Source organism: Nocardioides euryhalodurans, assembly GCF_004564375.1.
GTDB lineage: Bacteria > Actinomycetota > Actinomycetes > Propionibacteriales > Nocardioidaceae > Nocardioides > Nocardioides euryhalodurans.
The window spans coordinates 3,840,910-3,953,888 of the sequence record NZ_CP038267.1 but is presented as its reverse complement, the minus strand read 5'-3'; the positions used below and the strand labels follow the sequence as shown (position 1 = coordinate 3,953,888).

The following is a 112,979-nucleotide window of genomic DNA, read 5'->3' as shown; positions in this document are numbered from 1 at the left end:
CGTAGTGGCCGTACTCGTGGAGCAGCAGGTCCCAGTTGTCGAAGTTGCTGAGCTGGATGTGCAGCTGGCCGTCGTCGTAGTTGTTGTTGGAGTCGGAGGTCGGGAAGTCGACCTCGATGAACCCTGCGTCCTCCCCCAGGTCCTCCTCGAGGTACTCGGCCCCGGAGACCAGGGCGTCGAGCACCGCGAAGGCCCGGCCGGGCTCCTCGCTCTCCTCCCCGACGAGGTCGATGTCGACGTCCGCCCCGTCCGGGACGTCCTCGACCGGGTCGGAGTAGATCGCGAAGGCGTTGTCGATGCCCAGGAAGTAGGGCAGCACCACGGCCGCGTGGTCGGTCCGGGCGCGGACCTCCACGTAGACGGAGTGCTCCTCGTAGAGGTTCGGCGGGACGGAGAGCGAGTACGAGCCATCCCTGCCGGTGGTGCCGACGTCCACCGGGACGTCGTTGCTGGCGTAGGCGTCGTAGACCGCGATGTCGGCCTCCCGGATCGGGTGCAGCACCCCGTTGCGGTCCTCGTACCGGGCAGTGCCGCTGACGCTCACGAACTCGGGTGCGTCGTCCAGCGCCGTGACCTGGCTGCTCGTGCGGACGGTGGCCTCGCGACGGATCAGCGCGGCGACCGTGTCCTCGACCTGGTCTTCGCCGGCACCGGCGGCGCGCGCGTCGGCGGCGGCGCTGTCGACCTGGACGTCCAGCGGAGAGGCGACGCTCTGCTCGAGGCCGGCCGTCCCCTGCTTCACCCACAGCGTGCTGCTGCCGGTGCCGAGCTCGCGGCCCTCGTCGAGGACCCGGGCAGTCACCTCGAGGCTGCCGATCCGGCCGCCGGTGACGTCGAAGGGCACGCGGACCGAGCCCTTCCCGTCCTCGAGCGCGACGGCGAGCGGCCCTGACGGGAGCACCGTCAGCGCCCCGCTGTCGCGCAGGTCCAGGACGGCGCGTCCACCCCCGGTCGCGTCGACGCGGACGAGCGTTCCCTCGGCCGGGTCGCGTGCCTCCGTGACGGTCACGTGGACCCGTCCCGGAGCCTCGGCAGTCGCGCTGGTCGACGCCGGCGGCGCCTCTGGTGGACCGTCCGCTCCGGTGGCGGCCGAGGCCGGCAGGGTGGTCCCGAGCCCGCTGACGCAGGTGATCAGGGCAAGCAGGTGCACAGCAGTACGACGCATGACGTTCCCCCGTCAGTGCACCGGGCCGAGCGCCCGGTCGCTGCGGCAGTCAAGCACCCCCACCCGACTCGCGAGAACGTCCGGCGCGGGAAATGACTCGAAGTGACCATGCCCGTCCGGGGAGCTCCCTCAACCCCCGGGGGACTCCTCGGCGCCGCAGAAGTCGTCGCCGCAGCGCGGGTAGCGGTAGTTCTCGGCGAGCGTCCGGTCGCCGTCGCGCCAGGCGTAGACGGCGCCGCCGGCGGTGCCGAGGGGCTCACCGTCGGCCGAGACCAGCTCGACCACGGCCCGCACCTCACCGCGTCCGTCGCCCTCCGCCACCGCCTCCAGCTCGACGACGTGGCGGGAAGGACCCTCGACCACCCACGACGCAGTCGCGGGGTCGACCGTCGTGACGCTGCCACCGACGGTGAACGTCGCGGTCGCGCGGGCGCCCGCCGGGGCGTGGGCCAGGCAGTAGACCAGCGGGATCCGGCCGTCGGGGTGCTCGCCCGGCTCGGTGGTGATCAGCGTCGAGTCGAACATCTCGCCGGACTGCTCCCCGGACTCGGCGGCCACACAGCTCGTCGGTTCCTCGGGCAGCGTCACGGCAGCGTCGTCGGCGCCGCTGCCCGACTCCCCGCAGCCGGCCAGCAGCAGGCCCAGGGCCAGCAGGGCACCCGGCAGCGGGACCGCGGCAGCGCGCATGGCGTCACGCTAGTGGAGCAGTGGCCGGCCGGCCGGGTTTCGCCCCAACCGGGGCGCGCAGGTCAGGACAGGGCCGAGGCCTGGGAGTACGAGCCGAAGTCGGCGTTCCAGTCGCCGTACCCGTTGTAGAGCGTCATCGGACGCTCGGTCCCGACGTACTCGACGACGTCGCCGCGCTTGGTCATGTTGTAGAGCCAGGCGGCGTCGGCGGTGCTCATGCCGGTGCAGCCGTGGCTGACGTTGGCGGAGCCCTGCGAGCTCACCGACCACGGTGCGGCGTGGATGAACTCGCCGGAGTAGGTGACCCGCATGGCGTACTCGACGTCGTCGATGTCGTAGCCGTCGGGGCCGTCGCTGTCGATGCCGACGGTCTCGGAGTTCATGCGCTTCTCACGGAACTTCTCGATGATCACCTTGGTCCCGGACCGGGTGGTGAACTTCGGCTCCTCGCCCGTCGTGATCGGGAGGGTCCGCAGCAGCGCGCCGTTGCTGAAGACGCGCATCTGGTGGGAGTCCATGTCGACCTTGTAGATGTTGGCGTCGCCGACGGTGAAGTCGACCTTCCGGCTCTCCTGGCCGTAGATCCCGTTGCCGGCGTCGACGCTGTTGATGTCGACGTCGACCGAGACCTCGGTCCCGGACTTCCAGTACGCCTTCGGCCGCCAGTGGACCTCCTGGTCGGTCACCCAGTGCCAGGTGCCGGCCTGCTGCGGCGTGCTGGTGACGCTCATGTGGCGCTCGATCTCGGCGCGGTCGGTCACCGGCACGTCGAAGGTGACGATCACCGGCATGCCGACGCCGACGGTCTCGCCGGCGAGCGGCGCCACCGAGGCGTAGGTCTGCTCGTCGAGGGTCAGGTCGGCGGTGGAGAAACGATCGGTCTGCGTCTCGCGCTCGCCCTCGGCTCCCTCGGCCACGGTCTTCACGGTGTAGGTCGCCCCCGGCTCCAGCCGTCCGGTCGCGGTCCACCGGGAACCGTCGCGGGCGATGTCACCGGACAGCTTGCCGGCACCGCTGGTGACGGTGACCTTCTGCAGCTCGCCGTTGCGGGCGGTGACGTGCAGCTCGCGGTCGACCGGCACGTCCGCGCGCGCGACGTTGGTCGAGATCTTCACGGGCGGGGGTGCGGGGGTCGCCTCCTGTGAGCTCCCGGCAGCCTGCGCCGGGGCACTCTCGCCGGCGGGGCTGTCGGCCGAGCAGGACGCGACGAGGGCAGCCGTCGCCACGAGGGCGAGGGATCCTGCGAACCTGGTGGTCCGAGACATGGCGATGCTCCGGTGTCGTACGGCGGGGACCCATTCAATGTAACCCGCAGCCCACGACACATCGAATCAGCGACGCGCCGCCCGGAAGTCGGACGGCGGCGTCCGCTGCGGGAGAACGTCAGTGGGCGTGCTCGCCGCGGTAGTACTCGAAGACCAGACCGGACAGCGCGACCGCCCCGAGCGCACCGCCGATGATCAGCAGCCACCACAGGCCCAGCGCGACGGCGTAGACCATCACGCCGAGGGTGAGGGCGCACCACAGCGGCCACCAGGAGTACGGCGGGAAGAACCCCAGCTCGCCGGCCCCGTCGGCCACCTCGGCGTCCTTGCGGTCCTCGGGACGCGGGTCCATCTTGGCCGCGTGGAAGCCGAGGTACAGGGTCACCATGGCCGCCAGCAGCGTGGTCATGACCAGCGCGGACGTCCCGGTCCAGTCACCGGTCACGAACCAGTACGCCGGGCTGACCAGCACGAAGAAGGCGGTCGTGATGGCGAAGATCCAGGCCTCGGCCTTCATCGGTGGTCTCCCTCTCCGTCGGTCCGGTCGCGCAGCATCTCCTCGCGCCCCTCGACGTCGGGCGCGTCGGCCGGTCGGCCCTCACGCTCGGCGTCGTTCTCGGCCAGCTCCATCGCCGCGACCTCGGGGTGGTGCAGGTCGAAGGCGGGCGACTCCGAGCGGATCCGCGGGATGCTCACGAAGTTGTGGCGCGGCGGCGGGCAGGAGGTGGCCCACTCCAGCGAGCGTCCCCAGCCCCACGGGTCGTCGGTCTCGACCAGCGGCGACCGGGACGAGATGTAGACGTTGTAGAAGAAGGGCAGCGTCGACGCAGCCAGCAGGAAGGCACCCACCGTCGAGACCTGGTTGAGGAAGGTGAAGCCGTCCTCGGGGAGGTAGTCGGCGTAGCGACGCGGCATGCCCTCGACACCGAGCCAGTGCTGGACGAGGAAGGTGGTGTGGAAGCCGATGAACAGCAGCCAGAAGTGGATCTTGCCGAGCCTCTCGTCGAGCATCCGGCCGGTCATCTTGGGCCACCAGAAGTAGAAGCCGGCGAACATCGCGAACACCACGGTGCCGAAGACGACGTAGTGGAAGTGCGCCACCACGAAGTAGGAGTCGGACACGTGGAAGTCCAGCGGCGGGCTGGCCAGGATGACACCGGTCAGGCCACCGAACAGGAAGGTCGTGAGGAACCCGATCGACCACAGCATGGGGGTGTCGAAGGACAGAGATCCCCCCACATCGTGCCGATCCAGTTGAAGAACTTCACTCCGGTGGGGACCGCGATGAGGAACGTCATGCCGGAGAAGAACGGCAGGTCGACGGCTCCGGTCACGAACATGTGGTGGGCCCACACGGCGACCGAGAGGATCGCGATGCCGAGCGTGGCGCCGACCAGGCCGACGTACCCGAAGATCGGCTTGCGGCTGAAGACGGGGAGGATCTCGGTCACGATGCCGAAGAACGGCAGCGCGATGATGTAGACCTCCGGGTGGCCGAAGAACCAGAACAGGTGCTGCCACAGGATCGGCCCCCCGTGCGAGGGGTCGAAGACGTGGGCCCCGAGCAATCGGTCGGCCTCCAGGGAGAGCAGCGCACCGGCGAGGATCGGGAACGCGATCAGCACCAGCAGCGAGGTGACCAGCGTGTTCCAGACGAAGATCGGCATCCGGAACATCGTCATCCCGGGCGCGCGCATGCAGATGATCGTGGTGATGAAGTTGACCGCACCGAGGATGGTGCCGAGGCCGGCCATCCACAGGCCCATCACCCACAGGTCGCCGCCGACGCCCGGGGAGCGTACGGAGTCCGAGAGCGGGGTGTAGGCGAACCACCCGAAGGAGGCCGCGCCGCCCGGGGTGAGGAAGCCGGAGGCGGTGATCAGGCCGCCGAACAGGAACAGCCAGTAGCTGAACATGTTGAGCCGCGGGAACGCCACGTCGGGCGCGCCGATCTGCAGCGGCATGATCACGTTGGCGAAGCCGAAGAACAGCGGCGTCGCGAAGAGCAGCAGCATGATCGTGCCGTGCATCGTGAAGAGCTGGTTGTAGAGCTCGTCGTTGACGACCTGCATGCCCGGGTAGGCGAGCTCGGACCGGATGAGCAGCGCCATCAGGCCGCCGACCAGGAACCAGGCGAACGACGTACCGAGGTAGAGCTTGCCGATCAGCTTGTGGTCGGTCGTGGTCATGATCCGGGCCAGCTGCTGGCCCAGCGGCTTGCGGGGCTGCTGCGTGGTCGGGTGGGCAGCGGTGGCAGTCACTCGGACTCCTCCTCAGCGGGCTCGAGGCCGGCCTGGTCACGGACGTCGACGCCGCCGAGGAGCGGCTCGTCGGAGGTGTAGCCCTGCTCCTCGAGGTCCCGGAGGTGCTCGTCGTACTCCTCGGCGCTGACGACCTCGACGTTGAACAGCATCCGGGAGTGGTAGGAGCCGCAGAGCTCGTAGCACTTGCCGACGAACGTGCCCTCGGTGTCGGGGGTGACCTCGTAGTGGTTGACCCGGCCCGGGATGACGTCCATCTTCATCAGGAAGCCCGGGACGCCGAACGAGTGGATGACGTCGGGGCTGTGCAGGTTGAACTGGGTGGTCTCGCCCACCGGCAGCACCAGCGTGGGGATGTTGCCGCCGTAGCCGGAGGTCCACACGACCTCGCTGTCGACGGCGTCCTCTCCGGTGTAGTTGAAGGTCCAGCTCCACTGCTGGCCCACCACGTCGATCGTGTGGTCCTGCTCGGTGTCCTCGAGCACGGCGTTCTGGACGTTGACCGTGTGGTAGAAGAACACGATCACCATGATGACCGGCGCGATCGTGTAGAAGATCTCGAGCGGCAGGTTGTAGCGCGTCTGCACCGGGATCTCGTCGTGGGAGCGACGGCGGTAGCGGACGACCACCCAGAAGATGAGGCCCCAGACCACGACGCCGGTCGCGAGGGCCGCGACCCACGCCCAGCGCCACAGCTCGAAGATGTGCTGGGCCTGCTCGGTGGCAGGGTCCGGCATCGCCAGGTTCTTCCACTCCTGTTGCGTCTCGGCCGAGCATCCGGCCAGGAGAACGAGCGCACCCAACGTGGCGACCAGGCCGACCCGACGCAGTGTCGTGGCCGTACGCCGGTGGAGTTGCTGACCCACGAACGAGCCTCTCTCTTCAGCAGTTCACGGACACGGGACAGCGTATCCGAATCGGGGCCCGGAGCAGCCGAGGGGTCGGCAGTAGGTTGAGCCGGTGAGCCCATCCCCCGCCGAGCCCGCGCAGCCACGCGGGATCGACCTCGACACCGCCTCCTCGGAGCCGCTGCACCCCGCGGCCCGGGAGACGCTGCTGGCCGCGCTCGACCAGGGGTACGCCGACCCGCGCCGCCTGCACCGCCCCGGCCGCAGCGCCCGGTTGCTGCTCGACAACGCGCGGGCTGTCGTCGCGGAGAGCCTCGGCGTGCGCCCGGACGAGGTGAGCTTCACCGGCTCCGGCACCGAGGCGGTCCACCGGGGGCTGCTCGGCCTCGTCCGCGGCTCGCGCCGGGGCGCCCAGGTGGTCCACTCCGCGGTCGAGCACGCCGCGGTGCGCCATGCTGCGGCGTGGGGCGGCGAGCCGGTCGAGGTGTCGTGCGACGAGCGGGGGCGCGTCCACGACAGTGACCTGGTGCAGCAGGCGGTCGCGCCGCAGGTGGGCGTCGTGGCGCTGCAGACCGCCAACCACGAGGTCGGCACCATCCAGCCGGTCGGCGGGCTCCGGCTGCCGGACGACGTCCCCGTCTTCACCGACGCCTGCGCCTCCATGGGGCGGTTGCCGCTGCCCGGCGGGTGGTCGGCCGCCGCCGGCTCCGCCCACAAGTGGGGCGGCCCGGCCGGCGTCGGGGTGCTGCTGGTCCGCAAGGGGGCCCGCTGGCGCAACCCCTTCCCGGGCGACGACCGCATCGACGAGCGGGTCGCCGGGTTCGAGAACGTCCCGGGAGCGCTCGCCGCTGCCGCGGCGCTGCGGGCCGTGGTGTCCGAGCGCGACGAGGTCGGCGCCCGCCAGCACGCCCTGGTCGCCCGGATCCGCGCCGCGGTGGCCGCCATTCCCGACACCGAGGTGGTCGGCGACCCCGACCACCGACTCCCCCACCTGGTGACCTTCTCCTGTCTCTACGTCGACGGCGAGGCGCTCGTGCACGCCTTGGACAGGCAGGGCTTCGGCGTCGCCAGCGGATCGGCGTGCGCCGCCTCGACGCTGGAGCCGAGCGCCGTCCTGGCGGCGATGGGTGTCCTCACCCACGGCAACGTACGGCTCTCCTTGGGCCGCACGACGAGCGAGGAGGACGTCGAGCGCTTCCTCGCGGTGCTGCCGGGCGTCGTCACCGACCTGCGCGCCGAGGTCGGCCTGTGAGGACCGTCGACCTCGAGCTCGACTGCCGCGAGATGCGCTGCCCGATGCCCGTCATCGAGCTGGCGCGCCGCTTCGGGGAGGTCCCGGTCGGCGGGGTCGTGGCGGTCGCGGCCACCGACGTCGCCGCCCGGGTCGACGTACCGGCGTGGTGCCGGATGCGGCAGCAGGAGTACGTCGGCGAGGAGCCTGCGGCCGACGGCACGCCACGGTTCCTGGTCCGACGCCGTTCCTGAGGCCTCAGGGACGCAGCGTGCGGAGCTTCTCGCCGATCTCGGCCGCGGCGTCCTCGCCGTAGGCCGCCTCGCAGCGGTTGAGGAAGTGCGTGCGGGAGAGGGTGTACTCCTGGGTGCCGACCTGCTCGACGACGTAGACGGCCAGCAGGCAGCCCAGCTGGGCGGCCCGCTCGTGCGGGAGCCCCCAGTCGAGCGCCGCGAGGAAGCCCGCCCGGAAGGCGTCGCCGACGCCGGTGGGCTCGACCTTGCGGACCTCCGGCACGGCCGGCACGTGGACCGGCTCCTGGCCCTCGCGCTCGATCCGCACGCCGTCGGGCCCGAGGGTGACCACCCACGTGCCGACGCGGGAGAGCACCTCCTCGTGGCTCCAACCCGTCTTCTGGATGATCAGCGAGGACTCGTACTCGTTGGAGAACAGCAGGTCGGCGCCGTCGATGAGCGGCCGGATCAGCTCGCCGTCGCCGAAGGCCAGCTGCTGGCTCGGGTCGGAGACGAAGCGGTAGCCGCGCTGGCGGCACTCGTCGGTGTGGCGCAGCATCGCCTCGGGGTCGTCCGGCCCGATGAGGACGTAGTCGGGGTCGCCGACCCGGTCGACGATCGGCTTCAGCTCGATCTCCCGCGCCTCGCTCATCGCGCCGGCGTAGAAGCTCGCGATCTGGGCGTGTGCGGAGTCGGTCGTGCAGACGAAGCGGGCGGTGTGGCGGGTGTCGCTGACGTGGACGGAGTCACAGTCCACACGGTGGCGCTGCAGCCAGGAGCGGTACTCGGCGAAGTCCTCCCCGACGGCCCCGACCAGCACCGGCTCGAGGCCGAGGTTGCCGAGTCCGAAGCAGATGTTGGCCGCGCAGCCACCCCGGCGTACGTCGAGCTCCTCGACCAGGAACGAGACCGACAGCTTGTCGAGCTGGTCGACCACGAGCGAGTCGGAGAACTTGCCCGGGAACGTCATCAGGTGGTCGGTCGCGATGGATCCGGCGATCAGCAGGGACACGACACGAGACCCTACCTGCGCGTACCCCTTCGGATACCCCGCGGTAGCCAATAGCGTCGCGACCATGACGTCCTACGACGACCTCGAGACGCCCGCCCAGATGCGCGCCGACTGCCTGCAGGTCGGCCGCCACCTGCGGCTCGAGCGGGCCGCCCGCGCCGCCGTCGAGCCCGCCCCCAGCCTGCTCTACGCCGACTTTCCCCGCGAGGTCCGCAAGCGGGACGTCACCGTCAGCGACGCCGCCGCCCGGATCGCGGCGGCGCTGCACCTGCACCTGGACTGAGGCGAGGTCCTTCGCCGTGCTTTCCCCGGCCGGCCGGGGAAAGCCGGGGTGCGTCACCCAGACGATGGGCACACACCCGGAGACTCGCTCGCGAACCCCCGACCCAAGCCGATCGCCGGCCCGGCCGTCGGCCACGGCGAGGAGGGCTCCGGAAATATGACGAGCCCCCGCCGGTCTCCCGGCAGGGGCTCGCGCGCCGCGACGTGTCGCGGGGCTGGAATCAGTGGAACGAGTCGCCGCAGGCGCAGGACCCGGTCGCGTTGGGGTTGTCGATCGTGAAGCCCTGCTTCTCGATCGAGTCCACGAAGTCGATCATCGCGCCGTTGAGGTACGGGACGCTCATCCGGTCGACGACGACGGTCACGCCGTCGAAGTCGGTGGTGACGTCACCGTCGAGCGTGCGCTCGTCGAAGAACAGCTGGTAGCGCAGACCCGAGCAGCCACCCGGCTGCACGGAGATCCGCAGCTGGAGGTCGTCGCGACCCTCCTGCTCCAGGAGGCTCTTCACCTTGGCGGCCGCGACGTCGCTCAGGTTGATCTGATCGGCGCGGCGCTCGGTCTCGACCTGCTCGGACATGAAGTGACTCCCTGGGTAGAGCTGGCTGGTCTCTGGGTCAATGGTCGCACATGGCGGGTTATTCCCCACCCTCAGCGCCCCGTCTCAGGCCGACCACGACCGGGCCACCCGGGCGGCCACGTCGGCGAGGGCACCGGAGGGGTCGCCGAAGGCGCGCTCCTCCCCCACCATGTCGACCAGCGAGTAGGCCGACTCGATCCCCAGCGCACGCATCTCCCGGGAGCCGACCAGCACCTGCCCGGCCAGGGCGACGCACGGCCGGAGCGCCTCGGCGGCCACCGCCGCGACGCCGTACGGGACCTTGCCCGAGCGGCTGGAGAAGTCGAAGGCCCCCTCCCCGGTCACCACGAGGTCGGCCTCCCGGGCCCGCCGGTGCAGGTCGACGGCGCCGGCGACCAGGTCGATCCCCGGCTCCCTGGTCGCCCCGAGCAGGAACAGCGCGAAGCCGAGGCCACCGGCGGCGCCGGCACCCTTCGCCAGGGCCGTACGTCGGTCGGTGGCAGCCGCCCAGTCCTCGAGCAGCCCGTCGACGGCCGGCAGCCGCTCCTCGGGGATCCCCTTCTGCGGACCGGAGCTCTTCGTGGCGCCGAACAGGCCGGTGAGCGCGCTCTCGACGTCGCTGGCCGCGACCAGCTCGACCGCCAGCTCGGGCAGCTGGACGCTGCTGATCCCCTCCAGCGCCGCGACGCCCCGGTCGAGGGGTCGGTCCGCGGTCGCTCCCAGGGCGGCGAGCAGCCCGGCGCCGCCGTCGTTGGTCCCGCTCCCGCCGAGCCCCACCACGACCCGGGTCGCACCCGCGGCGACAGCCGCCGCGACGAGCTCGCCGACGCCGAAGGTGGTCGCGTGCTCGGCACGCTCGCCGCCCGTGAGCTGCAGGCCGCAGGCCTGCGAGGACTCGACGTAACCGGTGTGCCCCGCGAGCAGCACGGTGGCCGGCACCGGGTCGCCGAAGGGGCCGCTCACGACCACCGGCTCCAGCTCACCGCCGAGCGCGGCGTGCAGCACGTCCACGAATCCGGGGCCACCGTCGGACATCGGCGCCAGGTCGAGGACGTCGTCGACAGCGTGGCGACGCCAGCCGGCGGCGATCGCGTCGGCGGCCTCGACGGCGCTGAGGGTTCCGGCGAAGCTGTCGGGGGCGACGAGGACACGCATGTGGTCATCCTTGCCGACGCCACCCACCGCCTAGGATCCACGGGTCATGGCTGCCACAGATCCTCCTCCCGTGCGCGACGTGCGCGTGCGGCCGATGCGGGTCACCGACGTCGCCGCCGCGGAGCGTCTCAGCTCCGCAGCCTTCCTCGAGCTGGACCTGCGCACCGCGACCCGCGACGCCCCCGACCCCGGCCCCCGGAGCGACGGCCGGGCCGAGCTGTGGCGACAACGGACCGAGCACCTGCTGGAGACCGACCCGGGCGGCTGCTGGGTGGTCGAGGTGGACGGTCAGCTGGTCGGGTTCGCCACGTCGCTGGTCCGCGAGCTGATGTGGATCCTGGCCTCGTACGCCGTCCGGCCGGACCTGCAGGGGCACGGGCTCGGCCGCGCGCTGCTGGAGGCGGCGCTGCAGCACGGGCGGGGCTGCCTGCGCGGGATGCTCAACGCCTCGTCCGACCCGCAGGCGCTGCGCCGCTACGCGCTCGCCGGCTTCCGGCTCCACCCGCAGCTGGTGCTGACCGGGCCCGTGGACCGGAGCCTGCTGCCGGCCGTGCGCCACGTCCGCGAGGGCACGACCGGTGACCGCGACCTGCTCGACTCCCTGGACCGGCGTACCCGTGGTGCGGCCCACGGACCGGACCACGACGTGCTCGGCCGCGAGCTGCGGCTGCTCGTGACCGACCGGGCGGCGGGCTCCGGCTACGCCTACGTCGACCCCAGCGGCGTCCCGGTCGTGCTGGCCGCCGGCACCCGGAAGGCCGCGACGTCCCTGATGTGGGAGGCGCTGGCGAGCGCGGACCCCGACCGGCCGGTCGAGGTCCGCCACGTCTCCCCCGTCAACGACTGGGCAGTCGACGTCGCGGTCGCGGCCCGGCTCTCCATCAGCTCCCGTGGCTTCCTCGCGCTGCGACGGATGAAGGAGCCCGCCCCCTACATCCCGCACCCGACGCTGCTCTGAGGGGCCATAGGATCAGGTCATGAGCACCGTCGATCTCCCCCTGCTCCCTCTCGGCCGTGGCCGCGACCTCGAGTCGGAACGCGGTGTGGAGTGCCCGGGCGACCTGCCCTCCCCGTCCGACCCCGACCTGGTCGCACGGGCCCGGGCCGCCAAGGAGGCGCTGGGCGAACGGGTGTTCGTGCTCGGCCACCACTACCAGCGCGACGAGGTCATCGAGTTCGCCGACGTCACGGGCGACTCCTTCAAGCTCGCGCGGGACGCGGCCGCCCGCCCGGAGGCGGAGTTCATCGTCTTCTGCGGCGTGCACTTCATGGCCGAGTCGGCCGACATCCTCACCGGCGAGCACCAGCAGGTCGTGCTGCCCGACCTCGCGGCCGGCTGCTCGATGGCCGACATGGCGCGGCTGGCCCAGGTCGAGGACGCGTGGGACGCCCTGGAGGCGGCCGGGGTGGCCGACTCGGTGGTCCCGGTGACGTACATGAACTCCAGCGCCGACATCAAGGCCTTCGTCGGCCGGCACGACGGCACGGTCTGCACCTCCAGCAATGCCGAGACCGCCCTGGAGTGGGCGTTCGGCCAGAAGCCCGACGCGAAGGTGCTCTTCCTGCCCGACCAGCACCTCGGCCGCAACACCGCGGTGCTGCAGATGGGCTTCTCCCTCGACGAGTGCGTGGTCTGGAACCCGCACCTCCCCGACGGCGGCCTCACCCGTGAGGAGCTCGCGGGGGCCCGGATGATCCTGTGGCGCGGCCACTGCTCCGTGCACGGGCGCTTCTCCCCCGCCGTGGTCGACGAGCTGCGGGCCACGATCCCCGGCGTCCAGATCCTGGTGCACCCCGAGTGCGTGCACGAGGTGGTCCTCAAGGCCGACCTCGTCGGCTCGACGGAGTTCATCATCAAGACCATCGAGGCGGCCCCGGCCGGCACGAGCTGGGCCATCGGGACCGAGCTCAACCTCGTCAAGCGGCTGGCTGCTGCCCACCCCGACAAGCGGATCGCGTTCCTCGACAAGAACGTCTGCTACTGCTCCACCATGAACCGGATCGACCTGCCGCACTTCGTGTGGGCGATGGAGTCGCTCGTGGCCGGGACGGTCGCCAACCGGATCGAGGTCGACCCCGACACCACCCACTGGGCGCGGGTCGCGTTGCAGCGGATGCTCGACCTGCCGGGGCGGTCGCACCGGGACTGAGGTCGTCGTCTGCTGCGCTGTCGGTTTCCCCGCTCGAGGGGGGAAACCGTCGCTCGGCGGCCGAGGCATCCCCCTCCGACCGACAGACTCGCCCACCGGGTTCCGGGCGTACGCCGGATCAGGCGGGGAGCTCGAACCAGACCACGGCCCCGCCGCCGGCGTGGTCGTCGATGCCCATCCGGCCGCCGTGCGCCTCGACCGTGCGACGACAGGTCGCCAGGCCGATCCCGGTCCCGGGCTTGGTGGTCTCCAGCCGCACCATCGGCTCGAAGGCCCGTTCCCGATCCGCTGCGGGGATCCCCGGACCCCGGTCCGCGACCCCGACCCACCAGCCCGAGGGGACACGCTCCGCCGACACCAGGACCGGCGCCCCGGGCTCGGCGAACTTGACCGCGTTGGCCAGCAGGTTCTGCAGCACCGTCCGCAGCTGCACCGGGTCGCCCTGCACGACGGGCAGCCCCTCGGCCTTGACCTGGCCCGGCTCGACGTCCCCGGCGAGGTCCTCGAGGACCTGCTGCAGGACCATGTCGAGGTCGACGTCGCGCTTCTCCGGGGCGCCACCACCCCGTGCGAAGGTCAGCAGGTCGCCGATCATCGCGTTCATCCGGAGCGCGCTCCGCTCGGCGCGGGTGAGCAGCTGGCCCAGGGCAGAGCCGTCGTCCTCGAGCTCGTCGAGGGCGAGCTCCACCGACATCCGGATCGAGGCGAGCGGGTTCTTCAGGTCGTGGCTCACCTGCCCGGCGAAGGCGGCCAGCCGCTCGTTGGCGGCCGTCAGGCGGCGCGAGGTGAGCTCGAGCTGCAGCACGTCGACGACCCGCTCGGCGAGGGTGCCCAGCGTCTCCTCGAGCTCGGGCTCGACCGGGTGGACACGCTCGTCGAAGACGCACAGCGTGCCGATCGTGATCCCGTCGGGCGTCGTGAGCGGGTGCGAGGCGTAGAACCGCACGTCCGCGAGCTCACCGGTGGTGAAGGGGTTGTCGCGGAAGCGCTCGTCGGCGCTGGCGTCGGCGAGCAGGATCGGCTGGTTCTCCTCGAGCACGCTCACGCACATCGAGTCCTCGCGAGCGCAGACCGCGCCCTGGAAGCCGTACGTCGCCACCTGCCACTGCTGGGTCGCGGTGATCAGGTTGATCGTCGCCATCGGCACGTGGGAGCACTTGGCGGCCAGCTCGGTGAGGGCCTGGAGCTCACGGCGGGGCGGCGCCTCGAGCACGGCGTACTCGCCGATCACGTGCTCGCGGATCTCGTCCTCGATCGACATCACAGTCCCGGAGCATCCCACACGGCGAGCCACCGGCTGAGGTCCTTCTCGACCGGCAGCTCCCCGGCGATCGTGTCGCGCACCTGGATCTCGAGGAGGTTGTCCCGCTGCTGCGGCCCGGTGGGCGCGAACGGGTAGAAGGTGCCCTGCTTGTAGAGGTAGACCAGGCCGACCCGGCGGCCACTGGGATCGGCGAACGGCACCAGGGAGCACAGCAGCCCGGAGCCGAACCCCTGCGCCTCCAGCGTGGTGTTGACGGCGTGCAGGTCGGTGCACAGCCCGGCCGTGTCGTCGGGCTCGCCGGTCACGGTGAGCCACGTGAAGCCGAAGGAGTCCGTGGTGACCGCGACGTCAGGCGAGTCGTCGTCGTCGTCGAGCAGCGCCACGACCTCGGTCTGGAGCTGGTGGAAGGCGGCACCCCCGGCGGCGCGGTAGCAGACCGAGCCGCTGCCGGTGGGCGTCAGCCCGATCGCCGTCTGCAGCGTGATCGCCGCGCTCGGCACCAGGAACAGCGAGTCGAGGTCGGCAGCCTTCTCCTGACGGCGGCCGGTCAGGGAGTCCCAGAACCCCATCAGGCGGTGGGCCGGCCGAGCTCGGCCTGGATCCGGGCGAGCTGCTCGAGCCGCTGCTCGAGCGACGGGTGCGTCGAGGTGAGCGTCTTGAGGGTGGCGCCACTGAGCGCGGGCGTGATGAAGAAGGCGTTCATCGCGCCCGTGGTCCGGAGGTCCTTCTGGGGGATGGTCGCGATCTCACCGGAGATCTTCTGCAGCGCGGTCCCGAGGGCGGCGGGCTTCATCGTGAGGTACGCGGCCGACCGGTCGGCGCACAGCTCGCGGTAGCGCGACAGCAGCCGCATCAGGAAGAAGCTGATGGCGTAGACCACGAGGCTGACGACCAGCGTCGCCATGAAGAAGAAGGCCGAGTTCCGGTCACGTCGCCCGGCGAGCGCCCCGAAGCGGGCACCGTGCATGAGCATGCCCGCCACGATCCCCGCCGAGGATGCCACCGTCATGACGAGGACGTCCCGGTGGGCGACGTGGGAGAGCTCGTGGGCCAGGACCGCCTCGAGCTCCTCCGGGGTCAGCTTGCCCATGATCCCGGTGGTCACGCAGACCACGGCACGATCGGGCGAACGCCCGGTCGCGAAGGCGTTGGGCATCGCCATGTCCGCGATCCCGACCCGGGGCTTGGGCATGTCGGCCAGGGCGCAGAGCCGGTCGATCATGCCGTGCAGCTCCGGAGCCTCCTCGGGCGAGACCTCCCGGGCGCGCATCGCCCTCATGGCGGTGGTGTCCGAGGTCCACCACTGGTAGACGGCCACGCCGATGCCGGCCACCCCGATGATCGGCACGAGACCGGAGTATCCGGAGCTGGACGCGGCGAACATCAGCACCACGACCAGGGTCACGAAGAGCGCGCCCAGCAGGAACAGCACGGTGGTCATCCGAACGGTGAGCCCGGTGTCCTTGACGAAGCGGGAGGAGGCCACCGGTTCAGCCGGGGATGAGGCCGTCGCCGCTGAGGAGGTCGCGGACCTCCTCCAGCGAGGCGTCCGCCGGGGGCAGGATCAGGTCGGAGGAGTCGAGCGTCCCCGCCTCGTGGGGCACGGCGCTCGCCCGGACCCCGGCGAGCAGCGACCCCAGCGCCCGGGTGAACGCGTCGGCGTCGCCGGTCTCGACGGCCGACTCCACCGCCCGGTCGAGCTCGTTGAGCGTCTCGACCTTGTCGTCGGGGACGTCGAACTGGCCCTCCCCGAGAATCCTGACGATCACGCGCGCCCCTCGTCGGACTGCTTCTCGGGCTCGGCGTCGAGGATGTCGCCGCCGGCCTCGATGGCGTCGGGCTGCGAGCTGGCCTTCAGCCGAGCCAGCTCGGACTCCACGTCGGACTCCGAGCTCATGGCGTCGAGCTCGCGGCTGATGTCGTCGCCGCCGCCGACCTGGCTGACGTCGTCGAGGGCACCCGAGGCGATCAGCTCGTCGATCGCACCGGCGCGCGCCTGCATCTGGGCCGTCTTGTCCTCCGCACGCTGTATCGCCAGACCGACGTCGCCCATCTCCTCGCCGATGCCCGACATCGCCTCGTTGATCTTGGTCTGCGCCTCGGCGGCCGTGTACGTCGCCTTGATGGTCTCCTTGCGGGTACGGAAGGACTCCACCTTCGCCTGCAGCCGCTGCTGGGCGAGGGTGAGCTTCTCCTCCTCGCCCTGGAGCTGGGCGTGCTGCGCCTTGAGGTCGCTGATCTGGTTGGTGAGCCCCGACTTGCGGGTGAGCGCCTCGCGCGCGAGGTCCTCGCGGCCCACGGAGATCGCCTTCTCGGCCTGCCCCTGGAGCTTGGTCGACTGCTGCTCGAGCTGGTTGACCTGCAGCTCGACCCGCTTGCGGCTGGTGGCGACGTCGGCAACCCCCCGACGCACCTTCGCGAGCAGGTCCAGCTGGCGCTGGTAGCTGTAGTCCAGCGTCTCGCGCGGATCTTCAGCCCTGTCGAGGGCCTTGTTGGCCTTGGACCGGAAGATCAGGCTGATGCGCTTCATGAGGCTCATGGCCCAACCCTAGGTCCAATGCGCAAGTGGTGCGAGTGGTTGGAGGTGGGCCGGGTAGGGTTTCCGGAAACCACCAGATCGAGCAGTCCGAAGGCGCGCGTTGTTCCGTCGAAGCAAGTCAGAAGCCGAGGCCGTACCGGCCACCTCCTCGAGCAAGGAGGGCGGCAAGGGCCGACCCACCCCCTCACGCCGCGAGGCGGAGGCAGCCGCCCGTGCCCGGGCCCGCGGTCCTCGCGACCGCAAGGAGGCCGCAAGGCGCCAGCGTGAGACCCGCGCCGAGTCCAGCCGCAAGGTGCGCGAGGCGATGAAGACCGGCGACGAGCGTTACTTCCTCACCCGCGACAAGGGCCCCGTACGCCGCTTCATCCGCGACTTCGTCGACGTCCGGTTCTCGTTCGTCGAGCTCATGATCCCGGTGCTCATCCTCACGATGGTGCTCGGCTACTCCGGCAACGCCCGCCTGGCCCAGACCGGCAACCTCGTCCTCATGGGCATGCTGCTGCTCGTCGTCGTCGACATCCTCCTGATGCGCTTCCGGCTCCGCCGCGAGCTGACCCGCCGCTTCCCCGACGCGCCCCTCAAGGGGACGACCTACTACGCCATCACCCGGGCGATGCAGATGAAGTTCATGCGGCTGCCCAAGTCGCAGGTCCGGATCGGGCAGAAGCTGCCCGAGCACTACCGCTGACCTCGACCCCGGCCGGGGTCAGGCGTCGTAGTCGAGCACGACCTTCGACGAGGTGGGGTGCGACTGGCAGGTGAGAACGTAGCCGCGCTCGATCTCGTCGGGCTCGAGCGCGTAGTTGGCGTCCATCTGGACGGTCCCCTCCACGAGCCGGGCGCGACAGGTGCCGCAGACGCCGCCCTTGCACGCGAACGGCAGGTCGGAGCGTACGCCGAGCGCCGCCTCGAGCACCGGCGGGCCGTCCGGCCTCAGCGGGAAGTCGCTGGCGCGGCCGTCGAGCCTGATCGTGACCTGCGCGGCCCCGTCGGGGCCGTCGACCAGCGCCGCCACCGGCGCACGGGGCGTCGGGTCGGCGTGGAAGAGCTCGGTGTGGACCCGGCCGGCCCCCAGGTCGGCCAGCGTCTCGCGCAGGCTGGTGACCATCTCCTGCGGACCGCACAGGAACCAGTCGTCGGCCTGCTCGAGCCCGAAGGCCTCGACGATCCGCCTGAAGCGCTCGGCGTCGAGGCGGCCGGAGAGCAGCTCCACGTCCTGCTGCTCCCGCGAGAGGACGTGGACGATCTGGAGCCGGGTCGGGAAGCGGTCCTTCAGGTCGTGGACCTCGTCGAGGAACATCACCGACCGGCTGGTGCGGTTGGCGTAGACCAGGGTCACGAACGAGCCGGGCTCGCCCTCGAGGAGGGCGGCGACGATCGAGAGCACCGGCGTGATGCCCGAGCCGGCGGCGACAGCGACGTAGCGCTTGCGCGCGGTCGCGTCGAGCTCGGTGGTGAAGCGCCCTGCCGGGGTCATCACCTCCAGCTCGTCGCCGACCTGCAGCGAGCCCACCACGCCGTCGCTGAAGGCGCCTCCGGGCAGCCGCTTCACCGCGATGCGGAGCACTCCGGTGGAGGGCGGGGTGCAGATCGAGAAGCTGCGGCGCACGTCGTCACCGCCCCGGATCGAGAGGTGCTGGCCGTGGCTGAACGCGTAGTCGTCACGCAGCTCATCCGGCACGGCGAAGGTGATCGCGACCGCGTCGTCGGTCAGCTCGTCGATGGCGCTCACCCGCAACGGGTGGAGCGCGGCGTGACCGGTCACAGCGTCTTGAAGTGGTCGAAGGGCTCGCGGCACGACTGGCAGATCCACAGCGACTTGCACGCCGTGGAACCGAAGCGGCTCGACTCGCGGGTGTCGGGGCTGCCGCACTGGGGGCAGCGGACCGAGAGGGTGAGCCCGACGGGGCCGTCGGCCGCGCGGTGGGTCGGCGGCGCGACGCCGTACGCGGCCAGCTTGGCGCGCGCCTCCTCGGTGAGCCAGTCGGTCGTCCAGGCCGGGGAGAGGACGAACTCGACGTCCACGTGCTGGTAGCCGGCCGTCGTCAGGGTGTCGACGAGGTCGTGGCGGATGGTCTCCATCGCCGGGCACCCGGAGTACGTCGGCGTGATCTGGACGTGGACCCGGCCCTGGTCGTCCTCGGTGACGTCGCGGAGGATGCCGAGGTCCTCGATGGTCACCACGGGGAGCTCGGGGTCGACGACCGTGGCCGCCACCTCCCAGGCGCGGGTCGTCGCGGTCACCACGTCGCCCCCGGGTGGGACCGTGCGAGGTGCTGCATCTCGGCGAGCAGGTAGCCCATCTGCTCGGTGTGGAGGCCCTGTCGGCCGCCACCGGTCGCGGGAGCGACCTGCGGCACGGTGAGCGTGGCCTCGGCCACCACCGGCTCGATCCGGCCGAGCACCGCGTCGCGGATCGAGGCGGGGTCGACGGCCACCCCGGAGGCAAGGAGGTCGGGGTCGACCTCGTCGTCGATCAGCTCGGCGAGGTAGGGCCACTCGGCATCGAGGGCCGCCTGCACCCGACGGTGGGACTCCTCGGTGCCGTCCCCCAGGCGCACCACCCAGCTGCGGGCGTGGTCGTGGTGGTAGGCGACCTCCTTGACCGCCTTGCCGGCGACGCCCGCGAGCGTCGTGTCGGTGCTGGCACGCAGGGCGGCGTAGAGCTCGCACTGCCAGGAGGAGAAGAGCAGCAGCCGGGCCATCGCGACGCCGAAGTCGGACTGGTCGCGCTCCACGAGGTGCACGTTGCGGAACTCGCGCTCGTCGCGGTGGTAGGCCAGGTCGTCCTCGCCGCGGCCGGAGCCCTCGACCTGGCCGGCGTACGACAGCAGCGTGCGGGCCTGGCCGAGCTGGTCGAGCCCGATGTTGGCGAGCGCCACGTCCTCCTCGAGCTGGGGCGCCCGGCTGATCCACCAGCCCATCCGCTGGGCGGAGACGAGGGCGTCGTCGGCCAGGGCCAGGGTGTAGTCGAACAGCGTCACAGGTGCTCCACGCCCTCGGGGACGTCGTAGAACGTCGGGTGGCGGTAGATCTTGTCGGCCGCGGGGTCGAAGAAGGAGTCGCGCTCCTGCGGGGTGCTGGCCTCGATGTCGGCCGAGCGGACCACCCACAGCGAGACGCCCTCCTGGCGGCGGGTGTAGAGGTCACGCGCGTTGCGCAGGGCCATCTCGGCGTCGGGGGCGTGGAGCGAGCCGGCGTGGACGTGGGAGAGCCCCCGCCGCGAGCGGACGAAGACCTCCCACAGCGGCCACTCGGTCGCGGCGCTCATGCGGCACCCTCGGCGCGCTCCGCCTGCTTGGCGGCGTACGCGGAGGCCGCATCGCGCACCCAGGCGCCGTCCTCGTGGGCGGCCACGCGGTGGTCCATCCGCTGCTGGTTGCAGGGTCCGTTGCCGCGGATCACCTCGAAGAGCTCGGTGAAGTCGATGTCACCGAAGTCGTAGTGGCCGCGCTCCTCGTTCCAGCGGATGTCGGGGTCGGGCAGCGTCAGTCCGAGCGCCTCGGCCTGCGGGACCGTCATGTCGACGAAGCGCTGGCGCAGGTCGTCGTTGCTGAACCGCTTGATGCCCCACGCCATGGACTGCGCGGAGTTGGGCGAGTCGTCGTCGGGCGGGCCGAACATCATCAGCGAGGGCCACCAGTAGCGGTCGACGGCGTCCTGGGCCATTGCCCGCTGGGCCGGGGTGCCGTGGGCGAGCGTGTGGAGGATCTCGAAGCCCTGGCGCTGGTGGAACGACTCCTCCTTGCAGACCCGGACCATGGCCCGGGCGTAGGGACCGTACGAGCAGCGGCACAACGGCACCTGGTTGACGATCGCCGCGCCGTCGACCAGCCATCCGATGGCGCCGACGTCGGCCCAGGTGAGGGTGGGGTAGTTGAAGATCGAGGAGTACTTCTGGCGACCGTCGTGGAGCATGTCGAGCAGGTCCGCGCGGTCGGCGCCCAGGGTCTCGGCGGCGGCGTAGAGGTACAGCCCGTGGCCGGCCTCGTCCTGGACCTTGGCCATCAGGATCGCCTTGCGCCGCAGGCTGGGCGCACGGCTGATCCAGTTGCCCTCGGGCTGCATCCCGATGATCTCGGAGTGGGCGTGCTGGGCGATCTGCCGGACGAGGGTCTTGCGGTAGCCCTCCGGCATCTCGTCGCGCGGCTCGATCCGGCCGTCCTCGGCGAGGAGGGCCGTGAAGGATCCGGGCTCGTCCGGCGCGGCCTCGCGGACCGGCCGGGGCTCCTCGGGAGCGCTGAAGTCGTTGCCGTACACGCCTTCCACGGTAACACGAGTTGTTACAGGCGCCAGCACTCGCGCGGCTGCGGTGTAACAGCCCGGGCCCGGCTGTCAGGATGGCGGCCATGAGCTCCCCCAGCGCCGACGTCTCCTGCCGGGTCGCCTGGGCCGACGACGCCCCCGCGATCGCCCGGCTGCAGCTCGCGACCCGGCGGAACGACCTGGCCGAGCTGCTCCCGGCCGAGGCGCTCGCCGTCGACGCGGAGGAGGCGGAGGCCGCCTGGCGGCAGGCACTCGTACGCCCTGCTGACGCGCGGGTCAGGGTCGTGGTCGCCCTCGAGCGCAACCGGGTGGTCGGCTTCGCGATCACCTCCCCCGCCCTGGACCCCGACTGCGACCCGGTCGCCGACGCCGAGCTGATGGAGTTCACCGTCGATCCCGCGGAGCGGGGCAAGGGGCACGGGTCGCGGTTGCTGCAGGCCGCCGTCGACACCATGGTCGCCGACAGGTTCGGTCGCGCGGTGCTGTGGCTGATGGCCGGGGACGACGCGCTGCGCGGCTTCCTCGTCAGCGCCGGCTGGGCGGCCGACACCGCCCACCGCGAGCTCGACCTCGACGGCACCGGCGCCACGGTCGTCAAGCAGGTCCGCCTCCACACCCAGCTCGCCTGAGGGCTTGATTTCCAGCAGTTCCGGGCAACCATGGAGTCCGGGCGGATCACCGGTGCGCCCGCTCGGGAGGGAGGGAGACCTCGACATGGGACCGCTGCCGCGGTTGTACCGACTGCTGGTCGCTGCGCTCGTCGTGGCCCTCTCGCTCGGCGCCGGGGTCTGGCTGGCCGGCTACCTCCGGCTGCCCCTCGGCGGCATCGGTGTCGGGCTGGGCGCGGGCTGCCTGCTCGCGTGGCTGCTCACCCACGACTTCCGGCACCGCGAGGAGCGACCTGTCCGCGTCCAGCGGCGTCGCTGAACCGGGTGCGCGACCGGCGCTAGGGTCGCCGGGTGTCCTCGTCGGAGCCGTCGCCCGAGGGTTCCTCGGGCGCATCCTCGTCCGCGGCCCGGCGCGCCGTGGTCCGCGACGGGATCGGGGTGGGGGTCGCCACGGGGCTCTACGCCACCTCCTTCGGCGCGGTCGCCGTGGCCTCGGGCCTCACCGTCGCGCAGACGTGCGCCCTGTCGCTCGTGATGTTCACCGGTGCCAGCCAGTTCGCGCTCGTGGGAGTCCTGGCCTCCGGCGGCACCCCGCTCGCTGCCGGGCTCACCGCCCTGATGCTGGGGACCCGCAACACGCTCTACGGTCTCAAGGTGGCGCCCGCGCTGGCTTGGCGGGGCGTACGCCGGCTGGGCGCCGCCCAGCTGCTGATCGACGAGTCCACGGCCATGGCGGTCGGGCGCCCCACGCGGGACCTGGCCCGAGCCGGCTTCCTGGCCACCGGGCTGTCCATCTTCGTGCTCTGGAACGCCTTCACCCTGGTCGGCGCCGTTGCGGGTGAGGCGCTCGGCGACCCGCGGACCTACGGCCTCGACGCCGCCGTCGGTGCGGCCTTCCTGGCGCTGCTGTGGCCCCGGCTCGCCGACCGCCGCAACCAGCTCGTGGCCGTCGCGGCAGCCGCCGTCGCGCTCGGGCTCGTGCCGCTGACGACGGCCGGCGTACCCGTGCTCGCGGCGGCCGGCGTCGCCCTCCTGGTCGGTGTGCTCTCGCACGGCGAGGACCCCACGGAGATCCCCGAGGCACCGCGATGACCTGGCTCGTGGTGCTGGGCGCCGGTCTCGGCTGCTACCTCCTCAAGCTCGCCGGACTCTCGATCCCGCCGTCGGTGCTCGACCACCCGGTGGTCGAGCGGGTCGCCGACCTGGTGCCGGTCGCCCTGCTCGCCGCGCTGGTGGCCGTCCAGGTGCTCTCGACCGGGCCGGACCTCGTGGTCGACGCCCGGCTCGTCGGCCTGGCCGCGGCGGTCGTGCTGCTCGTGGTCCGTGCGCCGTTCCTGGTGGTGGTCTTCGGGGCCGCGCTCGTCGCTGCCCTGGTGCGGCTGCTGGGGTGACCGTGCGCCGCGTGCCGGGCGGGGTCGGTCCGCGAGTCGTGGGGTGTGTGCCGGTTGCCTGCGTGACGAACCCCCGGTCTCCCCGGCCGGCCGGGGAAAGCCCCCGACGGATCTGACGACCAGCTCAGTCCAACCCCAGGAAGTGGTCCAGCCCCACGGTCAGGCCCGGGTGGTCGGCGATCGCGCGGAGCCCGGCCAGCACGCCGGGGGTGAAGGACGCCCGGTCCATCGAGTCGTGGCGGATCGTGAGGGTCTCCCCCAGCCCGCCGAGCACGACCTCCTGGTGGGCCACCATGCCGCGGATCCGCAGGCCGTGGACCCGGATGCCGTCGACGTCGGCCCCACGGGCCCCCTCCAGGGCGGTCGACGTCGCGTCGGGGGCCGGGCCCAGACCCGCGTCCCGCCTCGCGGCCGCGATCAGCTCCGCCGTGCGGCGGGCGGTGCCCGACGGGGCGTCGGCCTTGTCGGGGTGGTGGAGCTCGACGACCTCGGCCGACTCGAACCAGCGTGCGGCCTCGGCGGCGAAGCGCATCATCAGCAGCGCGCCGATCGAGAAGTTGGGGGCGACCAGCACCCCCGTCGTGGGTGAGTCGGCCAACCAGCCACGGAGGGTGTCGAGCCGGGCGGCGTCGAAGCCGGTGGTGCCGACCACGGCGTGGATGCCGTGGCGCACGCAGAACTCCAGGTTGTCCATGACCACGTCGGGATGGGTGAAGTCGACGACCGCCTCGGCACCCGACCCGACCAGCCCGCCGAGGTCGTCCCCGGCGTCGATCCTGGCCACCAGCTCGGTGTCGGGGGCCTGCTCGACCGCCCGGCACACCTCGGACCCCACCTTGCCCAGCGCCCCCAGGACGCCCACCTTGATCGTCTCCGTCACGCCCCCAACCTAGCGGCGCCGTGCCGTCGGGGGTGGCCCTGCCTGACGCCGGGCGCGGGTAGTGGCAGGCTAAGGGCCATGGCGATGCAGCAGATCCCGCCCCGGATCAGGTGGGCGGTCGACCTGATGGACGTCCAGCCGGACGACAACGTGCTCGAGATCGGCTGCGGACCAGGTGCGGGAGCCGAGCTGATCTGCCAGCGGCTCGAGACCGGCAAGCTCTTCGCGATCGACCGCTCCGAGTCGGGGGTCGACCGCACGAAGCGGCGTTGCGCGAAGCATGTCGAGTCCGGTCGGCTGACCGTCCGGCAGATCGACCTCGCGACGCTGCGCGTGCCGGTCAAGCGGCTGACCAAGGTCTTCGCGTTCAACGTCAACCTGTTCTGGGTCCGCGACTGCGCCGACGAGGTGGCGCTGCTCCACGACCGGGTGGTGCCCGGCGGGGCCGTCTACCTCTTCTACGAGGCCAAGATGCCGGACCTGATCCCCAACATCGTCACCAAGGCCTCGGCCTCGCTGGCCGCGGCCGGCTTCCGCGTCTCCGCCGTCGAGCAGAAGGCGCCCCCGGTCGTCGGGATCATCGGCAAGCGCTGACCCCGGTCAGGCGGGCCCGGGCCCGACGACCGCCAGGATCTCGGGCTGCCGGAACAGCGCTGCCGCGACGGCGCGGACGTCGTCACGGGTCACCGCGTCGATCCGGGCGATGACCTCGTCGAGCGAGAGCAGCTCGTCGTAGACCAGCTCGGCCTTGCCGAGCCGCGACATCCGTGAGCCGGAGTCCTCGAGCCCGAGCACCATGCCGCCGCGGAGCTGGCCCTTGCCGCGTTCGAGCTCCTCGTCGGTGATGCCGTCGGCCGCGATCTTGGCCAGCTCGCCCCGGACCGTCTCGAGCACGTCGTCGAGCCGGTGCGGCAGACAGCCGACCGCGACGCCGACGAGGCCGGCGTCGGCGTGGTGGGAGGCGAAGCTGTAGACGCTGTAGGCGAGGCCGCGGTGCTCGCGCACCTCCTGGAACAGGCGGGAGGACGTGCTGCCGCCGAGCGCCGCGTTGAGCACACCGAGCGCGTAGCGGCGCTCGTCGTGGCGGGTGAGGCCGTTGACGCCGAGCACCAGGTTGACCTGCTCGAAGGGCCGTTCGGCCGACGTACGGCCGCCGTGCACCCGACGTACGCGGCTCGACGCGCGCGGCACCGCCGGGAGGTCGCCTCCGGCGAGGAAGCCGTTGCGGCCGAACGCCTTGCGCACCTGGCGTACGACGGTCGTGTGGTCGAGGTTGCCGGCAGCCGCCACCACCATGCCCGGGGCGCGGTAGTGGCGTCGGTAGAAGCGCGCCACCTGGTCGCGGGTGAGGGCGCTGATCGACCCGACGGTGCCGGCGATGGGCCGGCCGAGCGGGGTGTCTCCCCACGCCTGCTCGGCGAACAGGTTGTGCACCACGTCGTCCGGGTCGTCGTCGTGCATGGCGATCTCGTCGAGGATCACGTCACGCTCGGCCTCGACGTCCTCCACGCGTATCTGCGAGTCGGTGACCATGTCGCCGAGCACGTCGATCGCCAGCGGGAGGTCGTCGTCGAGGACCCGGGCGTGGAAGCAGGTGTACTCCTTGGCGGTGAAGGCGTTGAGCTCGCCGCCGACCGCGTCGAGCGCCACCGAGATGTCCATCGCCGAGCGGCTCCTCGTGCCCTTGAAGAGCAGGTGCTCGAGGAAGTGCGAGCACCCGTGCAGGGCCGGCGTCTCGTCGCGCGAGCCGACGCCGACCCACACCCCGACGCTGGCGGAGCGTACGCCGGCCAGCTGCTCGGTGATGACGCGCAGCCCGCCGGGCAGGACCGTGCGACGGACGCGCGAGGTGACCTGACCGGACTCGTCGCGCACCGTCTCCAGGGTGCGCGTCGACCCGATCGTCTGGTCAACGGACAACCGGCCGGCAGCGAGCTGCCGGCCGGTCGTCCGCGAAGTGCTCGCAGAGGTCACTCGGACTCGTCCGCCGCCTCGTCGTCGGAGGCAGCCGCGTCGTCCTCGACGACCGGGACCAGCGACAGCTTGCCGCGGTCGTCGATCTCGCCGATCTGGACCTGGATCTTCTGGCCGACGGACACCACGTCCTCGACCGCGTCGACCCGCTTGCCGCCGGCGAGGGCCCGCAGCTTGCTGATGTGGAGCAGGCCGTCCTTGCCCGGCATCAGCGAGACGAACGCGCCGAAGTTGGTCGTCTTCACGACCGTGCCGAGGTAGCGCTCGCCGACCTCCGGCATGGTCGGGTTGGCGATCGCGTTGACGGCGTTCTTGGCAGCCTCGGCCGCCTCGCCGTTGGTCGCACCGATGTAGACGGTGCCGTCGTCCTCGATCGACAGCGTGGCGCCGGTGTCGTCCTGGATCTGGTTGATGATCTTGCCCTTGGGGCCGATGACCTCGCCGATCTTGTCGACGGGGACCCGGATGGTGATGATGCGCGGCGCGTGGACCGACATCTCCTCGGGAGCGTCGATCGCCTCGGCCATCACGTCCAGGATCGCCAGGCGCGCGTCGCGGGCCTGGGTCAGCGCGGCGGCGAGCACCTCGGCGGGGATGCCGTCGAGCTTGGTGTCGAGCTGGAGGGCGGTGACGAACTCGCGGCTGCCGGCGACCTTGAAGTCCATGTCGCCGAAGGCGTCCTCGGCCCCGAGGATGTCGGTCAGCGCGACGTACTCGGTCTTGCCGTCGACCTCACCGGAGATCAGGCCCATCGCGATGCCCGCAACCGAGGCCTTCAGCGGGACACCGGCCTGCAGCAGCGACAGCGTCGAGGCGCAGACGGAGCCCATCGAGGTGGAGCCGTTGGAGCCCATCGCCTCGGAGAGCTGGCGCAGGGCGTAGGGGAACTCCTCGCGGGAGGGCAGCACCGGCAGCAGCGCCCGGCGGGCGAGCGCACCGTGGCCGACCTCACGACGCTTCGGCGAGCCGACGCGGCCGGTCTCGCCTGTGGAGAACGGCGGGAAGACGTACTTGTGCATGTAGCGGCGGTGCTTCTCCGGGGAGAGCGTGTCGAGCTGCTGCTCCATCTTGAGCATGTCGAGGGTGGTGACGCCGAGGATCTGGGTCTCGCCGCGCTCGAACAGCGCCGAGCCGTGGACCCGCGGGATCACGCCGACCTCGGCGTGCAGCGGACGGATGTCGGCCAGGCCGCGGCCGTCCATCCGGATCTTGTCGCGCAGCACGCGCTCGCGGACCAGCGACTTGGTGAGCGAGCGGTAGGCCGCGCCGATCTCCTTCTCGCGACCCTCGAAGCGGTCACCGAGCTGCTCGAGCAGGTCGGCCTTGATCGCGTCGAGACGCTCCTCGCGCTCCTGCTTGGCCGCGATGGTGAGGGCCTCGGCGGTGGGGACCTTGACCGCGGTCTCGACGGCCTCGTAGGCGTCGTCCTCGTAGTCGAGGAAGATCGGGAACTCCTGGACGGGCTTCGCGGCCTGCTTGGCCAGCTCCACCTGCGCCTCGACGAGCTGCTTGATGAACGGCTTGGCGGCGTCGAGGCCGCCGGCGACGATCTCCTCGGTGGGAGCCTGCGCGCCACCCTCGACCAGCGCGACGGTCTCCTCGGTGGCCTCCGCCTCGACCATCATGATCGCGACGTCACCGGTGTCGGTCACGCGGCCGGCCACGACCATGTCGAAGACGGCGTTCTCGAGCTGGGAGTGGCTCGGGAAGGCGACCCACTGGCCGTCGATCAGGGCGACGCGGACGCCGCCGACCGGGCCGGAGAACGGCAGGCCGGAGAGCTGGGTCGACATCGACGCGGCGTTGATGGCCAGCACGTCGTAGGGCATGTTCGGGTCGAGCGCCATCACGGTGATGACGACCTGGACCTCGTTGCGCAGGCCCTTCTTGAAGGTCGGGCGCAGCGGCCGGTCGATGAGGCGGCAGGTGAGGATCGCGTCCTCGCCGGGACGACCCTCGCTGCGGAAGAACGAGCCGGGGATCTGGCCCACGGCGTACATCCGCTCCTCGACGTCGATCGTGAGGGGGAAGAAGTCGAAGTGGTCCTTGGGGTGCTTGCCGGCGGTGGTCGCCGAGAGCAGCATCGTCTCGTCGTCGAGGTAGGCCGTGACCGAGCCGGCGGCCTGGCGAGCCAGGAGGCCGGTCTCGAACTTGACCGTACGGGTGCCGAAGGACCCGTTGTCGAGGACGGTCTCGACGGCGGAGATGGTGGGTTCGGAGCCTGTCATGTGGGGCTCAACTTTCTGTTCGCGGAGCGATCCCGCGATAGACCCGCGTGAGGCCGTGCGGCCTGCGTGTTGCTGGCCGGTCTTCGATCGAGGCCCGCAGATCGGCTCGTGCGAGCCGTGATCTGAGAGCCACTACCGAGGACCGGGCCGACGTTCGCGGATCGCTCCTTGGGTGGATTGCGTCGGTGTAGCGGTGTTCAGTTGAGAAATCTAGCGCGTGGAAACAGGAAGGGCCCGCTCCCCCTGTGTGTGGGGCGGACCCTTCCGGATGTCAGCGGCGCAGACCGAGGCGCTCGACCAGCGAGCGGTAGCGCTCGATGTCGGTGTCGCGCAGGTAGTTCAGCAGGCGCCGGCGCTGGCCGACGAGCAGCAGCAGACCACGACGGCTGTGGTGGTCGTGCTTGTGCGTCTTGAGGTGCTCGGTCAGGTGGGCGATGCGGTGGCTGAGCAGCGCGACCTGGACCTCCGGCGAACCGGTGTCGCCCTCGGTCGTGGCGTACTCGGCGATGATCTTCTTCTTGGTCTCCGCGTCGGTTCCGATCGACATGCGGGGCTCCCTTCCGGTTCTCGTTGCGCGGCGCGCCGGGGCCTTTTCACCCGGGCACTCTCTGTCCGCGGCCGTTGCACGGCAACCGGAGGAGATTATCAGCGCGCGGGCCGGCCACCCAAAACGGTGGCCGGCCCGGAGCAACGCGGGTCGGCGAGGCTCAGACGGCCGGCGGCGGGTCCTGCCGCTCGGTCGTGCGCTGCTCGGTGGTCTGGCTGCCGTCGGCGTGGGTCGTCGTGGCGGTGGTGGTGTGTTGCCGCTTGGAGTTGCTCTGGACGGCGGTCAGCACCAGCACGAGCACGCCGGCGAGGACGAGGATCCAGCCGATCATGGTCAGGTCGACCGCGTCGATCATGTCCTGGACCGCGAGGGCGAGGATCAGCCCCACCGCGGTGAGGAAGACTCCGAGTCCGTAACCCATGGTTCGTTCCCTTCGCACGGGCCGGTCACGGTTGACCGGCTCCCGGCGCAGGCTAGCGCCGGGCCCGGGGCCGGATCCCGCGGCACGCCCTGACTCACCCCCACGGGTGAGGGCAGGCCTCTGGCCCTGGTGCCGCGCGTCGGGCGGCAGGGAGTGGCACGATGCCCGGGTGGCGGTCCCCGACGAGTCCCGCACCGTGATCGGTGTCTGCAACCTCTGCGAGGCGATCTGCGGTCTGCAGATCACGCTCGAGGGCGACCGGGTGACCGGGGTACGGGGCAACCCGGACGACCCGCTCTCCCGCGGGCACGTGTGCCCCAAGGGCGTCGCGCTCGGCGACCTCCACGAGGACCCGGAGCGGCTGCGGCGCCCCCTGGTCCGCGACCGGGCGACGGGCGAGTGGTCGGAGGTCGACTGGGACGAGGCGCTCGACCTCGTCGCCGACCGGATCGCCGCGACGGTCAACCAGCACGGCGCGGACGCGGTCGGCGTCTACCTCGGCAACCCCAACGTCCACTCCCTCGGCTCGGCCACGCACGGCATCCGGCTGGTGAAGTCGCTGCGCACGCGCAACCGGTTCAGCGCCAGCAGCGTCGACCAGATCCCCCACCAGCTCGTCGCCCACCTGCTCTACGGCCACCAGCTGCTGATCCCGATCAGCGACCTCGACCGCACGTCGTACTTCCTGGTGCTGGGGGCCAACCCGATGGCCTCCAACGGGTCGCTGATGACCGTCCCCGACTTCCCGGGCCGGCTGCGCGAGCTGAAGGCCCGCGGCGGCAGGATGGTCGTGCTCGACCCGCGGCGCACCGAGACCGCCAAGGTCGCCGACGAGCACGTCTTCGTCCGCCCCGGGACCGATGCGGTGGTGCTGCTCGCGATGGTGCACGTGCTCCTGGCGGAGGGGCTGGACCGGCCGGCGGCCTACGTGGACGGCGTCGAGCAGGTCCGCGAGGCGGTCGCCGACATGACGCCCGAGCACGCCGAGCAGGTCAGCGGGGTTCCCGCGGACACCGTCCGGCGGCTGACCCGGGAGTTCGCGGCGGCCGACGGCGCGGCGGCGTACGGGCGGCTGGGGCTCTCGACGCAGGGGTTCGGCTCGGTCTGCCAGTGGGCCGTCGGCTGCCTCAACATCCTGACGGGCAACCTCGACCGCGAGGGCGGGGTCCTGTTCACCGAGCCCGCCATCGACTTCGTCCGGACCGGGCTGGTCGGCCGCGGACACTTCGACCTCTACCGAAGCCGCGTCCGCGGCGCACCGGAGTACGGCGGTGAGCTCCCGGTGTCCGTCCTCGCCGAGGAGATCGAGACCCCCGGCGACGGCCAGGTCCGCGCGATGCTGACCGTGGCCGGCAACCCCGTGCTCTCGACGCCCGACGGCAAGCGGCTGTCCGCGGCGTTCGAGGGCCTCGAGTTCATGGCGGCGGTGGACATCTACCTCAACGAGACCACCCGCCACGCGGACGTGATCCTGCCCCCGACCACCGCGTTGGAGCGGGACCACTACGACATCGTCTTCCACGGGCTCGCGGTCCGGAACACCGCACGCTTCACGCCGGCGGTGTTCGAGAAGCCGCGCGGGGCCCGGCACGACTGGGAGATCTACCGCGACCTGGCGCTGCGCATCTCCCAGCGCCTCGACCGGAGGCCGCCGCTACGGGCCAGGCTGGCACAGCGCGCGGCGCTGACCATGAGCCCCACCTTCATCATCGGCATGCTCCTGCGCCGAGGACGCCGTACGACGATCACCGAGCTGCGCCGCCACCCCGAGGGCGTCGACCTCGGCCCGCTGCGCCCGACGCTCCCCGACCGGCTCATGACGCCGGACAAGCGCATCGACCTGGCGCCGGCGGTCGTGCTCGCCGACCTCGACCGGCTGCGTGCCACGACCGCGAACCCGGAGGACGGGCTGGTGCTCATCGGCCGACGCCACCAGCGCGACAACAACTCGTGGCTGCACAACGTCCCGAGGCTCACCCGCGGCCGCCCCCGCCACCACCTCCTCATGCACCCCGACGACCTGGCCGACCGCGGGCTCGAGCCCGGCAGCACCGTCACCGTCACCTCGCGGGTCGGCTCGGTCGACGTCGAGGTGGCGGCCAGCACCGACATGATGCGGGGCGTCGTGTCGCTCCCCCACGGCTACGGCCACGGGCTCCCGGGCACCCGCATGTCCGGCGCAGCCGGGGTGCCTGGCGTCTCCGTCAACGACCTCACCGACCCCGGCCGGCTCGACCTCTCGGGCAACGCCGCCCTCAACGGCGTCCCGGTCACGGTCACGGCGCGCGAAGAAGATTCCGGGACGGTGTCGAGTTCGGCGGCCGCCGATCGTCAGGGACATGTCCCGACAACCACACGAGGAGTGACGACATGACCGACACCTGGGTATTCCTGATCCGCGAGCGCGACTGGGACTCCGACGCCTACCTTCCCGAGGCCCTGGCGGCCCGCGGCGCGCAGGCCGACCTGGACGAGGACATGGCCGCCCACGGCCGGTTCGCCCAGGCCGTCGAGGAGCTCGGCGCGCAGATGCTGGGCGGACACGCCCTGCAGAACCGCAAGTACGGCGGCACCGTGACGCCCGGCAGCGACGGTGCCGACGCGGTGTGGAGCGACGCCCCGCTGCCCGACAGCAGCGAGGTGATCACCGGCTTCTACACGGTCGCCTGCGACGAGGACACCGCCCGCAAGCTGGCCACGATGGTGCCCAGCGCTGGCGTGGTCGAGATGCGCAAGGTCCATCCCTTCGAGTGACCGTCGACCCCGAGGCGTTCCGTACCGCCTGGCCCCAGGTGGTACGGGCGCTCGCGGTCGCCACGCGCAGCCTCGACCTCGGTGAGGAGTACGCCGCCGAGGCGTTCGGCCGCGCCGCCGCCCAGCCCGAGGGGTCTGTCCGCGACCTCGCGGCCTGGTGCGTCCGCGTGGGCCGGCACGCCTGGCTGGACGACGTCCGCCGACGCCAGCGCCTCGAGCGGCTGGAGGCGGAGCTGGCGACCGCCGACGGCCACACCCCCACAGCCATGGACAGCGGCCACCTCCCCGGCGAGGAGCTCGACGACCGGCTCGCCCTGCTCTTCGTCGCCTGCGACGACGCCCTGGCACCAGGGGCCCAGCTGGTGCTGGCGATGCGGGTGGTGTGCGGTCTCAGCACCCGGCAGATCGCCGACCACCTCGGCATCGCCGAGGCGACGGCCGCCGCGCGGCTGACCCGTGCGAAGGCCGCGCTCGCCCGGGCACGCGGGGAGTTCGCCGTCCCCGACGAGGACGGCCGGCGACGACGGCTGCCCGTCGTGCTCGCCTGCGTGGCCGGCCTGCTGACGGCCGGGCAGCGGGAGGTGGTCGCGCCACGCGACGCCACCGACGACCCCGCTCGCGACGCGCTCACGCTGGCGGAGGCGCTGGCCGCCGAGCACCCGCAGGACCCCGACGTCCTCGGCCTGCGCGCGGTCTGCCGGCTGGCTCTCGGCCGCCGTCCGGGGCGGGTGCGAGACGGCGTGGCGCTCCCGCTCGACCAGGTCCACCGCTCGGCGTGGGACCAGGACCTGCTGACCGCGGGGCTCGACGACGCGGCGCGCGCGGCACGGACTGCCCGCGGGGCACCAGGACGATTCGTCCTGGAGGCGGCCATCTCCGGGGTGCACGCCACCGCGCCGAGCTCCGAGCGCACCGACTGGGACCGGCTCGCCCAGCTCTACGACGCCCTGGTGGAGGTCTGGCCCTCCCCCGCCGTCGCCGTGGCACGCCTGGTCGTCGCCGGGCGGAGGCACCTCCGCGACGGCACCGACCCCGCCGACGTCGAGGCCGCGCTCGAGGAGCTCGTCGCCGACGGGCCGACGTACGCCGCTCGCGACGCGGGGCTGGCGCTGGCCGACCTGGCGTTCCGGACCGGGCGTCGCCAGGAGGCGGCCGGCCGCTACCGGGAGCTCCTCGACGTCGTGCCCGAGGGGCCGCTGCGGGAGTTCTGCCGGCGCCGCTCGGAGGTGTGACGTCGAGGCCGGCCGGACCTTGGGGTCCGGCCGGCCGGGTGCAGCTCGAGGTGGCTCGGTCCGGTCCCCCACCGGTCTCCCCCGACGGCACCACCGTCGCGGGCGGCCGACCCTCGGCACTGCCCGGGCTCGGACGCGCCGACGTGTCGAACGCACCCCCGTACGCGACCGATGTGCCCCGCCGCGCCCGAGCCCGTACACCCTGTGTGACAGTGCGTCACACACAGTGTGCGCGAATCGTAACCGGCACTCCGCCGCGCGTCTAGACTCTCGCCGTGACCTCCAGCCCCGCGCCGCACCAGGCACGCCAGCGCCTCCGGCGGATCGATGCCCGGCAGCGCATCGTGGACGCGGCGGTGACCCTTCTCGAGGAGCGGCGCTGGCGCGACGTCCCCCTCGAGGAGGTGATGGCGCGGGCGGGCCTCGCCCGCACTGCCTTCTACCGCCACTTCGACGACCGGGGCGCGCTGCTCCTGGCCCTGCTCGACCGGGTGCGCGTCGGGGTCGACGAGAGCGGCTCGGTCTGGAAGTCCGTCGCGCCCGACGGCGCCGCGGAACCAGAGGCGGACCTGCGCGCCGGGCTCGCCGAGCTGACCGAGGCCATGGTGCGCCACGGACGCCTGATGCAGGCGGTGGCCGACGAGTCGCCGTCGGACCCCGCCATCGCCGCCGCCCACGAGGGCATGGTGGCCCACTTCGTCGACGTCACGGCTGTCCGCATCGCGGCCGACGTCGCGGCGGGCCGCAGCAGCGTGGCCCGCCCCCAGGAGACCGCGGACGCGCTGGTCCGCATGAACGAGGGCGTGCTCCTCCACGCCTTCGGCCGGCACCCGCTCGGCGATCCCCACGAGGTCAGCGACGTGCTGGCCTCCATCTGGATCGCCACCGTCTACGGGACGTGACGGTGCCCGGGGCCGACCATGCGGTCGGCCCCGGGCTCCTTCCCGGAGGGGTCAGGCGCGCACACCCTCCAGCACGGCCTGCACGTCCGCGGGCGAGGTGGCTGCCCGCAGCCGTGCCACCTGCTCGGCGTCCGTGAACACCTCGGCGATGCGCGAGAGCAGCGCCAGGTGGTCGTCGCCCGCGCCGGCGATGCCGATGACGAACTCCGCGGGCTTGCCGTTCCAGTCGACCGGCTGGTCGTAGCGGACGAACGAGATCGCCGTACGCCGGATCGCCGACTTCGCCTCGTTCGTGCCGTGCGGGATCGCCAGCAGGTTGCCCATGTGGGTCGACACCGACCGCTCCCGCTCGTGCATCGCCTCGAGGTAGGACTGCTCCACCGCTCCGGCCGTGAGCAGCAGCCGACCGGCCTCGTCGATCGCCTCGTCGCGACCGGTCGCCCGCCCGGACAGCACGATCGAGTCGAGCGCCAGCACGTCCGTCGCGCCACCTCCCGTCGCCTCGGCCGCGGGCGCAGCGCCGGCGCCCGCGCCGTTGGCCCGGTCGACCAGCTCGACGATCTCGTCGTACCTCGGGCTCCCCATGAAGTTGTCGACCGACACGTGGACCGCCGACCCGGTCCGCTGGCGGGCCCGCTCGGTGAGGTCCTGGTGGGTGACGACGAGGTCCCACTCGTCCTGGAGGTTCGCGATGGACTTGTTGGTGACCGAGACGTCGCCGTGGCCGGCCTGCTGGATCTTCTTGCGCAGCACCGAGGCGCCCATGGCCGACGACCCCATGCCGGCGTCGCAGGCGAAGACGATCTTGTGGATCTCACCCGCACTGCCCCCGGCGAGGGTCGAGCTCGCGATCGACTCCTTGCCCTTCATCGACTCCATCTGCGAGGTGGCGGCCGCGAGGTCGCCGTCCGCGCTGCGGTCGGTCTTGAGGAGCAGCGCCGCCACCACGAAGGAGACCGCCGCGGCGCCGAAGACACCGATCGTCACGCCGAGGAAGTCGCCACCGGGCGTCTGCGCGTAGACCGCGAAGATCGAGCCGGGGGCGGCCGGAGCGCGCAGGCCGATGTCGAAGAGCACGAACAGGAAGATGCCGGTCATGCCACCGGCGATGGTCGCCAGGATCATCTTGGGCTTCATCAGCACGAACGGGAAGTAGACCTCGTGGATGCCACCGAAGAACTGGATGATCGCCGCACCCGGCGCGGAGGCCTTGGCGATGCCCCGCCCGAAGACGGAGTAGGCCAGCAGCAGCCCCAGCCCCGGACCCGGGTTCGCCTCGAGCAGGAACAGCACCGACTTGCCGGTCTCCGCGGCCTCGTCGATGCCGAGTGGCGTCAGGACGCCGTGGTTGATCGCGTTGTTCAGGAACATCACCTTGGCGGGCTCGATGAACAGCGAGGTGAGCGGCAGCAGGCCGTTGTCGACCAGGAAGCTGACCGCGTCACCGAGCCAGGCGATGATCTGGCGCAGCACGGGGGCGAGCGCGAACATGCCGACGATCGCCATCAGGCCCGCGAGGATGCCGGCCGAGAAGTTGTCGACGAGCATCTCGAAGCCGGGTCGGATCTTGCCGTCCCACAGCGCGTCGGCTCGCTTCATGAGGTAGGCGGCCAGCGGGCCCATGATCATGGCGCCCAGGAACATCGGCGACCCACCCTGCTCCCCCACGAACTCGGGGAAGTACGTCGCGACGATCACGCCGACCGTGGCCGTGGCGCCGACGACGCCGCCGCGGGTGTCGTAGACGATCCGACCGCCGGTGTACGCGATCATCAGCGGCAGCAGGTAGAAGATCATCGGCTCGACCATCAGCGAGATCTTGTCGTTGGGCGTCCATCCGACGTCGATGAAGAACGCCGTGATGAGGCCCCAGGCGATGATCGCGCCGATGTTGGGCATGATCATGTTGGACAGGAACGTCCCGAACTTCTGCACACGCACCCGCGCTCCGCCACGGGAGGCGCCGGGTGCCGACGAGGGAGTCGTCGTAGTGGTGGCCATGTCTTTCCTCCGGGTTAGCCCGACCGGGTCAGCCGTGAGCCCGGTCACATGAGATTTCTCAGTAAACCTCACAACCGGGCCCGTTGCCAAGCATTCGGGCAGAAATTCTTGCCCGTTGATGTGGCTTTGGGCCCGGAATGCCCGATACGGTGCTGAGAGCGGCCCCGAGCGGGCCATCCGGTCGCGACCAGAGGAGAGACATGAAGGCACTGCGGTTCTACGCCCCCGAGGACGTCCGGCTCGTGGACGTGCCCGAACCGGCCTGCGGGCCCGCCGAGGTGAAGATCAAGGTCCGCAACTGCTCGACCTGCGGCACCGACGTCAAGATCAAGAAGAACGGCCACGTCAACATCACCGGCGAGACCACGCTCGGCCACGAGGTCGCCGGCGAGGTCGTCGAGGTCGGCGCGGACGCCCGGGGCGGCTTCCAGGTCGGCGACCGCGTCCAGTGCATCGCCGCGGTGCCGTGCGGCGAGTGCCACGAGTGCGGCAAGGGCTGGATGGAGGTGTGCCAGAACCAGACCTCGGTCGGCTACCAGTACGACGGCGGGTTCGCCGAGTACATGGTCGTGCCCGAGCAGGTGCTCAAGGTCGACGGCCTGAACCGGATCCCCGACAACGTCGGCTTCGACGAGGCCTCGGCGGCGGAGCCCTTCGCGTGCGCGATCAACGCCCAGGAGCAGCTCGGCATCGAGGAGGGCGACTTCACGGTCGTCTTCGGCGCGGGTCCGATCGGCTGCATGCACATCCGGATCGCCCGCGGCGTCCACAAGGTCGGCACGATCGTCCTGGTCGACATCAACGCCGAACGGCTGCAGATGTCGGCGGACGCCGTCCAGCCCGACCACGTGATCAACGCGAGCGAGGTCGACGTGGTCGAGAAGGTGATGGAGCTAACCGGCGGCCGCGGCGCCGACGTGGTCATCACGGCCACGCCCGCCAACGTCACCCAGGAGCAGGCGATCTCGATGGCGGCCCGCCAGGGCCGGATCTCCTTCTTCGGTGGCCTGCCCAAGAACGACCCGTACATCAAGGCCGACTCCAACCTGATCCACTACCGCCAGCTGCACGTCCACGGCGCCAACGGCTCGTCGCCCGACCACAACAAGCGCGCGCTGGAGTACATCTCGACCGGTCAGGTGCCGGTCAAGGACCTCATCACCCGCCACGTGGCCCTCGACGACGTGATGTCGGTCTTCGACATCGTCGCCAAGGGCGAGGCGATCAAGGTCACGGTCGAGCCGTAGCCGTCGAGATGGGCCTCCGCAACCGTCGAGCCGGGCCTCTGTGCCACGACCGGCAGTGCGGGCGCCCATCTCACACGTTGCGGAGGCCCATCTCGACTCGTCAGGCGTCGAGCGCCTCGCGGACCGCCTCGCGCGCGGCCATCGGGTCGCTCGCGGCCAGGGCGGCCTCGGCCGCCTCCTCGCACTGGTCGAAGGTGACCGAGCCGAGGCGCGCGCCGACGGGGCGTACGGCGGCCGAGGCCATCGACAGCGACGTGATGCCCATCCCGACCAGCGCGCAGGCCAGCAGCGGGTCGGCGGCGGCCTCGCCGCACACCCCGACGGACTTGTCGACCTGACGACCCGCCTCGGCGGTGATCGCGATCAGCTGCAGGACCGCCGGCTGCCAGGCGTCGGTCAGGTGGGCCAGGTCGGTGGCCATCCGGTCGGCGGCCATCGTGTACTGGGTCAGGTCGTTGGTGCCGATCGAGAGGAAGTCGACGACCTCGAGCATCCGGTGGGCGAGCAGCGCCGCACTCGGCACCTCGATCATCACCCCGGCCTTGAGCCCCCGTCGGTGGACCTGCCCGGCGAACTCCGAGGCCTCGGCGACGGTGGCCACCATCGGCGCCATCACCCAGGTCTCGGTCCCGCTGGCCTCGGCCGCCTGGGCGATCGCGTCGAGCTGGTGCTCCATCAGGCCGGGGTTGTCGAAGGCCAGCCGGAGCCCGCGGACGCCGAGGGCGGGGTTCTCCTCGTCGGTCAGGTTGGCGAACGCGAGCGGCTTGTCGGAGCCGGCGTCCAGGGTCCGCACGACGACGTAGCGGTCGCGGTCCCCCGGGCCGCTCCCGTGGAAGGCGCCGAGGACCTCGCCGTAGATGGCCGCCTGCTCGTCGACGCTCGGTTCGTCCTTGGCGTTGAGGAAGGACAGCTCGGTGCGGAACAGCCCGACGCCCTCGACCGGGGCCTCGACCGCGGAGCGTGCCGAGTCGCCGTCGGCGACGTTGGCCAGGATCCGGACCGGCTTGCCGTCGGCGGTCTGCCCCGGGCCGGCCCACGACTCGAGCGCGGCCCGCTCCTCCTTGTCGGAGGCGACCCTCCGGGCGGCCTCCGCGTCGTCGGGGTCGATCTCGATGACACCCGTCGTCCCGTCGACGAGCAGCCGGCTCCCGCCCGGGACGTCGAGCGCGCCGGAGGTCCCGACCACGCACGGGATGCCGAGCTGGCGCGCGATGATCGCGGTGTGGCTGGTGGGTCCGCCACGCTCGGTGACCAGGGCGAGCACCCGCTCGGGGTCGAGGCCGGCGGTGTCGGCCGGCGCGAGGTCGGCGGCGACCAGGACGCAGGGCTCCTCCGGCACGGGTACGCCCGGCTCGGGCTCACCGACCAGACGGGCCACCATCCGGCGCTCGATGTCGCGCAGGTCCGTGACCCGCTCGGCCATCAGCCCACCCATGCTGGTGAACACGGAGACGAACGACTCCACCGCTGCCTGCAGGGCGCTCAACAGGTCGTCGCCGGAGCGCAGCTGCTTGAGCACGGCCGAGCGCAGTCCCTTGTCGCGGGCGAGGCCGGCGCTGGCGGTCAGGACCTCGGCCGCGGCACCCGAGGCGCGCCCGGCCTTGGCCGCGAACCCCTCCGACACGGCCGCGGCCACCTCGTCGTAGCGCGCGATGGCGTCGTCCTCGGTCAGGGAGGACCCGTCGAAGGCGGCGATCGCCGCCTCGGAGACCTCGGTCCGGGCGAGCAGGACCGGGCCGTGGGCGATGCCCGGCACGACGGGAGTACCGGTCAGGGTCTGGGGAGCGATCGTGGCCATGGTCACAAGTTACTCCCGAGCCCCCCTTGACAGTCAACACATTCGGGCGTAAAACCACAGATACACAGACCGAAGGAGGATGCGTGATGTACGCCGAGGAGCGTCAGCAGGCGATGGCCCAGCTGATCGGCCAGCAGGGCCGGCTGTCCGTCGCGCAGCTCGCCGGCACCTTCGACGTCACGACCGAGACCGTGCGCCGCGACCTCTCCTCGCTGGAACGTATCGGACTCGTCCGCCGCGTGCACGGGGGTGCGGTCCCGTCCAGCTCGCTGTCGGTCATCGAGTCCGCGCTCGGCGAGCGCGACCAGGCCAACATCTCCGCCAAGGACGCCATCGCGACCGCGGCGGTGCAGCTCCTCCCGCCCCCGGGCTCGGTCGTCGTCCTCGACGCGGGGTCGACGACGGCACGGCTCGCCGCGGTCCTGCCGCGTGAGCACCGGCTCACCGTCGTCACGCACGCGGTGCCCGTCGCCGCCCGTCTCGCCGGACTCCCCCACATCGAGCTGCACCTGCTGCCCGGCCGGGTCCGCCCGACCACGCACGCGGCGGTCGGGACCGACACCGTGGCCGCGCTCGGCGAGCTCCGCGCGGACGTCGCCTTCGTCGCCACCAACGGGCTCAGCTGCGGCTTCGGGCTCACCACGCCCGACCGCGACGAGGCGGCGACCAAGCGCGCCATCGTGGGCAGCGCCCGGCGTACCGTGGTGCTCGCGGACTCTTCCAAGATCGGCGTCGAGACCTCGATCCGCTTCGCGTCGATCGACGACGTGGACGTGCTGGTGACCGACGCGGACATCGACGACGACGACCGCGACGCGCTCGTCAAGGCAGGCCTGGAGGTCGTGGTCGCATGATCGTCACTCTCACCGCCAACCCGAGCCACGACCGTACGGTCACCCTCTCCGAGCCGCTCCGCCACGGTGCCGTGCAGCGGGCGACCGCCGTGCTCTCGCAGGCCGGCGGCAAGGGCGTGAACATCTCCCGCGCCTCGGTCTCCGCGGGCGTGCCGACGATCGCGGTGCTCCCGGCACCCAAGGACGACCCGTTCGTCCACGAGCTGCTGGCGGCCGGCATCGACTGCCGCCCGGTGGCCCACCCCGGGGACCTGCGCGTCAACATCACGATCAGCGACCCGGACGGCACCACCACCAAGCTCAACAGCCCCGGCCCCGCGATGACGGAGACGACGCGCGCCGCGCTGTGCGACGCCCTCCAGCGTCGCGCGGGCCGTGGCGACTGGGTGGTGCTCGCTGGGTCATTGCCGCCCGCCACGCCGCCGGAGTGGTACGCCGAGCTGGTGGGCGCCCTCGCCGGCACCGGCGCCCGGGTCGCGGTCGACACCAGCGACGAGCCGCTCCGCGCGCTCGTCGACCGGCTCGAGGTGGCGGCACCCCACCTGATGAAGCCCAACGGCCACGAGCTCGGCTCCCTGACCGGCCACGACGGCGACGAGCTCGAGAAGGACCCCGTCGCCGCCGCGCGCGCCGGCCAGGAGCTCGTCGCCCGCGGTGTCGAGAGCGTGCTCGTGACGCTGGGCGGTGACGGAGCCGTCCTGGTCGACGGCCGCGGCGCCTGGCACGCCACCCCTCCCCCGACCACCGTGGTGAGCACGGTCGGTGCGGGAGACTCCAGCCTCTTCGGCTACCTCCTGGCAGCCATCGAGAACCGGGAGCCCGCCGACCGGCTGGCACTCGCCGTGGCCTACGGCAGCGCCGCCGCCGGCCTTCCCGGAACCACCATCCCTCGCCCGGATCAGGTGGACCCCACCCAGGTCACGGTCACCGACCTCGACCTCACGCAAGGAGATTGACCCATGTCCGACTTGATCACCCGCGAGCTGGTGCGCCTCGACAGCTCGCTCGGCGAGGCCAAGCACGACGTCATCCGGTCCCTGGCCGCGATCGTCGGCGAGGCGGGACGCGCCCGTGACGTCGACCAGCTGGTCACCGACGCCTTCGCCCGCGAGGAGACGTCTGCGACCGGGCTCCCGGGCGGGATCGCGATCCCCCACTGCCGTACGGCCGGCGTGGCCGAGCCCACCTTGGCCTTCGCACGGCTCAGCCCCGGCGTGGACTTCGGCGCCAAGGACGGCCCGGCCGACCTGGTGTTCCTGATCGCGGCGCCCGCCGACGGCGACGCCGACCACCTGCAGATCCTCACCAAGCTGGCCCGCGCGCTGGTGAAGCCTGCCTTCACCGACGAGCTGCGCCGCGCCGAGTCCGACGAGGACGTCGTGGCGCTGGTCGACCGGGAGCTCGGGCTCGCCCCGGCCCCGGCCGCTGCGACCGCCGCCGCCGCCCCCGCCGCTGCCGCCACTCCGGCTCCGGCCGCCCCCGCTGCCTCGGCTCCGACCGGCGACCGCACGCTGGTGGCCGTCACCGCCTGCCCGACCGGGATCGCCCACACCTACATGGCGGCGGAGGCGCTGCAGGCTGCAGCCGACCGCGCCGGCGTCGCCATCCAGGTCGAGACCCAGGGCTCGGCCGGATCCAGCCCGCTCTCCCACGACACGATCGCCCGGGCCGCCGCGGTGATCTTCGCGGTGGACGTGGGGGTGCGCGACCGCGGCCGCTTCGCCGGCAAGCCGTTCGTGTCCTCGGGCGTGAAGCGTCCGATCGACGACGCCGACGCGATGATCGCCGAGGCGCTGCGCTACGCGGACGACCCGAACGCGCCGCGCGTCGAGGGCAGCGCCGCCGAGGGCGGGGGTGGCGACACCGGCAGCGAGACCTGGGGCGGACGGGTCCGCCGGGTGCTGATGACCGGTGTGTCCTACATGATCCCGTTCGTCGCCGCGGGCGGTCTGCTGATCGCGCTGGGCTTCCTCTTCGCCGGCTATGAGATCACCGGTCCCGCCGGCGAGATCCTGGCCAACAACACGCTCTTCAACCTGCCCGACCCCGACGCGCTCGGCCTCGACCACGCGCTCTTCGGCAGTCCGTTCTTCGCCTACCTCGGGGCCGTGTTCTTCGCCCTCGGCGCGACAGCCTTCAAGTTCCTGGTCCCGGCGCTGGCGGGCTACATCGCGTACGCCATCGCCGACCGGCCCGGCATCGCACCCGGCTTCGCGATGGGCGCGCTGGCCATCGACCTCGGCGGCTTCGGCACCCCGCAGAGCGGCTTCCTCGGCGGCATCATCGGCGGTGTCCTCGCCGGCGTGCTGGCCCACTGGATCTCCAGCTGGAAGGTCGCCTCGTGGGCAAGGGGCCTGATGCCGGTCCTGGTCATCCCCCTGCTCGCAACGCTCATCTCCGGCTTCGTCATGGTGGTCGTGCTCGGCACGCCGCTGGGCAACCTGATGGACGCGCTCAACAGCGGTCTCGAGAGCATGAGCGAGGACCCGGCCCTGGCCGTCCTGCTCGGCGCCGTGCTCGGTCTGATGATGGCCTTCGACATGGGCGGCCCGCTCAACAAGGTCGCCTACGCCTTCGCGACGGCCGGGCTCGGCGCCGCGGCGTCGGCCACCGGTGCTGCTCCGGAGCTGAAGGTGATGGCCGCGGTGATGCTCGCGGGCATGGTCCCGCCGCTGGCACTGGCGCTCGCCACCGTCGTACGACCGGGCCTGTTCACGGTGCCCGAGCGCGAGAACGGCAAGGCGGCCTGGCTGATGGGGGCCTCCTTCATCACCGAGGGCGCGATCCCGTTCGCGGCCGCCGACCCGCTGCGGGTCATCCCCTCGATCATGGCGGGCTCCGCCGTCACCGGCGCGCTGGCGATGTCGCTCGACGTCACCCTGCGCGCCCCGCACGGCGGGATCTTCGTGATCTTCGCGGTCGGCAACATCCTGGGCTTCCTGATCGCCCTGGTGGCCGGCACGCTCGTCGCCGCGGCCGCCGTGATCGGCCTGAAGTCCATCGGCCCCAGCGACGTCGACGTCGCCACCGTCTGAGATCCGACCACTCCACCAACCGAAAGGCACACGATGCCCAGCAAGTCCGTCGTCGTCGGCTCCGCCGTCGGCCTCCACGCCCGCCCCGCCGCGATCATCTCCGAGAAGGCCGGCGAGCTCGGCTCCGAGGTGACGATCAACGGGGTCGACGCCAGCTCCTCGCTCATGATCATGACCTTGGGCGCCAAGAACGGCGACACCGTCGAGGTCGCGGGGGACGACCAGTCCGCGGTCGACACGATCGCCGGGCTGGTCGAGCAGGACCTCGACGCGGACTGAGCCCGCTCCGACGGCCGGGGGCCCTCCCCTGGGGGGCCTCCGGCCGGCGCGTCAGGGGGCCGCGGCCAGCACGTCGGTGCCCCGCTTCACGTGGAAGACGAGGCTGGTCTCGGCCTGCGCCACGCCCCGCCGGCCGGTCAGGTTGTCGAGGACGAAGTCGCGCAGGTGCTCCGGGGTCGGTGCCGCCACGTGCACGAGGAAGTCGTACGTGCCGCTGATGTTGTACGTCGCGACCACGCCCGGGAGACCGCTCACCTCCTCGGCGAAGGCGTCGACGTCGGCGCGCAGGTGACCCGAGAAGCGGATCGCCACCATCGCCTGCACCGGCAGTCCGAGCCGGGCGAGGTCCACCTCGGCCGTGACCCCCGCGAGCAGGCCCCGCTCCCGCAACGACCGCACCCGCGCGACGCAGGTCGACTCCGCGATCCCGGCCCCCCGCGCCAGCACCACGTTCGGCGTACGCCCGTCGCGCAGCAGCTGGGCGACCAGGCTCCGGTCGACGTCGTCGAGCAGCGGTCGTTCGCGGGGCGCGGGGCCGGGCGGACGGGGCGTGGGATTCTTCGGCACGGCATCGACTGTACGCCGATCCACCGCATGATCCTCTGCTGAATCACTTTGCTGTGCATGATCTGCGGATCTGTTGCGCCCGGTCCGCCGAAACCTCAGTCTCGTGCCATGGCGCACCTCGACACCATCGCTGTCCACTCCGCCCGCGAGGACCTCACCGGGCGGGGCGTGCACGTGCCGCCCATCGACCTGTCCACGACCTATCCCCTCCCCTCCCTCGACGCGGGAGGCGCGGCGTACGAGACGCTCGCCACCGGGCACCGGCCGGGGGACGGCGACTCGCTGGTCTACCAGCGGCTGTGGAACCCCAACGTCGACCGGTTCGAGCGTGCGGTGGCCGAGCTCGAGCGGACCGCCGAGGCGGTCGCCTTCGCCTCCGGCATGGCCGCGCTGTCGGCCGCGCTGGTGGCGACCGTGGCCGCGGGCCGGCCGCACGTGGTGGCCGTACGCCCGCTCTACGGCGGCACCGACCACGTGCTCGCGTCGGGCCTGCTCGGGACGCGGGTGACGTGGACCGCCCCGGGCGCGGTCGCGGCCGCGCTGCAGCCCGACACCGGGCTGGTGGTCGTCGAGACGCCGGCCAACCCGACTGTCGACCTGGTCGACATCGCAGCGGTCGTGGCCGAGGCCGGGGACGTCCCGGTGCTCGTGGACAACACCTTCGCCACCCCGACGCTCCAGCAGCCCGCACACCACGGCGCGACCCTGGTCCTCCACTCGGCCACCAAGTTCTTCGGCGGCCACGGTGACGTGATGGGCGGCGTGGTGGCCGCGACGCCCGCCTGGGCCAACCGGCTGCGCCAGGTCCGCGCGGTCACCGGCGGCGTGCTCCACCCGCTGGCCGCCTACGAGCTCCACCGGGGGCTGCAGACGCTGCCGCTGCGGGTGCGCGCCCAGCAGGAGACCGCCGCGCTGCTCGCCGAGCGGCTCACGACGCGCGCCGACGTCACCCGGGTGCTCTACCCCGGCCTCAAGGAGTGCGACCCCCTCGGCCTGGTCGGCACCCAGATGTCCGGGCCCGGCAGCCTGCTGGCCTTCGAGCTCCGGGGAGGCTGGGCCGCCGCTGCCCGCGTCTCCCAGCGGTGCCGGCTGATCACGCACGCGGTGTCCCTCGGCGGCGTCGACACCCTGGTCCAGCACCCCGCCGGGCTGACCCACCGCCCGGTCACCGCCGACGCCCGGCCGGGTGAGGCGCTGCTCCGCATCTCTGCCGGCCTCGAGCACGTCGAGGACGTGTGGACCGACCTCGAGCAGGCGCTCGACGCGTCCTGAGCGCGGTCCCGGGCCGTCAGTCCGTGGCCGGTGTCGCGCCGTCGTCGACGGTGGCCGGCTCGGCAGCGCCACGCAGGGCCAGGTAGCCGGCGCGGACCCCGACGGCCCGCTCCAGCTCGGTCAGGACCTCGCTGAAGAACTGGACGCGGTAGGTCTCGTCCGTCATCACCGCGACGGTGAAGTAGAGCCCCGAGAACGACGCGAGGAAGACCGAGACCTGGACGAGCTCGACCGACAGGTTGTCGAGGTAGGGCAGGTGGTGGACCCGGTCCTGCGCCGTCCAGGCCTCCTGCACGCCGGCCTCCATCACGATGCCGCCAAAGACCAGGAAGAAGCCCAGCACGGCCAGCGACAGCAGCAGCACCTGCGCGACCTGGGTCACCAGCAGCACGAGGATCAGGTTCCACCGCTCGTAGCCCGGGACGTCGCCGTACTCGTCGAGCGGCAGCTCCTCGCCGCGCGCGTCGAGCAGCTCGGCGACGGGCTGCTCGATCGGCGTACGCCGGGTGGCCCGCCGCACCAGGTCCAGGTCGATGAAGTCGTCGACCTTGTCGACCTCCTCCGGCAGCCGCACCAGCAGGAACCCGACGGCGATCACGGCGAACAGCAGCACCGTCAGCCACATCACGGGACCGTCGAGCTCGGCCGAGAGCTGCCACACCTCGGCGTTGATGAAGAGGAACGTCACGAAGAGCAGCAGCAGCGGGAGCGCCCGGGTGACCATGGGGAGCAGCTGCCGGAGGCTGCTCCGGGTCCGGCGCAGCGCCCAGCCGAGGATCGGGCGGGCGCGCAGGGCGGTGACGGCGTACGCCGCTGCCGCCAGCAGGCCGACCGTCGTGAGCGTGGCAGGCGCGGCCGAGGCCTCCTCGGTCAGCCAGGTCAGGGCTGCCGACGCGGCCACGGCAGCCAGCACGACCAGCGCCAGCAGCGGCAACGCCCGGCGCGGCCGCAGCGCATCCTTGGCCCGCGCCCGCTCCGAGGGGACGAAGTAGGGAAGTCCGTTGCGGATGAACCAGGGTTCGATCTCGTGCTCCCACGCCCGACGCGTCGGCATCAGGCGCCCACGACCGCACGGGTCCGTCGTACGTCGTCGGCCATCTGCTCCAGCAGCGGCTCGATGCCGTCGAAGCGCACCATCCCCCGCAACCGGTCGGCGAACGCCACCTCGACCTCGACCCCGTAGAGCTCGAGGTCGTCGCGGTCGAGCGCGTAGGCCTCGACCCGGCGGTCCCGGTCACCGGCGAAGGTCGGGTTGGTCCCGACGCTGATGGCCGCGGGGAACCGGTCACGCGTGTCGAGGCGGGTCAGCCATCCGGCGTACACCCCGTCGGCCGGCGCGGCGAGACCGGCGGCGAGCGGGACGTTGGCGGTGGGATAGCCGAGCTCCCGACCGCGCCGGTCACCCTCGACGACCCGGCCCCGCACGGCGAACGGACGCCCCAGGGCCTCGGCGGCCCCGGCGACGTCGCCCTCGCCCAGGCAGGTGCGGACGTAGGTCGACGACCAGACCTGCGGCCCTCCGTCCAGGGCGATGCCCTCGACCAGGAAGCCCCGCGACTCCCCAGCCTCGCGCAGCTGCGCCACGTCACCCGCGGCGCGCGCCCCGAACCGGAAGTTGGCGCCGACGACCACCGCTGCGGCGTGCAGTGTCCGCACCAGGACCCGGTCCACGAACTCCGTCGGCGACCAGGCCGCGATCTCACGGGAGAAGGGCAGGGCCAGCACGTGGTCCACCCCCGCCTCCGCGAGCAGCTCGGCCCGGGCCTCGATGGTGGTGAGGACCGACGGAGCATGCTCCGGTCGCAGCACCGCCATCGGGTGCGGGTCGAAGGTGACGGCCACCAACGGGTGGCCGAGGGTCGAGGTCACCGCCCGCGCCCGGTCGATCACCGCCCGGTGACCGCGGTGCACGCCGTCGAAGTTCCCGATGACCACGCCGGTTGGCCCGAGGTCCGGGGCAACCTCGGTCACGTCACGCCAGATCAGCACGTCCGTAGCGTGCCACAGGCACCTCGCCGGCCCGGGCACCCGTCAGCCGGTGAAGACGGCCACGGCCCGGGCCACGTCGCCGGCCCGCTCGTAGAGCGCGAGGAAGTCACCGCCCGGCGCGAACACCGCGACCGGGCCGTCGGAGGGCAGCGCGAGGGCGAGCTTGCGGCCGAAACGGACGTCGGCCGCCTGCTGCTCGTCGAGCTCGAGCGTCGGGAAGGCCGCGCGGGCGGCGTCGCCGATGGGCAGCACCGCGAAGTGCTCCTCGAGCTGCTCGAGGGTCCGGGCGCCGTCGAGGTCGAAGGGGCCCACGGCCGTGCGCCGGAGCGAGGTGAGGTGTCCGCCGACCCCGAGCAGCGAGCCGGCGTCACGGGCGATGGAGCGGATGTAGGTGCCGCTCGAGCAGCGCACCGAGACGTCGACCTCGTCGCCGCGGACGGTGTGGACGACGAGCTCGTGGACCGTCACCCGGCGTGGGGCGAGCGCGACGTCCTCACCGTCGCGGACACGCTGGTAGGCGCGCTTGCCGTCGACCTTGATGGCCGACACCGAGGACGGCACCTGGTCGATCTCGCCGACGAAGGTCGCGAACGCCGCGCGGACGGCCTGCTCCTCCAACCCCGCGGTCGACCTGGTCTCGAGGACCTCCCCCTCGGCGTCGTCGGTGGTGGTGGTGACTCCGAGCCGGACGGTGGCGTCGTACGCCTTCTCGGTCAGCATCAGGTGGCCGAGCAGGCGGGTGGCGCGATCGACGCCCAGCACGAGCACCCCGGTCGCCATCGGGTCGAGCGTGCCGGCGTGGCCGACCTTGCGGGTCCCGGCCAGACGGCGGACCCGCGCGACCACCCCGTGCGAGGTGAGGCCGCCGGGCTTGTCGACGACGACCAGCCCCGGCTCGACCAACATCAGTCCCCGGTGTCCGTCGCGTCCTCGTCCGACTCCTCGTCGGCGACCCGGGGCTTCTTGTAGGGGTCGGGCTCGCCGGCGTACGTCTCCACCCGCGCAGCCGCGACCGCCTCGTCCTGGGCGCGCGCCTTGGCCAGCACCTCGTCGAGGTGGCGGGCGTTCTCGGGGAGCGCGTCCTGGACGAAGGCCAGGCTGGGCGCGTGGCGCATGCCGAGCTGCTTGGCGACCTCGGAACGGAGCAGGCCCTTGGCCGACTCCAGCGCCGCCGCCGTGCTCGTCAGGTCGGTCTCCTCACCGAGGACGGTGTAGAAGACGGTCGCCTGCTGGGTGTCGCCGGTGACGCGGACGTCGGTCACCGTCACGAAGCCGAGCCGCGGGTCCTTGATCCGTCGCTCGAGCATCTCGGCGACGATGACCTGGATGCGGTCGGCGATCTTGCGGACCCGGGGGTTGGTGCTGCTCATCTGTCTCTCCGTTGAGTTGGGCTTCCGCAACCCTTGAGTTGGGCTTCCGCACCACGAGTGCGGTTGCGGAAGCCCAACTCGACGGGCATCAGTCGCGCGGGATCTCGCGCATCTCGAACGCCTCGACGACGTCGTCGATCTTGATGTCCTGGTAGTTCCGGAGCACCAGACCGCACTCGAAGCCCTCGCGGACCTCGGCCACGTCGTCCTTCTCACGCCGCAGCGAGGAGAGGTCGAGGCTGTCCTGGACGACCGCACCGTCGCGCAGCAGGCGGACCTTGGCGTTGCGCCGGATCACGCCGCTGGTGACCATGCAGCCCGCGATGTTGCCGGCCCGGGACGAGCGGAAGATCTCGCGGATCTGCGCCTGGCCCAGGACCTGCTCCTCGTACTCGGGCTTGAGCATGCCCTTGAGCGCGGCCTCGATCTCCTCGATCGCCTGGTAGATCACGGTGTAGTACCGGATCTCCACGCCTTCCTTGTCGGCCATCTCGGTCGCCTTGCCCTGCGGGCGGACGTTGAACCCGATGATGATCGCGTCGGAGGCGGCGGCGAGGTCGACGTTGGTCTCGGTGATCGCACCGACGCCGCGGTCGATGACCCGCAGGTTGACCTCGTCGCCGACGTCGATCTTGGCCAGCGCGTCCTCGAGCGCCTCGACCGAGCCGGACACGTCGCCCTTCAGGATCAGGTTGAGCTCCTGGCTCTCGCCCTTCTCCATCGAGGCCATGAAGTCCTCGAGCGTACGACGCACGCGACGCTTGGCCTGCATGGCCGCCCGCTCGCGGGCCTCGCGCTTCTCGGCGATCTGCCGCGCCATCCGGTCGTCGTCGACCACGATGAAGTTCTGCCCGGCACCCGGCGCTGCGTTGAGGCCCAGCACCATCGCGGGACGCGACGGGTCGGCCTCCTCGATGTTCTCGCCGTGCTCGTCGAGCATCGCCCGGACCCGGCCGTAGGCGGGACCGGCGACCAGCGAGTCACCCACGCGCAGCGTGCCGCGCTGGACGAGCACCGTCGCCACCGGACCGCGACCGCGGTCGAGGTGCGCCTCGACCACGAGGCCCTGGGCGTCCTGCGTCGGGTTGGCCCGCAGGTCGAGCGAGGCGTCGGCCGTGAGGACGATCGCCTCGAGCAGGCCCTCGAGGTTGAGCTCGGACTTGGCCGAGACGTCGACGAACATGGTGTCGCCGCCGTACTCCTCGGGCACCAGGCCGTACTCGGTCAGCTGGCCGCGCACCTTGGTCGGGTCGGCCTCGGGGAGGTCGATCTTGTTGACCGCGACCACGATCGGCACGTTGGCCGCCTTGGCGTGGTTGAGCGCCTCGACCGTCTGCGGCATGACGCCGTCGTTGGCCGCGACCACCAGCACCGCGATGTCGGTCGCCTGGGCACCACGGGCACGCATGGCGGTGAACGCCTCGTGACCCGGGGTGTCGATGAAGGTGATGCGACGCTCGTTCTCGTCGACCTCGGTCGTGACCTGGTAAGCGCCGATGTGCTGGGTGATGCCACCGGCCTCGTCGGCCACGACGTTCGCCTTGCGGAGCGCGTCCAGCAGCTTGGTCTTTCCGTGGTCGACGTGACCCATGACCGTGACGACCGGCGGCCGGATGGCGAGGTCGTCCTCGTCGCCGACGTCCTCGCCGAACTCGAGGTCGAAGGACTCGAGCAGCTCGCGGTCCTCGTCCTCCGGCGAGACGATCTGGACGACGTAGTTGAGCTCCTCACCGAGCAGCTCGAACGTCTCGTCGTTCACCGACTCGGTGGCGGTGACCATCTCGCCGAGAGAGAACAGCATCTGCACCAGGGCCGCCGCGTCGACGTTGATCTTCTCGGCGAAGTCGGTCAGCGAGGAGCCACGCGCCAGGCGCACGGTCTCGCCGTCGCCCTTGCGGACGCGCACGCCACCGATCGTCGGGGCCTGCATCGCCTCGAACTCCTGGCGACGCGCCCGCTTGGACTTGCGGCCACGGCGCGAGGGGCCACCGGGACGCCCGAAGGCACCCTGGGTCTGGCCACGGCCGCCGGGACGGCCACGTCCCGGAGGGCCACCGAAACCGGGGCGTCCGGGGGCACCGGCACCGGCGCCGGGAGCGCCACCGCGGCCACCGCCGGGTGCGCCGCGACCGGGAGCACCACCACGGCCACCGCCGGGTCCGCCGCGACCGGGCGCGGGACGCGCGCCGGGACCGCTGCCGAACGCAGCCGGGGACTTGGGCATCATCGCCGGGTTGGGGCGAGGCATGCCGGGACGGCCACGCTCGCCGCCACCCTGGGCGGGCGGACGCGGCGGACGCTGGTCGTCACCGGTGCCGCGCTCAGGCGAGGACGGGCGACGGCCCATGCCCTGGCTGGACGCGAACGGGTTGTTGCCCGGACGGGGCGTACCGCCGGGACGACCGACCGGGCGCGGGCTCGGCGGCTTGGGGCCGGGGCGTGGCGCGGCCGGCTTGGGCGAGGACCCCTCGGCGGCGGGAGCCTCGGGCTCCGCCGGCGGCTCCTCCTCGGCCACGGGCTCCGGGGCGGCCTTCTTGGCAGCACCCGGCGGCCGCGGCGTCGCACGCGGGGCGGACTCCTCGGCCGGAGCCGGGGCAGCCTGCTCCTCGGCAGGCGCGGGGGCGACCTCGGCCTCGGGCTCGGCGGCCTTCGGCTTCGGCTTGGGCTTGGGGGCGGACGGCTTCGCAGCCGGCGCCTCGGCGGGGGTCGCGGGGGCGGCGTTCTTCAACGACTCGCCGTACTCCTTGCGGAAACGCATCTCCGCGGGGAGCTCGACGGTCGAGCTCGCCGACTTGACGAACTCCCCCATCTCCTTGAACTTCTCGAGAACGAACTTGCTCTCGACTCCGAACTCCTTGGCGAGTTCGTGGACTCGGGTCTTGGCCACGTTTCTCCTTCTGGCCCGAGACCCTCATCCAGAGGTGACTCTCAGACCGTTGGTGGTGCCTGGTCGAACTGGCTCATCGCGAAGTACTCATCGAGTGCTCATGAGCTGCTGCTCCAGTCTCTGTCGGTCGGTCACATGTCTGCGCTGGCGAGGAACTCCCCCACCGGTGCGCCGGCCAGCCCCTCCCGCGCCCTGAGGGCCCGGGAGAATGCTCGCCTGCGCACCGCGAGGTCGTAGCACGCGGACGTGGGGTGCAGGTGTGCACCTCGGCCCGGTGCCGTGCCGTCCGGATCGGGTACGGCGGCCGGTCGACCGTCGTCGCCCGTGCCGATGACGACACGCAACAACTCGCGCTTCGGGGCCTTCTCCCGACATCCGATGCAGGTCCGGACCGGAGTCCGGGCAGGGTTGTCGGAGAGGTTGGCCACCGTCGTCAACCTTAGCCGGTCCTGCCACCGAATATCGAACCGGGCGCCGCGCACCCCTGCCGGAGCAGGCGCCGCCGGCGCTAGCGTGCCGCCGTGAGCGACGTCGGCCCCGTGGTGCACCGGTTCGACGGCCCCACCCTGGACACCGCCGTCTGGCACCCGCACTACCTGCCCGCATGGTCCTCGCGCGAGGCCACGCGGGCCAGCTACCGCCTCGAGGGAGGGGTCCTCATCCTGAAGGTCCCCCGCGAGCACCCGGTGTGGTGCCCGGGCGACCACGAGCCGCCCCTGCGCGTCTCGGGCCTGCAGTCGGGCAGCTGGTCGGGTCCGGTCGGCAGCACCCGCGGCCAGCAGCGCTTCCGCGAGGGCCAGCTGGTGCAGGAGGAGCAGCCGCGGTTCGAGGGGTGGCTGCCCACCGGCGGCCGGGTGGCGGTCCGGGCCCGGATGTCGCTGTCGCAGCGCTCCATGGCAGCGCTGTGGATGAGCGGCTTCGAGGACGACCCCGACCAGCTCAGGTGCGGCGAGATCTGCGTGTTCGAGGTGTTCGGCAACGCCCTCGTCCGCGAGCCGCCGTCCGCGGAGGTCGGGATCGGGATCAAGGCGTTCCGCGACCCCGCCCTCGCCCAGGACTTTGCAGCGCCCCGGGTCGGGATCGACGTCACCGCCTTCCACACCTACGCGGTCGAGTACGACGAGCAGGAGGCGGTGTTCAGCGTCGACGGCGCCGTGCTGCGTCGCTGCCCTCGTCCGCCGACGTACCCGGTCCAGCTGATGCTGGCGGTCTTCGACTTCCCGGAGTGGTCAACCGGGGACGACGACCACCTCGTCCCCGAGCTTGTCGTCGAGTCCGTCACCGGCTGAACCGTGGTCGAGACCCTGCGCCGCGTCAGGCGTCGGTGGGCTTCGGCTCCTCGTCGGAGCGGATGTCGATCCTCCAGCCGGTCAGGCGGGCGGCGAGCCGGGCGTTCTGGCCCTCCTTGCCGATCGCCAGCGACAGCTGGAAGTCCGGGACGACCACCCGGGCCGAGCGCTCGGCCTCGGAGACGATCTCGACCGAGGTCACCCTGGCCGGCGACAGCGCGTGGGCCACCAGCTCGGCGGCGTCCTCGGACCAGTCGACGATGTCGATCTTCTCGCCGTGGAGCTCCGACATCACGTTGCGCACCCGCTGGCCCATCGGACCGATGCAGGCACCCTTGGCGTTGACGCCCGGCACCGTCGAGTGCACCGCGATCTTGGTGCGGTGGCCGGCCTCACGGGCGATCGCCGCGATCTCCACCGAGCCGTCGGCGATCTCGGGCACCTCGAGCGCGAAGAGCTTCTTCACCAGGTTCGGGTGGGTCCGCGACAGGGTGATCTGCGGGCCGCGCATACCCTTGCGGACCGAGACGACGATGCACTTGATCCGGGTGCCGTGGGAGTACGTCTCACCGGGGACCCGCTCGCCCAGGGGCAGCAGCGCCTCCAGCCGCCCGAGGTCGACCATCACGTCGTCGGGGTTGCGACCCTGCTGGATCACCCCGGAGATGATGTCGCCCTCCTTGCCGGAGAACTCACCGAACTTGATGTCGTCCTCGGCGTCGCGCAGCCGCTGCAGCATGATCTGCTTCGCCGTCGTCGCGGCGATCCGGCCGAAGCCCTGGGGCGTGTCGTCGTGCTCGCCGATCTTCTCGCCGTCGTCGTCGAGCTCGGCGGCCCACACGGTCACGTGCCCGGACTTGCGGTCCAGCTCCACCCGCGCCTGCTCCTCGGCGCCGGGAGTCTTGTGGTAGGCCGTCAGCAGGGCCTGCTCGATCGCCTCCACGAGCACGTCGAAGGAGATCTCCTTCTCCCGCTCGAGCATCCGCAGGATGGTCAGGTCGATGTCCATCAGGCCTCCTGGCTGTCGGGTCGGTTGAACTCGATCTGGACGAGCGCCTTGGCGACGTCGGCATAGTCGACCTCACGGGTCGCGCCGCTCACGTCGAGCCGTGCGGTGTCCTCGTCGCACGCCACGATCCGGCCGGTGAGCACCTCGCCGCCGGTCGTGGTGACCTTGACCAGGCGCTGCTCGTTGCGCCGCCAGTGGCGGGGCAGGGTCAGCGGGCGGTCGACGCCGCGCGAGGTGACCTCGAGCGTGAAGGGGTGCTCCCCCATGACGTCGGACTCGTCGAGGACCCGCGAGACCTCGCGGTCCGCGTCGACGAGGTCGTCGTGCGTGACACCGCCGTCCTTGTCGACCGCGACGCGGAGCAGCCGCCGCTTGGCGACGGGCGTGATCTCGACGGCCTCGACGTCGAGACCGAGGGCACTCAGGGGTCCGGCGAGCTCCGCCTCGATGCGGTCACGGACGGCGTCCTGTCTGGCGCTGCTCACGTGCGGCGACCTCCTGTGCAGTTGGAAGTGACCCACGATAGCGGCTGCCCCGGGCACCACCACACCCCGGCGATAGGGTCGGCGGCGTGACCCGGCCCCTCCCCTCGCGCACGTCCCGTCGCGGCGCCCTCGGCGGCATGCTCGTGGGGCTGACGGCGACCGGCTGCGACCTCGGTCCGGTCCGCGAGGAGCCCGCTCCCACACCCGGGACGACCGCCGAGCCGGAGCCCGCGCCCGACCCGGACGCCGCGCTCGTCGACGCCGTGGTCGCCGACCTCAGGAGCGCCCTCGCCCTGGTGACGGGCGCCGGCCGAGGGCGCGGGGCGCTCCGGGCCGAGCTCGCGCCGTGGCTGCGGATGCACGACGCACACCTCGTCGCCCTGGAGGCTCCCTCCGCGCGCGTCCGTGCCGCGCAGGTGCGGGGCAGCGCGGCCGAGGCCCGCTCGCGCGTACGCCGTGAGGAGACCGCCCTGCAGCGGCGGCTCGCCACGGGCGCGGCGTCCGCACGCAGCGGTGCGCTGGCCTCGCTCCTCGCCACCATGTCGGCCGCCGTCGCCCAGCAGCTCGCGGCGACCTCGCCCGGGGAGGCCGGATGAGCCCGGTGACGGCCCTGCAGCGGGCGCTCGCGGCGGAGCACGCCGCGCTGCACGTCTACGGCGCGCTCGGCGCGCGGACCTCCGCGTCGGCGACCCCGACGCTCTTCGCAGACCTGACCGCGGGCTACACGCTGCACCGCTCGCGCCGCGACCAGCTGACGGCGCTGGTGCGTGACGAGGGCGCCGATCCCGCCGCGGCCGCGGCGACCTACGAGCTGCCGGAGCCGCTGGACACCCCGGACCAGGTCACCCGGGCGGCCCTCGCCGTGGAGCAGTCGTGCACGGAGACGTACGCGTGGCTGGTTGGCCAGACGAGCGGGGCCTCGCGGCGCTGGGCGATCGCAGCCCTGACGAACTCAGCGGTCCGCGAGCTCACCTACCGGGGAAGTCCCGAGATCTTCCCCGGCGCTGGTGAGTTCGCGGACCGCTGATCGGCCGGACACATCGGCTCGGAGCCCTTCGCGCCACGGTGGGGGACGGCGCGAGCCCCTCGTGCAAGAGTTTGCAACACCGCAGGTCGGAGCACGACCGGATCGCCTCCTCACGTTTGCGCATTGCATTTTTCTGCAACCGTCGGGACGCGCAGGACGGGCCCACGCCGACGCCGCGGGCCCGTCCTCACGGGTGCCGGGTGAGCGGGTCAGCCCCGGTACGCCGCCCACATCTGGTCCATCCGAGCGTCCTGCCCGGGGGTGAACTGGGTGTAGCAGGTGTCGTAGCTGTAGTCCATGTAGTTGTGGATCGGGTCGAGGCCCGGGAGCGAGCAGGAGTCGCGCCCCTCGGGGCACCCGTCGGTCGGGCTGCTCTGCGCGGGAGTGTCCGCGACCTCGTCGTTCAGCTCGGTGCAGCCGCCCTGGAAGGTGTGGTAGAGCCCCAACCAGTGGCCGGCCTCGTGGGTCGCGGTCTCGCCGAGGTCGTAGTTCTCGATGGCCCCGCCCGGCAGGGTCGCGTAGTGGACACGGATCCCGTCGACGCCCGGGCTCTTCGCGTAGTCCCACGGGAAGGTGGCGATGCCGAGGTACTTGAAGTCGACGAGCCACATGTTGAGGGCGTTGGCGCCACCCTGACGAGTCGCCTTGCGGTACTTCGAGGACGCGCCGTCCCGGTGCCAGGTGTCGTTGTAGAACCGGTCGACCCCCGCCAGCCTGAAGGTGTAGCCGGTCTCGGCGGCCGCACCGGACTCCTCGCCCGCGTAGGTGGTGTTGAGGACGGCGACCTGCTCGGCGATCGCCGCGTCGGTCACGTCGCCGGAACCGTCCTTGGCCGCCATCACGTGGACGTAGACCGGGATCGAGGTCCCGGCTGCGGGCCTGCCTCGGCTCACCTGCCGGTCGAGGATGCGGGAGGTGCGCTCACGGATCTGGCGCTGCTCCGTGGGGGTGACCGGACGGGTGTCGTTGCCGTAGCCGCCGCGGGCAGCCGACGATGCCTCGTGGGCGTCGACCTCGACGCAGACGGGCTCGCCGGCGACGACTGCCGCGCTGGCAGCCGGGGCCGTGAGGCCGACCAGTGCCAGCCCGGCGACCATCGCGCTGGCGGCCGTGCGCCGCAGTCCGGTGGTGGTGGTGCGCATGGGGGTGTTCCTCTCCGTCGGGCCGCCTGCCGAGGGGCGGCTGTGCCGAGGCCGGGCACCCGGCCAGTCCCCGAGCCTGCCTCACCAACCATTGGTTGGCGACCCCCTCAAGGGGTGGAGATGAGTCCGGTCGGTCAGGCCCAGCGCCGGACGATCCCCGGGATCTCGGCGAGTCTGTGGGCGACCGCGTCGGGTTCGCCCTCGGTGTGGCCGACCTGGTTGGCAGGGATCGTCGAGTGCGGGACGTGGACGGTGCGCATGCCGGCGTTGCCGGCTCCCCAGACGTCGTCGAAGAGCCGGTCACCGACGTAGACGCAGCGCTCGGGATCGCTGACGCCGACCGCCGCCATCGCCGCTCCGAACGCCTTCGGGGAGGGCTTGGTCCAGGGGATCTCGCTCGTGTAGACGTCGCCGTCCACCAGGTCGAGGACGCCGTCGCGGCGGAAGAACTCCTCGTGCCAGGCGCGCGGCCAGATGGTGTTGGAGAGCACCCCGACCCGCAGGCCCATCGCCTTGAGCTCGCGCCACATCGGCCCGACCTCGGGGTCGGTCGCGGTGTGGGGCTCCCAGAAGTCGTGGTAGGCGTGCAGCAGCTCGGGGTCGTGCTCGAGGCCGGCCTCGTCGAAGAGGTCGGCGATCGTCGAGCTCTGCTGGTGGTCGCGGCTGCGCCCCCAGATCACGTCGCCCGCGGCGTGGAGCCGCGCCGCCCACGCGTGGTGGTCGTCGTCGGGCGTGGGCGTGCGGGCCACGGCGTCCGCCAGCGCGAGGGACTCGGCGTGGAAGTCGACGTCGTGCCAGCGGGTGAGGGTGCCGCCCCAGTCGAAGACGACGGCCTCGAGCCCGCGTTCAGCCACGGACGGCCCCCACCAGGTGGTCGACGGCGTCGGCGACCGGGACGTCGGTCCGCTCCCCCGTGCGCCGGTCCCGGACCTCGACCACGCCGTCGGCGAGGCCGCGGCCCACGGTGAGGATGGTCGGGACGCCGATGAGCTCCGCGTCCTTGAACTTCACCCCGGGGCTCACCTTGCCGGTCCGGTCGTCGTAGAGCACGTCGAGGCCCTGCGCCGAGAGCTGCTCGACGATCCGGGCCGCGGTGTCGAAGACCTCGCCGTCCTTGCCGGCCGCCACGACGTGGACGTCGGCGGGGGTGATCTCGCGCGGCCAGCACAGGCCGAGCTCGTCGTGGGTGCCCTCAGCGATCGCGGCCACCGCACGGGTGACGCCGATGCCGTAGGAGCCCATCGTGACCGTGACCAGCTTGCCGTTCTCGTCGAGCACCTTGAGGTCGAGCGCCTCGGCGAACCAGCGGCCGAGCTGGAAGATGTGGCCCATCTCGATGCCGCGCGCGGACTCGAGGGTGCCCTCGGCGCAGTTCGGGCAGGCGTCGCCGTCGCGCACGTCGGCCGCCTCGATGGTGCCGTCGGGCGTGAAGTCACGACCCACGACCAGGTCGAGCACGTGGCTGCCGGACACGTTGGCGCCGGTCACCCAGCGGGTGCCCTCGGAGACACGGGGGTCGACGACGTACCGGATCCTCGACGCCGACGCCTCCCCCAGCACCTCGGGGCCGATGTAGCCCTTGACGAGTGCCTCGTGCTTGCCGAGCTCGGTCTCGTCCATCGACTCGACCTCGATCGGCTCGAGCTGGCCCTCGAGGCGCTTCGGGTCCACCTCGCGGTCGCCGGGCACCCCGATGGCGAGCGGCTCGCGGGTGCCGTCGGGATGCTTGAGGACGACGAGGACGTTCTTGAGCGTGTCGCCGGCCGCCCAGGGGCGGTCCTCGCGCGGGAACTTCTCGTTGAGGTGGTCGACCAGGGTCTCGATGGTCGGGGTGTCGGGCGTCTGCTCGGCGTGCGCGGCCGGCGCGTCGTCGTACGCCACGGGCGCCGGCGCGCGGACGGCGACGGCCTCGACGTTCGCGGCGTAGTCGCAGTGGGTGCAGCGGACGTAGGTGTCCTCGCCGACCTCGGCCTTGGCCAGGAACTCCTCGGACTTCGAGCCGCCCATCGCGCCGCTGGTCGCCTTGACGATGGCGTAGTCGAAGCCGAGCCGGTCGAAGGTCTTGATGTACGCCGCGCGGTGGGCGGCGTACGACCGGTCGAGGCCCTCGTCTGAGGTGTCGAAGGAGTAGGAGTCCTTCATGATGAACTCGCGGCCGCGCAGCACGCCGGCGCGGGGACGCGCCTCGTCGCGGTACTTCGTCTGGATCTGGTAGAGCCAGACCGGCAGGTCCTTGTAGGAGGAGTACATGTCCTTCACCGCGAGGGTGAACATCTCCTCGTGGGTGGGCCCGAGCAGGTAGTCGCCGCCCTTGCGGTCCTGGAGGCGGAAGATGCCGTTGCCGTACGTCGTCCAGCGGTTGCTGGCCTCGTAGGGCTCGCGCGGGAGCAGCGCAGGGAACGAGAGCTCCTGGGCCCCGATCGCGTCCATCTCCTCGCGGATGATGCCCTCGACGTTGCGCAGGACCCGCAGTCCCAGCGGCAGCCAGGAGTAGATGCCCGGCGCGGCCCGACGGATGTAGCCGGCCCGGACGAGCAGCCGGTGGCTCGGCACCTCGGCGTCGTTCGGGTCGTCCCGGAGCGTGCGCACGAAGAGGCTGGACATCCGCAAGATCATGCGCGCAGGCTACTTGTCGCCCGGCGGGCGCCGCGAACCAGTTCCTCGGCTCAGAACATGATGGTCGCGAAGGTGGCCGTGCGCGCGAAACCCACCCGCTCGTAGACCCGCCGGGCGGCGTGGTTGAAGTCGTTCACGTAGAGCGAGACCACCGGGGCCACGTCGCTGCGGACGGCCTCCACCACCGCAGCCATCCCGGCGGCGCCCAGCCCCTCACCGCGGCGCGAGGGCGACACCCAGACGCCCTGCACCTGGGCGGCGTACGGCGTGACGGAGGCGACCTCGGCCTTGAACACGACCTCGCCGTCCTCGACCCGGGCGAAGGACCAGCCCCGCGAGACGAGCTGGTGGACGCGGGTGCGGTAGAGGTCGGCGCCGCCCCCGGCCTCGGGCGAGACCCCGACCTCCTCGGTGTACATGGCGACGCAGGCCGGGTAGAGCACGTCGAGGTCGGCCAGGGTGGTCCGCCGCACGAGGGGGTCGGGCGCGACCTGCGGCGCGTGCCCGATCTCGAGGTGGGGCTGGTCCCACCGCTGCTCGCGCGCCGGCCCCCACGACTCGGCCACCGTCTCCCACAGCGGGCGGACGGCGTCCTGAGGGCCGACGATCGTGGTGACCGTGCGCCCGCGGGCGAGCGCACGCTCCGCGAACACCCTGGCGTCGTCGGGGCTCGCCTGGACGGGGACGAGGTTGGCGCCCACGTGGCAGGCGGCGCAGAGCTCCCCGTCGACGAAGCGTCCCCAGACCTCTCCCCCGAGCCAGCGCGGCTCCAGGTTGGTGGTGCGGGCGCGGTAGGAGGCGAAGACGTTCACGACCGGGTCGACCGACGCGAGCCGCTGGAACGCGTCGAGGTCGGACGCGCCCAGGACGCGAACGCCGTGACGGGTCGTGAGCACAGCCGGAGCCTACGGGGCCCGGCCGTCCGGAGACAGGGACGCGTGGCAGCCCGACCGACCGACGGATCACTAGGCTCGCCGCCATGGTCCAGGACTGCACCGTCCACCTGCACGCCGCCGGCTGCTCGGTGGTGCTCGACGTCGCCGGCGGACGCCTCCCCGTGGTCGTCCACTGGGGGGCCGAGCTCGCCGGGATGACCGCGGCGAGCACCCGCGCGCTCGTCGACACCTCGCTCGGCCACGTCGGTCCCAACACCGTCGACGTGCCGTGGCGGGTCTCGCTCCTGCCGGAGCAGCACACCGGCTGGACCGGCCGGCCCGGGCTCCGGGGCTCCCGGGGCGGTCGTGGGTGGTCGACGAGGCTCACCGTCGGCGCGCTGACCCTCGACGGCGACCCGGTGACCAGCGACCACGTCGACAGCGGACCGGCGACGCTCCGGGTGGAGGCCGAGGACGCCGAGGCCGCGCTCGCCGTCGTCCTCGAGCTCGAGCTGCTCCCGACCGGGCTGCTCCGCGCCCGGGCAGAGGTGACCAACCACGGGCCGACGTACGGGCTGGAGGACGTGGTGCTGGCGCTGCCGGTGCCGTCCCAGGCGACCGAGCTGCTCGACATGGCGGGCCGGTGGGGCATGGAGCGGCTGGCGCAGTCGCGCGCCTTCACGACCGGCACCCACCTGCGGGAGGGACGCCGCGGCCGCACCGGCGCCGACGCCGCCACGCTGCTGCACGCCCACGAGCCCGGCACCGACTTCGAGCGGGGCGAGGCCTGGGCGGTCCACACGGCGTGGAGCGGCAACCACACCCACTACGCCGAGCGGCTCTTCACCGGCGACCAGGTGCTCGGCGGCGGGGAGCTGCTGCTGCCGGGCGAGGTGGTCCTCGAGCAGGGCGACTCCTACCGCTCCCCCTGGCTCTTCGGGTCGTACGGCGTGGGCCTGGACGCCGTCGCCCGCCGGTTCCACCGCCACCTGCGCAGCCGCGACCGGCACCCCGACAGCACGCGGCCGGTCACGCTGAACGTGTGGGAGGCGGTCTACTTCGACCACGACCTCGCGCGGCTGCTGCCGCTGGCCGAGCGGGCCGCGGAGGTCGGCATCGAGCGCTTCGTGCTCGACGACGGCTGGTTCGGGAGCCGGCGCGACGACCACAGCGGGCTGGGCGACTGGGACGTCTCCCCCGACGTGTGGCCCGACGGTCTGCACCCCCTCGTCGACGCGGTGCGGGGGCACGGCATGGAGTTCGGGCTCTGGGTCGAGCCCGAGATGGTCAACCCGGACTCCGAGCTCGCCCGCGCGCACCCCGAGTGGATCATGGCCGCGCGGGCGGAGTGGCCGGTCGAGTCACGCTTCCAGCAGGTGCTGGACCTCGCGATCCCCGAGGCCTACGACCACGTGCTCGGCAAGCTGCTCGCCGTGCTCGACGAGTACGACGTCGCGTACCTCAAGTGGGACCACAACCGCGACCTCGTCGAGGCCGGCAACCAGCTCGACGGCGGCCGGCCCGCGGTCCGCGGGCAGACGCTGGCGCTCTACCGGATGCTCGACACGATCCGGGAGCGCCACCCCGACCTCGAGATCGAGTCGTGCTCCTCCGGGGGTGCGCGGGTCGACCTCGGCATCCTCGAGCACACCGACCGGGTGTGGGTCTCGGACTGCATCGACCCGCTGGAGCGGCAACGGATGCTGCGCTGGACCGGCCAGCTGCTGCCTCCCGAGATGATGGGCTCCCACATCGCCAGCCCCCGGTCCCACACGACCGGGCGACGTCACGACCTGTCGTTCCGGGCGGCCACCGCCCTGTTCGGGCACCTCGGGGTGGAGTGGGACCTCACCACCGCCTCGCAGGCCGAGCTCGACGAGCTGGCGGCGTGGATCGCGGCGTACCGGCAGCACCGTGGCCTGCTGCTCGGCGGCGACGTCGTGCGCGGACCGGACCCCGTCGAGGGGCTGTGGGTGCACGGCGTGGTCGACGCGGCACGCGACGAGGCCCTCTTCGCGCTGGCCACCCTCTCGTGGACGCCGACGATGCCGGCACCCCGGGTACGCCTGCGCGGCCTCGACCCGGCGCGGACCTACCGGGTGCGGCCGCTGCTGGTCGGGACGCCCCCCTCCGGGCTGGTCCCGCCCGCCTGGTGGGCGGGGTCCGACACGCCCGAGACGGTGATGAGCGGCTCGGCCCTCGCCGCCGCCGGGCTGCAGCCGCCGAGCCTGGATCCCGAGCAGGCGCTGTTGCTGCACGTGGTGGCGGTGGGGTGAGGGCCCGTCGCGCTCTCCCCGGCCGGCCGGGGAAGCCCGGGGTTCGTGCCGTAGGCATCCGTGACCAACCCCGAGACCCGCTCGCGAACCTCGCCGGGCGAGGCGGCGGCGTACGCCGCACCTGACCGACCGGCGCGAGGACCTGTCAGGAGACCGAGACGCTCGCCTGCGAGCCCTCGACGGCCTCCATGTCCTCGGCGATCCGCATCGCCTCCTCGATCAGCGTCTCCACGATCTTGGACTCGGGCACGGTCTTGATGACCTCGCCCTTGACGAAGATCTGGCCCTTGCCGTTGCCCGAGGCGACGCCGAGGTCGGCCTCGCGGGCCTCGCCCGGGCCGTTGACGACGCAGCCCATCACGGCGACGCGCAGCGGCACCTCGAGGCCGTCGAGGCCGGCGGTGACCTCGTCGGCGAGCTTGTAGACGTCGACCTGGGCCCGCCCGCACGAGGGGCAGGAGACGATCTCGAGCCGGCGCGGCTTGAGGTTGAGGCTCTCGAGGATCTGGATCCCGACCTTGACCTCCTCGACCGGCGGCGCGGAGAGGCTGACCCGGATCGTGTCGCCGATCCCCTGGCTGAGCAGGTGGCCGAAGGCGACCGCGGACTTGATGGTGCCCTGGAAGGCCGGTCCGGCCTCGGTGACGCCGAGGTGGAGCGGCCAGTCGCCGCGCTCGGCGAGCATCTCGTACGCCCGCACCATCACCACGGGGTCGTTGTGCTTCACCGAGATCTTGAAGTCGTGGAAGTCGTGCTCCTCGAACAGGCTCGCCTCCCAGACGGCGCTCTCGACGAGCGCCTCGGGGGTGGCCTTGCCGTACTTCTCCATCAGTCGCTTGTCGAGGCTGCCGGCGTTGACGCCGATCCGGATCGAGGTGCCGCGGTCCTTGGCAGCGGCCGCGATCTCCTTGACCTGGTCGTCGAACTTGCGGATGTTGCCGGGGTTGACCCGGACCGCGGCGCAGCCGGCGTCGATCGCGGCGTAGACGTACTTCGGCTGGAAGTGGATGTCGGCGATGACCGGGATCTGGCTCTTCTGCGCGATCGCCGGGAGCGCCTCGGCGTCGTCCTGGCTGGGGCAGGCGACGCGGACGATGTCGCAGCCCGACGCCGTCAGCTCGGCGATCTGCTGGAGCGTGGCGTTGACGTCGGAGGTGAGCGTCGTGGTCATCGACTGGACCGAGACCGGGTGGTCGCTGCCGACCCCGACCTTGCCGACCTTGATCTGGCGGGTGGGGCGACGGGGGGCGAGCACGGGCGGAGGGGCCTCGGGCATGCCCAGGTTGATCTCGGTCATGACGCCAAGGCTACTGGCCGGGGGCCGGCGGCCCCGAACCGATCAGAGCTCGAGGTCGATCGGGGCGACGATGTCGCCGACGATCAGCACCAGGCCCAGGACGAGCAGCACCGAGGCCATCACGTACGCGACGGGCAACAGCTTGGCCACGTCGACGTAGCCCGGGTCCGGGCGACCGGTGACCCGGGCCACGCCCCGGCGTACGGCCTCGTAGAGCGCACCGGCGATGTGGCCGCCGTCGAGCGGCAGCAGCGGGACGAAGTTGAACATCCCGATGAAGAAGTTGAAGGCCGCGATCAGCATCAGCAGGCTGATCGTCTTCTCCAGCAGCGGGAACCGGTCACTGGCCGCGGTCTCGCCGGCGATCCGGCCGCCCCCGACGATGCTGACGGGGCCGTTGGGGTCGCGCTCCTCGACGCCGGCGATCGCCTGTGCGACGTCCCAGACCTTCAGCGGCAGCGTGCCGAGGGCCTGCACCGTCTGGACGGTCATGTCGCCCATCTGGTCGAGGGTGTAGATCGGCCCGCCGGTCGCGAGCTCGGCCGCGGGCACGATCCCCAGGAAGCCGACCTGCGTCAGGGTGGCGTCGGTGGCGCTCGTCGGACGCAGCTGCACGGTGGTGTCGGCCTCGAGCGTCACCAGCTCGCCGTCGCGCTCCACGACGATCTCGGCCTCGCCGTCCGCGTTGGCCCGGATCACGCTCTGCAGCTGCTCCCAGCCGGTGATCTCGGTGCCGTTCCACGAGACGAACCGGTCGCCCTCCTGCAGGCCGGCCTCCACCGCGGGGGTGGGGTCCTCGCGGAGCTCGCGGGCGGTGCACTCGCGGCCGTCCTCGGCCACGGGGACGATGCACCGGGAGACCTCGCCGACCTCCGGCGTGATCCGGACGTCACCGGCGTTGCCGTAGAACGCGAAGATCGGGGCGAAGATCGCGAAGGCGATGAGCAGGTTCACCGTCGGCCCGCCGGCCATCACGATGACCTTCTTCCACCAGGCCATCTTGTAGAACAGCCGGTCCTCGTCGCCGGCCTTGACGTGCTCCCACTCCGCGGCGCGGGCGTCGGAGATCAGCTGGGTGAAGAGGCCGGTGTTGGACTTGCGGATCCGGACGACCCGGTTGCCGTCCTCGTCGTAGACCGGGTGGGCGCGGTCCTCGTCGAGCTCCTCACCTCCGGGCGGGAGCATGCCGACGATCTTGACGTAGCCGCCGAGCGGGATCGCCTTGATGCCGTACTCGGTCTCCCCGACCTGCTTGCTCCACACCGTCGGGCCGAAGCCGACGAACCACTGGGTGACCTTCCCGCCGAACTTCTTGGCGGGGATCATGTGGCCGAACTCGTGCAGCCCGATCGACGCCAGGATGGCGACCACGAAGATCACCACGCCGAGCAGGTAGTAGAGGGCGGTCATGCGGTTCCTTCGATGCGGGACTGGGCAGCGGCGCGGGCCCACGCGTCGGCGGCGAGGACGTCGTCGACGGTGAGCTGCTCCTCCGAGGGTACGTCGTGGGCGGCCAGCACCGCGGCAACTGTGGGGACGATCTCCACGAACGGCAGCCGGCCGCGCCGGAAGGCGTCCACGCACGCCTCGTTCGCGGCGTTGTAGACGGCCGGCGCGGTGCTCCCGGTGGAGCCGGCGTCGCGGGCCAGGGCGACGGCCGGGAACGCGTCGTCGTCGAGCGGGTGGAACTCCCAGGTCTCCTGCCGGGTCCAGTCGACCGGCGGGGCGGCGTCGGGCACGCGGTCGGGCCAGGCCAGGCCCAGGGCGATCGGGATCAGCATGGTCGGCGGGCTCGCCTGCACCAGCGTCGAGCCGTCGACGAACTCCACCATCGAGTGGACGACGCTGGTGGGGTGGACCACGACCTCGATCCGGTCGAAGGGGATCCCGAAGAGCAGGTGGGCCTCGATGACCTCGAGGCCCTTGTTGACGAGGGTCGCGGAGTTGATGGTGACGACCGGCCCCATGTCCCAGGTGGGGTGGGCCAGCGCCTCGTCGACGGTCACCTCGGCGAGCTGGTCGCGGGTGCGGCCGCGGAACGGCCCGCCGCTCGCGGTGAGCACGAGCCGGCGTACCTCCTCCGGGGTGCCGCCGCGCAGGCACTGGGCGAGCGCCGAGTGCTCGCTGTCGACCGGGACGATCTGGCCGGGCGCAGCCCGGTCCAGGACGACCGGACCACCGATGATCAGGCTCTCCTTGTTGGCGAGCGCCAGCGTGTTGCCGGCGTCGAGCGCCGCCAGCGTCGGACGCAGTCCGACCGCCCCGGTGATGCCGTTGAGGACGACGTCGCAGTCCATCGCCGCCGCCTCGACGCTGGCGGACTCGCCGAGACCGGCGTACGCCGGCGCGAGCTCGGCCACCTGCCGGTCGAACAGGTCCTGCTGCGAGCCGCCGGCCGTCAGGCCGACCACCCGGAACCGGTCGGGGTTGGCGCGCACGAGGTCCAGGGCCTGGGTCCCGATGGAGCCGGTCGAGCCCAGGACCACCACGTCTCGTCGCACCCGACAAGTCTCTCAGGGCGGCCGGCGGTCGGGCCGGTCGCCCCGCGGGGTCGAGGCGTGGTCAGGCAGTGGCCGCGAACGCCTCCGCCACCACGTCGAAGCCCTCGTCGAGCAGGTGGTCGGGGATCGAGAGCGGTGGCAGGAACCGGAAGACGTTGGCCCAGGTGCCGCAGGTGAGGGTGACCACGCCCTGCTGGTGGCAGTAGGCGGCCACGGCAGCCGTTCGAGCCGGGTCGGGGTCGGTCGTCCCGGGCGCGGTGAGCTCGATCGCCATCATCGCGCCGCGGCCGCGGACGTCACCGATCACCGGGTGCTCGGCGCGGAGCGCCTCCAGCCGTGCCGTCATCGTCGCCCCGATCTCGCGGGCGCGAGCGGTCAGGTCGTGGCGACGCATCTCCTCGATGGCGCCGAGTGCCGCCGCACAGGCGACCGGGTTGCCGCCGTAGGTACCACCCAGACCGCCCACGTGCACGCTGTCCATCAGCTCGGCGCGGCCGGTGACCCCGGCGAGGGGGAAGCCGCCCGCGATGCCCTTCGCGGTGGTCACCAGGTCGGGCACGACACCCTCGTGGTCGCTGGCGAACCAGTCGCCGGTCCGGCAGAAGCCCGACTGGATCTCGTCGGCCACCAGCAGCACGCCCCGGTCGCGGCACCACTCGGCCAGCGCCGGCAGGAAGCCCTGCGCCGGGACGACGAAGCCCCCCTCGCCCAGGATCGGCTCGATCACCAGGCAGGCGAGGTTGTCGGCGCCGACCTGCTTGTCGAGGACGTCGACGGCCCGGGCGGCCGCCTCGGCGCCCCAGAGCCCGTCCCGGAAGGGGTAGGACATCGGTGCCCGGTAGACCTCGCCGGCGAAGGGCCCGAAGCCGTGCTTGTAGGGCATGTTCTTGGCGGTCATCGCCATCGTCAGGTTGGTACGCCCGTGGTAGGCGTGGTCGAAGACGCCCACGGCGTCGCGACCGGTGGCGGTGCGGGCGATCTTGACGGCGTTCTCGACCGCCTCCGCGCCGGAGTTGAAGAGCGCCGACTTCTTGGCGTGGTCGCCCGGGGTCAGCTCCGCGAGCTCCGCGCACACGTCGACGTACGCGTCGTAGGGCGTGACCATGAAGCAGGTGTGGGTGAAGGCGTCGACCTGCGCGTGCACCCTCGAGACGACCTCGGGGCGGCGTTGCCGACCGTCGTCACCGCGATGCCGGACCCGAGGTCGATGAGCGAGTTGCCGTCGACGTCGACGAGCACGCCGCCGCCCGCGGCAGTCACGAAGACGGGCAGCACCGTGCCGACGCCGTCGGCGACGTGGGCCTTCTTGCGGTCCAGCCTGGCCTGCGACTGCGGGCCGGGGACCGCCGTCACCAACCGGCGCTCCTGCGGCAGCCCGGGACCGCCCTGCCCGGTCACGACGCCACCTCCTGGAAGCCCCACGGCGAGCCGTACTCGGTCAGCAGGTCGAGGAACGGCACCGCGTCGAAGGCCTCCGGCCCCAGCACCCCGCTGCCCGACCAGGTCCCGCGGGCGAGGAGCTCCAGCGCGACCACCGGGTTGATCGCGGTCTGCCAGACCACGCACTGGTGGCCGTACTCCTGCATCGTCCACTCGTTGTCGACCACGTGGTAGAGGTAGGTCGACCGGGGCTCGCCGTCCTTCCCCGTCCCGGTGACCCACAGGCCGGCGCAGGTCTTCCCCTTCATCCGCGGCCCCACGGTCGCGGGGTCCGGGAGCACGGCGGCGACCACGTCGCGCGGGCTGACCTCCACCCCCTTGACCCGGACCTTGTCGGTGCGGTCGAGGCCGAGCGTGTGCAGCACCTTGAGGATGTTGATGAACTCGTCGCCGAGGCCGTACTTGAACGTGGCGCGCTTGCAGTCGATCCAGCGCGGCATCAGGAGCACCTCCTCGTGCTCCACGTTGACGCACTCGACGGGGCCGATCCCCTCGGGGAAGTCGAAGACCTCGGGCTCGCTGAACGGCGGCGTGGTGAACCAGCCCCCGTCGACCTCGGCGCGCGCCTTCTCGTAGATCACCGGCGGGTTGAGGCACTCCTCGATGGTGGTCCACATCGAGAACGACGGCGCGAAGATCTCGTTGCCGTCGTCGTCGGTCACCACGAGGTTGGCTCCGTCGCGGGTGCCGAGCTCGTCGATGTCGGAGAACAGGTGGTCGGCCGCGTAGCGCGCGAACACGTCGGACAGGCCCGGCTCGACGCCCATCCCGACCAGCGCCAGCCGACCCGCCTGCTCCCACTGCCCGGCCTGGGCGAACTGCTCGTCGCCGAGCTTGACCCCCGCCCTCGCGTACGGGGCGTCGGGGTGCGGCCGGCTGAGCGACATCGCCATGTCGACGTAGTCGGCCCCGGCGGCCAGCGCGCCCTCGAAGACCGGCATGTTGAAGACCGGGTCGACCGCGTTCATCACGTGGGTGATGCCGTGCTCGCGGCACAGCGCCTCGACCGAGGCCTGCGAGGAGGCGTCGACCTGCGCTGCCGTGAACCGGTCGTCGGCGACCGCAGCCTTCTCGGCCCTCACCGGGTCGTAGTCGGCGATGACGATCGCCTCGAAGAAGTCGCGCCGGGCAGCGATGGCGGCGAACGCACCGCCGACACCGCCGGCTCCGATCAGAAGGATCTTCATCGTGTCTCCTTGGACGTCGTCACGCGTGGTGCAGGGCAGGGTGGAGGAGCGGACGCGGCCCGGGGTCGGCCGTCGAGGGACGGCCACGCCGCCGGGCGCCGCGCGTCACGACGCCTACTCGCCGATGTAGCTCATGACGTGCTTGATGCGCGTGTAGTCCTCGAGGCCGTACATCGACAGGTCCTTGCCGTAGCCGGAGTCCTTGAAGCCGCCGTGCGGCATCTCCGCCACGATCGGGATGTGGGTGTTGATCCACACCGCACCGAAGTCGAGGTGCTTGGCCATCCGCATCGCGCGGCCGTGGTCGCGGGTCCAGACGCTCGAGGCCAGGCCGTACTTCACCCCGTTGGCCCAGCGCAGCGCCTCGCCCTCGTCGGAGAACTTCTGGACGGTGATCACCGGACCGAAGATCTCGTCCTGGACCTGCTCGTCGTCCTGCTGGAGGCCCGAGAGGACCGTGGCCTCGTAGAAGTAGCCGGCGTCGCCCTGGCGGGAGCCGCCGGCGACCACCTGCGCGTGGTCGGGCAGCCGGTCGACCATGCCGCTGACGCGGGCGAGCTGGTCGGCGTTGTTGAGGGGACCGAAGAGGATGTCCTCGTCGTCCGGCATGCCCGTCCTGGAGTTGCGGGCCTGCTCGGCGAGCGCGGCCACGAAGTCGTCGTGGACACCGGGTCCGGCGAGCACCCGGGTCGCCGCGGTGCAGTCCTGGCCGGCGTTGAAGTAGCCGGCCCCGGCGATGCCCTCCGCCGCAGCCTCCACGTCGGCGTCGTCGAAGACGATGACGGGCGCCTTGCCGCCGAGCTCGAGGTGGACCCGCTTGAGCTGCGCGGCCGCCGAGGCGGCGACCTGCATGCCGGCCCGGACCGAGCCGGTGATCGCGACCAGCTGCGGGGTCGGGTGCTCGACGAGCGTACGGCCGGTGTCGCGGTCACCGGTGACGACGTTGAAGACGCCCGGGGGCAGGAACTCCTGGGCCATCTCGGCGAAGAGCGTGGTCGACGCGGGCGTGGTGTCGGAGGGCTTGAGGACGATCGTGTTGCCGGCGGCGAGGGCCGGGGCGATCTTCCAGACCATCATCATCAGCGGGTAGTTCCAGGGCGTCACCTGGCCCACGACCCCGATCGGCTCGCGGCGGACGAACGACGTGTGGTCCTTGAGGTACTCGCCTCCGGACTTGCCCTCCAGCACCCGGGCGGCACCGGCGAAGAACCGGATCTGGTCGATGGCGGGCGGCAGCTCCTCGTCGACCGTGAAGCCGATCGGCTTGCCGGTGTCACGCGACTCGACGTCGACGAACTCCCGGGCGCGCTCCTCGAGCGCGTCGGCGATCTTCAGCAGTGCGCGCTGCCGCTCAGCCGGCGTGGTCTGGCCCCAGGTCTCGAACGCGGTCGCCGCCGCGGCGTACGCGCGGTCGACGTCCTCCGCGCCGCTCTTCTGCGCCTGGCCGTAGACGCCACCCGTGGTGGGGTCGATGACGTCGTAGGTCTCGCCCGAGGCCGAGTCGACCAGTGCGCCGTTGATGATGTTGCGGAACGTCGTGTCTGCCATGGCGTGAACCCTAACCACGGAACTACGGAATCGGTAGGGGCTGCCGGGTCCATCTGGCGGAATCCGTTGTTTCTTCACCGGACGCGGCGGGTCTGCGCAGCCGCGCCGCTCGTGCCGATCACCGCCACGGGATCCCGGCCACCCCTCACGACGACACGTGGACGGGCCGGCCGTCGACCCAGGTCGACCGCACCCGGGCGGCACCGATCTCCTCGGCCGGACCGGCGAACGGGTCCCGGTCGAGCACCACGAGGTCGGCCACGGCGCCCGGCCGGAGCACGCCCGCGTCGTCGCGGTGGTTGAGCCACGCGCTGCCCGAGGTGTACGCCGCGAACGCGGTCGTCAGGTCGACCGCCTGCTCCGGGAGGAACGGCTCCGTGCCCGCACGGCCCGGGTCGTCGTACGTCGTCCTGGTGACGGCGGTGTGGATGGCGGCCAACGGGTCGGGGCTGGTCACCGGCCAGTCGCTCCCCATCGCCAGCCGTCCGCCTGCGCGGTGGATCGCGCCGAAGGGGTACTGCCAGCGGCCACGCTCCTCCCCCAGGAAGGGCAGGGTGAGGTCGACCATCTGGTCGTCGAAGCACGCCCACAGCGCCTGCGCATTGGCGACCACCCCCAGCGCGGCGAACCGTGCCACGTCGTCGGGCCGGACCACCTGCAGGTGGGCGAGGTGGTGGCGCAGCGCGGCCCGCTGCTCGGCGGGGACGGCGGCGAAGGCGTCGAGCGTCTCCCGCACGCCCCGGTCCCCGATGGCGTGGACGTGCACCTGGAAGCCCTCCGCCGAGAGCGCCACCGCCGCCTCGCGCAGCACCTGCGCGTCCACGAACGAGAACCCGGCGCCCTCGGTCGGGTGGCCGCACCGGTCGAGGTAGGGCGTCGACACGGCCGCCGTGAAGTTCTCGAGCACCCCGTCCTGCATCACCTTCACCGAGGTCGCCCGGAACCGGCCGTGCGTGAGCTCCTCCCGCCTCGTCACGAGGTCGGCGACCTGCTCGAGCCCACGCTCGCGCTCCCACCACAGGGCGCCGACGACCCACCCGGTGAGGTCGCCGCGCTCCGCCGCGAGGCGGTACGTCGGTCCCGGGTCGTCCATGCCCGCGTAGGCGCCGACGATCGCGTCCTGCCAGCCGGTGACCCCCAGCTCGTGGAGGTGCTGCTGCCCGGCCAGCAGCGCCTCGTAGTACTCGGCGTCGGTCGTCGGCGGCACCAGCCTGCTGACCAGCTCCATCGCGGCCTCGTGGAGCGTGCCGGTCGGGGTGCCGTCGGCGTCGCGCTCGATCCGCCCGTGGGCCGGGTCGGGGGTGCGGGCGTCGATGCCGGCCAGCTCCAGCGCCCGGCTGTTGACCCACGCCCCGTGGTGGTCGCGGTTGGGGAGGAAGACCGGCCGGTCGGGCACGACCGCGTCGAGGTCGGCGGCAGTCGGGGTGCCGCCCGGGAAGAGCGCCATCGCCCAGCCCCCGCCCAGGACCCACGGCAGGTCCGGCTGCGCGGCGGCGTACGACGCCACCGCCGCGAGGCACTCCGCCCGGGAGACGGCGGCCGACAGGTCGCAGCGCACCCGCTCGAGGCCGCCCTGGACGGTGTGGACGTGCGCGTCGACGAACCCGGGCGTCACCAGCCCGCCCGCGACGTCGACCACCTCGGCGCCGCGCGCCGCCGCCGGGTCGACCTCACCCACCGCCTCGACCCGCCCGTCGACGACCAGGACCGCACCGGGGCCGCGGTGGGTGGTGCCGTCGAAGACCTGGCCACCGGCGAGGAGCACGCGCGTCATGGCCGCTTCCTACCAGTGGTCGCACGGACATTCCACTACTGATTCCGCAACTCTGGACCAGATCAGCAACGATTTCGCTTGCGAGCGCCCCTGTTGACCCGCATGATGGGCGCATGCCGCACGACTACGACCAGCTCCAGCAGTCCGCCCGGGACCACCTGTGGATGCACTTCGCCCGCCACTCTCCCCAGCAGGAGGTGCCGATCATCGTCCGTGGCGAGGGCGCCTACATCTGGGACGCCAAGGGCAAGCGCTACCTCGACGCCCTCGCGGGGCTGTTCGTGAGCCAGCTCGGGCACGGGCGCACCGAGCTCGCCGACGCGGCCGCGGCCCAGGCCAGGGAGCTGGCGTTCATGCCGCTCTGGTCCTACACCCACCCGTCGGCGATCGAGCTCGCCGACAAGGTGGCGTCGTACGCCCCCGGTGACCTCAACCGGGTCTTCTTCACGACCGGCGGCGGCGAGGCCGTCGAGACCGCGTGGAAGCTCGCCAAGAACTACTACAAGCTCGTCGGCAAGCCGATGAAGCACAAGGTGATCAGCCGCGCCATCGCCTACCACGGCACCACCCAGGGTGCGCTCTCGATCACGGGCCTGCCCCTGCTCAAGCAGCAGTTCGAGCCGCTGGTGCCCTCGACCTTCCGGGTGCCCAACACCAACTTCTACCGCGCACCGGAGCGCTCCGACGACCTCGAGGCGTTCGGTCGGTGGGCCGCGGACCAGATCGCCGTCGCGATCGAGAACGAGGGCCCCGACACGGTCGCCGCGGTCTTCCTCGAGCCCGTCCAGAACGCCGGCGGCTGCTTCCCCCCGCCGCCCGGCTACTTCCAGCGGGTCCGCGAGATCTGCGACGAGTACGACGTGCTGCTGGTCTCCGACGAGGTGATCTGCGCCTTCGGCCGGCTCGGCCACATGTTCGGCGCCGAGCGGTTCGGCTACCAGCCCGACATGATCACCTGCGCCAAGGGGATCACCTCCGGCTACGCGCCCCTGGGGGCGATGATCGCCAGCGACCGGCTGATGGAGCCGTTCCTGCAGCCCGGCGCGATGTTCGCCCACGGCTACACCTTCGGCGGCCACCCGGTCTCGACCGCGGTCGGGCTGAAGAACCTCCAGATCTTCGAGGAGGAGCAGGTCCTCGAGCACGTCCGCCACAACGAGGGGGCCTTCCGCGCGACCCTCGAGCGGCTCAAGGACCTGCCGATCGTCGGCGACGTGCGCGGCGAGGGCTACTTCTACGGGATCGAGCTGGTCAAGGACCAGGCCACCCGGGAGACCTTCTCCGACGACGAGTGCGAGCGGATCCTCTACGGCTACGTCTCGAAGGCGCTCTACGAGGAGGGCCTCTACTGCCGGGCCGACGACCGGGGCGACCCGGTGGTGCAGCTCGCCCCGCCGCTGATCTGCGACCAGCAGCACTTCGACGAGATCGAGCAGATCCTGCGGGTGGTGCTGGACAAGGCGTACTCACTGTTGTGACCGGGGAGGGGGCGTGCCGGAGTCGGGGGACCTGAGGCGCACCTCGTGGAAGCGCAGGGCGCGGCCGCCCGAGAGGCCGCCCCTGCGCTTTCTCCGTCTCCGGACCTTGCGCCCGGGCTAGGTGTGCCGGGGGAAGCCCAGGTCCACGCCACCGCGCTCGGCGGGGTCGGGCCACCGTGAGGTCACGACCTTCTGGCGGGTGAAGAAGTGGATGCCGTCGGTGCCGTGGGCGCGGGTGTCGCCGAAGAGCGACGCCTTCCACCCGCCGAAGGAGTAGTACGCCATCGGCACCGGGATCGGCACGTTGACGCCGATCATCCCGACCGTCACCTCCCGCTGGAAGCGCCGGGCGGCGCCGCCGTCGGTGGTGAAGATCGCCGTCCCGTTGCCGTAGGGCGAGGCGTTGACGAGCGCCACCGCCTCGTCGTACGACGCCGCCCGCACGATGCTCAGCACGGGCCCGAAGATCTCGTCGTCGTAGACCGACATCCCGGGCCGCACGTCGTCGAAGAGGGTCGGACCGAGCCAGAAGCCGTCAGCGGCGCCGCTGGGCTCGACGCCGCGCCCGTCCACGACGAGCCGCGCCCCGTCGGCGACGCCCGCGTCGAGGTAGGAGGCGACCTTGTCGCGGTGCGCGCCGGTGACCAGCGGTCCCATGTCGGCGCCCTCGCGCCCGTCACCGGTGGTGAGCCCACCCATCCGCGTGGTGATCGCCTCGACCAGGCCGTCGGCCACCGGTTCCACGGCGACGACCACCGAGATCGCCATGCACCGCTCCCCCGCCGACCCGAACCCGGCGGAGACCGCCGCGTCGGCAGCCTGGTCGAGGTCGGCGTCGGGCAGCACCACCATGTGGTTCTTGGCCCCGCCGAGGGCCTGCACCCGCTTGCCGTGGGCGGTGCCGGTCTCGTAGACGTAGCGCGCGATGGGGGTCGAGCCCACGAAGGAGATCGCGGCGACGTCCTCGTGGGTGAGCAGCGCGTCGACGGCGACCTTGTCGCCGTGCACGACGTTGAAGACACCCGGCGGCAGCCCTGCCTCGGCCCAGCACTCCGCGATGAGCAGCGAGGCGGAGGGGTCCTTCTCCGACGGCTTCAGCACCACGGCGTTGCCGCAGGCGATCGCGATCGGGACGAACCACAACGGCACCATGACCGGGAAGTTGAAGGGCGAGATCACGCCCACCACCCCGACCGGCTGCCGCAGCGAGTAGACGTCGACGCCCCCGGACACGCCGTCGCTGAACTCGCCCTTCAGCAGGTGCGGAGCGCCGCAGGCGAACTCGGCGACCTCGAGCCCCCGCTGCACCTCGCCCAGCGCGTCGTCGAGCACCTTGCCGTGCTCGGCCGTGATCGCGGCCGCGAGCTCCTCGCGCCGACGCGAGACCGCCTCGCGGAACGCGAACATCACGGCCGTACGCCGGGTGAGCGACTGTGCCGCCCACGCCTCACCGGCGACCACCGCCTCGGCCACCACGGCGGCGACCTCCTCGCCGGAGGCGAACGGCACCCTCCCGCTCACACGTCCGGTCGCCGGGTCGTAGACGTCGCCGGCGCGGTCGCCCGCCCCCGTCCAGCGCTCGCCTCCCCGCCAGTGCGGGATCGTGGCCGTCACTTCGTCCATCATCGGTGTCCTCTCATGAGTCGAATCCGAGGCCCGCGCGGTCGAGGCCGCGCAGCCACAGGTTGCGGTGCCCGCCGGTCCGGTCCGAGCGAGCGAGCGACCAGCGGGTGAGCTGGATGCCGCCCCAGCGGGCCGGCTCGGGCGGGAAGGGCAGCGGCCGCTCGCGCACCATCCGCAGCGCGGTCCGCTCGGTCTCCTCGCCCGCCAGCAGGTCCAGCATGACCTCCGCGCCGAAGCGTGTCGCGGCCACGCCGAGACCGGTGTAGCCCAGCGCGTACGACACCGCGCCGTCCATGGCCGTGCCGAAGAAGGCGCTGAACCTGGTGCAGGTGTCGATCACCCCGCCCCACCGGTGGCTGAAGCGCACGTCGGCGAGCTGGGGGAAGGTCTCCGCGAACTGCGCGGCGAGCAGCCCGTGGGTGCGGTCGCGCTGCTCGAGGTCCGGCGCGGTCCGGCTGCCGTAGTGGTAGATCGCGTCGTAGCCACCCCACAGGACCCGGTCGTCACGGGTGAGCCGGTAGTAGTGGAACAGGTTCGCGGAGTCGCCGACGCCCTCACGGCCCTGCCACCCGATCGAGGCCCGCTGCGCGGCGGTCAGCGGCTCGGTCATCAGGACGTAGTCGTAGACGGGCACGGTCATCAGCCGCAGCCGCCGCAGCAGCGGACGGAAGGCGTTGGTGGCCAGCGCGACGCGGCGGGCGCGGACGACGCCGCCCTCGGTGCGCACCGCGACCGCCGCACCCTCGCGACCCAGCCCGGTCACCGGCGAGTCCTCGAAGATCCGGGCCCCGGCGGCCAGGCAGGCCTCGCGGAGCCCCCACGCGAGCCGCGCGGGCTCGACCAGGGCGGTGCTGTCCGGCTCGAACAACCCCGCGACGTACGTCGGGGAGTCGACCCGCGCCCGGACGTCGGCCGTGCCGAGCAGCTCGGCCCGGTGCCCGTGGGCGGCGAGGTCGTCGGCGTACGCGGCCAGCTCGGTGGCCTGGTGCTCCTCGGTGGCGACCGAGAGCTCGCCGGTGCGCTCCCAGTGGCAGTCGATTCCGTGGCGGGCGATCGTCTCCCCGATCGCCGCCAGGTTGGCCGCGCCCAGGCGGTCGAGCTCGGCCAGCTCCTCGGGCCAGCGGGCCTGCCCGTTGCCGAAGCCGTGGGTCAGCGACGCCGAGGCGAAACCACCGTTGCGCCCGCTCGCGGCGTCGCCGCAGCGGCCGCCCTCCAGCACCACGACGCTACGACCCGGCTCGCGCTCGAGGGCGCACAGCGCGGTCCACAGGCCGGTGTAGCCACCGCCGACGACCACCAGGTCGGCCTCCGACGCCCCGCCGTACGTCGGCAGCGGGGCCGGGCGGTCCGGGTCGCCGAGCCAGTAGCAGGAGGGTGCCGCGTCGGAGAGCGCCCGGTCCGGACGCGTCGTCATGCGCGCTGGCGCCGGGCGCGCAGCTCGCCGAGCAGCACGATCGCGATCGAGATCGCGAACATCACGGTGCCCACGACGTTGACCTGCATCGGCACCCCGCGCTGGGCGACGCCCCAGACGTACATCGGGAAGGTCGTGGTGGTGCCGGCGTTGAGGTTGGTGATGATGAAGTCGTCGAAGGAGAGCGAGAAGCTCAGCAGCGCGGCCCCCAGGATGCCGGGGAAGACCAGCGGGAAGGTCACCCGCCAGAAGGTCTGCGACGGCGTCGCGTAGAGGTCCATCGCCGCCTGCTCGAGGCTGTCGTTCATGCCGGCCAGCCGCGCCCTCACCGTGACCACGACGAAGGACAGGCAGAACATGATGTGGGCCACCAGGATCGTCCAGAAGCCCAGCTGACCACCCAGTCCCGCGGCGACGAAGAGCGCGAGGAGGGAGGAGCCGAGCACGATCTCGGGCGTCGCCATCGGCAGGAAGATCAGCAGGTTGGTCGTCGACCGCCCGGCGAAGCGGTGGCGGACCAGGGCGAAGGCCGCCAGCGTGCCGAGGATGGTCGCGACGACGGTCGCGAGCAGGCCGATCTCGATGCTGCGGACCACCGCCTCGCACATGCTCGGGTCGAGACACGGGTTGAGCCAGTTGTCGAGGGTGAACCCGTCGAACCGGTAGACGACCCGGCTGTCGGGGTCGTTGAAGCTCATCAGCACCACGACCGCGATCGGCACGAAGGTGTAGGCGAGGACCAGCAGTCCCAGGATCAGCACGATCCGTTCACGGAGCCACGTCATCGTCGGGGTCCCCTCGGAAGCGTGCCTTCGCGCGGAGCGCCCTCGCTCGCGCTTTCGTGGGGTGTCATCACAGGAGCTCCTCCGTCCCTGCACGGCGGACGTAGAAGAGCACCATCGCCACGATCAGGATGACCAGGATCATCGAGAGGGCGCCGGCGGCGGCGTAGTCGTTGGCGTCGGTGAAGAGGTTCTGGATGACGTTGCCGACCATCCGCTGGTTGGGGCTGCCCAGCAGCTGGGCGTTGATGTAGTCGCCCGTCGCCGGGATGAAGGTCAGCAGCGTCCCCGAGATCACGCCCGGCAGCGACAGCGGCCAGGTCACCTTGAAGAACCCGACGAACGGCGAGGCGTAGAGGTCGCTCGACGCCTCGATCAGCCGGTGGTCGATCTTGTCGATGCTCGCGAAGAGCGGCAGCACCATGAACGGCAGGAAGTTGTACGTCAGCCCGGCCACCACGGCGATCGGCGTCGCCAGCAGCCGGCCGTCGTCGGCGAGCAGCCCGACGAACTGCAGCGAGTTCACGATCAGGCCGTCGTCCTCGAGGATCAGCTTCCACGACAGGGTCCGGACCAGGAAGCTGGTGAAGAACGGTGCGATGACCAGCACCAGCATCAGGTTCTTCCACCGGCCGGCCTTGAAGGCGATGGCGTAGGCGAGGACGTAGCCGAGGATCAGGCAGAAGAACGTCGCGAGGGCGCCGTACCAGAGGGAGCGGACCAGCGGCACCCAGTAGTCCTTGAGGGCGTCGGTGTAGTTGCTGAACGCCCAGGTCATCTCGTAACCGCGGAAGATCGACCCGTTCGGGTCGTAGAGGCTGGTGGCTACGAGGGAGTAGAAGGGGATGACGAAGAAGACGAACAGCCACAGCATCGCGGGGACGAGCAGCAGGTAGCCGGTGTAGCTGCGCCGGCTCGAACGCTCACTCACCGTCGCCCTCGGTCGCTCCGGCGGCCGCGTCCTGGCTGTGGTCGAGGAGGAACGCGTACTCCGGTCGCCACGAGAGCTCCACCCGGTCACCCCTGCGGAAGATCCGCCGGCGCCCGGTGTTCTGCTCGAAGACCGTCAGCTCCTGCCCCCACGGCATCCGGACGAGGTACTGGGTGCTGACGCCGAAGAAGCTGACGTCGGTGATCACGCCGCCCGGCACGGTGTTGCCGGGGGCGTCGAGCGCCTCGCCCTCCTCGCCGATGAGCACCTTCTCGGGGCGGATGCCGATCCAGCCGCGGTCACCCTCCGCATGGACACGGTCGGTCGGGACCGAGATCTCGATGCCGTGCATGTCGACGGTCACCAGGTCGGCGGAGCGGTTCCGGATCTGGCCGTCGATGAGGTTGGACTGGCCGAGGAAGTTGGCGACGAAGGTGGTCCGCGGGTTCTCGTAGAGCTCGTCGGGCGCGCCCATCTGCTCGATCACGCCGGCGTTCATCACGGCGACCGTGTCGGCCATGGTCATGGCCTCCTCCTGGTCGTGGGTGACGTGGATGAAGGTGAGACCGACCTCGGTCTGGATGCGCTTGATCTCCAGCTGCATGGAGCGGCGCAGCTTGAGGTCCAGCGCGCCCAGCGGCTCGTCGAGCAGCAGCACCTGCGGCTGGTTGATGAGCGCCCGGGCCAGCGCGACCCGCTGCTGCTGGCCGCCGGAGAGCATCGCCGGCTTCTTCTCGGCCTGGCTGGTCAGCTCGACCAGCTCCAGCATCTCCTCGACCTTCGCCTTGACGTCCGACTGCTTGCGCCGACGCAACCCGAAGGCGACGTTCTCGAAGATGTCGAGGTGCGGGAAGAGGGCGTAGTTCTGGAACACGGTGTTGACCGGTCGCCGGTACGGCCGCGCGCGGGTGATGTCCTCCCCGCCCAGCGTGATGGTTCCGGACGTCGGCGTCTCGAGGCCGGCGACCATGCGCAGCGTGGTCGTCTTGCCGCAGCCGGACGGCCCGAGCAACGCGAAGAACGACCCGGTCGGGACGTCGAGGTCGAGGTCGTCGACCGCGGTGAACGCCGCGAAGGACTTCGTCAGCCCCCGCAGCCGCAACCCGTCGAAAGCACCGCCGGCCCCGTCGGGGGCCGCGGTCTCCCGGTCAGCCACCTGTGACATCCGACCACTCTCCTTCGTACTGTGCCGTCAGCTGGTCGTCGAGGGGCATGAAGTCGAAGGTGTCGGCCAGATCCTCCGCCGAGGGGAAGATCAGCTTGTTGTCGACGAGGGAGGGATCGATCTTCTCCATCTCCTCGCGGGCGCCCTCGACCGGGCAGATGTAGTTGACCCAGGCGGCCAGCTTGGCGGCCACCTCGGGCTCGTAGTAGTAGTCGATCCACGCCTCGGCGTTGGCCTGGTGCTCGGCCATGTTGGGGACGATCATGTTGTCGCTCCAGAGCGACAACCCCTCCTCGGGGACCACGAACCGGATGTCCGGGTTCTCGAACTGCGCCTGGATCACGTCGCCCGACCACGCCTCGCAGGCCGCGATGTTGCCGGCCGTGAGGTCCTGGATGTACTCGTTGCCGGTGAAGGCGCGGATCTGCTCGGCGGCCACCGCCTTGCGCAGCTCCTCGATCGCGTCGGCCCACTCGTCGGGCGTGAAGTCGCCGGGGTCGGCCCCGACGATGCGCAGCATGAATCCCATCGTGTCGCGCATCTCGGACAGCAGTGTGACCCTGCCCTTGAGCTCGGTGCGGGTGAGGAGCTCGCTGAAGCTCTTGACCTCGCCGGTCTCGGCCGCGTTGTAGGCGATGCCCGTGAGGCCGCTCTGCCAGGGAGCGGAGTACTGCCGGTCGGGGTCCCACTGCCGGCCGCGGAGCGGCTCGATCAGGTTGGCGTGGAGGTTGGGCACCTTGTCCTTGGCGATCGGCTGGATCCAGCCGAGGCCGATCATGCGCGCCGCCATCCAGTCGGTCAGCATCATCATGTCGCGGTCGATCGGCTCGCACGCGCCGAGCTGGTTGCGGACCTTGGCGAAGAACTCGGCGTTGTCGTTGACGTCGTCGGTGTAGTCGACCGTGACGCCGGTGCGCTCCTGGAAGACGTTGAGCGTGGACTCCGGTTGGCGCCGCGGGTCGATGTAGGCGGGCCAGTTGGAGATGATCAGCTGCTTCTGTGACTCCGACAGGTCCTCGGCGCGGCACTGGGCCGGGTCCTGCTGGGCACCCGGGACGCTGAACCGCGGGAGCACCAGGGCGCTGCCGACCACGGCGGCACCGATGCCGACCCCCTGCAGGAGCGATCGCCTGGTGAGGGCGGGCTGGCGACTCATCGGGCTCCCTTCGCGGTGGATCGGCTCGGATCGTGTCACGGCCAATCGGACCAAACAAGGGATTCCGCAGAATTTTGGATCACAGACGACGGAATCGTTACTCCGACGTAGCATCCACGCCACAGGTGTGGAACCATGCCCGCCATGAGCCGCAAGCAGGACCGCAACGGCGTCGTGCTCGACGACGTCGCGAAGGCGATCATCGAGCAGCTGCAGCAGGACGGCCGCCGCTCGTACGCCGCCATCGGCAAGGAGGTCGGCCTCTCCGAGGCCGCCGTCCGCCAGCGCGTCCAGCGACTCATCGACAGCGGCGTGATGCAGGTGGTCGCGGTCACCGATCCGCTGCAGCTCGGTTTCGCCCGTCAGGCGATGGTCGGCATCGCCGTCACCGGCGCTCTCGAACCGGTCGCCGACGAGCTGGCCGCGATGGACGAGGTCGACTACGTCGTGGTGACCGCGGGCGCCTACGACGTGCTCGCCGAGGTCGTCTGCGAGAGCGACGAGAAGCTGCTCGAGCTGATCTCCGAGAAGATCCGCCGCATCGAGGGGGTCTCCCGCACCGAGACCTTCATGTACCTCAAGCTGCGCAAGCAGACCTACTCCTGGGGCGTGCGCTGAGCGCGCTCTGGGCCGACACCGCTCCCGAGGCCACCCCCTACGCACCGCTCGACGGCGACGCCACCGTCGACGTGGCCGTCGTCGGCGCCGGGTTCACGGGACTCTGGACGGCCCACTACCTCGCCGAGGCGGACCCGTCGCTGCGGATCGCCGTCCTCGAGGCCGAGACGGTGGGCTTCGGCGCCTCCGGGCGCAACGGCGGCTGGTGCTCGGCGCTCTTTCCGGCGTCGCTCGGCGCGCTGGCCCGGATGTCGGACCCGGAGGCGGCTCTGGCGCAGCACGCCGCGATGCGGCAGACGGTCGACGAGGTCGGCGCGGTGGCCGCGGCCGAGGGGCTCGACGTCGACTACGCCAAGGGCGGCACGATCTCCCTGGTCCGGAACCGGGCCCAGCTGGTCCGGGCACGCGAGGACGTGGCGCAGGCGCGACGTTGGGGGCTCGGCCCCGACCAGCTCGACCTCCTCGACGAGGACCGCGCCCGAGCGATGCTCGACGGCAGCGGAACCCTGGCCGGGCTCTACACCCCCGACTGCGCCGCCCTCCACCCGCTGCGCCTGGCGCGCGGGCTCGCCGCGGCGGCCTCGCGGCGCGGCGTCCACATCCACGAGCACAGTCGCGCCACCCGGATCGGTCCCGGCCGGGTCGAGACACCGGCGGGCACGGTGCACGCCGGCACGGTCGTGCGCGCGACCGAGGCCTTCACCGCGGGGCTCCCCGGCGAGCGGCGCACGCTGGCTCCCGTCTACTCCCTCGTCATCGCGACCGAGCCCCTCCCCGCGGAGACCTGGGAGCGCATCGGGCTGGCGCGACGCGAGACCTTCGCCGACCACCGGCACCTGGTGATCTACGGCCAGCGCACCGCGGACGACCGGCTGGTCTTCGGTGGCCGCGGGGCGCCGTACCACCTCGGGTCGCGGATGCAGCCCGGGTTCGAGCACGAGCCCCGCGTGTTCGCCCAGCTGCGGTCGACGCTGGTCGACCTGCTGCCGGTGCTCCGGGACGCCCGGTTCACGCACGCGTGGGGCGGCGCCGTCGGCGTACCCCGCGACTGGTGCGCCTCGGTCGGGCTCGACCGCGACACGCGGATCGGCTGGGCGGGTGGCTACGTCGGCGACGGCGTGGGCACCACCAACCTCGCGGGCCGGACGCTCCGCGACCTCGTGCTCGACCGCGACACCGAGCTGACCCGCCTGCCGTGGGTGGGTCACCGTTCACGACGCTGGGAGCCCGAGCCGCTGCGCTGGCTGGGCATCAACGCGGGGCTCCACGCGATCACCTGGGCCGACAGGGAGGAGCGCCTGACCCGGCGGCCGAGCCTGATCGCCCGAGCCGTGCGGCCCCTGGTCGGCAGCTGACCCGACCCGGTCACCCCTGCCGACGCTGCACCGGTGCCATGCTGGGCGCATGACCCGCGCCCTCGTCCGTCGTCCCGGTCCCCGCCTCCCGGAGGGCCTGCTCACCCACCTCGAGCGCTCGCCCGTCGACGTGGACCTGGCGCTGCGCCAGTGGGAGGGCTACGTCGCCGCGCTGCGCGCCGAGGGCTGGGACACCGTCGAGGTGCCTGCTGCCGACGACTGCCCCGACGCCGTCTTCGTCGAGGACACGGTGGTGGTCTACGGCGACCTCGCGGTGATCAGCCGTCCCGGCGCCGACGCGCGCCGCGCCGAGACCGCGGCCACCGAGGCGGTGTTGCGCGACCTCGGGTTCCGGATCGCCCGGATCGAAGCGCCCGGCACGCTCGACGGGGGCGACGTGCTCAAGCACGGCGGGACCGTGTGGGTGGGCCTCGGCGGTCGGACCGACCGTGACGGCGCCGACCAGCTCGCCGCCCACCTGGCGCCGATGGGCGCCACCGTGGTGCCGGTCCCGGTGACCAAGGTGCTGCACCTCAAGACCGCGGTGACGGCGCTGCCCGATGGCACGGTCGTCGGGCACGAGCCGCTCGTCGACGACCCGGCCACGTGGGAACGGTTCCTCCCGGTGCCGGAGGAGTCTGGGGCGCACGTGGTGCTGCTCGGCGGCGACGCCGTCCTGATGGCCGCCGACGCTCCCCTGTCCCGCGCCCTCTTCGAGGAGCGCGGCCTGCGGGTCGTCGCGGTCGACATCTCCGAGTTCGAGAAGCTCGAGGGCTGCGTGACCTGCCTGTCGGTCCGGCTGCGCTGACCCGCGTCAGGCCAGGCCGTTGTCGGCGGTGCGGGCCGGGCGCTCGCCGGTGTGCAGCCACGCGTCGAAGAACCCGTCGAGGGACTCCCCGCTGACCTCGGCCGCGAGCGCCTCGAAGTCCTCGGTCGCGGCGTTGCCGCCTTCGTGCTCCCGGAGCCAGGTCTGCAGCAGCAGCCAGAAGTCGTCCTCGCCGATCCGGTTGCGGAGCGCCTGGAAGGCCATCCCGCCACGGAGGTAGACAGGGGTCGCGAAGATCCCGTCGTGGCCGGGGTCGGCGATACGCATCTGCCAGAAGCGGCTGCCCGGTCCCCGGGCGTCGTACTCGTCCTGCAGCCACTGCGCCGCGTCCGGGCCACCGTGGGTCTCGGTCCAGCGGTGCTCCATGAAGGTGGCCGCCCCCTCGTTGAGCCAGATGTCGCGCCACCTCTCGATCGCGACCGAGTCGCCGAACCACTGGTGGGCCTGCTCGTGGACGACGAGCGGGACGTGGCGGCCGCGGCGGACCGCGAAGTACGTCGGCATCGTCTGGTTCTCGAGCGCGAAGTACACCGGCAGCCCGGTCACCAGCCCACCCGCTGCGGAGAACGGGTAGCGACCGAGGTCCTCGGCCAGCCCCTCGACGATCGCGGGTGACTGCCGCAGCATCCGCATGCTTGCGCGAGCCGCAGTGGGGCCGAGCTGCTGGGAGACCAGCAGCCGCGACGGCACCCCGGCTGCTTCTCACCGCTCGACCCGGAAGCTCCCGGCGGCGAACATGGCGAGGTAGGTCGCCATCGGCTCGTCGGAGCGCCAGTGGTGGGTCACGAGCGCCCCGTCGCGCTCCCGTCCGACCGGGTTGCCGTTGGCGACCACCTGCCGGCCTCGCGGCACGGTGATCGAGATGTCCATCAGCGCCTTGTCGCTGGGGTGGTCGTTGGCCGGGAACCACCACGGCGCCATGTGGGGCTGGTTCATCGCGACCACCTCGTGCTCGTCGGCGAGCCAGTTCTTCTCGCCGTCGTAGCCGACCGGGCCCGGGTGACCGTCGTAGGTGACGCGCACCCGGAAGCGGGTGCCGGCGGCCAGCGGCTCGGCGGGGGTGATCCGGAGCTCGTGCTGCCGCGGCCTGGCGACGTCGGCGGGGACACCGGCCACGGCGACCCGACGGACCGGCAGCAGGAAGTCGAGGTGGAACGAGGAGAGGTCCTGGGTGGCCCGCACGGTCAGCGTGGTGTGCCCCGAGAGCCGCCCCTCCCGGAACCGGTAACGGTCGTGGATGTCGTAGCGCAGCACGTCGAGGCCGCCGTTGCCGTCGATCGGGAAGTAGCCGTCGCCGATGCCCGGACTCCCGGGCTCCGAGGCCGCGTGCGCCGGTGCGAGCGGGAGCACCGCGACCAGCAGCGTGGCGAGCCCGATCCCGAGTCGGCGGCGCGCCACGTTGGCGCGCGGGAACGGCGGCGGTGTGACCATCCCTGGAATCTAGACGACACGCCGTCACCGATGACAACGCCGACATCTTCTGGTCAAACTCTACTAACTTTGTAGTATTAAGTTCCGGAGCGACCCGAGGAGTTTCCCGTGCAGATCGTCCCCATCGCCCTTCCCCAGCTCGGCAACCGGTGCCACCTGCTGCACGACGGCAGCAGCGCGTTGGTGGTCGACCCGCCCCGCGACCACCTCGTGGTCGAGGAGGCAGCCGCGCGTGCGGGCGTCGAGATCGCGGCCGTCGCCGACACCCACGTCCACAACGACTACGTGTCCGGGGCGCCGCTGCTGGCCCGCAGGCACGGCGCCGACTACCTCGTCTCCGCCGACGAGCGGGTCGCGGTCCCCCACGAGGGGATCCGCGGCGGCGACGTCGTCGAGGTGGGCTCGCTGCGTGTGGACGTGCTCACAGCCCCCGGCCACACCGAGCACCACCAGGCGTTCCTCGTCCAGGACCGGGCCGGGGCGGGGGCACTGCTCTCGGGCGGCAGCCTGCTCCACGGCACGGTCGGGCGTACGGACCTCGTCGCACCGGACCGGACTGCCGGCCTGGCCCGCGCCCAGTGGGCCACGGCCCGCCGGCTCGCGGAGCTGCCCTCCGGCACGCTGCTGCTGCCCACGCACGGCTTCGGCAGCTTCTGCGCCGGCGGAGTGGCGGGCGCGGACGACAGCGGGACCCTTGCCCAAGAGCGGCTCGCCAACCCCGCGCTGACCCTGGGGCTCGAGGAGTTCGTCAGCCGGCTGCTCGCCGGCTACGGACCCGTCCCGACCTACTACGCCCACATGGCGCGGCTCAACCGGGCAGGCGCCGGGGCCAGCCCCGGCCGCGCCGCGACACCGGTCACCGCCGAGGGGGTCACCGACGCGGTGCTCGCGGGTCACTGGGTGATCGACGTCCGCCAGCGGCGCGACTTCGCCGGGGGCCACCTGGCCGGGAGCGTGAACGTCGAGCTCGGTGACCAGTTCGCGACGTACGTCGGCTGGCTGGTGCCGTGGCAGGACGACATCGTGCTGCTCGCCGACGACCCCCACCACCTCGACGACGCGGTCCGCGACCTGGCCGCGATCGGGATCGAGGGCGTGTCGACGCACGTGCTCGACGGCTCGACCCTGCTCCCCGCACGCCACCGCCGCGCCGGGTGGGAGGACCTCTGCGACCTCGAGCGGCGACCGGTGCTGCTCGACGTGCGGCGCCACGACGAGTACGACGCCGGCCACGTGCTCGACGCCCACCACGTCCCGCTGCACGAGCTGGCCGACCGGCTGGGCGAGCTGCCCGCCGGCGAGATCTGGGTCTACTGCCGCTCCGGCTTCCGTGCCGGGATCGCCGCCAGCCTGCTCCAGCGGGCAGGCCGCTCGGTCGTCCACGTCGACGACGACCTCGGCCGGGTCGCCGACCTGCAGCTGCCCGTGCAGGGCTCCGTGGCGGCCTGACGACCCGGACGCGACGGCTCGAAAACCAGTTGCACCCGCACCGGCGCTGCCTCACCATGGGCTCGAGCGCGCGGACCTCGCCGTGCCCGGGACCGGAAGGAGATGTGACATGACGATCGAAGTCATCGGCCTGCCCGCAGACCGCATCCCTTCCACCACCCGGAGCACCCACCGCGATGTCACTCGACGACCGCTTCACCTGGCCTGACCGGCCCGAGACCGAACCACCCACGACGACGTACGACGGGATCGACCCCCGCTTCGTCTTCGACTTCACCACCTACGACGACCCCGACGACGAGCGCCAGCGCTGGTCGACGTGGTACGACGTCGAGCCGCTGTGCCGCGGCCCGGAGCCCCGACCCGACTGGGTCGTGACCTCCCGCGGCGCGATCGACACCGAGCTCGGCATCCTCAAGACCGGCAAGGAGGCCGACGTCTTCCTGCTCGAGCGGGGCGACCCCCACGACCCTGCTGGCGCGGTCGTGATGGCCGCCAAGCGCTACCGCGGTGAGGAGCACCGCTCCTTCCACCGTTCCTCGGCCTACACCGAGGGACGGAAGATGCGCCGCTCCCGCGACAACCGCGCCCTGGCCAAGAAGACCGCCCACGGGCGTGCCGTCGCGGCCGGCCAGTGGGCCTTCGCCGAGTGGTCGGCGCTCGTGCGCTGCCACGAGCTGGGACTGCCCGTCCCCTATCCCGTCCAGATCGACGGCACCGAGCTGCTCATGGAGTGGATCACCGTCGACGGCGAGACGGCCCCCCGGCTGGCGCAGACCCGGCCCGGGGGCGAGCTGCTGGCGTCGTACTTCGACCAGCTCCGCGAGGTGCTGGCCGAGCTCGCCCGCAGCGGCCTGGTCCACGGCGACCTCTCGCCCTACAACGTGCTCGCCGCCGGAGAGAGGCTGGTCGTGATCGACCTCCCCCAGATGGTGGACCTGGTCGGCAACCCCGCCGGCATGGACTTCCTGATGCGCGACTGCACGAACGTGTGCCGGTGGTTCCGCGCCCGCGGTCTGGAGGTCGACGAGCATGCGCTGTTCGGTGAGCTCGTGGCCCACGCCTTCTGACGTCGCCGCCAGGGTTCCCGTCCGCCGACGGCGTCGCTACTGTGTGGGACAGCTCACACGGGCGGCGCCCCCACGTGCTGCCGACGGAATCCGGGAGGTCGAGCAATGAAGGCACGACTCGTGGTCGCAGTGACGACCGCGTTGGCAGCGGGAGCGCTGGGGATCGGCGCCTCGTACAGCAACGAGGACAAGGGCAACCGGCACAACGCGACCGGTTCCGAGCAGGCCAAGCAGTTCCGGGAGGTGGCCGGCGCGGACACCCGGGCGGCCCGCGCGGTGGACTCCACCGCAGCACGCTGCAGGGGTGGCGAGGCGGCCGGCTTCCCGTGCAAGGGCATCGACCTGCTCAGCCACGTCAGCCGCGAGGAGCTCGGACTCAGCTTCGTCAACGACATCTGGGGCTGGACCGACCACACGCGGGGACGCCACCACGCGGGCGCGCAGGGCAAGGGGAAGCACGGCAAGGACAAGGGCCGGCACGGCAAGCGGCACCACTACGCGCTCATCGGCGGCGCGGAGGGCACCGTCTTCGTCGACATCACCAACCCGCGACGGCCCGACATCGTGGGCACGCTGCCCACCCACTCCACGGTGGGAGGTGAGTTCTGGCGCGACATCAAGGTCTACGAGGACCACGCCTACATCGTGTCCGAGCACGAGGGACACCAGATGCAGGTCTTCGACCTCACACAGCTGCGCGGCGTCCGGGGCGCCCCGGTGACCTTCGAGGAGACGGCCGTCTACGACATCGGCGGCGCGGGCAACACCCACAACCTCAACATCAACGAGGACACCGGGTACGCCTACCTCGTCGGGACCAGCACCTGCCGCGGCGGCCTGCACATGGTCGACCTCGACGATCCGGCTGCCCCCGCGTACGCCGGGTGCTTCGACGGCCACGGCTACATCCACGACACCCAGTGCGTGGTCTACCGCGGACCCGACCGCGAGTACCGCGGCCGCGAGATCTGCTTCAACGCCAACGCCGAGTTCGTCGGGCCGACGATCGAGGACATCGAGAACACCCTGTCCATCGTCGACGTCACCGACAAGGAGCAGCCGGTGGCACTCTCCCGGGTGTTCTACGGGCAGGACGGCTACAGCCACCAGGGGTGGCTGGACGACAAGCAGAGGTACTACATCCACGGCGACGAGCTCGACGAGCAGCTGCGTGGCATCAACACGCGGACGCGGGTCTGGGACGTGAGCGACCTCGATGATCCCGAGGTCAACGGCGTCTACGACAACGCCACCACCTCGATCGACCACAACCAGTACACGAAGGACGGCAGGTCCTACCACTCCAACTACACCTCCGGGCTGCGGATCTACGACAACTCACAGCTCGACGACGGGGAGCTGGAGGAGGTCGCCTACTTCGACCTCTACCCGGAGAACGACGACCCCACCTTCGAGGGGGGCACCTGGAGCAACTATCCCTACTACGACCGTGAGGACTTCGTGGCGGTCAGCTCCATCGACCGGGGCCTGTTCGTGCTCGATCCGCAGCGGAAGGTGCGCCGCTAGTCCGGCGGCGCCGCCAGCCGCGGCGCAGGTCTGCGACGGCCCGCGGGAGTCCACCACTCCTGCGGGCCGCGCGCTGCCTGTCGGCCCGAGCAGCACCCTCTCCCGCCGTCGCCCCACAGGAGACCCGCCCTGACCGACCACTCCGTCCTGGCCCACGGGATCGGCGGGGCCAAGGACCTCCCGATCCCCCTGTCGGGGGTCCTCGTCGGCGCCGCCTGCGCCCTCGCGGTCTCCTTCGCCGTGCTCGCGCTCGCGTGGCGGACCCCGAGGCTGGCCGGGGACTCGGCCGGCCGGGAGCTCCCCGCCTCGGTCGGCGCGCTCGTCACCTCGCCGTGGCTGCGGGGCGGGGTGCGCGGCCTCGGGCTGGCGGTCACGGCCTACACCGCGTGGGCAGCGTTCGCCGGTGCCGACGCCGCCGCCAACCCGACGCTGGGCGTGTTCTACATCTACCTGTGGGTCGGCATGGTCCCGCTGTCGCTGCTGCTGGGTGACGTGTGGCCGTTGCTGTCCCCCGTCCGGACGCTGCACGTGGTGCTCTCCCGGGCCCTGGGCAGCGCCCCGGACCAGGGCATGCTCCGCTACCCGGCGTGGCTGGGGCAGTGGCCGGCGGCGCTCGGGCTGTTCGCGTTCGTGTGGACCGAGCTGGTCAGCCCCGACGCCGAGCTCGTGGCAACGGTGGTCACCTGGTTCCTCGTCTACGCCGGGGTGATGCTGGTGGGCGCCGCCGTCTTCGGAGACACCTTCCTCGCCCACGCGGACCCCTTCGAGGTGTGGTTCGGGCTGGTGGCCCGGTTGTCGCCCTGGGGCCTGCGCCGGACCGCCGACGGTGGCGCGCGCGTCGTGATCCGCAGCCCACTGCAGAGCCTCGACACCGTGACACCCGTGCCCGGGCTGGTGGCGGTGCTCGCCGTCCTGCTCGGGTCGACCGCGTACGACAGCTTCAGCACCTCGATCTGGTGGCTGCGCGTGACCGGAGTCCGTGGTCCGCTGGACCCCACGGTGCTCGACACCCTCGTCCTGCTGGGCTTCGTGCTGGTGGTGATGGTGACCTTCACGGTGGCCGCGCGGGTCGGGACCGGGCTCCCTCGGCAACGACGGCGTGAGCTGCCGCGCCAGCTGGCTCACTCCCTGGTGCCCATCGGGGTCGGCTACGTCTTCGCCCACTACCTGTCGCTCCTGCTCGAGTCCGGCCAGGCCTACCTGATCTTCCTGTCGGACCCGCTCGTCACCGGCACGGACGACGTCCTCGGGACCGCCGACTGGACCGTGTCCTACTTCCTCTCCCTGCGTCCCGGGCTGCTCGCCGTCCTCAAGGTCGGCTTCGTCCTCGTCGGGCACGTCCTGGCGGTCGTCGCCGCCCACGACCGCGCGCTGCGGCTGCTCCCCGACGGTCATCGGGTCTCGGGGCAGGTCGGGATGCTGGTGCTGATGCTGGTCTACACGGTCGGCGGGCTGCTGCTGCTGTTCAGCGCCTAGGGTCGGGCGACATGAGGCACTCACGCGGCAGGGTCGTCGAGGTCGACACCACGGGGGACCTGGACCGGCGGCTCGACGCCGGTGCCCGCACGCTGCGCGGCTGGCGGCTGCGCTCGCTCGACCTCCGCGGTCGCGGGGACGACCTGGGCCGCTGCCGGGTGGCGGGGGCGATGTTCCTCGGCTGCCGCTTCGACGAGGGGGTCGAGGCGGAGCTCGAGGAACGCGGCGCGATCGTCTTCCCGACGCTGCCCGACGTACCGCTCGACTCCTACCGCAGCCGGCTCTACACGGCCCGCGAGCTCTACGGCGAGGGCCCGTACGCCGACAGCCTCGACGCCCGTGCCTACGCGTGGACCGAGTCAGGGCCCGACCACGACGGGCTCCTCGCAGCGGCGCTCCACGACCACGCCGTCGACGAGGCCCTGGCCGCCTGGGTGGCGGGGCGCTCCGTCGTCGGCGTCATGGGTGGCCACGCGCTGCTGCGCGACCAGCCGGCGTACGCCGAGGCGGCGCAGCTCGGGCGGCTGCTGGCCGGTCGTCACACCGTCGCCACCGGCGGTGGTCCGGGGGCGATGGAGGCGGCCAACCTGGGCGCCCGGGTGGCGGGAGACCCGGTCGAGGCGTTCGACGCGGTGCTGGCCCGGGTCGCGGCGGTTCCGGACTACCGGACCGGGATCGGCGCGTGGGCCCGGGCGGGGCTCGACGCGCTCGACCCCGCCTCCGCGACCACCGACACCCTCGGCATTCCGACCTGGCACTACGGGCACGAGCCGCCCAACGTGTTCGCGTCGGCCATCGCGAAGTACGTCCGCAACGCGGTCCGCGAGGCGGTGCTGCTCGAGATCTGCGACGCCGGCATCGTGTTCCTGCCCGGCGCCGCGGGCACCGTGCAGGAGGTCTTCCAGGACGCCTGCGAGAACTACTACGCCGACCCCGCGTCGGTCGCGCCGATGGTGCTGGTCGGCCGCGAGCACTGGACCCGGACGCTCCCCGTCTGGCCGCTGCTGCAGCACCTCGCCCGCGGACGGGCCATGGAGCCCCACGTCCACCTCGTCGACTCCGTCGAGGAGGCCGCCGAGGTCGTCGGCTGATCAGCCGTCGCTGGCCGCCAGCTGACCGCAGGCGCCGTCGATCTCGCGACCGCGGGTGTCCCGGACGGTGGTCGGGATGCCCTTGGCCTCCAGCCGGCGTACGAACTCGCGCTCGTCGGCCGGGTCGGAGGCGGTCCACTTCGACCCGGGGGTCGGGTTGAGGGGGATCAGGTTGACGTGGACCCAGCCCCAGTCGCCACGGGCCAGCAGCACGTCGGCGAGCAGGTCGGCCCGCCAGGCCTGATCGTTGATGCCGCGCATCATGGCGTACTCGATGGAGACCCGGCGCTTGGTCGTGCGCGCGTAGTTCCACGCGGCCTCGACCGTCTCGGCGACCGAGAAGCGGGTGTTGATCGGGACCAGCTCGTTGCGCAGCTCGTCGTCAGGTGCGTGCAGCGACAGGGCCAGGGTCACCGGGATCCCGAGCTCGGCGAGCTGGTTGATCCGCGGGACCAGGCCGACCGTCGAGACGGTGATGCCGCGGGCCGACATGCCCAGGCCTCCCGGAGCCGGGTCGGTGAGCCGGCGTACGGCTCCGATGACGGCCTTGTAGTTGGCGAGCGGCTCCCCCATGCCCATGAAGACCACGTTGGAGACCCGTGCCGGGCCGCCCGGGACCTCGCCGCGCGCGAGCGAGCGGGCGCCCGCGACGACCTGCTCGACGATCTCGGCGGTCGACATGTTGCGCTGCAGGCCGCCCTGGCCGGTGGCGCAGAAGGGACACGCCATCCCGCAGCCGGCCTGGCTCGACACGCACATCGTGACCCGGTCGGGGTAGCGCATCAGCACCGACTCCACGAGGGCGCCGTCGAAGAGCTTCCACAGCGTCTTGCGGGTGGTGCCGCGGTCGGCCTCCAGCGTGCGCAGCGGGGTCATCAGGTCGGGCAGCAGGGCCGCGACGACCTCCTCGCGCTGCGCGGCGGGGAGGTCGGTCATCTCGGCGGGGTCGTCGACCAGCCGCGAGAAGTAGTGGGTCGAGAGCTGACGGGCCCGGAACGCCGGCAGCCCGGCCTCGGTCACGGCGTCGGCCCGCTCCTGCTCGGTGAGGTCGGCGAGGTGTCGGGGCGGCTTGCGCCGTCCGCGCGGCTCGTCGAAGACGAGCGGGAGGGTCTTGGTGGGCTCGGTGCTCTCGGACATCAGGCGTCGATTCTCCCACGCCCCCGGCTCACGAGCCGATTCGTGCCGGGCCGCGAGGTCAGGAGTCGTAGCGCACCATGAAGTACAGGACCAGCGAGGCGACCCCGAGGACGACGACCGCGGTGACCGCCATCCCGAGCCACATGAACTGCGCGAACCGCCGGGTGCGTCGTGGGAAGAGCATCACGAGCGGGGCCAGGAAGAAGACCAGCACCAGCGGGAAGAGCTCCTCGGCCCGGTCGTAGGGCAGCAGCAGCCGCAGCACCCCGGCGAAGCCGCCCGGCACCGCCGTCACGAAGACCATGCCGGCGAAGAAGCCGGTCAGTGCCGCGAACGTCGGGTGCGAGTCGTGCCACCAGTCCCACCAGTGACGGTCCGGGGGCCGGGTCGTGGCCTCGGGACCCCGGGTTGCTGCCTCGTTCATGGCTCCCACCGTACGGGCCGCCGGAGCGGTCACCGCAGAGGCTCGACCGAGAGCAGGTCGGGCATCGCCAGCGACTCCCACCGCGCCAGGTCGGGGGGCTCGCCGCTCAGCTCGGCGACCAGCACGGTCCACGCGGTGCCGTGGCCGACGAGCACCACCGGGACGTCGGTGTGCGCGGCCAGGATCCCGGTCACCGCCGTGGTGACGCGCTCGCGGCACCGGGCGAGCGGCTCCCAGCCCGGTGCGGCGGGCCGGGCCGGGTCGTCGAAGGCCCGGCGCACGACGTCGGGGAAGTCGTCGTGCCACGTCGTCGACTCGCGCCGGTGCTCCCGCAGCCCCTCCACCACCGCCACCTCCGCGTCGGTGAGCAGCTGGGCGGTCTGCACGGCCTTGGGTTCCGGCGAGGTGAACCACGCGGCGCCATCGGGGATCCGGCCCGACTCGCGGAGCGCCCACACCGCGTCGTAGCCGGCCGGATCCAGCTCCCACGCGTGGGCGGGGACGCTCCGGTCGACGGCCGACAGGCCGTGCCGGACCAGGTGGAGCCTCACGCGGCACCGCCTGTGCCGGCCTCCGCCGCCCGTCGGTGGCGCGCCAGGACGACGCCCGCGACGGTCGCCCCCAGCGTGCCGAGCGCCAGGTCGCCGAGGGTGTCCTCGTAGGCGGTGTCGAGCTCCACGCCGCGACGAATGAAGGTGTACCACTCCCCCAGCTCCCAGCCGATCGCCAGCAGCGCCCCGAGTCCGGCGACGACGAGGACCACCAGCCAGGCCGGCAGCCGCCGCGGCACCAGCATCAGGCCCAGGCCCCCGCACAGCAGCCCCCAGTTGAGGAAGTGCATGGCGTCGTCCCACCACGCCAGCTGGTCGAACAGGTCGGCGGTGTTGCCCGACACGTCGAGCAGGAAGGCCAGCCACACCAGGCTCACCGCGCCCCACGGCACCGGCTCCCCGCGCCGCAGGACCCGCCAGAGGAGCGGGACGGCGATCATCAGCACGGGGTACGCGAGCAGCCGCCAGCCGAACCCCTTGCCGTCGTACTGCTCCCAGCCGCTGACGGTGCCGAGCAGCAGCTGTCCCAGCGTCAGGACGCCGATCGTGATGGCCAGAGCGGCCGCGCGGGAGCCGGTCACGCGAAGACGGTGTAGTGGAGCAGCAGCCAGATCGGGGCAATGGTGGCGAGCAGGGAGTCGAGCCGGTCCATCAGCCCACCGTGGCCGGGGATGACCTGGCTCATGTCCTTGACCCCGAGGTCGCGCTTGATGACCGACTCGCACAGGTCGCCCAGGGTCGCCATCACGACGGCGATCAGGCCGAGGGAGACGCCGACCCACCAGTCACCGTCGAGCAGGTACACCACCAGCGCCCACCCGGCGACGACGCAGAAGACCGCGGACCCCACGAAGCCCTCCCAGGACTTCTTCGGCGAGATGACGGGGGCCATGGGGTGACGGCCGAAGAGGACCCCGGCGACGTAGCCGCCGATGTCGGAGGCGATGGTGACCAGGATGAAGACCGTGATGCCACGGGCGCCGTCGTCCCAGCGGTCGAAGTCGGTGGCACCTCCCTCGGCGAGCAGCAGCGCCACGAACGAGCCGAGGAACGGCACGTAGACGAGGGTGAACACCGAGGCTGTGGCGTTCTGGACGTAGCCGTCGACACCGCGGCGCAGCAACCACAGCATCACCACGAGGGCTGTGACGGCGGTGGCCGTGACCAGGGCGGGCGCGCCGTAGAAGTAGGCGACGACCACCATCACGACGCCGCCGACCATCAACGGCTGCTCGGGCAGGTCGATGCCCTTGGCGAGCAGCCCCTGTCGCAGCTCCCAGATCGCGACGACGACCGCGACCGCCACGATGCCGAGGAAGGCGATCTTCCAGAAAGCCAGGGACGCGGCGATCGCCGCGAGGAGCACCACGGCGGACCCGATCGCGGCCGGGAGGTTCCGGCCCGCGCGGCCGTGGTCCTTCGCCGGGGCGGGAGAGGTCGTCATGGGCGGGTCAGACCTCGAGGAGCTCTGATTCCTTGTGCTTGAGCAGCTCGTCGATGGTGTCGGTGTGGGTCTTGGTGATCCCGTCGAGCCGCTTCTCGGCTCCGGTCACGTCGTCCTTGCCGACCTCGCCGTCCTTCTCCAGCTTCTCGAGGTTCTGCTTCGCCGTGCGCCTCAGGTTGCGGACGGCGACCCGGCCGTCCTCGGCCTTGGAGCGGGCCAGCTTGATGTACTCCTTGCGGCGCTCCTCGGTCAGCTCGGGGAAGACGCAGCGGATGCTCTTGCCGTCGTTGGCCGGGTTGACGCCGAGGTCGGAGTCACGGATCGCCTTCTCGATGTTGGCCAGGGCCCCCATGTCGAAGGGCGCCACGACGATCGTCCGCGCGTCCTGGGACGTGAACGAGGCGAGCTGCTGCAGCGGCGTCTGGGTGCCGTAGTAGTCGGCGGTGAGCTTCGCGAACATCGCCGGGTTGGCGCGACCGGCACGGATCGTCGCGAACTCCTCGCGGGTCGCCTCGACCGACTTGTCCATCTTCTGGTCGGCCTCGTTGAGGATGTCGTTGATCACGGGTGCTCCTGTGTCGTCGTCGTCGGCAGCGCGTCAGCTGACCAGCGTGCCGATCTTCTCACCTGCCACGATCCTCGCGATCGCGCCCTCCTCCTCGGCGCCGAACACGATGAGCGGCATCTTGTTCTCCATGCAGAGGGCGAAGGCCGTCGCATCGGCGGCCTTGAGGCCCTTCATCATCACGTCCTGGTAGCTGATGGTGTCGAACTTGGTCGCCGTCGGGTCCAGCTTGGGGTCGGCGGAGTAGAGCCCGTCGACGCCCTGCTTGGCCATCAGCACCACCTCGCAGCGGGTCTCGAGCGCCCGCTGGGCGGCGACCGTGTCGGTGGAGAAGTAGGGCATGCCCGCGCCGGCGCCGAAGATGACGACCCGGCCCTTCTCGAGGTGGCGCACCGCGCGGCGGGGGATGTACGGCTCGGCGACCTGTCCCATCGTGATGGCGGTCTGGACCCGGGTCTCGATGCCCTCCTTCTCGAGGAAGTCCTGCAGCGCGAGGCAGTTCATGACGGTGCCGAGCATGCCCATGTAGTCGGCCCGGGCGCGGTCCATGCCGCGCTGCTGCATCTCGGCGCCGCGGAAGAAGTTGCCGCCACCGACGACGATGCAGATGCCCACGCCCTGGCGGGCGACGGCCGCGATCTCCCGGGCGATGCCGGCCACGACGTCGGGGTCGACGCCGACCCTGCCGCCTCCGAACACCTCGCCGGACAGCTTCAACAAGACGCGCTGGTACGTGGTCACTCGGCTCCCTCGGACTGGGTCTGGACTACGGCGACACTATCCTGCCCGACGCGCCCGACGCTCAGCCGTACTCGTGCTCGCCGCGGGCGACCAGGCCGTCGACCCACCGCTGGTAGCGCCCGAAGGCAGGGCCGCGGTCCCCGTCGAGCCGCAGCACCACCTCGGGCCGGTCCAGCGACTTGGTGGTGTAGTTGTCCGACCCGGTCAGGACGAAGCGCCGTACGCCGCCCCGGGACGTCCGGTGGGAGACGAGGGTGAGCTTGTGGTGGACGTCCTCGCCGTCGGCGAAGACACCGCTGCTGACCTCGACCCCGGAGTCCGCGAGCACCTGCCGGACCTGCTCCCCGACGCTCTTCCCCAGCACCACCTCGACGTCGGCCCCGGCTGCGTCCTTGGCCGCGAGGAGCTCGGCGAGGCCCACCCCGCGAGCGTCGAGCCAGGCGTACATCACCACCCGGATCCGGGATCCTGCCGGCGGCACCGCCTCGAGGGAGGCGCGCACCGGGTCGGTCTGCTCGTCGTAGCCGGGGAAGAACCAGACCCGGTCGCGGCCGAGCGCCACGGACTCCCGGGGCTCGACGTCGGGCAGCTGCCGCGTGAGCTGCTCGAAGCGGCGGTCGAAGATCCGGCGCACGTCGCCGCGGCCGACGTACGAGTAGACGTCGGTGTACTGGCGTGCGGAGTAGTAGGTGAGGTTCATCGAGCCCACGAGCACCACGTCGCGCGACCGGCCGGTGCGGGTGAACGACCACACCTTCTGGTGCACCCCGCCGCGGCGCAGCTGGATGAACGAGTCGGCCCGGCGGTCGTCGCCGAGCGCCGAGCGCAGCAGCGCGGGCGCCTGCCACTCCCCCGAGGCGCGCTCGTCGACGAGCACCTGCACGCGGACCCCTCGCTCGTGGGCCGCCACCAGGGCCTCGGCGACAGGGACGAAGGAGAACGAGTTGCCGACGATCCTGATCCGCGCTCCCGCCGGGGTGTTCCGGACGAGGTCGAGGAGCACCTCGACCGTGGGGTTCTGTTCCTCCTCGCCCTCGGCGGCCGGCCGGGCGAGGAGCAGTCCGGCCGGGGCACGGTAGGACACGTCGGCCTCGCGCTCGGGCTCGTCGCCGGCGGAGCAGCCGCCGGCCAGCAGCACGAGGACGAGGGCGTACGACAGCACGGGCCGGCCGGATCCGAAGATCCGACCGGCCCGTGCTCGTGAGGTGCGGCTCAGGCGCCGACCTCGAAGCGGGCGAAGCGGGTGAGGCTCGTGCCCGACTCGTCGAGGACCGCCTTCACCGTCTTCTTGTTCTCCGTGACCGACGGCTGGTCGAGGAGGACGACCTCCTTGAAGAAGCCGTTGACGCGCCCCTCGGTGATCTTGGCGATCGCCTGCTCGGGCTTGCCCTCCTCGCGAGAGGTCGCCTCGGCGATGGAGCGCTCCTTCTCGACGACGTCGGCGGGGACCTCGTCGCGGGTGAGGTACTTGGGACGCATCGCGGCGATCTGCATCGCGGCGCCACGCGCACCCTGCTCGTCGCCGTCGTACTCGACGAGGACGCCCACGGCGGGGGGCAGGTCGGCTGCACGCTTGTGCATGTAGGACACGACGTTGCCGCCGAAGTAGGCGACCCGGCCGAGCTCGATCTTCTCGCCGATGGTGATGGCGAGGTTCTCGACCACCTCGGCGACGGTCTTGTCACCGAGCTGGACGGCCTTGAGGGCGTCGGCGTCCGCAGCACCGGCCGCGTCGGCGGCGTCGGCGATCTGCTGGGCGGTGGTGACGAACTCGTCACCCTTCGCGACGAAGTCCGTCTCGCAGTTGAGCTCGACCAGGGCGCCGCCGGAGGTGGCGACCAGACCGGCCGAGGCCTCGCGCTCGGCACCGCGGGCAGCCATCTTCTTGCCCAGCTTGATGCGGATCAGCTCGGCGGCCTTCTCGAAGTCGCCCTCGGCCTCGTCGAGCGCCTTCTTGCAGTCCATCATTCCCGCGCCGGTGAGCTCGCGGAGCTTCTTGACGTCAGCGGCGGAGATCGCCATGTTCCCTCTTCCTTCGGAGTCGTCAGTGGTGGTGGGCCGTGCCCCTGCCCGGGCCCTTGTCGGGGCCCGGGTCGGACTCGGTCAGGCCTTGTCCTCGGCCTTGTCCTCGGCCTTGTCCTCGGCCTTGGCCTCGGCGTTGACGAAGCCGGCCTTCTCGGCAGCCTCGGCGGTCCGGAACCACACCTCGGCGTTGGTCCGGTCGTACCACGGGCTGGAGGGGGCGTGGAACTTCATCGAGGTCTTGTTGCCCTTGACCTCGAAGCCCTCGGGGGCCTCGCCGTTCTCCTGCGCGGGCGCGGAGTCGGGGCCGAACTCGCCCTCGGTCGCCGCCTCGGCGGGAGCCTCGGTCGCGGTCTCGGTCTCGGTCTCCGCGGGAGCCTCGGCCACGGCCTCGGCGGCAGCGTCGGCGGCGGGAGCCTCGGACGCGGCACCGGTGGCCTCGGCGGCCGGGGTGGCCTCGGCGGCAGCGGCGTCGCCGCCGGTCGCCTCGACGGCAGCCTTCTCGGCGTCGCCACCGAGCAGCTCGCGCTCCCACTCGGCCAGCGGCTCCTCGGCGCCCGGGGTGGCCTCGCCGGCGCCGGTCTTGGCACCGGAACGGGCGATCAGGCCCTCGGCCACGGCGTCGGCGATCACGCGGGTCAGCAGGCCGACGGCGCGGATCGCGTCGTCGTTGCCCGGGATGGGGTAGTCGACGACGTCGGGGTCGCAGTTGGAGTCCAGGATGCCGATGATCGGGATCCGCAGCTTGCGGGCCTCCTCGACGGCGAGGTGCTCCTTGTTGGTGTCGACGATCCAGACGGCGGCCGGGGGCCGGACCATCTCGCGGATGCCGCCCAGGGACTTGTTGAGCTTGTCCCGCTCGCGGCGCATCTGCAGCAGCTCCTTCTTGGTGCGGCTGCTGCCCGCGACGTCCTCGAAGTCGATCTCGTCGAGCTCCTTGAGGCGGTTGATCCGCTGGTGCACGGTCTGGAAGTTGGTGAGCATGCCGCCGAGCCAGCGCTGGTTGACGTAGGGCATGCCGACGCGGGTGGCCTGCTCGGCGATGGCCTCCTGGGCCTGCTTCTTCGTGCCGACGAACATCACGGTCCCGCCCTTGGCGACGGTCTCCTTGATGAAGGCGTACGAGCGGTCGATGTAGGCCAGCGACTGCTGCAGGTCGATGATGTAGATGCCGTTGCGCTCGGTCATGATGAAGCGCTTCATCTTCGGGTTCCAGCGACGGGTCTGGTGTCCGAAGTGCACGCCGCTCTCGAGCAGCTGGCGCATGGTGACGACTGCCATGGGGATCTCCTGTTGTCGCGAGGCGCTCCCCGGTCCGCTCGACCTTCGACTGCGAGCACAGCAGGTCGAGCCGGGTCACGTCCCGCTCATCGTGGGTTTTCAGTTGCTGCCTCGGGCGGGTGCCCTCGGCCCTGACGTCCGCGCGCGACCCGACCCGGCCGGGAGGCCGGGACCGAGGATCGACGCCCACGGGAGGTCGGAGCCCAGGGAGGCAACTCCGTCGTGGTCTGCGAGCGTGCGAAGTCAGTCCACGCGGTGGACTGCACGGATCAGACTAGTCCACGCCCGCGCGGCCGTGCCAATCGGCAGCCGGGCCCCCCACCGTGCACAAGGCCTCCCTCGTGCCGCCCTCTCCACAGCCGTCGACGGCCCCGTGGCCGCGCGCTCCGCACCGTCGGATCCTTGCCGGTCATGAGGACGGTCCCACACCTGCTCGCCACGATCCTGCCGGCCCTGCTCCTGACGGCGTCCGTGCCCGCCTCGGCGGCCACCGACCCGGTCGGCAGGTGGCCCCTGCCGCCGCCCCCCGAGGTGGTCGCGCCGTTCGACGCACCGGACAGCACCTGGGGCCCCGGCCACCGCGGGGTCGACCTGCTCGGCGCCCCCGGGCAGCCGGTCCGCGCCGCCCTGCCGGGACGCGTCACCTTCGTCGGGACCATCGCCGGCCGGGGCGTGGTGGTCGTCGACCACGGTCCCACCAGGACGACGTACGAGCCGGTCGCGAGCAGCCTCGCCCCTGGTCGGCGCCTCGCCGCGGGGGACCCGATCGGCACGCTCGGGCTGCTCGGTTCCCACTGCTTCCCGCGCGCCTGCCTCCACTGGGGCTGGATCCGGGGCCGCGAGACCTATCTCGACCCGCTGCGGCTCGTCGGAGGGGGGCCGGTGCGGCTGCTCCCGCTGGCCGGCCTGCCCCGGCCCGCGGCCGGGTCGTCGGCCGTCGCGCCACTCGCGTCGCCGTACGCCGCGTGGCGGCCCGCGGTCCAGCAGCTCGCCGACTGGTTCGCCTGGTGACTCAGGCCCGTGGGTGGGCCTGCTGGTAGGCCTTGCGGAGCCGGTCGGTGGTGACGTGGGTGTAGAGCTGCGTGGTGGCGAGCGAGGCGTGGCCGAGCAGCTCCTGGACCGACCGGAGGTCGGCCCCACCCTCGAGCAGGTGGGTGGCCGCGGTGTGGCGCAGCCCGTGGGGCCCGAGGTCCGGGGCACCCGGCACGTCGGCGAGACGGCGGTGGACGAGGTCCCGGACGACGCGCTGGTCGATCCGGCGGCCCCGGGCGCCGAGGAAGAGTGCGGCGCCGGCTCCCTCCACGGCCAGGCGCGGGCGACCCGCGGTGAGCCAACGGTCGACTGCCCGGGCGGCGGGGTGGCCGTAGGGGACGCTCCGCTCCTTGCGGCCCTTGCCGAGCACGCGCACGACCTGGCGCTCCCCGTCGAGGTCGTCGACGTCGAGTCCGACCAGCTCCCCCACCCGGACACCGGTGGCATAGAGCAGCTCGAGCATCGCGACGTCGCGCAGCCCGAGGGGCGACCCGTCGTCGGCGAGCGCGGCGGCTGCCTCGACGAGCGCTCGCGCCTCGTCGGCGCGCAGCACGGCCGGCAGGGTCCGGTGAGCCTTGGGCGAGCCGAGGCTCGCACCCGGGTCGACGTCGATACGGCCGGTGCGGGTGAGCCACGCCGTGAACACCCGCGCCGCGGTCGCCCGCCGGGCGAGGGTGGTCCGCGCGCGGCCCCGGGTCTGCTGGTTGGCCAGCCAGCTCCGGAGCGTCCTCAGGTCGAGGTCGCGGAGCTCGGTGATCCCGAGCCGTTGCGCATGGTCGAGCATGCCGGCGAGGTCCCCGACGTAGCTGCGTACCGTGTGGGGCGAGACGTCCCGCTCGGAGACGAGGTGTCGTTCGTACTCGCCGAGGACCCGGACGAACGCCTCGGGCAGCACGGAGGACTCCTCGACCTCCTCCCCGTCACCCATGGGCTGATCGTAGGTCGGCCGGACCCCGGATCACCGGAGGTCGGCGAGGGCCCGCTCGCCGAGTCGCCATCCCCCGTCCGCCTGGGTGACGAAGCCGTGCTCGGCGAGGTAGGAGAGCGCGACCTGCGTCTCGCGCAGGTTGATGCCGGCCGTGGTCGCCAACGCCCGCAGCCCGACGGAACGGTGCACCGGCACTGCCTCGAGCACCTGGTGGTGACGGCGACTGAGCCGGTCACGCTGCCGCTCGGGGCCCCGCGGTGGGTCGACCAGGTGCTCGCCCGCCACCCCGATCTGCTCGAGGACGTCGGTCGGCCCGGTGACCAGCCCGGCTCCCTGGCGCAGCAGCTGGTGCACCCCCTGCGACTGGGCGCTGGTGACCGCACCGGGCACGCCCATGAGGGGGCGGCTCAGGCCGTTGGCCCAGCTGGCGGTGTTGAGGGCGCCGCTGCGCAGCGCCGCCTCCACCAGGACCGTGCCTCGGGCGAGTCCCGCGATGATCCGGTTGCGGGCGAGGAACCGCATCCTCAGCGGGGCACAGCCGGGTGGGACCTCGGACACCACCGCGCCGTGCCCGGCGAGGTGCTCGAGCAGGGCGTGGTGGGCCGCCGGGTAGGCACGGTCGACCCCGCACGCGAGCACCGCGACCGACACCCCGCCTGCGGCCAGCGCCCCGCGGTGAGAGGCCTGGTCGATCCCGAACGCCGCCCCCGAGACGTGGGCGAGTCCGGCCCGCGCGATGCCCGCCCCGAGGTCGCGGGCGACGTCCTCGCCGTAGGTGGTCGAGGAGCGGGAGCCCACGACGGCCACCGAGTCACGCACCTCGTCGAGCCGCACCGGTCCGCGCACCCAGAGCCCGAGCGGGACGCCACCGAGCTCCTGGACGGAGCCTGCGTGGGCGAGGTCGTCGAGCTGGTCGGGCCACTCCGGGTCGCCGGGGATGACGTAGCGGATCCCGGCACGCTCGGCCCGCTCGAGCTCTCCCGCAGGGTCGAGACCCTCCAGGCGGCCCGCAGCGTCCGCGGCGAGGTCGGCCGCCCGGCGGGCCAGGACGTCGTCGTAGAGGTGAGGGGCCCCGACCTGGGCCACCACCTGGGCGATCCTCACGTCGCCGGGCTCCGCCAACCGTGACAGGCCGGCCCGGGCGAGCCGGTCCTCGGTCACGACGCCTCCCGACGCAGCGCGGCCGAGAGGAGCGGGTCACCCTCGCGCAGCCGGAGCGCGGTGTCGGCGTCGGCGGCGGTGGGCGCTGCGGCGCCACGCAGGTCCGCGACGGTCCAGGCCAGGCGGTGCACGCGGGTGGCGCCCCGTCGGCTCAGGCGGCCGGCGTACATCCGGTCGTCGATGACGGCCTGGGCCTCCGAGGACAGCGGCCACTCCTGGGCCAGCACGGGACCGGGCGCCTGCCCGTTGAGGCGCCAGCTCCGCCCTGCGTAGCGGACTTCCTGCCGGGCGCGGGCCGCAGCCACGCGCGCCCGCACCACCGCGGACGGCTCGGGGCTCGCCCAGCGGTCCCGCTCGTCGTGGGGCTTCAGCGGTTCGAGGTGGCGCGTGATGTCGATCCGGTCGGTGATCGGCCCCCGCACCCGGCGTCGGTAGTCCTGGCGCTGCACCTCCCGGCAGGTGCACCCGTTGGCGCGCGCGTCCGGGCGGTAGTCGCCGCAGGGGCACGGGTTGGCGGCGAACACGACCAGCCCGCGTGCGGGGTAGGTCACCACGTCGTCGCCGCGGGCCAGGGTGACGTCACCACTTTCGAGGGGCTGCCGCAGCGCATCGATCACGTCGGTGCGCAGCAGCGGGAACTCGTCGAGCAGCAGCACGCCGCAGTGGGAGCGGCTCACCTCGCCGGGCCTGACGCGACCGGACCCGCCTCCGACGATGCTGGCCTTGCTCGCGTCGTGGTGGGGCGCCGAGAACGGCGGCCTGCGGATCAGGCCGTCGCCCTCCTCGAGGGCGCCGGCCAGCGAGTGGAGGGCGGTGACCTCGATCGACTCGTCGAGGGTCAGGTCGGGCAGGATCGAGGGGATCCGCTCGGCCAGCGTGGTCTTGCCGCACCCCTTGGGCCCGCTGAGCAGCAGGTGGTGGCCGCCTGCCGCGGCCACCTCGGCCGCGAACCGGCCGTCCGCCATGCCCAGCACGTCGGCCATGTCCACCTCCTCGAGCCGCTCCTGGCCGCGCCAGGAGAGCAGCCGGCTGCCGGACATGGGGGCGACCGGCGGCGCCTCCGGGACCTCGCGCCCGGTGAGCTCGGCGAGCACCTGTCCCAGCGACCGCACCCCGAGCACCTCGACATCGGGGACCATGGCGGCCTCGTGGGCCTGTGGCTCCGGGACGAAGACCCGTCGGATGCCACGTCGCGCCGCGGCCAGCGTCATCGGCAGCACGCCGCGCACCGCCCGGAGGCCACCGTCGAGGGTGAGCTCGCCGATGAACACCGCACCCTCGACCTCGACGTCGGGCAGCTGGCGGTCGGCCTTGAGCACGGCGAGGGCGATCGCCAGGTCGAAGTGGGTGCCGCCCTTCGGCAGGTCGGACGGCGAGAGCAGGATCGTCACCCGCTTGCTGGTCGGCCACGGCAGGTTGGTGTTGTGGACCGCCATCTGGCAGCGGTGGGGCGCCTGGTGGAGGGAGACGTCGCAGCGCCCGACCATGGTGAGCCCGGCCTGGCCGGGCGAGACGTCGGCCTGGATGTCGACCAGGTGGCCGATCGCTCCGTCGAGGGCGATGCTGGGGGTCGAGGCGACAGGCATCAGCCGATCCCCCGCACGTGCTCGACGTGGGCCGGCCCCTTCGGCGGGCGCAGCACGGCCACGAGGTCCACCCTCGTCTCGGGTGGGCGGACACCGTGGTCCTCGACCCACCGCACCGACAGGCGCCGCAGCCGGGTCAGCTTGGCGTCGGTGATCGCCTCGTGGGGCGTGCCGTGGTCGAGGGTGGTCCTGGTCTTGACCTCGCACACGACGAGGACGCACCCGTCGCGCAGCACCAGGTCGATCTCGCCCTCGTCGCAGCGCCAGTTGCGGTCGAGCAGCACCATGCCGCCCTCGCAGAGACGCTGGGCGGCGACCCGCTCGCCGTACGCGCCGAGGGCCTGGTTGCGACCCGTGGTCGTGGTTCGTGTCATCGGCTGACCTCCTGCGGGACAGCCTCGCTGCCGGCCCCGTCGACGAGCTGCCCTCGGCTCCCGGGGTGTGGAGAACCTGCCCACTCCCCAGACCTGTGGACGAAAGGTGGTCCAGCGCCCCGCGAACGATTTTCGCGATTCCCCGTCCGGGCGCCTTCGGTGTGCCACACACTGTGCGGTGGAGCACCGGACCCCGACCGGCGCTGTCGACGACGAGGAGACTCAGGTGGCAGGGATCGTGCACCGCACTGGTCGGGAGGACGGCGCCGCAGCCGTCGAGTTCGCGCTCATCATGCCGATCCTCTTCCTCGTGGTCTTCGGCATCCTCCAGTACGGCCTGTGGTTCAACGACTCGCTCAACACCCGGCAGGGAGTGCGCGAGGGGGCCCGGATCGGCGTGGTCGCCGACTTCTCGACCGAGACGGGCTGCACCAGCGGCGGCGAGCTCGACAAGCTGGCCTGCAAGACCAAGAACCGCATCGACGCCCTGACCGGCACGGCCTACGTCAAGGTCAACGCCGCGTCGTGGACCAAGGCGCAGCCGCTCACCGTCTGCGCGCTGGTGCGGACCGAGACGCCTGGCCTGCTCCCGATGCCGAGCGACGGCTGGATCTTCTCCAAGACGCAGATGTCGATCGAGAAGACGACGGCACCCCCGGCGGCCTTGACGGGCACCTACGGAACGCTCCCGGCCGGCGCACCTGCGTGGCCGAGCGGCTGCTGAGAGGGGTGCCGGGATGAGCAAGCAGCGGGACGAGCACGGCGCGGTCGCCATCATCGTGGCGGTCATGGCCACCACGCTCTTCATCGTCGCCGCCATGGTGGTCGACCTCGGCCTCGCCCGCGACACCAAGCGCCAGTCGCAGAACGCCGCGGACGCCTCCGCGCTCGCCGCCGGCAACAAGCTCTACACCACCCTCGGAGCGGTGGACTTCCCGACCGCGGTCTCCGAGGCGAAGTCCTACGCCCTCAACAACTTCGGGGTGCCCCTGACCGCCTGGGACTCCTGCACGGATGCCGCCAAGCTGTCCTACGTGCCGAGCTCGTCGACGGAGTGCATCTCCTTCGACAGCTCCACCGCGCCCACGCTCGTCCGGGTCCGCGTCCCCACCGAGTCGGTGGAGACCAACCTCGGCGCCGTCGCCGGCGTGCAGCAGATCGACATCGCCACCTCGGCGCGGGTGGCGCTCGAACCGCCGGGCCTTCCCTGCATCGTGTGCGTCCTGGGCTCCGGCCAGACCCACAACCTCCAGAACGGCGACGTGCTCGTCAACGGCGGCAACGTGCACTTCAACGGCAGCGTGTCGGTCAGTGCCAACGGCCTGGTCGTGACCGACGGGGACATCACCGTCGAGGGCACGGCCGCAGGACCGCTGGCCAACTACACGCCCGATCCCGACACCGGCCGACCGCCGATCGCGGACCCGCTCGCCTACCTCTCGCTCCCGCCGGACATGACCAGCCTGAGCGTGAAGACGAACCCGTGCACCCAGGGCCCCGGCAAGTACGGCGCGTACGCCTTCCCGAACTCGCTGTGCACGCTCACGCCGGGCCTCTACGTGATCGCGGGCGGCAGCGGGGTGGAGTGGGACCAGACCGGCAACGCGAGCTCCATCCTGCGTGGCACCGGCGTCACCCTCTACTTCACCTGCGGCACGCCCACGACCCCCGTCCCGTGCGCGGCGCCCGGGCAGGCCGGCGCCACCCTCGACGCGGCCGGCAACGGCCGGATCGAGATCAGCCCGCCGACCACCGGCCCGCTGAAGGGCGTGAGCATCGCCTACGACCGCGAGAACACCTCGACGCTCCGGATGACCGGCAACGGCATCTCGTCGATGACCGGGGCGATCTACACCCTGTCGGGCCAGCTGCAGATGAACGGCAACGGCTGCACCCAGACCAACTCGGCGATCGTCGTGAGCTCGATCGAGATGAACGGCAACCCGTCCTGCCTGTCGGTGGCGGCCGACCCGAACAACAATCCCGTGCCGCCGCCCTCGGACCTGTATCTCGACCAGTGACGGATGGCCCGTCCGGGCCGCCCGACATCCTTCGCCCACGCCTGGTCCGAGGCGCTGCCTGCTGGCGCGCGCGGCAGGACACTCGAGAGATGCCCCACACCCTCGGGACGTCCCCCGCGCGACGAGCGCGGGGCGGTGGCCATCAGGGTCGTCGCAGCCCTCGTGATCGACCTGGGCCTCGCGGGCGTCACCTCCTTCGTCACCTGCGGCACCTCGGCCGACCCGCACGAGTGGCGCGACGTACCCCTTCGTCGACATCGTGGCCCCGCACACACCGGCTCGGCGTGGGACGGCCTGGCGATCGTCCACGACCGAGGCAACGGCAACGACCTCGACCACTCCGGCACCAACCAGAAGACCGTGCGCGGGTCGGTCCACGTCGGGCAACGGCACCATCAGGCTGGCCTGCACCACCCTCGGCGACCCGGCCATGCCGACCCAGCAGGGAGAGATCTCGCTCTCCCCGTGACCACTCACCCCTTGGGCGGGTCGATCTCCTGCGGCGAGAGCTCCTCGACGTTGACGTCCTTGAAGGTCAGCACCTTGACGTTGCGGGCGAACCGGGCCGGGCGGTACATGTCCCACACCCAGGCGTCGCTCATCGAGACCTCGAAGAAGACGTCACCGGACTCGGTCCGGGCCTTCACGTCCACCTGGTTGCAGAGGTAGAAGCGGCGGTCGGTCTCGACGACGTACTTGAAGATCCCGACGACGTCGCGGTACTCGCGGTAGAGCGTCAGCTCCATCTCGGTCTCGTACTTCTCGAGGTCCTCGGCGCTCACGATGACTCCTCCACCAGCTCATTGTGCACCTCGGGGCCGGGCTCGAGGCCCGCGGCCCGCCGCACGTTGACGAAGCGCATCCGGTGCTCGGGACAGGGCCCGTGCACGTCGAGGGCCGCGCTGTGCACGTCGGTGATGTAGCCCTTGTGCGTCTTGAAGTCGTACGCCGGGAACCGCGCGTCCAGGTCGCGCATGATCCGGTCCCGGGTGACCTTCGCCAGCACGCTCGCGGCCGCGATGCAGGCAGCCACGCGGTCGCCCTTCCACACCGCGAGGCCCGGGACGCCGAGCCCGTCGACCGGGAATCCGTCGGTGAGGACGTACGCGGGGGGCAGCTCGAGCAGCGCCACCGCCCGCCGGAGCGCCTCCACGTTGGCGACGTGCATCCCGAGCCGGTCGCACTCGTCGGACCCGATGACCACCACCGACCACGCGAGCGCCCGCTTCACGACCTCGTCGTAGCAGCGCTCCCGGGCCCGTTCGGTGAGCAGCTTGGAGTCGGCGAGCCCCGGGACGATCCCCGCCCGCCCGGCCGGCAGGATCGCCGCCCCGGCGACGAGCGGGCCCGCGCACGCGCCGCGGCCGGCCTCGTCCACGCCCGCGACCGGCTCGATGCCGACGCGCCGCAGGGCGCGCTCGTAGCCGTAGAGCCCGGCGTCACGCCGGACGGTGAGGCCGCGGGGGAGCTGCGACACGACGGACCCTCAGGAGCCGTCCGGGACGTCCGCGAACGCTTCGGGACGCCCGACGAGGTCGAAGCGGTCGGCCGGCCAGAGCAGCACGAAGACCTTGCCGACGACCAGGTCGACGGGGACGAACTCGTCGCCCGGAACGCAGTCGGTCTGGTCGGGCCGGCACAGGTGGACCGTGGAGTCGGCGGAGCGGCCACGGTTGTCGCCCATGACGAAGACGTGGCCCTCGGGGACCGGCCCGGCCTCCCAGTTGCAGTTGCTGACCATGGGGCCGTTGCAGGGCGTTCCCTGCTCCTTGATGTAGGCGTCCTCGTCGAGCGGCTCGCCGTTGACCGAGATCCGGCCCTGGTCGTCGCAGCAGGTGATGGTGTCGCCGGCGACGCCCACCACCCGCTTCACGAGGTGGCCACCCTCGGGGTAGAGGCCGATCGCGGCCATCGCCTTGGCGACCGGGTTGGCCGGACCGGCGGACTCCGACTCCGTCAGCCAGCCGCCAGGGTCCTTGAAGACGACGACGTCACCGCGCTGCGGCTCCCCGCCGAACCAGTAGGAGACCTTCTCCACGAGGATCCGGTCGTTGCGGATCAGGCCCGGCTCCATCGACTCCGACGGGATGTAGAAGGCCTGGACGAGCAGCGCCTTGATGCCGACCGCCAGCACCAGCGCGAGGCCCAGCAGCAGGATCGTCTCCTGCCACAACGGGAGGTGCTTGCGCTTCTTGTTCCGGACGCGCGACGACCGCGGACCGTCGTCTCCGTCGGGGACGGTGGACGCGGTGCCGCGGTCGTCGGAAGTCACGCGCTGAGCGTAGCGAGGAGCCGGTCGGATCCTTCGCTCAGCCCTCGCGGCGCTCCTTGATCTTGGCAGCCTTGCCGCGCAGGTTGCGCAGGTAGTAGAGCTTGGCGCGGCGGACGTCACCACGGGTCACGACCTCGATCTTCTCGAAGATCGGGGAGTGGATGGGGAAGGTGCGCTCGACGCCGACGCCGAAGGAGACCTTGCGGACGGTGAAGGTGCGGCCGACGCCCGAGCCCTGGACGCGGATGACGACGCCCTGGAACTGCTGGACGCGAGCGCGGTTGCCCTCGACCACCTTCACGTGCACGTTGATGGTGTCACCCGCGCGGAAGTCGGGGACGTCGTCGCGCTTGACCTGGTTGCCGAGCTCGGCGATCACGTTGTTCATGTCTCTCCTCACGGGTGCCACAGGTCAGCCGCGGTATCGGATGATGGTGCTGGTGGCCCTGTCGCGGTGGCCGACGGCGTCCGACTCCCCCTGTGGCAGGAGCCCGACGCAGGCCTCCCTGCCGGACTGACGTCCTCGAGGAGACCCGGTTCTGGCCGACGGGGCCGAGGGGCAAGTCTGCCAGAGCCTCCGACGTACGTCGAAATCAGCGCCGCTTGACCAGCTTGCGGACCCCGGGCGACTCCTCGCCCGCCGCGCGGTAGCCGGCCTTGCGGTAGAACCGGGCCAGCCTGGCGTCGTCCCCGCGGGTGAGCAGGGCGTGGCTGGCGGCCTCCTCGGGCGCGGCCGCCTCGACGTGCTCGAGCAGGAACCGTCCCAGCCCGCGTCCCCGCAGGTCGGGCGCCACCATCAGCAGGCTGACCCGCCACTCGCGGTCGAGCAGCTCGCCCCGGACCGCGCCCACGAGCCGGCCGCCCACCCTCAGCACGAAGGAGGTCGCCCCCAGGACGTCGCGGGTGAGCACGTCGAGGGGCTCGCGCAGGTCCGGGTCGAAGCAGGCCCACTGCAGCGTCATCAGCTCCCCCAGGTCGGCCGGACGCGGCCGGCCGACGTGGGCCGCCAGCCCCTCGACGGACACGGCCCGCGACGGGTGGGCGAGGTCCGGCCGGCGCGCGGCCGTCCGGCGTACGGACTGGTCGTGGCGCCAGGCGGCGATCGCGGCGTGGTCCCCCGACAGCAGCACCGACGGTACGTCGAGACCTCGCCAGGTGGCCGGCTTGGTGTAGCCGGGGTACTCGAGCAGTCCCGCCTCGTGGGACTCCTCGGTCAGGGACTCGGCGTTCCCCATGAAGCCGGGCAGCAGTCGCGCCACCGCCTCGATGAGGACCAGCGCCGCCACCTCGCCGCCGTTGAGGACGTAGTCGCCGATGGAGACCTCGAGCACCTCGTGGTCGGCGCCGTAGTGGTCGGCGACCCGCTGGTCGATCCCTTCGTAGCGACCGCACGCGATCACCAGGTGGTCCCGCGTGGCCAGGTCGCGCGCCAGCGCCTGCGTCAGCGGCACCCCGCTGGGGGTCGGGACGAGCAGGGTGGCACCGGCCGGGAGCACCTCGTCGAGGGCCTCGCCCCACGGCTCGGGCTTCATGACCATGCCGGCCCCGCCGCCGTAGGGGGTGTCGTCGACGGTGCGGTGCCGGTCGCGGGTCCAGTCGCGCAGGTCGTGCACGTGCACGTCGAGCAGGCCCCGGTCCCGCGCCCTGCCCGGCAGCGACAGCCCCAGGGGCGCGAGGTAGTCGGGGAAGATCGAGACGACGTCGACCCTCATCCGCGCTACCCGAGCTCGAGCCGGTCGACCGTACGGACGTCGCGCAGCGGGTTGAGCGCGCACCCGCCGATCGCGTAGATCGCCCCGTCGAGCGGGACGTAGCCCAGTCCGTGGCGGGCCAGCGGCAGGGCGTTGGCCTCCTCCCACTCCCCGGACTTCACGTCGAGCACGAAGGAGAGCTCGTGGTAGGAGGCCCACACCTGGCCGTCGACGTAGGTGACGCCGGCACGGGAGACCGGTTCCGGGACCCGCGGCCCCTTGCTCCAGCGGTCCCGGGCCGGGTCGTAGACGTCGACCAGGTCGGTCGGCTCGTAGTCGAGCCAGCCGCCGACCACCATCAGCCCCTGCGGGGTGGCGACGGTGTCGTGGGAGTCGCGGGCGTGAGCCATCGGGGCCCGGGCGGTGGTCCAGGTCTCCGAGCGCGGGTCGAAGACGTCGACCTCGGCGACCGGGCCGTCGCCGTCGCGGCCACCGATGACGTACAGGTCGCCGTCGTAGGCCGTCACGGTGTGGGCGTAGCGGGGGTGCGGGAGCGCGGGCAGGTCACGCCACCGGCCGCTACGCGTGTCGAGGACGCTCGAGAAGTCCGTGGGGTTGCTGTCCTTGTCGAAACCGCCGAAGGCGTAGATGTCGCGACCGATCGCCACCATCTCGAAGGAGGCCAGGCCTACCGGCATCTCGATGTCCGAGGTGCGCCACTCCCCCGTCGTGGTGTCCAGGATCTCGATGGAGACCAGCCGGTTGCCCCGCTCCCCGGTCATGCCGCCCATGGTCCAGATGTCGGTGCCGATGACGGCGGTCCCGAAGTCGTCCCGCGGCACCTCGAGGGTGTCGATGGCGTCCCACTCGGGGTAGGCGTCGGAGGACGTCGGCGGGCCGACGACCTCACCGGGAGCGGTCGCGGTCGGGGCGGGGGTCGGTGCCGGCGCGGCGTCCGGGTCCTCCCCGGAGGCACAGCCCACGAGCGCGCTGCAGAGCAGCACCGCCGCCAGCGGGCCGCGCCACCGGGGATGGTGGTCGGCGGACACGATCAGGCGTCCTGGCCCTCGTCCACGGCGTGGATGACGTCGCGCTCGGCCGCGAAGTGGCAGGCCGACAGGTGGGCCGAACGGTCGCGGATCTGGAGCAGCGGCTCCTCCTCCGCGCAGACGTCCTCCGCCTGCCAGCACCGCGTGCGGAACCGGCAACCCGAGGGCGGGTTCGCCGGGCTCGGCACGTCGCCCTGCAGGATGATGTGGTCCCGACGACCCTTCAGGCGCGGGTCGGGCAACGGGACCGCCGAGAGCAGGGCCTGGGTGTAGGGGTGGGTCGGACCGCTGTAGATCTCGTCCTCGTTGCCGAGCTCGACGGCCTTGCCGAGGTACATCACCATCACCCGGTCGGAGATGTGGCGCACCACGGAGAGGTCGTGGGCGATGAAGACGTAGGCGAGCCCGAACTCGGACTGGAGCCGCTCGAAGAGGTTGACCACCTGGGCCTGCACCGACACGTCGAGCGCCGAGACCGGCTCGTCGCAGACCAGCACCCGGGGCCGCAGCGTGAGCGCGCGGGCGATGCCGATGCGCTGGCGCTGACCGCCGGAGAACTGGTGCGGGTACCGGTTGATGTGGTCGGGGTTGAGGCCGACCAGGTCGAGGAGGTCCATGACCGTCTTGCGGCGGTCGCCGCCCTCGAGGGCGTCCGGGTGGAGGTCGTACGGCTCCCCCACGATGTCGCCGACCGTCATCCGCGGGTCGAGCGAGGAGTACGGGTCCTGCAGCACGATCTGGATGTCGCGGCGCAGCTTGCGCATCTCCTTCTGCTTCAGACCCGCCATCTCGCGGCCCAGCAGCTTGATCGAACCGTCGGTGGGGGTCTCCAGGCCCATGAGCAGCCGCCCGAGGGTCGACTTGCCGCAGCCGGACTCCCCGACCACGCCGAGGGTCTCGCCCTTGCGGAGGTCGAAGGAGACGCCGTCGACGGCCTTGACGTGGCCGATGGTGCGCTTGAACACGATTCCCTGGGTCAGGGGGAAGTACTTCTTGACGTCACGGACCTCGAGGACGACCTCGTCGCTCGGGGCGGGTGTGGCGTCCTGGACCTCTGCGGCATGGGTGCTCACTTGCCCATGACCTCCTCCCAGTAGTGGCATGCGCTCGACCGGCCGCCGGGCACGGTGTAGAGCTCAGGCTTGTCGGTCCGGCACCGGTCGCGGACGAACGTGCAGCGCGGGGCGAAGGCGCAGCCCGGCGCCGGGTCGACCAGGGCCGGCGGCAGCCCCTTGATGACCGTGAGGTCCTGGCCCTTCTGGTCGATCCGCGGGATCGACTCCAGCAGCGCCTTGGTGTACGGGTGGGCCGGCTTCTCGTAGATCTGGTAGACGTCGGCCTGCTCGACGGCGTTCCCTGCGTACATGACGCAGATCTTGTCGGCGACGTCGGCGACCACGCCCATGTCGTGGGTGATCAGGATCAGGCCGAGCTTCATCTCCTGCTGCAGGTCGGCGAGCAGCTGCATCACCTGGGCCTGCACCGTCACGTCGAGGGCCGTGGTCGGCTCGTCGGCGATGATGATGTCGGGCTTGAGCGCGAGCGCCATCGCGATCATGACGCGCTGGCGCATGCCGCCGGAGAACTGGTGCGGGAAGTCGTTGACCCGCGAGGCCGCCGCCGGGATGCCGACCAGCTCGAGCATCTCGATCGAGCGGGCCTTGGCCTCC

At 72.0% G+C, this 112,979-nt stretch carries 112 protein-coding genes and 1 pseudogene (2 of these 113 only partly in view); 37 read left to right on the top strand and 76 right to left on the bottom strand.

Features of this window, described 5'->3' with window-relative positions; genetic code table 11:
* From EXE57_RS19885 to ctaC, 6 genes and pseudogenes are all read right to left on the bottom strand, one after another.
* A protein-coding gene (locus EXE57_RS19885) for a nidogen-like domain-containing protein (RefSeq protein WP_167305977.1) crosses the window boundary here: on the bottom strand, positions 1–1,165 show its 5' end (the start). Its footprint begins 3,125 nt before the window's first position; 1,165 of the gene's 4,290 nt are visible here — the first part of the coding sequence; its start codon is at positions 1,163–1,165; its stop codon lies beyond the left edge, outside the window.
* 129 nt (positions 1,166–1,294) lie between these two features.
* Positions 1,295–1,852 carry a hypothetical protein gene (locus EXE57_RS19190; RefSeq protein WP_135080322.1) on the bottom strand — a complete coding sequence of 186 codons (558 nt, stop codon included), beginning with the start codon at positions 1,850–1,852 and terminating at the stop codon, positions 1,295–1,297.
* A 62-nt stretch (positions 1,853–1,914) separates the two neighbouring features.
* On the bottom strand, positions 1,915–3,117 hold the full coding sequence (locus EXE57_RS19185; protein WP_135080321.1) for a L,D-transpeptidase: 1,203 nt from the start codon (positions 3,115–3,117) through the stop codon (positions 1,915–1,917).
* 118 nt (positions 3,118–3,235) lie between these two features.
* Complete coding sequence (locus tag EXE57_RS19180; RefSeq protein ID WP_135080320.1) at positions 3,236–3,634, bottom strand: cytochrome c oxidase subunit 4; 399 nt, start codon at positions 3,632–3,634, stop codon at positions 3,236–3,238.
* Positions 3,631–5,378: pseudogene (gene ctaD, locus EXE57_RS19175) on the bottom strand (aa3-type cytochrome oxidase subunit I). Before ctaD ends, EXE57_RS19180 begins: the two are co-directional and overlap by 4 nt.
* The gene (gene ctaC, locus EXE57_RS19170; RefSeq protein ID WP_135080319.1) at positions 5,375–6,244 is read right to left on the bottom strand and encodes an aa3-type cytochrome oxidase subunit II; all 870 of its coding nucleotides are present in this window, start codon (positions 6,242–6,244) and stop codon (positions 5,375–5,377) included. The pseudogene ctaD and the gene ctaC overlap by 4 nt, the downstream one beginning before the upstream one ends.
* A gap of 94 nt (positions 6,245–6,338) precedes the next feature.
* Between ctaC and EXE57_RS19165 the strand changes: the two genes are divergently transcribed.
* Both EXE57_RS19165 and EXE57_RS19880 read left to right on the top strand, forming a co-directional pair.
* Positions 6,339–7,478 carry a cysteine desulfurase family protein gene (locus EXE57_RS19165; protein WP_244246909.1) on the top strand — a complete coding sequence of 380 codons (1,140 nt, stop codon included), beginning with the start codon at positions 6,339–6,341 and terminating at the stop codon, positions 7,476–7,478.
* On the top strand, positions 7,475–7,711 hold the full coding sequence (locus tag EXE57_RS19880) for a sulfurtransferase TusA family protein (protein WP_167305976.1): 237 nt from the start codon (positions 7,475–7,477) through the stop codon (positions 7,709–7,711). Before EXE57_RS19165 ends, EXE57_RS19880 begins: the two co-directional genes overlap by 4 nt.
* 4 nt (positions 7,712–7,715) lie before the next feature.
* Here the strand turns inward: EXE57_RS19880 and EXE57_RS19160 are convergent, their stop codons facing one another.
* Positions 7,716–8,702, bottom strand: coding sequence for a carbohydrate kinase family protein (locus tag EXE57_RS19160; protein ID WP_135080318.1), 987 nt, complete (start codon positions 8,700–8,702; stop codon positions 7,716–7,718).
* Positions 8,703–8,766: 64 nt separating this feature from the next.
* Between EXE57_RS19160 and EXE57_RS19155 the strand changes: the two genes are divergently transcribed.
* Complete coding sequence (locus EXE57_RS19155; protein WP_135080317.1) at positions 8,767–8,985, top strand: hypothetical protein; 219 nt, start codon at positions 8,767–8,769, stop codon at positions 8,983–8,985.
* Positions 8,986–9,205: 220 nt separating this feature from the next.
* On the opposite strand, the gene erpA is transcribed toward EXE57_RS19155, so the two are convergent.
* Both erpA and EXE57_RS19145 read right to left on the bottom strand, forming a co-directional pair.
* Complete coding sequence (erpA, locus tag EXE57_RS19150; RefSeq protein WP_135080316.1) at positions 9,206–9,562, bottom strand: iron-sulfur cluster insertion protein ErpA; 357 nt, start codon at positions 9,560–9,562, stop codon at positions 9,206–9,208.
* 84 nt (positions 9,563–9,646) lie between these two features.
* Positions 9,647–10,717, bottom strand: coding sequence for a glycerate kinase family protein (locus tag EXE57_RS19145; RefSeq protein ID WP_135080315.1), 1,071 nt, complete (start codon positions 10,715–10,717; stop codon positions 9,647–9,649).
* A 70-nt stretch (positions 10,718–10,787) separates the two neighbouring features.
* Between EXE57_RS19145 and EXE57_RS19140 the strand changes: the two genes are divergently transcribed.
* On the top strand, positions 10,788–11,675 hold the full coding sequence (locus tag EXE57_RS19140) for a GNAT family N-acetyltransferase (RefSeq protein WP_208542915.1): 888 nt from the start codon (positions 10,788–10,790) through the stop codon (positions 11,673–11,675).
* 19 nt (positions 11,676–11,694) lie between these two features.
* A complete protein-coding gene (gene nadA, locus EXE57_RS19135; RefSeq protein WP_135080313.1) occupies positions 11,695–12,867 on the top strand; it encodes a quinolinate synthase NadA in 1,173 nt (390 codons plus the stop codon).
* Between the two features lie 118 nt (positions 12,868–12,985).
* Here the strand turns inward: nadA and EXE57_RS19130 are convergent, their stop codons facing one another.
* The 5 genes from EXE57_RS19130 to EXE57_RS19110 are packed head-to-tail and all read right to left on the bottom strand — an operon-like array spanning position 12,986 to position 16,670.
* Positions 12,986–14,128, bottom strand: coding sequence for a GAF domain-containing sensor histidine kinase (locus tag EXE57_RS19130; RefSeq protein WP_135080312.1), 1,143 nt, complete (start codon positions 14,126–14,128; stop codon positions 12,986–12,988).
* Positions 14,128–14,700, bottom strand: a complete 573-nt coding sequence (gene pspAB / locus EXE57_RS19125) for a PspA-associated protein PspAB (RefSeq protein WP_135080311.1) — start codon at positions 14,698–14,700, stop codon at positions 14,128–14,130. The genes EXE57_RS19130 and pspAB overlap by 1 nt, the downstream gene beginning before the upstream one ends.
* Positions 14,700–15,617, bottom strand: a complete 918-nt coding sequence (gene htpX / locus EXE57_RS19120) for a zinc metalloprotease HtpX (RefSeq protein WP_135080310.1) — start codon at positions 15,615–15,617, stop codon at positions 14,700–14,702. Before htpX ends, pspAB begins: the two co-directional genes overlap by 1 nt.
* Before the next feature lie 4 nt (positions 15,618–15,621).
* Positions 15,622–15,900 carry a PspA-associated protein PspAA gene (pspAA, locus tag EXE57_RS19115; RefSeq protein WP_135080309.1) on the bottom strand — a complete coding sequence of 93 codons (279 nt, stop codon included), beginning with the start codon at positions 15,898–15,900 and terminating at the stop codon, positions 15,622–15,624.
* Positions 15,897–16,670 carry a PspA/IM30 family protein gene (locus tag EXE57_RS19110; RefSeq protein WP_208542914.1) on the bottom strand — a complete coding sequence of 258 codons (774 nt, stop codon included), beginning with the start codon at positions 16,668–16,670 and terminating at the stop codon, positions 15,897–15,899. Before EXE57_RS19110 ends, pspAA begins: the two co-directional genes overlap by 4 nt.
* Positions 16,671–16,770: 100 nt before the next feature.
* Between EXE57_RS19110 and EXE57_RS19105 the strand changes: the two genes are divergently transcribed.
* Positions 16,771–17,358, top strand: coding sequence for a DUF3043 domain-containing protein (locus EXE57_RS19105; protein WP_135080308.1), 588 nt, complete (start codon positions 16,771–16,773; stop codon positions 17,356–17,358).
* Between the two features lie 18 nt (positions 17,359–17,376).
* On the opposite strand, the gene paaE is transcribed toward EXE57_RS19105, so the two are convergent.
* From paaE to paaA, 5 genes are read right to left on the bottom strand one after another with little or no spacing between them, the layout of a single operon-like run.
* Entirely contained in the window at positions 17,377–18,402 is a 1,026-nt protein-coding gene (gene paaE / locus EXE57_RS19100) for a 1,2-phenylacetyl-CoA epoxidase subunit PaaE (RefSeq protein WP_135080307.1), read from the bottom strand.
* A 29-nt stretch (positions 18,403–18,431) separates the two neighbouring features.
* Positions 18,432–18,914: a 1,2-phenylacetyl-CoA epoxidase subunit PaaD gene (paaD, locus tag EXE57_RS19095; RefSeq protein ID WP_135080306.1), complete on the bottom strand. Its 483-nt coding sequence runs from the start codon at positions 18,912–18,914 to the stop codon at positions 18,432–18,434.
* Positions 18,911–19,654 carry a 1,2-phenylacetyl-CoA epoxidase subunit PaaC gene (gene paaC / locus EXE57_RS19090; protein ID WP_135080305.1) on the bottom strand — a complete coding sequence of 248 codons (744 nt, stop codon included), beginning with the start codon at positions 19,652–19,654 and terminating at the stop codon, positions 18,911–18,913. The genes paaD and paaC overlap by 4 nt, the downstream gene beginning before the upstream one ends.
* Complete coding sequence (paaB, locus tag EXE57_RS19085; protein ID WP_135080304.1) at positions 19,651–19,941, bottom strand: 1,2-phenylacetyl-CoA epoxidase subunit PaaB; 291 nt, start codon at positions 19,939–19,941, stop codon at positions 19,651–19,653. The genes paaC and paaB overlap by 4 nt, the downstream gene beginning before the upstream one ends.
* On the bottom strand, positions 19,938–20,930 hold the full coding sequence (gene paaA / locus EXE57_RS19080) for a 1,2-phenylacetyl-CoA epoxidase subunit PaaA (protein ID WP_244246908.1): 993 nt from the start codon (positions 20,928–20,930) through the stop codon (positions 19,938–19,940). Before paaA ends, paaB begins: the two co-directional genes overlap by 4 nt.
* Positions 20,931–21,019: 89 nt before the next feature.
* On the opposite strand from paaA, the gene EXE57_RS19075 reads away from it, so the two are divergent.
* The 4 genes from EXE57_RS19075 (at position 21,020) to EXE57_RS19060 (ending at position 22,935) form a co-directional block, all read left to right on the top strand.
* Positions 21,020–21,565, top strand: coding sequence for a GNAT family N-acetyltransferase (locus EXE57_RS19075; protein WP_135080303.1), 546 nt, complete (start codon positions 21,020–21,022; stop codon positions 21,563–21,565).
* An 85-nt stretch (positions 21,566–21,650) separates the two neighbouring features.
* Positions 21,651–21,863 (top strand): hypothetical protein, encoded by a 213-nt coding sequence (locus EXE57_RS19070; protein ID WP_135080301.1) that lies wholly within the window; start codon positions 21,651–21,653, stop codon positions 21,861–21,863.
* Between the two features lie 32 nt (positions 21,864–21,895).
* Entirely contained in the window at positions 21,896–22,636 is a 741-nt protein-coding gene (locus tag EXE57_RS19065) for an AzlC family ABC transporter permease (protein WP_135080299.1), read from the top strand.
* Positions 22,633–22,935 (top strand): AzlD domain-containing protein, encoded by a 303-nt coding sequence (locus EXE57_RS19060; RefSeq protein ID WP_135080297.1) that lies wholly within the window; start codon positions 22,633–22,635, stop codon positions 22,933–22,935. Before EXE57_RS19065 ends, EXE57_RS19060 begins: the two co-directional genes overlap by 4 nt.
* Before the next feature lie 124 nt (positions 22,936–23,059).
* Here EXE57_RS19060 and dapB read toward each other — a convergent pair whose 3' ends face one another.
* A complete protein-coding gene (gene dapB / locus EXE57_RS19055) occupies positions 23,060–23,815 on the bottom strand; it encodes a 4-hydroxy-tetrahydrodipicolinate reductase (protein WP_135080295.1) in 756 nt (251 codons plus the stop codon).
* Between the two features lie 78 nt (positions 23,816–23,893).
* On the opposite strand from dapB, the gene EXE57_RS19050 reads away from it, so the two are divergent.
* A complete protein-coding gene (locus EXE57_RS19050) occupies positions 23,894–24,409 on the top strand; it encodes a class I SAM-dependent methyltransferase (protein ID WP_135080293.1) in 516 nt (171 codons plus the stop codon).
* A 6-nt stretch (positions 24,410–24,415) separates the two neighbouring features.
* On the opposite strand, the gene EXE57_RS19045 is transcribed toward EXE57_RS19050, so the two are convergent.
* The 4 genes from EXE57_RS19045 to EXE57_RS19030 all read right to left on the bottom strand — a co-directional run bounded on the left by EXE57_RS19045 (position 24,416) and on the right by EXE57_RS19030 (position 28,985).
* On the bottom strand, positions 24,416–25,789 hold the full coding sequence (locus EXE57_RS19045) for a M16 family metallopeptidase (protein WP_135080291.1): 1,374 nt from the start codon (positions 25,787–25,789) through the stop codon (positions 24,416–24,418).
* The gene (locus EXE57_RS19040) at positions 25,786–28,017 is read right to left on the bottom strand and encodes a polyribonucleotide nucleotidyltransferase (RefSeq protein WP_135080289.1); all 2,232 of its coding nucleotides are present in this window, start codon (positions 28,015–28,017) and stop codon (positions 25,786–25,788) included. The genes EXE57_RS19045 and EXE57_RS19040 overlap by 4 nt, the downstream gene beginning before the upstream one ends.
* Before the next feature lie 271 nt (positions 28,018–28,288).
* Positions 28,289–28,564, bottom strand: coding sequence for a 30S ribosomal protein S15 (gene rpsO, locus EXE57_RS19035; RefSeq protein WP_135080287.1), 276 nt, complete (start codon positions 28,562–28,564; stop codon positions 28,289–28,291).
* 160 nt (positions 28,565–28,724) lie between these two features.
* Positions 28,725–28,985, bottom strand: a complete 261-nt coding sequence (locus tag EXE57_RS19030; protein ID WP_135080285.1) for a DUF6458 family protein — start codon at positions 28,983–28,985, stop codon at positions 28,725–28,727.
* 169 nt (positions 28,986–29,154) lie between these two features.
* Here EXE57_RS19030 and EXE57_RS19025 point away from each other — a divergent pair, with 169 nt between their 5' ends.
* The 4 genes from EXE57_RS19025 to EXE57_RS19010 all read left to right on the top strand — a co-directional run bounded on the left by EXE57_RS19025 (position 29,155) and on the right by EXE57_RS19010 (position 33,873).
* On the top strand, positions 29,155–31,359 hold the full coding sequence (locus EXE57_RS19025) for a molybdopterin-dependent oxidoreductase (RefSeq protein WP_244246907.1): 2,205 nt from the start codon (positions 29,155–29,157) through the stop codon (positions 31,357–31,359).
* Complete coding sequence (locus EXE57_RS19020) at positions 31,356–31,739, top strand: YciI family protein (RefSeq protein ID WP_135080281.1); 384 nt, start codon at positions 31,356–31,358, stop codon at positions 31,737–31,739. Before EXE57_RS19025 ends, EXE57_RS19020 begins: the two co-directional genes overlap by 4 nt.
* Positions 31,736–32,971, top strand: coding sequence for a DUF6596 domain-containing protein (locus EXE57_RS19015; protein WP_135080279.1), 1,236 nt, complete (start codon positions 31,736–31,738; stop codon positions 32,969–32,971). The genes EXE57_RS19020 and EXE57_RS19015 overlap by 4 nt, the downstream gene beginning before the upstream one ends.
* Before the next feature lie 275 nt (positions 32,972–33,246).
* A complete protein-coding gene (locus EXE57_RS19010; RefSeq protein ID WP_135080277.1) occupies positions 33,247–33,873 on the top strand; it encodes a TetR/AcrR family transcriptional regulator in 627 nt (208 codons plus the stop codon).
* A 51-nt stretch (positions 33,874–33,924) separates the two neighbouring features.
* Here EXE57_RS19010 and EXE57_RS19005 read toward each other — a convergent pair whose 3' ends face one another.
* Positions 33,925–35,814, bottom strand: coding sequence for a PTS mannitol transporter subunit IICBA (locus EXE57_RS19005; protein WP_244246906.1), 1,890 nt, complete (start codon positions 35,812–35,814; stop codon positions 33,925–33,927).
* A 260-nt stretch (positions 35,815–36,074) separates the two neighbouring features.
* Between EXE57_RS19005 and EXE57_RS19000 the strand changes: the two genes are divergently transcribed.
* Positions 36,075–37,121: a zinc-dependent dehydrogenase gene (locus tag EXE57_RS19000; protein ID WP_135080273.1), complete on the top strand. Its 1,047-nt coding sequence runs from the start codon at positions 36,075–36,077 to the stop codon at positions 37,119–37,121.
* A gap of 100 nt (positions 37,122–37,221) precedes the next feature.
* On the opposite strand, the gene ptsP is transcribed toward EXE57_RS19000, so the two are convergent.
* On the bottom strand, positions 37,222–38,919 hold the full coding sequence (gene ptsP / locus EXE57_RS18995) for a phosphoenolpyruvate--protein phosphotransferase (protein ID WP_135080271.1): 1,698 nt from the start codon (positions 38,917–38,919) through the stop codon (positions 37,222–37,224).
* Positions 38,920–39,005: 86 nt separating this feature from the next.
* Between ptsP and EXE57_RS18990 the strand changes: the two genes are divergently transcribed.
* From EXE57_RS18990 to EXE57_RS18975, 4 genes are read left to right on the top strand one after another with little or no spacing between them, the layout of a single operon-like run.
* On the top strand, positions 39,006–39,773 hold the full coding sequence (locus EXE57_RS18990; protein ID WP_135081154.1) for a DeoR/GlpR family DNA-binding transcription regulator: 768 nt from the start codon (positions 39,006–39,008) through the stop codon (positions 39,771–39,773).
* Entirely contained in the window at positions 39,770–40,729 is a 960-nt protein-coding gene (locus tag EXE57_RS18985) for a 1-phosphofructokinase family hexose kinase (protein WP_135080269.1), read from the top strand. The genes EXE57_RS18990 and EXE57_RS18985 overlap by 4 nt, the downstream gene beginning before the upstream one ends.
* A 3-nt stretch (positions 40,730–40,732) precedes the next feature.
* Positions 40,733–42,808, top strand: coding sequence for a PTS fructose transporter subunit IIABC (locus EXE57_RS18980; RefSeq protein WP_135080267.1), 2,076 nt, complete (start codon positions 40,733–40,735; stop codon positions 42,806–42,808).
* A gap of 33 nt (positions 42,809–42,841) precedes the next feature.
* A complete protein-coding gene (locus EXE57_RS18975) occupies positions 42,842–43,087 on the top strand; it encodes an HPr family phosphocarrier protein (RefSeq protein WP_135080266.1) in 246 nt (81 codons plus the stop codon).
* A 51-nt stretch (positions 43,088–43,138) separates the two neighbouring features.
* Here the strand turns inward: EXE57_RS18975 and EXE57_RS18970 are convergent, their stop codons facing one another.
* Positions 43,139–43,654, bottom strand: coding sequence for an Lrp/AsnC family transcriptional regulator (locus tag EXE57_RS18970; protein WP_135080264.1), 516 nt, complete (start codon positions 43,652–43,654; stop codon positions 43,139–43,141).
* 108 nt (positions 43,655–43,762) lie between these two features.
* On the opposite strand from EXE57_RS18970, the gene EXE57_RS18965 reads away from it, so the two are divergent.
* Positions 43,763–44,926, top strand: a complete 1,164-nt coding sequence (locus tag EXE57_RS18965; RefSeq protein ID WP_135080262.1) for a trans-sulfuration enzyme family protein — start codon at positions 43,763–43,765, stop codon at positions 44,924–44,926.
* A 16-nt stretch (positions 44,927–44,942) separates the two neighbouring features.
* Here the strand turns inward: EXE57_RS18965 and EXE57_RS18960 are convergent, their stop codons facing one another.
* The 6 genes from EXE57_RS18960 to EXE57_RS18935 form a co-directional block, all read right to left on the bottom strand.
* Entirely contained in the window at positions 44,943–45,980 is a 1,038-nt protein-coding gene (locus EXE57_RS18960; RefSeq protein ID WP_135080260.1) for a hypothetical protein, read from the bottom strand.
* On the bottom strand, positions 45,980–46,915 hold the full coding sequence (locus tag EXE57_RS18955) for a bifunctional riboflavin kinase/FAD synthetase (RefSeq protein WP_135080258.1): 936 nt from the start codon (positions 46,913–46,915) through the stop codon (positions 45,980–45,982). Before EXE57_RS18955 ends, EXE57_RS18960 begins: the two co-directional genes overlap by 1 nt.
* 42 nt (positions 46,916–46,957) lie before the next feature.
* Positions 46,958–47,821 (bottom strand): tRNA pseudouridine(55) synthase TruB, encoded by an 864-nt coding sequence (gene truB, locus EXE57_RS18950; protein WP_135080256.1) that lies wholly within the window; start codon positions 47,819–47,821, stop codon positions 46,958–46,960.
* The gene (rbfA, locus tag EXE57_RS18945) at positions 47,821–48,285 is read right to left on the bottom strand and encodes a 30S ribosome-binding factor RbfA (RefSeq protein ID WP_135080254.1); all 465 of its coding nucleotides are present in this window, start codon (positions 48,283–48,285) and stop codon (positions 47,821–47,823) included. Before rbfA ends, truB begins: the two co-directional genes overlap by 1 nt.
* Before the next feature lie 88 nt (positions 48,286–48,373).
* The gene (infB, locus tag EXE57_RS18940; RefSeq protein WP_135080252.1) at positions 48,374–51,172 is read right to left on the bottom strand and encodes a translation initiation factor IF-2; all 2,799 of its coding nucleotides are present in this window, start codon (positions 51,170–51,172) and stop codon (positions 48,374–48,376) included.
* 131 nt (positions 51,173–51,303) lie between these two features.
* Positions 51,304–51,600 (bottom strand): YlxR family protein, encoded by a 297-nt coding sequence (locus EXE57_RS18935; RefSeq protein WP_135080250.1) that lies wholly within the window; start codon positions 51,598–51,600, stop codon positions 51,304–51,306.
* A gap of 93 nt (positions 51,601–51,693) precedes the next feature.
* Here EXE57_RS18935 and EXE57_RS18930 point away from each other — a divergent pair, with 93 nt between their 5' ends.
* Entirely contained in the window at positions 51,694–52,461 is a 768-nt protein-coding gene (locus EXE57_RS18930; protein WP_244246905.1) for a glycoside hydrolase family 16 protein, read from the top strand.
* Between the two features lie 25 nt (positions 52,462–52,486).
* Here the strand turns inward: EXE57_RS18930 and nusA are convergent, their stop codons facing one another.
* Positions 52,487–53,470, bottom strand: a complete 984-nt coding sequence (gene nusA / locus EXE57_RS18925; protein WP_135080248.1) for a transcription termination factor NusA — start codon at positions 53,468–53,470, stop codon at positions 52,487–52,489.
* Entirely contained in the window at positions 53,470–53,955 is a 486-nt protein-coding gene (gene rimP / locus EXE57_RS18920; RefSeq protein WP_135080246.1) for a ribosome maturation factor RimP, read from the bottom strand. The genes nusA and rimP overlap by 1 nt, the downstream gene beginning before the upstream one ends.
* 86 nt (positions 53,956–54,041) lie before the next feature.
* On the opposite strand from rimP, the gene EXE57_RS18915 reads away from it, so the two are divergent.
* Positions 54,042–54,551 carry a Smr/MutS family protein gene (locus tag EXE57_RS18915; RefSeq protein ID WP_135080244.1) on the top strand — a complete coding sequence of 170 codons (510 nt, stop codon included), beginning with the start codon at positions 54,042–54,044 and terminating at the stop codon, positions 54,549–54,551.
* Positions 54,548–54,982 (top strand): DUF4439 domain-containing protein, encoded by a 435-nt coding sequence (locus tag EXE57_RS18910; RefSeq protein ID WP_135080242.1) that lies wholly within the window; start codon positions 54,548–54,550, stop codon positions 54,980–54,982. The genes EXE57_RS18915 and EXE57_RS18910 overlap by 4 nt, the downstream gene beginning before the upstream one ends.
* A gap of 209 nt (positions 54,983–55,191) precedes the next feature.
* On the opposite strand, the gene EXE57_RS18905 is transcribed toward EXE57_RS18910, so the two are convergent.
* The 4 genes from EXE57_RS18905 to EXE57_RS18890 all read right to left on the bottom strand — a co-directional run bounded on the left by EXE57_RS18905 (position 55,192) and on the right by EXE57_RS18890 (position 59,636).
* Positions 55,192–56,124 (bottom strand): zinc metalloprotease, encoded by a 933-nt coding sequence (locus EXE57_RS18905; RefSeq protein ID WP_135080240.1) that lies wholly within the window; start codon positions 56,122–56,124, stop codon positions 55,192–55,194.
* Between the two features lie 134 nt (positions 56,125–56,258).
* On the bottom strand, positions 56,259–56,978 hold the full coding sequence (locus EXE57_RS18900) for an HAD family hydrolase (RefSeq protein ID WP_135080238.1): 720 nt from the start codon (positions 56,976–56,978) through the stop codon (positions 56,259–56,261).
* Positions 56,971–58,740, bottom strand: coding sequence for a proline--tRNA ligase (locus tag EXE57_RS18895; protein WP_135080236.1), 1,770 nt, complete (start codon positions 58,738–58,740; stop codon positions 56,971–56,973). The genes EXE57_RS18900 and EXE57_RS18895 overlap by 8 nt, the downstream gene beginning before the upstream one ends.
* A 50-nt stretch (positions 58,741–58,790) precedes the next feature.
* Entirely contained in the window at positions 58,791–59,636 is an 846-nt protein-coding gene (locus tag EXE57_RS18890) for a GNAT family N-acetyltransferase (protein ID WP_135080234.1), read from the bottom strand.
* Positions 59,637–59,719: 83 nt separating this feature from the next.
* Here EXE57_RS18890 and EXE57_RS18885 point away from each other — a divergent pair, with 83 nt between their 5' ends.
* Complete coding sequence (locus EXE57_RS18885; RefSeq protein WP_135080232.1) at positions 59,720–61,891, top strand: alpha-galactosidase; 2,172 nt, start codon at positions 59,720–59,722, stop codon at positions 61,889–61,891.
* A 145-nt stretch (positions 61,892–62,036) separates the two neighbouring features.
* Here the strand turns inward: EXE57_RS18885 and ispG are convergent, their stop codons facing one another.
* From ispG to EXE57_RS18850, 7 genes are all read right to left on the bottom strand, one after another.
* A complete protein-coding gene (gene ispG, locus EXE57_RS18880) occupies positions 62,037–63,188 on the bottom strand; it encodes a flavodoxin-dependent (E)-4-hydroxy-3-methylbut-2-enyl-diphosphate synthase (RefSeq protein ID WP_135080230.1) in 1,152 nt (383 codons plus the stop codon).
* A gap of 42 nt (positions 63,189–63,230) precedes the next feature.
* On the bottom strand, positions 63,231–64,598 hold the full coding sequence (locus EXE57_RS18875; RefSeq protein WP_135080228.1) for a M50 family metallopeptidase: 1,368 nt from the start codon (positions 64,596–64,598) through the stop codon (positions 63,231–63,233).
* Positions 64,595–65,689 (bottom strand): 1-deoxy-D-xylulose-5-phosphate reductoisomerase, encoded by a 1,095-nt coding sequence (locus EXE57_RS18870; protein ID WP_244246904.1) that lies wholly within the window; start codon positions 65,687–65,689, stop codon positions 64,595–64,597. The genes EXE57_RS18875 and EXE57_RS18870 overlap by 4 nt, the downstream gene beginning before the upstream one ends.
* A gap of 61 nt (positions 65,690–65,750) precedes the next feature.
* A complete protein-coding gene (locus tag EXE57_RS18865) occupies positions 65,751–66,833 on the bottom strand; it encodes an aminotransferase class III-fold pyridoxal phosphate-dependent enzyme (protein WP_425271692.1) in 1,083 nt (360 codons plus the stop codon).
* Positions 66,834–67,083: 250 nt separating this feature from the next.
* Positions 67,084–68,316, bottom strand: a complete 1,233-nt coding sequence (locus tag EXE57_RS18860; protein ID WP_135080226.1) for a saccharopine dehydrogenase family protein — start codon at positions 68,314–68,316, stop codon at positions 67,084–67,086.
* A 114-nt stretch (positions 68,317–68,430) separates the two neighbouring features.
* Complete coding sequence (locus tag EXE57_RS18855) at positions 68,431–69,864, bottom strand: gamma-aminobutyraldehyde dehydrogenase (protein WP_135080224.1); 1,434 nt, start codon at positions 69,862–69,864, stop codon at positions 68,431–68,433.
* A gap of 145 nt (positions 69,865–70,009) precedes the next feature.
* Positions 70,010–71,638 (bottom strand): amidohydrolase, encoded by a 1,629-nt coding sequence (locus EXE57_RS18850; protein WP_135080222.1) that lies wholly within the window; start codon positions 71,636–71,638, stop codon positions 70,010–70,012.
* Between the two features lie 113 nt (positions 71,639–71,751).
* Here EXE57_RS18850 and EXE57_RS18845 point away from each other — a divergent pair, with 113 nt between their 5' ends.
* Positions 71,752–73,116: an aspartate aminotransferase family protein gene (locus EXE57_RS18845; protein ID WP_135080220.1), complete on the top strand. Its 1,365-nt coding sequence runs from the start codon at positions 71,752–71,754 to the stop codon at positions 73,114–73,116.
* A gap of 117 nt (positions 73,117–73,233) precedes the next feature.
* Here the strand turns inward: EXE57_RS18845 and EXE57_RS18840 are convergent, their stop codons facing one another.
* From EXE57_RS18840 to EXE57_RS18815, 6 genes are all read right to left on the bottom strand, one after another.
* Complete coding sequence (locus EXE57_RS18840; RefSeq protein WP_208543124.1) at positions 73,234–74,739, bottom strand: CoA-acylating methylmalonate-semialdehyde dehydrogenase; 1,506 nt, start codon at positions 74,737–74,739, stop codon at positions 73,234–73,236.
* A 13-nt stretch (positions 74,740–74,752) separates the two neighbouring features.
* Positions 74,753–76,153 carry an NAD(P)/FAD-dependent oxidoreductase gene (locus EXE57_RS18835; RefSeq protein WP_135080216.1) on the bottom strand — a complete coding sequence of 467 codons (1,401 nt, stop codon included), beginning with the start codon at positions 76,151–76,153 and terminating at the stop codon, positions 74,753–74,755.
* Complete coding sequence (locus EXE57_RS18830) at positions 76,150–76,938, bottom strand: ABC transporter permease (protein WP_135080214.1); 789 nt, start codon at positions 76,936–76,938, stop codon at positions 76,150–76,152. Before EXE57_RS18830 ends, EXE57_RS18835 begins: the two co-directional genes overlap by 4 nt.
* 67 nt (positions 76,939–77,005) lie before the next feature.
* Positions 77,006–77,866 (bottom strand): ABC transporter permease, encoded by an 861-nt coding sequence (locus EXE57_RS18825; RefSeq protein WP_244246903.1) that lies wholly within the window; start codon positions 77,864–77,866, stop codon positions 77,006–77,008.
* Positions 77,859–79,031, bottom strand: coding sequence for an ABC transporter ATP-binding protein (locus tag EXE57_RS18820; protein ID WP_135080211.1), 1,173 nt, complete (start codon positions 79,029–79,031; stop codon positions 77,859–77,861). Before EXE57_RS18820 ends, EXE57_RS18825 begins: the two co-directional genes overlap by 8 nt.
* Positions 79,015–80,187 carry a polyamine ABC transporter substrate-binding protein gene (locus EXE57_RS18815; protein WP_135080209.1) on the bottom strand — a complete coding sequence of 391 codons (1,173 nt, stop codon included), beginning with the start codon at positions 80,185–80,187 and terminating at the stop codon, positions 79,015–79,017. The genes EXE57_RS18820 and EXE57_RS18815 overlap by 17 nt, the downstream gene beginning before the upstream one ends.
* A gap of 144 nt (positions 80,188–80,331) precedes the next feature.
* Here EXE57_RS18815 and EXE57_RS18810 point away from each other — a divergent pair, with 144 nt between their 5' ends.
* The 3 genes from EXE57_RS18810 (at position 80,332) to ddaH (ending at position 82,968) form a co-directional block, all read left to right on the top strand.
* Positions 80,332–80,805 (top strand): Lrp/AsnC family transcriptional regulator, encoded by a 474-nt coding sequence (locus EXE57_RS18810; RefSeq protein WP_208542913.1) that lies wholly within the window; start codon positions 80,332–80,334, stop codon positions 80,803–80,805.
* 71 nt (positions 80,806–80,876) lie between these two features.
* Positions 80,877–82,160 carry an NAD(P)/FAD-dependent oxidoreductase gene (locus EXE57_RS18805; protein WP_244246902.1) on the top strand — a complete coding sequence of 428 codons (1,284 nt, stop codon included), beginning with the start codon at positions 80,877–80,879 and terminating at the stop codon, positions 82,158–82,160.
* A gap of 49 nt (positions 82,161–82,209) precedes the next feature.
* A complete protein-coding gene (gene ddaH / locus EXE57_RS18800; protein WP_135080205.1) occupies positions 82,210–82,968 on the top strand; it encodes a dimethylargininase in 759 nt (252 codons plus the stop codon).
* A 6-nt stretch (positions 82,969–82,974) separates the two neighbouring features.
* Here the strand turns inward: ddaH and EXE57_RS18795 are convergent, their stop codons facing one another.
* The gene (locus EXE57_RS18795; RefSeq protein WP_135080203.1) at positions 82,975–83,676 is read right to left on the bottom strand and encodes a M1 family aminopeptidase; all 702 of its coding nucleotides are present in this window, start codon (positions 83,674–83,676) and stop codon (positions 82,975–82,977) included.
* Positions 83,677–83,688: 12 nt separating this feature from the next.
* On the bottom strand, positions 83,689–84,417 hold the full coding sequence (locus tag EXE57_RS18790) for a gluzincin family metallopeptidase (protein WP_135080201.1): 729 nt from the start codon (positions 84,415–84,417) through the stop codon (positions 83,689–83,691).
* Between the two features lie 108 nt (positions 84,418–84,525).
* Between EXE57_RS18790 and EXE57_RS18785 the strand changes: the two genes are divergently transcribed.
* The 5 genes from EXE57_RS18785 (at position 84,526) to EXE57_RS18765 (ending at position 91,030) form a co-directional block, all read left to right on the top strand.
* Positions 84,526–85,866, top strand: coding sequence for a rhodanese-like domain-containing protein (locus EXE57_RS18785; protein ID WP_135080199.1), 1,341 nt, complete (start codon positions 84,526–84,528; stop codon positions 85,864–85,866).
* Positions 85,867–86,042: 176 nt separating this feature from the next.
* On the top strand, positions 86,043–86,936 hold the full coding sequence (locus EXE57_RS18780; RefSeq protein WP_135080197.1) for a serine protein kinase RIO: 894 nt from the start codon (positions 86,043–86,045) through the stop codon (positions 86,934–86,936).
* A gap of 105 nt (positions 86,937–87,041) precedes the next feature.
* Positions 87,042–88,463 (top strand): choice-of-anchor B family protein, encoded by a 1,422-nt coding sequence (locus EXE57_RS18775; protein WP_135080195.1) that lies wholly within the window; start codon positions 87,042–87,044, stop codon positions 88,461–88,463.
* Positions 88,464–88,703: 240 nt separating this feature from the next.
* Positions 88,704–89,939: a hypothetical protein gene (locus tag EXE57_RS18770; RefSeq protein ID WP_244246901.1), complete on the top strand. Its 1,236-nt coding sequence runs from the start codon at positions 88,704–88,706 to the stop codon at positions 89,937–89,939.
* An 11-nt stretch (positions 89,940–89,950) separates the two neighbouring features.
* On the top strand, positions 89,951–91,030 hold the full coding sequence (locus tag EXE57_RS18765; RefSeq protein ID WP_135080191.1) for an LOG family protein: 1,080 nt from the start codon (positions 89,951–89,953) through the stop codon (positions 91,028–91,030).
* On the opposite strand, the gene rlmN is transcribed toward EXE57_RS18765, so the two are convergent.
* From rlmN to rpsB, 10 genes are all read right to left on the bottom strand, one after another.
* Positions 91,031–92,167 (bottom strand): dual-specificity RNA methyltransferase RlmN, encoded by a 1,137-nt coding sequence (rlmN, locus tag EXE57_RS18760; protein ID WP_135080189.1) that lies wholly within the window; start codon positions 92,165–92,167, stop codon positions 91,031–91,033.
* Positions 92,168–92,225: 58 nt separating this feature from the next.
* On the bottom strand, positions 92,226–92,591 hold the full coding sequence (locus EXE57_RS18755; RefSeq protein WP_208542912.1) for a cytochrome c oxidase subunit II: 366 nt from the start codon (positions 92,589–92,591) through the stop codon (positions 92,226–92,228).
* Positions 92,592–92,620: 29 nt separating this feature from the next.
* Entirely contained in the window at positions 92,621–93,142 is a 522-nt protein-coding gene (locus EXE57_RS18750) for a histidine phosphatase family protein (RefSeq protein ID WP_167305975.1), read from the bottom strand.
* A complete protein-coding gene (locus tag EXE57_RS18745) occupies positions 93,139–93,723 on the bottom strand; it encodes a DUF2238 domain-containing protein (protein WP_135080185.1) in 585 nt (194 codons plus the stop codon). The genes EXE57_RS18750 and EXE57_RS18745 overlap by 4 nt, the downstream gene beginning before the upstream one ends.
* Positions 93,720–94,586 (bottom strand): phosphatidate cytidylyltransferase, encoded by an 867-nt coding sequence (locus EXE57_RS18740; protein ID WP_135080183.1) that lies wholly within the window; start codon positions 94,584–94,586, stop codon positions 93,720–93,722. The genes EXE57_RS18745 and EXE57_RS18740 overlap by 4 nt, the downstream gene beginning before the upstream one ends.
* A gap of 7 nt (positions 94,587–94,593) precedes the next feature.
* Entirely contained in the window at positions 94,594–95,148 is a 555-nt protein-coding gene (gene frr, locus EXE57_RS18735) for a ribosome recycling factor (protein ID WP_208543123.1), read from the bottom strand.
* A gap of 36 nt (positions 95,149–95,184) precedes the next feature.
* Positions 95,185–95,892: a UMP kinase gene (gene pyrH / locus EXE57_RS18730; protein ID WP_135080179.1), complete on the bottom strand. Its 708-nt coding sequence runs from the start codon at positions 95,890–95,892 to the stop codon at positions 95,185–95,187.
* A gap of 61 nt (positions 95,893–95,953) precedes the next feature.
* Positions 95,954–97,054 (bottom strand): phospholipase D-like domain-containing protein, encoded by a 1,101-nt coding sequence (locus EXE57_RS18725; RefSeq protein ID WP_135080177.1) that lies wholly within the window; start codon positions 97,052–97,054, stop codon positions 95,954–95,956.
* Between the two features lie 50 nt (positions 97,055–97,104).
* Complete coding sequence (gene tsf / locus EXE57_RS18720; protein ID WP_135080175.1) at positions 97,105–97,914, bottom strand: translation elongation factor Ts; 810 nt, start codon at positions 97,912–97,914, stop codon at positions 97,105–97,107.
* 81 nt (positions 97,915–97,995) lie between these two features.
* The gene (rpsB, locus tag EXE57_RS18715; protein ID WP_341869417.1) at positions 97,996–99,195 is read right to left on the bottom strand and encodes a 30S ribosomal protein S2, sunset domain variant; all 1,200 of its coding nucleotides are present in this window, start codon (positions 99,193–99,195) and stop codon (positions 97,996–97,998) included.
* Between the two features lie 411 nt (positions 99,196–99,606).
* Between rpsB and EXE57_RS18710 the strand changes: the two genes are divergently transcribed.
* A complete protein-coding gene (locus EXE57_RS18710) occupies positions 99,607–100,206 on the top strand; it encodes a murein hydrolase activator EnvC family protein (protein ID WP_135080172.1) in 600 nt (199 codons plus the stop codon).
* Position 100,207: 1 nt separating this feature from the next.
* Here the strand turns inward: EXE57_RS18710 and EXE57_RS18705 are convergent, their stop codons facing one another.
* Genes EXE57_RS18705 through EXE57_RS18690 form a run of 4 tightly spaced genes read right to left on the bottom strand, consistent with a single transcriptional unit; the run spans position 100,208 to position 104,276 of the window.
* Positions 100,208–101,155: a tyrosine recombinase XerC gene (locus EXE57_RS18705; protein WP_135080170.1), complete on the bottom strand. Its 948-nt coding sequence runs from the start codon at positions 101,153–101,155 to the stop codon at positions 100,208–100,210.
* A gap of 30 nt (positions 101,156–101,185) precedes the next feature.
* Positions 101,186–102,316 (bottom strand): DNA-processing protein DprA, encoded by a 1,131-nt coding sequence (gene dprA / locus EXE57_RS18700; protein ID WP_135080168.1) that lies wholly within the window; start codon positions 102,314–102,316, stop codon positions 101,186–101,188.
* Positions 102,313–103,902: a YifB family Mg chelatase-like AAA ATPase gene (locus EXE57_RS18695; protein WP_135080166.1), complete on the bottom strand. Its 1,590-nt coding sequence runs from the start codon at positions 103,900–103,902 to the stop codon at positions 102,313–102,315. The genes dprA and EXE57_RS18695 overlap by 4 nt, the downstream gene beginning before the upstream one ends.
* The gene (locus tag EXE57_RS18690; protein ID WP_135080164.1) at positions 103,902–104,276 is read right to left on the bottom strand and encodes a YraN family protein; all 375 of its coding nucleotides are present in this window, start codon (positions 104,274–104,276) and stop codon (positions 103,902–103,904) included. The genes EXE57_RS18695 and EXE57_RS18690 overlap by 1 nt, the downstream gene beginning before the upstream one ends.
* Positions 104,277–104,502: 226 nt before the next feature.
* Between EXE57_RS18690 and EXE57_RS18685 the strand changes: the two genes are divergently transcribed.
* The gene (locus EXE57_RS18685) at positions 104,503–105,000 is read left to right on the top strand and encodes a TadE family protein (protein ID WP_135080161.1); all 498 of its coding nucleotides are present in this window, start codon (positions 104,503–104,505) and stop codon (positions 104,998–105,000) included.
* 13 nt (positions 105,001–105,013) lie between these two features.
* Positions 105,014–106,297 (top strand): pilus assembly protein TadG-related protein, encoded by a 1,284-nt coding sequence (locus EXE57_RS18680; protein ID WP_135080159.1) that lies wholly within the window; start codon positions 105,014–105,016, stop codon positions 106,295–106,297.
* 473 nt (positions 106,298–106,770) lie between these two features.
* On the opposite strand, the gene EXE57_RS18675 is transcribed toward EXE57_RS18680, so the two are convergent.
* From EXE57_RS18675 to EXE57_RS18640, 8 genes are all read right to left on the bottom strand, one after another.
* Complete coding sequence (locus EXE57_RS18675; RefSeq protein ID WP_135080156.1) at positions 106,771–107,079, bottom strand: DUF2469 domain-containing protein; 309 nt, start codon at positions 107,077–107,079, stop codon at positions 106,771–106,773.
* Positions 107,076–107,774, bottom strand: coding sequence for a ribonuclease HII (locus tag EXE57_RS18670; protein ID WP_135080154.1), 699 nt, complete (start codon positions 107,772–107,774; stop codon positions 107,076–107,078). The genes EXE57_RS18675 and EXE57_RS18670 overlap by 4 nt, the downstream gene beginning before the upstream one ends.
* Positions 107,775–107,783: 9 nt before the next feature.
* Positions 107,784–108,569 (bottom strand): signal peptidase I, encoded by a 786-nt coding sequence (gene lepB, locus EXE57_RS18665; protein ID WP_135080152.1) that lies wholly within the window; start codon positions 108,567–108,569, stop codon positions 107,784–107,786.
* Positions 108,570–108,606: 37 nt separating this feature from the next.
* Complete coding sequence (gene rplS / locus EXE57_RS18660) at positions 108,607–108,957, bottom strand: 50S ribosomal protein L19 (protein ID WP_135080150.1); 351 nt, start codon at positions 108,955–108,957, stop codon at positions 108,607–108,609.
* Between the two features lie 205 nt (positions 108,958–109,162).
* Positions 109,163–110,281 (bottom strand): tRNA (guanosine(37)-N1)-methyltransferase TrmD, encoded by a 1,119-nt coding sequence (trmD, locus tag EXE57_RS18655; protein ID WP_135080148.1) that lies wholly within the window; start codon positions 110,279–110,281, stop codon positions 109,163–109,165.
* A 5-nt stretch (positions 110,282–110,286) separates the two neighbouring features.
* Complete coding sequence (locus EXE57_RS18650; protein WP_135080146.1) at positions 110,287–111,309, bottom strand: Kelch repeat-containing protein; 1,023 nt, start codon at positions 111,307–111,309, stop codon at positions 110,287–110,289.
* Between the two features lie 2 nt (positions 111,310–111,311).
* The gene (locus EXE57_RS18645; RefSeq protein ID WP_244246900.1) at positions 111,312–112,382 is read right to left on the bottom strand and encodes an ABC transporter ATP-binding protein; all 1,071 of its coding nucleotides are present in this window, start codon (positions 112,380–112,382) and stop codon (positions 111,312–111,314) included.
* Positions 112,379–112,979, bottom strand: the 3' portion of a protein-coding gene (locus EXE57_RS18640) for an ABC transporter ATP-binding protein (RefSeq protein ID WP_135080142.1). It continues 452 nt past the right edge of the window; 601 of the gene's 1,053 nt are visible here — the last part of the coding sequence; its start codon lies beyond the right edge, outside the window; its stop codon occupies positions 112,379–112,381. Before EXE57_RS18640 ends, EXE57_RS18645 begins: the two co-directional genes overlap by 4 nt.

Coding starts and splice junctions, on each gene's coding strand:
- truB (WP_135080256.1), bottom strand. CDS start 47,821: ATGTTGGTCGAGCCGGGGCTGGTCGTCGTCGACAAGCCCGGCGGCCTC.
- EXE57_RS19155 (WP_135080317.1), top strand. CDS start 8,767: ATGACGTCCTACGACGACCTCGAGACGCCCGCCCAGATGCGCGCCGAC.
- EXE57_RS19000 (WP_135080273.1), top strand. CDS start 36,075: ATGAAGGCACTGCGGTTCTACGCCCCCGAGGACGTCCGGCTCGTGGAC.
- EXE57_RS18775 (WP_135080195.1), top strand. CDS start 87,042: ATGAAGGCACGACTCGTGGTCGCAGTGACGACCGCGTTGGCAGCGGGA.
- EXE57_RS19030 (WP_135080285.1), bottom strand. CDS start 28,985: ATGGGTTACGGACTCGGAGTCTTCCTCACCGCGGTGGGGCTGATCCTC.
- rbfA (WP_135080254.1), bottom strand. CDS start 48,285: ATGAGCAGCACCAACCCCCGGGTCCGCAAGATCGCCGACCGCATCCAG.
- EXE57_RS18990 (WP_135081154.1), top strand. CDS start 39,006: ATGTACGCCGAGGAGCGTCAGCAGGCGATGGCCCAGCTGATCGGCCAG.
- EXE57_RS18855 (WP_135080224.1), bottom strand. CDS start 69,864: ATGGCAGACACGACGTTCCGCAACATCATCAACGGCGCACTGGTCGAC.
- EXE57_RS19185 (WP_135080321.1), bottom strand. CDS start 3,117: ATGTCTCGGACCACCAGGTTCGCAGGATCCCTCGCCCTCGTGGCGACG.
- rpsO (WP_135080287.1), bottom strand. CDS start 28,564: ATGTCGATCGGAACCGACGCGGAGACCAAGAAGAAGATCATCGCCGAG.
- EXE57_RS18690 (WP_135080164.1), bottom strand. CDS start 104,276: ATGACACGAACCACGACCACGGGTCGCAACCAGGCCCTCGGCGCGTAC.
- EXE57_RS18705 (WP_135080170.1), bottom strand. CDS start 101,155: ATGGGTGACGGGGAGGAGGTCGAGGAGTCCTCCGTGCTGCCCGAGGCG.
- EXE57_RS19040 (WP_135080289.1), bottom strand. CDS start 28,017: ATGACAGGCTCCGAACCCACCATCTCCGCCGTCGAGACCGTCCTCGAC.
- EXE57_RS18860 (WP_135080226.1), bottom strand. CDS start 68,316: ATGAAGATCCTTCTGATCGGAGCCGGCGGTGTCGGCGGTGCGTTCGCC.
- tsf (WP_135080175.1), bottom strand. CDS start 97,914: ATGGCGATCTCCGCCGCTGACGTCAAGAAGCTCCGCGAGCTCACCGGC.
- pspAB (WP_135080311.1), bottom strand. CDS start 14,700: ATGGGGTTCTGGGACTCCCTGACCGGCCGCCGTCAGGAGAAGGCTGCC.
- EXE57_RS18960 (WP_135080260.1), bottom strand. CDS start 45,980: ATGCCGACGCGTCGGGCGTGGGAGCACGAGATCGAACCCTGGTTCATC.
- EXE57_RS18820 (WP_135080211.1), bottom strand. CDS start 79,031: ATGTCACAGGTGGCTGACCGGGAGACCGCGGCCCCCGACGGGGCCGGC.
- EXE57_RS19190 (WP_135080322.1), bottom strand. CDS start 1,852: ATGCGCGCTGCCGCGGTCCCGCTGCCGGGTGCCCTGCTGGCCCTGGGC.
- EXE57_RS19130 (WP_135080312.1), bottom strand. CDS start 14,128: ATGTCGATCGAGGACGAGATCCGCGAGCACGTGATCGGCGAGTACGCC.
- nusA (WP_135080248.1), bottom strand. CDS start 53,470: ATGGACATCGACCTGACCATCCTGCGGATGCTCGAGCGGGAGAAGGAG.
- EXE57_RS18845 (WP_135080220.1), top strand. CDS start 71,752: ATGCCGCACGACTACGACCAGCTCCAGCAGTCCGCCCGGGACCACCTG.
- EXE57_RS18885 (WP_135080232.1), top strand. CDS start 59,720: ATGGTCCAGGACTGCACCGTCCACCTGCACGCCGCCGGCTGCTCGGTG.
- EXE57_RS18905 (WP_135080240.1), bottom strand. CDS start 56,124: ATGCGCACCACCACCACCGGACTGCGGCGCACGGCCGCCAGCGCGATG.
- EXE57_RS18875 (WP_135080228.1), bottom strand. CDS start 64,598: ATGACCGCCCTCTACTACCTGCTCGGCGTGGTGATCTTCGTGGTCGCC.
- rlmN (WP_135080189.1), bottom strand. CDS start 92,167: ATGTCCGAGAGCACCGAGCCCACCAAGACCCTCCCGCTCGTCTTCGAC.
- rplS (WP_135080150.1), bottom strand. CDS start 108,957: ATGAACAACGTGATCGCCGAGCTCGGCAACCAGGTCAAGCGCGACGAC.
- EXE57_RS19070 (WP_135080301.1), top strand. CDS start 21,651: ATGGGACCGCTGCCGCGGTTGTACCGACTGCTGGTCGCTGCGCTCGTC.
- EXE57_RS19020 (WP_135080281.1), top strand. CDS start 31,356: ATGACCGACACCTGGGTATTCCTGATCCGCGAGCGCGACTGGGACTCC.
- EXE57_RS19050 (WP_135080293.1), top strand. CDS start 23,894: ATGGCGATGCAGCAGATCCCGCCCCGGATCAGGTGGGCGGTCGACCTG.
- EXE57_RS18895 (WP_135080236.1), bottom strand. CDS start 58,740: ATGATCTTGCGGATGTCCAGCCTCTTCGTGCGCACGCTCCGGGACGAC.
- paaB (WP_135080304.1), bottom strand. CDS start 19,941: ATGAGCGCCGCGACCGAGTGGCCGCTGTGGGAGGTCTTCGTCCGCTCG.
- EXE57_RS18830 (WP_135080214.1), bottom strand. CDS start 76,938: ATGACGTGGCTCCGTGAACGGATCGTGCTGATCCTGGGACTGCTGGTC.
- EXE57_RS18695 (WP_135080166.1), bottom strand. CDS start 103,902: ATGCCTGTCGCCTCGACCCCCAGCATCGCCCTCGACGGAGCGATCGGC.
- EXE57_RS18710 (WP_135080172.1), top strand. CDS start 99,607: ATGAGGACGGTCCCACACCTGCTCGCCACGATCCTGCCGGCCCTGCTC.
- EXE57_RS18755 (WP_208542912.1), bottom strand. CDS start 92,591: ATGAACGAGGCAGCAACCCGGGGTCCCGAGGCCACGACCCGGCCCCCG.
- EXE57_RS18985 (WP_135080269.1), top strand. CDS start 39,770: ATGATCGTCACTCTCACCGCCAACCCGAGCCACGACCGTACGGTCACC.
- EXE57_RS18840 (WP_208543124.1), bottom strand. CDS start 74,739: ATGGACGAAGTGACGGCCACGATCCCGCACTGGCGGGGAGGCGAGCGC.
- EXE57_RS19180 (WP_135080320.1), bottom strand. CDS start 3,634: ATGAAGGCCGAGGCCTGGATCTTCGCCATCACGACCGCCTTCTTCGTG.
- EXE57_RS18980 (WP_135080267.1), top strand. CDS start 40,733: ATGTCCGACTTGATCACCCGCGAGCTGGTGCGCCTCGACAGCTCGCTC.
- EXE57_RS18780 (WP_135080197.1), top strand. CDS start 86,043: ATGTCACTCGACGACCGCTTCACCTGGCCTGACCGGCCCGAGACCGAA.
- EXE57_RS19110 (WP_208542914.1), bottom strand. CDS start 16,670: ATGAGCCTCATGAAGCGCATCAGCCTGATCTTCCGGTCCAAGGCCAAC.
- EXE57_RS18910 (WP_135080242.1), top strand. CDS start 54,548: ATGAGCCCGGTGACGGCCCTGCAGCGGGCGCTCGCGGCGGAGCACGCC.
- erpA (WP_135080316.1), bottom strand. CDS start 9,562: ATGTCCGAGCAGGTCGAGACCGAGCGCCGCGCCGATCAGATCAACCTG.
- trmD (WP_135080148.1), bottom strand. CDS start 110,281: ATGAGGGTCGACGTCGTCTCGATCTTCCCCGACTACCTCGCGCCCCTG.
- ptsP (WP_135080271.1), bottom strand. CDS start 38,919: ATGGCCACGATCGCTCCCCAGACCCTGACCGGTACTCCCGTCGTGCCG.
- EXE57_RS18740 (WP_135080183.1), bottom strand. CDS start 94,586: ATGACGACCTCTCCCGCCCCGGCGAAGGACCACGGCCGCGCGGGCCGG.
- EXE57_RS19075 (WP_135080303.1), top strand. CDS start 21,020: ATGAGCTCCCCCAGCGCCGACGTCTCCTGCCGGGTCGCCTGGGCCGAC.
- EXE57_RS18975 (WP_135080266.1), top strand. CDS start 42,842: ATGCCCAGCAAGTCCGTCGTCGTCGGCTCCGCCGTCGGCCTCCACGCC.
- EXE57_RS19145 (WP_135080315.1), bottom strand. CDS start 10,717: ATGCGTGTCCTCGTCGCCCCCGACAGCTTCGCCGGAACCCTCAGCGCC.
- ispG (WP_135080230.1), bottom strand. CDS start 63,188: ATGACCGAGATCAACCTGGGCATGCCCGAGGCCCCTCCGCCCGTGCTC.
- rpsB (WP_341869417.1), bottom strand. CDS start 99,195: ATGGCAGTCGTCACCATGCGCCAGCTGCTCGAGAGCGGCGTGCACTTC.
- EXE57_RS18835 (WP_135080216.1), bottom strand. CDS start 76,153: ATGACGACGCGTCCGGACCGGGCGCTCTCCGACGCGGCACCCTCCTGC.
- EXE57_RS19060 (WP_135080297.1), top strand. CDS start 22,633: ATGACCTGGCTCGTGGTGCTGGGCGCCGGTCTCGGCTGCTACCTCCTC.
- ddaH (WP_135080205.1), top strand. CDS start 82,210: ATGACCCGCGCCCTCGTCCGTCGTCCCGGTCCCCGCCTCCCGGAGGGC.
- EXE57_RS18850 (WP_135080222.1), bottom strand. CDS start 71,638: ATGACGCGCGTGCTCCTCGCCGGTGGCCAGGTCTTCGACGGCACCACC.
- EXE57_RS18815 (WP_135080209.1), bottom strand. CDS start 80,187: ATGAGTCGCCAGCCCGCCCTCACCAGGCGATCGCTCCTGCAGGGGGTC.
- EXE57_RS18810 (WP_208542913.1), top strand. CDS start 80,332: ATGAGCCGCAAGCAGGACCGCAACGGCGTCGTGCTCGACGACGTCGCG.
- EXE57_RS18790 (WP_135080201.1), bottom strand. CDS start 84,417: ATGGTCACACCGCCGCCGTTCCCGCGCGCCAACGTGGCGCGCCGCCGA.
- EXE57_RS18680 (WP_135080159.1), top strand. CDS start 105,014: ATGAGCAAGCAGCGGGACGAGCACGGCGCGGTCGCCATCATCGTGGCG.
- EXE57_RS18765 (WP_135080191.1), top strand. CDS start 89,951: ATGAGGCACTCACGCGGCAGGGTCGTCGAGGTCGACACCACGGGGGAC.
- nadA (WP_135080313.1), top strand. CDS start 11,695: ATGAGCACCGTCGATCTCCCCCTGCTCCCTCTCGGCCGTGGCCGCGAC.
- EXE57_RS18965 (WP_135080262.1), top strand. CDS start 43,763: ATGGCGCACCTCGACACCATCGCTGTCCACTCCGCCCGCGAGGACCTC.